The 115,343-nt window shown below is 40.5% G+C and carries 98 protein-coding genes, 1 pseudogene and 2 riboswitches (1 of these 101 cut by a window edge); of the genes and pseudogenes, 45 read left to right on the top strand and 54 right to left on the bottom strand.

All coding sequences use genetic code 11. The features are described 5' to 3' along the window. Positions 1-29 precede the first annotated feature (29 nt). On the bottom strand, positions 30-611 hold the full coding sequence (gene tpx, locus NFU46_RS03215) for a thiol peroxidase (RefSeq protein WP_054561732.1): 582 nt from the start codon (positions 609-611) through the stop codon (positions 30-32). A gap of 205 nt (positions 612-816) precedes the next feature. On the opposite strand from tpx, the gene NFU46_RS03210 reads away from it, so the two are divergent. Beyond that, positions 817-1,821: a response regulator gene (locus tag NFU46_RS03210; protein ID WP_175079076.1), complete on the top strand. Its 1,005-nt coding sequence runs from the start codon at positions 817-819 to the stop codon at positions 1,819-1,821. Positions 1,822-1,824: 3 nt separating this feature from the next. Next, positions 1,825-2,787, top strand: coding sequence for a diguanylate cyclase (locus NFU46_RS03205; protein ID WP_175082182.1), 963 nt, complete (start codon positions 1,825-1,827; stop codon positions 2,785-2,787). A gap of 55 nt (positions 2,788-2,842) precedes the next feature. On the opposite strand, the gene NFU46_RS03200 is transcribed toward NFU46_RS03205, so the two are convergent. The 5 genes from NFU46_RS03200 to NFU46_RS03180 all read right to left on the bottom strand — a co-directional run bounded on the left by NFU46_RS03200 (position 2,843) and on the right by NFU46_RS03180 (position 9,322). After that, positions 2,843-3,724 (bottom strand): universal stress protein, encoded by an 882-nt coding sequence (locus NFU46_RS03200; protein ID WP_251599660.1) that lies wholly within the window; start codon positions 3,722-3,724, stop codon positions 2,843-2,845. Positions 3,725-3,730: 6 nt separating this feature from the next. After that, the gene (locus NFU46_RS03195; protein WP_054561728.1) at positions 3,731-5,245 is read right to left on the bottom strand and encodes a SpoVR family protein; all 1,515 of its coding nucleotides are present in this window, start codon (positions 5,243-5,245) and stop codon (positions 3,731-3,733) included. Positions 5,246-5,265: 20 nt separating this feature from the next. Then, the gene (locus tag NFU46_RS03190) at positions 5,266-6,552 is read right to left on the bottom strand and encodes a YeaH/YhbH family protein (protein ID WP_054561727.1); all 1,287 of its coding nucleotides are present in this window, start codon (positions 6,550-6,552) and stop codon (positions 5,266-5,268) included. A 26-nt stretch (positions 6,553-6,578) separates the two neighbouring features. Beyond that, the gene (locus NFU46_RS03185; protein WP_054551538.1) at positions 6,579-8,501 is read right to left on the bottom strand and encodes a PrkA family serine protein kinase; all 1,923 of its coding nucleotides are present in this window, start codon (positions 8,499-8,501) and stop codon (positions 6,579-6,581) included. A gap of 239 nt (positions 8,502-8,740) precedes the next feature. Then, positions 8,741-9,322, bottom strand: coding sequence for a superoxide dismutase (locus tag NFU46_RS03180; RefSeq protein ID WP_054551537.1), 582 nt, complete (start codon positions 9,320-9,322; stop codon positions 8,741-8,743). 264 nt (positions 9,323-9,586) lie between these two features. Between NFU46_RS03180 and NFU46_RS03175 the strand changes: the two genes are divergently transcribed. Beyond that, a complete protein-coding gene (locus tag NFU46_RS03175) occupies positions 9,587-9,925 on the top strand; it encodes a Grx4 family monothiol glutaredoxin (RefSeq protein WP_054551536.1) in 339 nt (112 codons plus the stop codon). Between the two features lie 55 nt (positions 9,926-9,980). Here the strand turns inward: NFU46_RS03175 and NFU46_RS03170 are convergent, their stop codons facing one another. The 6 genes from NFU46_RS03170 to NFU46_RS03145 form a co-directional block, all read right to left on the bottom strand. Then, the gene (locus NFU46_RS03170; protein WP_251599657.1) at positions 9,981-11,273 is read right to left on the bottom strand and encodes a PAS domain-containing sensor histidine kinase; all 1,293 of its coding nucleotides are present in this window, start codon (positions 11,271-11,273) and stop codon (positions 9,981-9,983) included. Then, positions 11,273-12,601: a sigma-54 dependent transcriptional regulator gene (locus NFU46_RS03165; RefSeq protein ID WP_251599654.1), complete on the bottom strand. Its 1,329-nt coding sequence runs from the start codon at positions 12,599-12,601 to the stop codon at positions 11,273-11,275. Before NFU46_RS03165 ends, NFU46_RS03170 begins: the two co-directional genes overlap by 1 nt. Before the next feature lie 81 nt (positions 12,602-12,682). Then, complete coding sequence (locus tag NFU46_RS03160) at positions 12,683-13,888, bottom strand: ABC transporter permease (protein ID WP_105173977.1); 1,206 nt, start codon at positions 13,886-13,888, stop codon at positions 12,683-12,685. An 11-nt stretch (positions 13,889-13,899) separates the two neighbouring features. After that, positions 13,900-15,213 (bottom strand): ABC transporter permease, encoded by a 1,314-nt coding sequence (locus NFU46_RS03155; RefSeq protein WP_251599650.1) that lies wholly within the window; start codon positions 15,211-15,213, stop codon positions 13,900-13,902. Between the two features lie 2 nt (positions 15,214-15,215). Beyond that, a complete protein-coding gene (locus tag NFU46_RS03150) occupies positions 15,216-15,923 on the bottom strand; it encodes an ABC transporter ATP-binding protein (RefSeq protein ID WP_054551528.1) in 708 nt (235 codons plus the stop codon). Between the two features lie 21 nt (positions 15,924-15,944). Beyond that, a complete protein-coding gene (locus NFU46_RS03145) occupies positions 15,945-17,198 on the bottom strand; it encodes an efflux RND transporter periplasmic adaptor subunit (protein ID WP_251599646.1) in 1,254 nt (417 codons plus the stop codon). A gap of 696 nt (positions 17,199-17,894) precedes the next feature. Between NFU46_RS03145 and gltB the strand changes: the two genes are divergently transcribed. From gltB to NFU46_RS03125, 4 genes are all read left to right on the top strand, one after another. Then, positions 17,895-22,352 (top strand): glutamate synthase large subunit, encoded by a 4,458-nt coding sequence (gene gltB, locus NFU46_RS03140; RefSeq protein WP_251599643.1) that lies wholly within the window; start codon positions 17,895-17,897, stop codon positions 22,350-22,352. A 9-nt stretch (positions 22,353-22,361) separates the two neighbouring features. Then, positions 22,362-23,777 carry an FAD-dependent oxidoreductase gene (locus NFU46_RS03135; protein ID WP_058585227.1) on the top strand — a complete coding sequence of 472 codons (1,416 nt, stop codon included), beginning with the start codon at positions 22,362-22,364 and terminating at the stop codon, positions 23,775-23,777. A gap of 261 nt (positions 23,778-24,038) precedes the next feature. Further along, positions 24,039-24,251, top strand: coding sequence for a hypothetical protein (locus NFU46_RS03130; RefSeq protein WP_251599640.1), 213 nt, complete (start codon positions 24,039-24,041; stop codon positions 24,249-24,251). Positions 24,252-24,264: 13 nt separating this feature from the next. Continuing rightward, positions 24,265-24,957 (top strand): response regulator, encoded by a 693-nt coding sequence (locus NFU46_RS03125; protein ID WP_251599638.1) that lies wholly within the window; start codon positions 24,265-24,267, stop codon positions 24,955-24,957. 22 nt (positions 24,958-24,979) lie between these two features. Here the strand turns inward: NFU46_RS03125 and NFU46_RS03120 are convergent, their stop codons facing one another. Continuing rightward, on the bottom strand, positions 24,980-25,441 hold the full coding sequence (locus NFU46_RS03120; protein WP_248526854.1) for a hypothetical protein: 462 nt from the start codon (positions 25,439-25,441) through the stop codon (positions 24,980-24,982). Positions 25,442-25,507: 66 nt separating this feature from the next. Further along, the gene (locus NFU46_RS03115; RefSeq protein WP_251599635.1) at positions 25,508-27,550 is read right to left on the bottom strand and encodes an ATP-binding protein; all 2,043 of its coding nucleotides are present in this window, start codon (positions 27,548-27,550) and stop codon (positions 25,508-25,510) included. A gap of 314 nt (positions 27,551-27,864) precedes the next feature. On the opposite strand from NFU46_RS03115, the gene NFU46_RS03110 reads away from it, so the two are divergent. Next, on the top strand, positions 27,865-29,460 hold the full coding sequence (locus NFU46_RS03110) for a hypothetical protein (protein ID WP_251599632.1): 1,596 nt from the start codon (positions 27,865-27,867) through the stop codon (positions 29,458-29,460). A gap of 75 nt (positions 29,461-29,535) precedes the next feature. On the opposite strand, the gene NFU46_RS03105 is transcribed toward NFU46_RS03110, so the two are convergent. The 4 genes from NFU46_RS03105 to nadK all read right to left on the bottom strand — a co-directional run bounded on the left by NFU46_RS03105 (position 29,536) and on the right by nadK (position 33,266). Continuing rightward, on the bottom strand, positions 29,536-29,934 hold the full coding sequence (locus NFU46_RS03105; protein ID WP_251599629.1) for a hypothetical protein: 399 nt from the start codon (positions 29,932-29,934) through the stop codon (positions 29,536-29,538). A 47-nt stretch (positions 29,935-29,981) separates the two neighbouring features. Then, positions 29,982-31,655 (bottom strand): DNA repair protein RecN, encoded by a 1,674-nt coding sequence (recN, locus tag NFU46_RS03100; RefSeq protein ID WP_251599626.1) that lies wholly within the window; start codon positions 31,653-31,655, stop codon positions 29,982-29,984. A gap of 68 nt (positions 31,656-31,723) precedes the next feature. After that, complete coding sequence (locus NFU46_RS03095; RefSeq protein ID WP_063527477.1) at positions 31,724-32,287, bottom strand: hypothetical protein; 564 nt, start codon at positions 32,285-32,287, stop codon at positions 31,724-31,726. A 94-nt stretch (positions 32,288-32,381) separates the two neighbouring features. Beyond that, positions 32,382-33,266 (bottom strand): NAD(+) kinase, encoded by an 885-nt coding sequence (nadK, locus tag NFU46_RS03090; protein ID WP_054561709.1) that lies wholly within the window; start codon positions 33,264-33,266, stop codon positions 32,382-32,384. A gap of 120 nt (positions 33,267-33,386) precedes the next feature. Here nadK and NFU46_RS03085 point away from each other — a divergent pair, with 120 nt between their 5' ends. Together NFU46_RS03085 and grpE are read left to right on the top strand one after the other, a co-directional pair. Beyond that, positions 33,387-34,331: an HrcA family transcriptional regulator gene (locus NFU46_RS03085; protein WP_251599623.1), complete on the top strand. Its 945-nt coding sequence runs from the start codon at positions 33,387-33,389 to the stop codon at positions 34,329-34,331. 58 nt (positions 34,332-34,389) lie between these two features. Beyond that, a complete protein-coding gene (grpE, locus tag NFU46_RS03080) occupies positions 34,390-34,998 on the top strand; it encodes a nucleotide exchange factor GrpE (protein WP_054551515.1) in 609 nt (202 codons plus the stop codon). Positions 34,999-35,066: 68 nt separating this feature from the next. On the opposite strand, the gene NFU46_RS03075 is transcribed toward grpE, so the two are convergent. Continuing rightward, positions 35,067-36,257, bottom strand: coding sequence for a Bcr/CflA family efflux MFS transporter (locus NFU46_RS03075; protein WP_251599620.1), 1,191 nt, complete (start codon positions 36,255-36,257; stop codon positions 35,067-35,069). A gap of 192 nt (positions 36,258-36,449) precedes the next feature. Here NFU46_RS03075 and NFU46_RS03070 point away from each other — a divergent pair, with 192 nt between their 5' ends. Then, positions 36,450-37,247: a M48 family metallopeptidase gene (locus NFU46_RS03070; RefSeq protein ID WP_251599607.1), complete on the top strand. Its 798-nt coding sequence runs from the start codon at positions 36,450-36,452 to the stop codon at positions 37,245-37,247. Between the two features lie 130 nt (positions 37,248-37,377). Here NFU46_RS03070 and NFU46_RS03065 read toward each other — a convergent pair whose 3' ends face one another. Both NFU46_RS03065 and NFU46_RS03060 read right to left on the bottom strand, forming a co-directional pair. Next, positions 37,378-38,160 carry a nucleoside-binding protein gene (locus NFU46_RS03065; RefSeq protein WP_058585218.1) on the bottom strand — a complete coding sequence of 261 codons (783 nt, stop codon included), beginning with the start codon at positions 38,158-38,160 and terminating at the stop codon, positions 37,378-37,380. A gap of 92 nt (positions 38,161-38,252) precedes the next feature. Further along, positions 38,253-39,566 (bottom strand): Na+/H+ antiporter NhaC family protein, encoded by a 1,314-nt coding sequence (locus NFU46_RS03060; RefSeq protein WP_251599888.1) that lies wholly within the window; start codon positions 39,564-39,566, stop codon positions 38,253-38,255. Between the two features lie 280 nt (positions 39,567-39,846). On the opposite strand from NFU46_RS03060, the gene dapB reads away from it, so the two are divergent. The 7 genes from dapB (at position 39,847) to NFU46_RS03025 (ending at position 47,856) form a co-directional block, all read left to right on the top strand. After that, positions 39,847-40,644 carry a 4-hydroxy-tetrahydrodipicolinate reductase gene (dapB, locus tag NFU46_RS03055; protein WP_175079091.1) on the top strand — a complete coding sequence of 266 codons (798 nt, stop codon included), beginning with the start codon at positions 39,847-39,849 and terminating at the stop codon, positions 40,642-40,644. Positions 40,645-40,851: 207 nt separating this feature from the next. Beyond that, the gene (carA, locus tag NFU46_RS03050) at positions 40,852-41,988 is read left to right on the top strand and encodes a glutamine-hydrolyzing carbamoyl-phosphate synthase small subunit (RefSeq protein ID WP_055020805.1); all 1,137 of its coding nucleotides are present in this window, start codon (positions 40,852-40,854) and stop codon (positions 41,986-41,988) included. A 16-nt stretch (positions 41,989-42,004) separates the two neighbouring features. Next, positions 42,005-45,223, top strand: a complete 3,219-nt coding sequence (gene carB / locus NFU46_RS03045; protein WP_175079092.1) for a carbamoyl-phosphate synthase large subunit — start codon at positions 42,005-42,007, stop codon at positions 45,221-45,223. A 51-nt stretch (positions 45,224-45,274) separates the two neighbouring features. Next, complete coding sequence (gene greA, locus NFU46_RS03040; protein ID WP_054561700.1) at positions 45,275-45,751, top strand: transcription elongation factor GreA; 477 nt, start codon at positions 45,275-45,277, stop codon at positions 45,749-45,751. Between the two features lie 118 nt (positions 45,752-45,869). Then, on the top strand, positions 45,870-46,913 hold the full coding sequence (locus NFU46_RS03035; protein WP_251599604.1) for a S66 peptidase family protein: 1,044 nt from the start codon (positions 45,870-45,872) through the stop codon (positions 46,911-46,913). A 104-nt stretch (positions 46,914-47,017) separates the two neighbouring features. After that, entirely contained in the window at positions 47,018-47,458 is a 441-nt protein-coding gene (locus NFU46_RS03030; RefSeq protein ID WP_105180369.1) for a T6SS effector amidase Tae4 family protein, read from the top strand. Beyond that, entirely contained in the window at positions 47,455-47,856 is a 402-nt protein-coding gene (locus NFU46_RS03025) for a hypothetical protein (RefSeq protein WP_158679663.1), read from the top strand. Before NFU46_RS03030 ends, NFU46_RS03025 begins: the two co-directional genes overlap by 4 nt. A 72-nt stretch (positions 47,857-47,928) precedes the next feature. On the opposite strand, the gene NFU46_RS03020 is transcribed toward NFU46_RS03025, so the two are convergent. Then, positions 47,929-48,585 (bottom strand): nitroreductase family protein, encoded by a 657-nt coding sequence (locus tag NFU46_RS03020; protein ID WP_251599601.1) that lies wholly within the window; start codon positions 48,583-48,585, stop codon positions 47,929-47,931. A 102-nt stretch (positions 48,586-48,687) separates the two neighbouring features. Here NFU46_RS03020 and NFU46_RS03015 point away from each other — a divergent pair, with 102 nt between their 5' ends. Next, positions 48,688-49,626: a LysR family transcriptional regulator gene (locus NFU46_RS03015; RefSeq protein ID WP_058585213.1), complete on the top strand. Its 939-nt coding sequence runs from the start codon at positions 48,688-48,690 to the stop codon at positions 49,624-49,626. A gap of 47 nt (positions 49,627-49,673) precedes the next feature. Then, a riboswitch (FMN riboswitch) is annotated at positions 49,674-49,821 on the top strand. 106 nt (positions 49,822-49,927) lie between these two features. Further along, the gene (ribB, locus tag NFU46_RS03010; RefSeq protein ID WP_105180530.1) at positions 49,928-50,581 is read left to right on the top strand and encodes a 3,4-dihydroxy-2-butanone-4-phosphate synthase; all 654 of its coding nucleotides are present in this window, start codon (positions 49,928-49,930) and stop codon (positions 50,579-50,581) included. Positions 50,582-50,636: 55 nt separating this feature from the next. Here the strand turns inward: ribB and NFU46_RS03005 are convergent, their stop codons facing one another. From NFU46_RS03005 to NFU46_RS02980, 6 genes are all read right to left on the bottom strand, one after another. Further along, positions 50,637-52,079: a serine hydrolase domain-containing protein gene (locus NFU46_RS03005; protein WP_251599598.1), complete on the bottom strand. Its 1,443-nt coding sequence runs from the start codon at positions 52,077-52,079 to the stop codon at positions 50,637-50,639. A 22-nt stretch (positions 52,080-52,101) separates the two neighbouring features. Then, on the bottom strand, positions 52,102-53,103 hold the full coding sequence (locus NFU46_RS03000; RefSeq protein ID WP_251599595.1) for an alpha/beta hydrolase: 1,002 nt from the start codon (positions 53,101-53,103) through the stop codon (positions 52,102-52,104). Between the two features lie 71 nt (positions 53,104-53,174). Further along, positions 53,175-54,038: a D-Ala-D-Ala carboxypeptidase family metallohydrolase gene (locus NFU46_RS02995; protein ID WP_251599592.1), complete on the bottom strand. Its 864-nt coding sequence runs from the start codon at positions 54,036-54,038 to the stop codon at positions 53,175-53,177. An 8-nt stretch (positions 54,039-54,046) separates the two neighbouring features. After that, entirely contained in the window at positions 54,047-55,663 is a 1,617-nt protein-coding gene (locus NFU46_RS02990; protein ID WP_175081016.1) for a murein L,D-transpeptidase, read from the bottom strand. A 157-nt stretch (positions 55,664-55,820) separates the two neighbouring features. Continuing rightward, positions 55,821-58,973, bottom strand: coding sequence for an efflux RND transporter permease subunit (locus NFU46_RS02985; RefSeq protein WP_251599589.1), 3,153 nt, complete (start codon positions 58,971-58,973; stop codon positions 55,821-55,823). Between the two features lie 3 nt (positions 58,974-58,976). Further along, the gene (locus NFU46_RS02980) at positions 58,977-60,149 is read right to left on the bottom strand and encodes an efflux RND transporter periplasmic adaptor subunit (RefSeq protein WP_175082200.1); all 1,173 of its coding nucleotides are present in this window, start codon (positions 60,147-60,149) and stop codon (positions 58,977-58,979) included. 157 nt (positions 60,150-60,306) lie between these two features. On the opposite strand from NFU46_RS02980, the gene NFU46_RS02975 reads away from it, so the two are divergent. After that, positions 60,307-60,555 carry a YkgJ family cysteine cluster protein gene (locus NFU46_RS02975; RefSeq protein WP_054551936.1) on the top strand — a complete coding sequence of 83 codons (249 nt, stop codon included), beginning with the start codon at positions 60,307-60,309 and terminating at the stop codon, positions 60,553-60,555. A gap of 166 nt (positions 60,556-60,721) precedes the next feature. Here the strand turns inward: NFU46_RS02975 and NFU46_RS02970 are convergent, their stop codons facing one another. From NFU46_RS02970 to NFU46_RS02950, 5 genes are all read right to left on the bottom strand, one after another. Next, positions 60,722-62,560: a TonB-dependent receptor gene (locus tag NFU46_RS02970; RefSeq protein WP_251599585.1), complete on the bottom strand. Its 1,839-nt coding sequence runs from the start codon at positions 62,558-62,560 to the stop codon at positions 60,722-60,724. A 163-nt stretch (positions 62,561-62,723) separates the two neighbouring features. Continuing rightward, positions 62,724-63,278 (bottom strand): DUF4136 domain-containing protein, encoded by a 555-nt coding sequence (locus tag NFU46_RS02965; protein ID WP_251599583.1) that lies wholly within the window; start codon positions 63,276-63,278, stop codon positions 62,724-62,726. Between the two features lie 122 nt (positions 63,279-63,400). Further along, complete coding sequence (locus tag NFU46_RS02960) at positions 63,401-66,187, bottom strand: ATPase (RefSeq protein ID WP_251599580.1); 2,787 nt, start codon at positions 66,185-66,187, stop codon at positions 63,401-63,403. After that, on the bottom strand, positions 66,187-66,732 hold the full coding sequence (locus tag NFU46_RS02955; RefSeq protein WP_063705788.1) for a condensin complex protein MksE: 546 nt from the start codon (positions 66,730-66,732) through the stop codon (positions 66,187-66,189). Before NFU46_RS02955 ends, NFU46_RS02960 begins: the two co-directional genes overlap by 1 nt. 2 nt (positions 66,733-66,734) lie before the next feature. Then, entirely contained in the window at positions 66,735-68,009 is a 1,275-nt protein-coding gene (locus NFU46_RS02950) for a hypothetical protein (RefSeq protein ID WP_055196777.1), read from the bottom strand. Between the two features lie 148 nt (positions 68,010-68,157). Here NFU46_RS02950 and nhaD point away from each other — a divergent pair, with 148 nt between their 5' ends. Next, entirely contained in the window at positions 68,158-69,408 is a 1,251-nt protein-coding gene (nhaD, locus tag NFU46_RS02945; protein WP_251599577.1) for a sodium:proton antiporter NhaD, read from the top strand. An 88-nt stretch (positions 69,409-69,496) separates the two neighbouring features. Next, positions 69,497-69,669, top strand: a riboswitch (Lysine riboswitch). Between the two features lie 81 nt (positions 69,670-69,750). Then, a complete protein-coding gene (lysC, locus tag NFU46_RS02940; RefSeq protein WP_055020817.1) occupies positions 69,751-71,130 on the top strand; it encodes a lysine-sensitive aspartokinase 3 in 1,380 nt (459 codons plus the stop codon). Here lysC and NFU46_RS02935 read toward each other — a convergent pair. Further along, positions 71,107-71,844 (bottom strand): 4'-phosphopantetheinyl transferase superfamily protein, encoded by a 738-nt coding sequence (locus NFU46_RS02935; protein WP_251599573.1) that lies wholly within the window; start codon positions 71,842-71,844, stop codon positions 71,107-71,109. The two genes, lysC and NFU46_RS02935, sit on opposite strands and share 24 nt — an antisense overlap. 148 nt (positions 71,845-71,992) lie before the next feature. On the opposite strand from NFU46_RS02935, the gene NFU46_RS02930 reads away from it, so the two are divergent. Beyond that, complete coding sequence (locus tag NFU46_RS02930) at positions 71,993-73,318, top strand: sodium-dependent transporter (protein ID WP_175081010.1); 1,326 nt, start codon at positions 71,993-71,995, stop codon at positions 73,316-73,318. A 112-nt stretch (positions 73,319-73,430) separates the two neighbouring features. Here the strand turns inward: NFU46_RS02930 and NFU46_RS02925 are convergent, their stop codons facing one another. After that, positions 73,431-74,414 (bottom strand): 2-hydroxyacid dehydrogenase, encoded by a 984-nt coding sequence (locus tag NFU46_RS02925; RefSeq protein ID WP_251599885.1) that lies wholly within the window; start codon positions 74,412-74,414, stop codon positions 73,431-73,433. Further along, positions 74,380-74,895 (bottom strand): glutathione peroxidase, encoded by a 516-nt coding sequence (locus tag NFU46_RS02920; protein ID WP_054551485.1) that lies wholly within the window; start codon positions 74,893-74,895, stop codon positions 74,380-74,382. The genes NFU46_RS02925 and NFU46_RS02920 overlap by 35 nt, the downstream gene beginning before the upstream one ends. A 114-nt stretch (positions 74,896-75,009) precedes the next feature. Here NFU46_RS02920 and NFU46_RS02915 point away from each other — a divergent pair, with 114 nt between their 5' ends. Next, complete coding sequence (locus tag NFU46_RS02915) at positions 75,010-75,891, top strand: NAD(P)-dependent oxidoreductase (RefSeq protein ID WP_105174004.1); 882 nt, start codon at positions 75,010-75,012, stop codon at positions 75,889-75,891. A 36-nt stretch (positions 75,892-75,927) separates the two neighbouring features. Here NFU46_RS02915 and sbcB read toward each other — a convergent pair whose 3' ends face one another. Further along, a complete protein-coding gene (gene sbcB, locus NFU46_RS02910) occupies positions 75,928-77,379 on the bottom strand; it encodes an exodeoxyribonuclease I (RefSeq protein WP_251599569.1) in 1,452 nt (483 codons plus the stop codon). A 137-nt stretch (positions 77,380-77,516) separates the two neighbouring features. On the opposite strand from sbcB, the gene NFU46_RS02905 reads away from it, so the two are divergent. Beyond that, positions 77,517-78,713, top strand: a complete 1,197-nt coding sequence (locus NFU46_RS02905) for a site-specific integrase (protein ID WP_251599566.1) — start codon at positions 77,517-77,519, stop codon at positions 78,711-78,713. 109 nt (positions 78,714-78,822) lie between these two features. Here the strand turns inward: NFU46_RS02905 and NFU46_RS02900 are convergent, their stop codons facing one another. The 3 genes from NFU46_RS02900 to NFU46_RS02890 all read right to left on the bottom strand — a co-directional run bounded on the left by NFU46_RS02900 (position 78,823) and on the right by NFU46_RS02890 (position 80,864). Next, positions 78,823-79,395, bottom strand: a complete 573-nt coding sequence (locus tag NFU46_RS02900) for a hypothetical protein (protein WP_251599546.1) — start codon at positions 79,393-79,395, stop codon at positions 78,823-78,825. A 488-nt stretch (positions 79,396-79,883) separates the two neighbouring features. Continuing rightward, complete coding sequence (locus NFU46_RS02895) at positions 79,884-80,258, bottom strand: LexA family transcriptional regulator (RefSeq protein ID WP_251599544.1); 375 nt, start codon at positions 80,256-80,258, stop codon at positions 79,884-79,886. A 108-nt stretch (positions 80,259-80,366) separates the two neighbouring features. Next, positions 80,367-80,864 (bottom strand): hypothetical protein, encoded by a 498-nt coding sequence (locus NFU46_RS02890; RefSeq protein WP_251599541.1) that lies wholly within the window; start codon positions 80,862-80,864, stop codon positions 80,367-80,369. Positions 80,865-81,042: 178 nt separating this feature from the next. Here NFU46_RS02890 and NFU46_RS02885 point away from each other — a divergent pair, with 178 nt between their 5' ends. The 6 genes and pseudogenes from NFU46_RS02885 to NFU46_RS02860 form a co-directional block, all read left to right on the top strand. Further along, on the top strand, positions 81,043-81,393 hold the full coding sequence (locus NFU46_RS02885) for a helix-turn-helix domain-containing protein (protein WP_251599537.1): 351 nt from the start codon (positions 81,043-81,045) through the stop codon (positions 81,391-81,393). A gap of 10 nt (positions 81,394-81,403) precedes the next feature. Continuing rightward, the gene (locus tag NFU46_RS02880) at positions 81,404-81,943 is read left to right on the top strand and encodes an ImmA/IrrE family metallo-endopeptidase (RefSeq protein WP_251599521.1); all 540 of its coding nucleotides are present in this window, start codon (positions 81,404-81,406) and stop codon (positions 81,941-81,943) included. A gap of 165 nt (positions 81,944-82,108) precedes the next feature. Further along, positions 82,109-82,258, top strand: coding sequence for a hypothetical protein (locus NFU46_RS02875; protein ID WP_251599518.1), 150 nt, complete (start codon positions 82,109-82,111; stop codon positions 82,256-82,258). A gap of 75 nt (positions 82,259-82,333) precedes the next feature. After that, positions 82,334-83,149 carry a hypothetical protein gene (locus tag NFU46_RS02870; protein ID WP_251599515.1) on the top strand — a complete coding sequence of 272 codons (816 nt, stop codon included), beginning with the start codon at positions 82,334-82,336 and terminating at the stop codon, positions 83,147-83,149. A gap of 86 nt (positions 83,150-83,235) precedes the next feature. Next, positions 83,236-84,249 carry a hypothetical protein gene (locus NFU46_RS02865; protein WP_251599511.1) on the top strand — a complete coding sequence of 338 codons (1,014 nt, stop codon included), beginning with the start codon at positions 83,236-83,238 and terminating at the stop codon, positions 84,247-84,249. A gap of 275 nt (positions 84,250-84,524) precedes the next feature. Continuing rightward, positions 84,525-84,641, top strand: a pseudogene (locus tag NFU46_RS02860) (transposase); the annotation flags it as partial. A gap of 110 nt (positions 84,642-84,751) precedes the next feature. Here the strand turns inward: NFU46_RS02860 and NFU46_RS02855 are convergent. Continuing rightward, a complete protein-coding gene (locus tag NFU46_RS02855) occupies positions 84,752-85,168 on the bottom strand; it encodes a S24 family peptidase (RefSeq protein ID WP_251599509.1) in 417 nt (138 codons plus the stop codon). Between the two features lie 263 nt (positions 85,169-85,431). Here NFU46_RS02855 and NFU46_RS02850 point away from each other — a divergent pair, with 263 nt between their 5' ends. The 3 genes from NFU46_RS02850 (at position 85,432) to NFU46_RS02840 (ending at position 86,772) form a co-directional block, all read left to right on the top strand. Then, positions 85,432-85,617 (top strand): hypothetical protein, encoded by a 186-nt coding sequence (locus NFU46_RS02850; RefSeq protein WP_199529728.1) that lies wholly within the window; start codon positions 85,432-85,434, stop codon positions 85,615-85,617. A 73-nt stretch (positions 85,618-85,690) separates the two neighbouring features. Further along, a complete protein-coding gene (locus NFU46_RS02845; RefSeq protein ID WP_251599506.1) occupies positions 85,691-86,278 on the top strand; it encodes a hypothetical protein in 588 nt (195 codons plus the stop codon). 113 nt (positions 86,279-86,391) lie between these two features. Beyond that, positions 86,392-86,772, top strand: coding sequence for a hypothetical protein (locus NFU46_RS02840; protein WP_251599503.1), 381 nt, complete (start codon positions 86,392-86,394; stop codon positions 86,770-86,772). A gap of 12 nt (positions 86,773-86,784) precedes the next feature. Here the strand turns inward: NFU46_RS02840 and NFU46_RS02835 are convergent, their stop codons facing one another. Together NFU46_RS02835 and NFU46_RS02830 are read right to left on the bottom strand one after the other, a co-directional pair. Then, the gene (locus tag NFU46_RS02835; protein ID WP_251599500.1) at positions 86,785-87,204 is read right to left on the bottom strand and encodes a hypothetical protein; all 420 of its coding nucleotides are present in this window, start codon (positions 87,202-87,204) and stop codon (positions 86,785-86,787) included. 83 nt (positions 87,205-87,287) lie between these two features. Next, complete coding sequence (locus NFU46_RS02830; RefSeq protein ID WP_251599484.1) at positions 87,288-88,229, bottom strand: sodium-dependent bicarbonate transport family permease; 942 nt, start codon at positions 88,227-88,229, stop codon at positions 87,288-87,290. A 109-nt stretch (positions 88,230-88,338) separates the two neighbouring features. Between NFU46_RS02830 and NFU46_RS02825 the strand changes: the two genes are divergently transcribed. Continuing rightward, positions 88,339-89,289 carry a LysR family transcriptional regulator gene (locus tag NFU46_RS02825; protein WP_251599481.1) on the top strand — a complete coding sequence of 317 codons (951 nt, stop codon included), beginning with the start codon at positions 88,339-88,341 and terminating at the stop codon, positions 89,287-89,289. Between the two features lie 17 nt (positions 89,290-89,306). Here NFU46_RS02825 and NFU46_RS02820 read toward each other — a convergent pair whose 3' ends face one another. From NFU46_RS02820 to NFU46_RS02810, 3 genes are all read right to left on the bottom strand, one after another. Next, on the bottom strand, positions 89,307-89,972 hold the full coding sequence (locus NFU46_RS02820) for a GGDEF domain-containing protein (protein ID WP_161805746.1): 666 nt from the start codon (positions 89,970-89,972) through the stop codon (positions 89,307-89,309). Between the two features lie 558 nt (positions 89,973-90,530). Then, entirely contained in the window at positions 90,531-91,424 is an 894-nt protein-coding gene (locus NFU46_RS02815) for a TIGR01777 family oxidoreductase (protein WP_251599478.1), read from the bottom strand. 84 nt (positions 91,425-91,508) lie between these two features. After that, complete coding sequence (locus NFU46_RS02810) at positions 91,509-91,748, bottom strand: CHASE3 domain-containing protein (protein WP_251599475.1); 240 nt, start codon at positions 91,746-91,748, stop codon at positions 91,509-91,511. Between the two features lie 265 nt (positions 91,749-92,013). Between NFU46_RS02810 and NFU46_RS02805 the strand changes: the two genes are divergently transcribed. The 3 genes from NFU46_RS02805 (at position 92,014) to NFU46_RS02795 (ending at position 97,706) form a co-directional block, all read left to right on the top strand. Next, the gene (locus NFU46_RS02805; RefSeq protein ID WP_251599471.1) at positions 92,014-94,032 is read left to right on the top strand and encodes a hybrid sensor histidine kinase/response regulator; all 2,019 of its coding nucleotides are present in this window, start codon (positions 92,014-92,016) and stop codon (positions 94,030-94,032) included. Positions 94,033-94,154: 122 nt separating this feature from the next. Next, the gene (locus NFU46_RS02800) at positions 94,155-95,423 is read left to right on the top strand and encodes a PotD/PotF family extracellular solute-binding protein (protein WP_251599469.1); all 1,269 of its coding nucleotides are present in this window, start codon (positions 94,155-94,157) and stop codon (positions 95,421-95,423) included. 9 nt (positions 95,424-95,432) lie between these two features. Then, positions 95,433-97,706: an ATP-binding protein gene (locus NFU46_RS02795; protein ID WP_251599467.1), complete on the top strand. Its 2,274-nt coding sequence runs from the start codon at positions 95,433-95,435 to the stop codon at positions 97,704-97,706. Positions 97,707-97,982: 276 nt separating this feature from the next. On the opposite strand, the gene NFU46_RS02790 is transcribed toward NFU46_RS02795, so the two are convergent. Both NFU46_RS02790 and cspD read right to left on the bottom strand, forming a co-directional pair. Further along, positions 97,983-100,205: an NADP-dependent isocitrate dehydrogenase gene (locus tag NFU46_RS02790; RefSeq protein WP_251599465.1), complete on the bottom strand. Its 2,223-nt coding sequence runs from the start codon at positions 100,203-100,205 to the stop codon at positions 97,983-97,985. Between the two features lie 432 nt (positions 100,206-100,637). After that, entirely contained in the window at positions 100,638-100,853 is a 216-nt protein-coding gene (gene cspD, locus NFU46_RS02785; protein WP_036968098.1) for a cold shock domain-containing protein CspD, read from the bottom strand. A 209-nt stretch (positions 100,854-101,062) separates the two neighbouring features. Here cspD and clpS point away from each other — a divergent pair, with 209 nt between their 5' ends. Together clpS and clpA are read left to right on the top strand one after the other, a co-directional pair. Beyond that, entirely contained in the window at positions 101,063-101,371 is a 309-nt protein-coding gene (gene clpS, locus NFU46_RS02780; protein ID WP_161804337.1) for an ATP-dependent Clp protease adapter ClpS, read from the top strand. A gap of 71 nt (positions 101,372-101,442) precedes the next feature. Beyond that, complete coding sequence (gene clpA, locus NFU46_RS02775; RefSeq protein ID WP_054561665.1) at positions 101,443-103,707, top strand: ATP-dependent Clp protease ATP-binding subunit ClpA; 2,265 nt, start codon at positions 101,443-101,445, stop codon at positions 103,705-103,707. A 174-nt stretch (positions 103,708-103,881) separates the two neighbouring features. On the opposite strand, the gene infA is transcribed toward clpA, so the two are convergent. From infA to trxB, 4 genes are all read right to left on the bottom strand, one after another. Continuing rightward, entirely contained in the window at positions 103,882-104,100 is a 219-nt protein-coding gene (gene infA, locus NFU46_RS02770) for a translation initiation factor IF-1 (protein WP_002962494.1), read from the bottom strand. A 90-nt stretch (positions 104,101-104,190) separates the two neighbouring features. Beyond that, positions 104,191-104,895: an arginyltransferase gene (locus tag NFU46_RS02765; RefSeq protein WP_054551468.1), complete on the bottom strand. Its 705-nt coding sequence runs from the start codon at positions 104,893-104,895 to the stop codon at positions 104,191-104,193. Continuing rightward, positions 104,888-105,604: a leucyl/phenylalanyl-tRNA--protein transferase gene (gene aat / locus NFU46_RS02760; RefSeq protein WP_251599463.1), complete on the bottom strand. Its 717-nt coding sequence runs from the start codon at positions 105,602-105,604 to the stop codon at positions 104,888-104,890. Before aat ends, NFU46_RS02765 begins: the two co-directional genes overlap by 8 nt. Before the next feature lie 105 nt (positions 105,605-105,709). After that, positions 105,710-106,660 carry a thioredoxin-disulfide reductase gene (gene trxB, locus NFU46_RS02755; RefSeq protein ID WP_054551466.1) on the bottom strand — a complete coding sequence of 317 codons (951 nt, stop codon included), beginning with the start codon at positions 106,658-106,660 and terminating at the stop codon, positions 105,710-105,712. A 288-nt stretch (positions 106,661-106,948) separates the two neighbouring features. Between trxB and pssA the strand changes: the two genes are divergently transcribed. Continuing rightward, a complete protein-coding gene (gene pssA, locus NFU46_RS02750) occupies positions 106,949-108,274 on the top strand; it encodes a CDP-diacylglycerol--serine O-phosphatidyltransferase (protein ID WP_175079541.1) in 1,326 nt (441 codons plus the stop codon). Positions 108,275-108,333: 59 nt separating this feature from the next. On the opposite strand, the gene NFU46_RS02745 is transcribed toward pssA, so the two are convergent. Further along, positions 108,334-109,077 carry a YciK family oxidoreductase gene (locus NFU46_RS02745; protein ID WP_251599461.1) on the bottom strand — a complete coding sequence of 248 codons (744 nt, stop codon included), beginning with the start codon at positions 109,075-109,077 and terminating at the stop codon, positions 108,334-108,336. Positions 109,078-109,305: 228 nt separating this feature from the next. Here NFU46_RS02745 and NFU46_RS02740 point away from each other — a divergent pair, with 228 nt between their 5' ends. After that, the gene (locus tag NFU46_RS02740) at positions 109,306-111,738 is read left to right on the top strand and encodes a VolA/Pla-1 family phospholipase (RefSeq protein ID WP_251599459.1); all 2,433 of its coding nucleotides are present in this window, start codon (positions 109,306-109,308) and stop codon (positions 111,736-111,738) included. A 115-nt stretch (positions 111,739-111,853) separates the two neighbouring features. Then, positions 111,854-112,894 carry a protease SohB gene (sohB, locus tag NFU46_RS02735; protein WP_251599458.1) on the top strand — a complete coding sequence of 347 codons (1,041 nt, stop codon included), beginning with the start codon at positions 111,854-111,856 and terminating at the stop codon, positions 112,892-112,894. Positions 112,895-112,957: 63 nt separating this feature from the next. On the opposite strand, the gene NFU46_RS02730 is transcribed toward sohB, so the two are convergent. After that, positions 112,958-114,289, bottom strand: a complete 1,332-nt coding sequence (locus NFU46_RS02730) for a dicarboxylate/amino acid:cation symporter (protein ID WP_251599457.1) — start codon at positions 114,287-114,289, stop codon at positions 112,958-112,960. Between the two features lie 192 nt (positions 114,290-114,481). Here NFU46_RS02730 and NFU46_RS02725 point away from each other — a divergent pair, with 192 nt between their 5' ends. Then, a protein-coding gene (locus tag NFU46_RS02725) for a hypothetical protein (protein ID WP_251599456.1) crosses the window boundary here: on the top strand, positions 114,482-115,343 show its beginning. The gene runs 2,567 nt beyond the window's last position; only the first 862 of its 3,429 coding nucleotides appear in the window; its start codon is at positions 114,482-114,484; its stop codon lies off the right edge, out of view.

The following is a 115,343-nucleotide window of genomic DNA, read 5'->3' as shown; positions in this document are numbered from 1 at the left end:
GTCTGTCTCACTGCAAGTTAAATTGCGCTTTATAGTTTCTTTAATGCCGCAATAGCACTGTCGTAATCAGGCTCTTTTGAAAGGTTATCGACAAGCTGCTTGTAAACGATGTTATGTTCTTTATCGAGCACAAATACGGCGCGGGTTAACAAGCCCATATCTTTGATAATCAAACCATAGTTCTTACCAAAGTCACGCCATACTGAGTCAGATAAAGTCACTACTTTGTCTATATTCTCCGCTTTACAAAAACGCTTCTGTGCGAACGGTAAGTCTGCGCTTAAGGTTAGCATCGCCACACTTGGGTATTCTGAAGCTACTTTTTCATTAAAGTGTTTGGTTTGAATACTACATACACCGGTGTCTAAACTTGGCACAACGCTTAAAAGCACGGCTTGGCCTTGATAGTTGTCTAGTGTGACTGGCGTAAAGCTGCCATCTACTACTTTAAAATTAGGCGCTTTTTGACCAACTTCAACACCTTGTCCTAGTAAAGTGACTGGCTTAGACTGGGCAGAAACCTTACCAGCATCTAAACTATTTTCTGATAAATCACCTGCATAACTAAACGTGCACACTGCACTTAATGCAAATATAAGTGGACGTAACATAATAAGATTCCTTCAAATTAACGCATTTAACATCAGTGTATTATACTCATGAGGTGGCTCCAAGGATTAGTACAATTTAAAATTGTAAATAACCAGTAGTTTGATTAACATGTGTTCGTGACCCTATTTTTTATATATAAAAATAAGAATAAAGTTGCTAGGCCAATTTGCGTCTAGTTAAAAAGTACGGATTTAGAGAGAGAGTATGTCAACATCGGTATTAGTTTGTGATGATTCAAAGTTAGCTCGTCGACAATTAGCACGCTCTTTACCCGATGATTGGGATATTAAAGTTGAGTTTGCTGAAGACGGTGTTCATTGTATTGAGCAAATCAAAAAAATTCAGCCTGAAATACTTTTTCTCGATTTAAACATGCCTGAAATGGATGGCTACGAAGTACTTCAAGCTATTCAAGAACAAGACCTTCATGTTCTCACCGTGGTTGTGTCTGGTGATATTCAGCCTAACGCTCACCAACGTGTGCTTGAGTTAGGCGCTATCGACTTTATTCAAAAACCTTGCTCTGCAGAAAAGCTTGCTAATATCATCGAGCATCATGGCATTAAAGATAAAGCCATGCGTGAGCGCCTTGCTAATAAGCTAGGTGAGCAAGTTGACCCTGATGTACGTGACATCTATCAAGAGCTCACAAACGTGGCTATGGGGCAAGCAGGGGACTTATTAGCGCGTCTTCTTAATGTATTCGTAAAGCTTCCTATTCCTAATGTAAATGTATTAGAGGTAAATGAGCTCGATATGGCTTTACGCTCGATTGATGCGAATGCCACTACATCTGGTGTGTGCCAAGGTTTTATCGGTGGTGGTGTATCTGGTGAAGCCTTATTGCTATTGAATGATTCAAGTTTTAAAGAAATTGCGTCACTTATGAATTACGAAGGCGAGCTTAACGATAAAGTTGAGCTTGAGCTGCTGATGGATGTCAGCAACATTCTAATTGGCGCGATTTTAACTGGGCTTTCTAAACAGCTCGATATGCGTTTTAGCCAAGGTCATCCTGTGGTGCTAGGACAGCATTGTGATGTGACCGACTTAGTAAAAGCCAATAAATCTCGCTGGCAACGAACGCTGGCGATTGAGATCAGCTATGGCATCGAAAATCATAATATTAACTGTGATTTGATGTTGCTGTTCACCGAGGACTCATTAAAAACCCTTAAGTACAAAGTAGCTTATTTATTAGAAGACTAAACTATGCCTGCAGCCGATTTTAATATGAATGAACTCCATTGGTTAATGGATATGTTTAATACCGTTGATGTAGGCCTAGTGGTGCTCGATAGAGACTACAAAGTATGCATCTGGAATGGGTTTATGGAAAACCATTCCGGCTTATTACCAAGCGCGGTGAAAGATAAAGACCTGTTTGACTTATTTCCATCAATTGATGAAAAATGGTTTCGCAGCAAATCTGAGTCTGTATTCATTCTAAATAATCGCTCGTTTACTATTTGGGAGCAGCAGCCGTATATTTTCCGTTTTAAAAATTACCGTCCGATTACCGGTAAAGCGGATCATATGTATCAAAATGCCACTTTTATTCCGCTGACGACGACCACAGGTGAAGTATCGCATATCTGTATCATTATCTATGATGTAACCGATGAAGCGGTGAATAAAAAAGAGCTAGAAGAAGCCAACAGTAAGCTTGAACAAATGAGCCGTACCGATGCACTTACTAAGCTTACTAACCGTGGTTATTGGGAAGAAAAGCTACGCAAAGAATACATGCGCATAGTGCGTAGTGGCGGGTGCAGCACCTTGTTAATGTTTGATATTGACCACTTTAAAAAGGTGAATGATGAGCATGGCCATCGCGGCGGTGATGAGGCGCTGCGTCATATTGCAGACTTACTGCGTAAAACTCTACGTGAAACAGACTTAGCAGGTCGCTATGGCGGTGAAGAGTTTGCGGTAACCTTGCTTGATACTGATCATCAAGGTGCACATATCTTTGCTGAGCGACTAAGAACACTGATTGAGAACTCATCAATTTACTTTGATGGCAAACAAATTCAACTGACGGTCAGTATTGGTTTTGCGTGCTTCGACGAGAAGTTTGATCGCTACGAAAAGTGGGTTGAAGCAGCCGATAAAGCCTTATATCACTCAAAAGAAAACGGCCGTAACAAGGTCACAGCTTATACAGATTTATAAACAAACAAGGGGCAAATAAGCCCCTTTTTTATAACAATCCGATTAAGTTTGCGGGTTAAACCCCAAGTGGCGGAAGAACAAGAATATCTGTTTTAAGTAGCTTCATGACTTTTTCGGCGGTATTACCAATTAGATGACCTTTAATACCTGTATTACCCACCGACCCCATAATCACTAAGTCTGCATTTAATTTAGCTGCAACACTTGGGATCACTTGCTCAACCACACCGGCTTTGATTTTAAGCTTGTCTTTTAAGTCGTGGGCTTCGATTAAGGTACGCTGGGCTACGGGTAGCTTTTCAAAGGCGTTAATCACTTGCTCATCTGAAAATACAATACCTAAATCACGTAAAAACGGCGATACATGTACGGTATAACAAGCGTAAAACTCGCTGTCGTAGTCTTTAGCATAGGCTAAGCCTGCTTTGATAATTGCTTCGTTTAAACAGTATTTAGTCGCCTTTTCGCTGCCTAAATCAAGGGCTGCCAGTACATTGGTATTGTTACGCCACTTGTTATCGGCGGCCAAATAAAGCGGTAGTGGACTAAAGCGAATAAGCTGCCAGTCTAGCTCTGTAAATTGCGTTTCTTCGTCGATGTGGCGAGTTTTAATCACCATTTCATAGTCTGACGTATCAAGCTCATTGGCTAGCCACTGTACTGGGCTTTCATGCCACAGGGTTTGCAAAGTATAGCTACCATCATCTAAATGCTCACTAATAAATGGACCAAGTGCTGCACGGACTTTAGCGAGCTCTTTGTCTTGAATAGCGAGCGCTTCATCAGGTGGAATAGAGAATAAAATGTTATTGGTGTCTTCGTAGCTAAAAGCAACAATATCAATATGCTTCACGCCTTTGGCTTTTTGCTTTGCATGTAATATAGACGTTTTAGCATCGGCTGTAGAGTCGATGATCACCAGTATTTTTTTATTCATTTTTGGCTACTCTGTTGTGTGTCGGGTATCACTGCTTGGGCATTCACCCAATAATGAAACTTCACCTGTTGCGGTTTCTTGTTCCAGTTTTACCTTAAAGCCCCATAGCCTGTAAAGGTGTTTTAACACTTCATCTTTGGATTTAGCTAACGGAATATTGTTATGCGGTACATAACGCAGAGTAAGTGAACGATCTCCTCTAATATCAACATTATACACTTGAATATTTGGTTCGTGATTACTTAGATTGTATTGTGCCGACAGGGTTTCACGAACCTGATGATAGCCCATTTCATCATGGATGGCACCGACATTGAGAGTCGGCTCTTTTTCATGATCAATAATGGTAAACAACTTAAAATCACGAATAATTTTTGGTGATAAAAACTGGCTAATAAAGCTCTCGTCTTTAAAGTTTTGCATTGCAAAGTGCAGGGTTTCCAACCAATCACTGCCGGCATACTCCGGAAACCATTTCTTGTCTTCTTCTGTTGGGTTTTCACAAATACGGCGAATATCAACCATCATGTTAAAGCCAAGAGCATAGGGGTTGATCCCTGAATAATAATTGCTGTTGTAGGGCGGTTGATACACCACATTGGTGTGACTTTGCAAAAACTCGAGCATAAAGGCATCGGTGAGCTTACCTTCATCGTACAGGTGGTTCAAAATGGTGTAATGCCAAAACGTAGCCCAGCCCTCATTCATCACTTGAGTTTGTTTTTGTGGGTAAAAATATTGCGAAATTTTACGCACAATTCGAATTATTTCTCGTTGCCATGACTCAAGTAGTGGGGCATTTTTTTCGATGAAGTACAAAATGTTTTCTTGTGGCTCTTCTGGAAAACGGCGCTCACGCTTTTTCGACTCTTGCTGCGAAGTAGGGATCGTGCGCCACAATTCGTTGACTTGTGATTGTAAGTAGTCTTCACGTTCTTGTTGGCGTTTTTGTTCTTCAAAAAGTGAAATACGTTGCGGTCGCTTGTAACGGTCTACACCATAATTCATTAATGCATGGCATGAATCAATCAGGTTTTCGACCTCGGTAATACCGTATTTCTCTTCGCACTTAGCAATATAATTTTTGGCAAATAATAAGTAATCGATAATTGAGCTGGCATCAGTCCAGGTTTTGAATAAGTAATTGCCTTTAAAAAATGAGTTGTGACCATAGCAGGCGTGGGCCATTACCAAGGCTTGCATAGGCAGTGTGTTTTCTTCCATTAAATAGGCAATACACGGGTCTGAGTTAATAACTATTTCATAAGCAAGGCCCATTTGCCCACGTTTATAGTTTTGCTCTGTTTGAATGAACTTTTTACCATACGACCAGTGGCTGTAGCCAATCGGCATACCCACACTCGAATAGGCATCCATCATTTGTTCAGCAGTGATCACCTCAATTTGATTCGGGTAGGTATCGAGTTTATAAATTTTCGCTACCCGTTCAATTTCAGTTTGATACTCTGTTAATAGATCAAATGTCCAATCAGGACCGTCGCTAATACGTTTATCGGCCATACTTTACCTCACTGGCAAGGCTATGCGGCGCCTTGCTGCTGACGATTCTTTTTAAATAATTCACGGAAAATAGGGTAAATGTCCTCAACGCCACGAATGTGTTGCATGGCAAAATTGTCGTGGGTTTGCACTATTGATTGATACTCTCGCCATAAACTTTGATGAGCACGAGCGGTAATTTCGATATAGGCGTAATAGCGCACCGCCTTTAACAGTTTATTTCGTAAGATTTCACCACAGTTTGGCGAGTCATCGGCCCAGTTATCACCATCAGAGGCTTGCGCTGCGTAAATGTTCCACTCTTCAGGGTTATAACGTTCAGCGATGATTTCGTTCATCAGTTTTAATGCACTTGATACTATGGTGCCACCCGTTTCTTGAGAATAGAAAAACTCTTGCTCATCGACTTCTTTCGCTTGGGTATGATGGCGAATATAGACAACCTCTATATTTTTGTAGCTACGAGTTAAAAATTGATAAAGCAGAATATAAAAGCGTTTTGCCATGTCTTTCGTTGCTTGATCCATCGAGCCAGACACATCCATTAAACAAAACATCACAGCTTTGCTTGTTGGGTGTGGTTGCTTTTCATAATTACGAAAACGTAAGTCGTAATTATCAATAAATGGTACTGCTTTAATGCGGTTTTGCAGCTCCTCAATTTGGCGTTCAAGTAAGGCAATTGCCGCCTTGTCTGGCTGCTGCTCAGCTTGTAGCAGAGCGAGCTGACCCTCAAGCTCTGCAAGGTGACGTTTTTTGCCTGCAGTCATTGCCACTCTGCGAGCAAGCGAGCCTTGTAGTGAGCGAACAATATCAATATTGCTTGGCATGCCGTCGTTACAAAAACCAGCGCGATGGGTTTTCATTTGCACCAGTTTATCGAGCTGGTTTTGTTGCAGGTTAGGCAGCTCAAGATCTTCGAACAATAAGTCTAAGTATTCATCTTTTGAAATAGAAAATACAAAGTCGTCTTGTCCTTCACCAGAGTCACTGGCTTCACCTTCGCCACTACCACCACCTTGACCGCCTCCTTGCGGGCGCTTGATTTTGTCGCCCGTCGAAAACTGATCATTGCCTGGGTGGATCTGTTCACGGTCGCCACCACGTCCTTGATGAAAAATTGGCTCACTGATATCACGTTGCGGAATAGAGATACTCTCGCCGCTGGTGGTATCGGTTACGCTGCGCTTATTAATGGCATCAGATACCGCTTCTTTAATCTGTTTTTTATAACGCCTGATGAACCGTTGACGATTCAAGGTACTTTTGTTTTTTCCATTCAGGCGTCGGTCAATAAAATGCGCCATAACAACCCCCTTAAAACAAACGTTTTTTACTGCGATTTTCTAACGCGTAAATACCATTCAGAAAGTAAACGTACTTGTTTTTGGGTATAGCCTTTCTCAACCATACGATTGACAAAGTCTTCGTGTTTTTTCTGATCTTCAGCCGAGGTTTTCGCATTGAAGGAAATAACCGGCAGCAGATCTTCGGTATTTGAGAACATTTTCTTCTCAATAACTGTGCGAAGTTTTTCGTAGCTGGTCCAAAGCGGATTCTTGCCTTGGTTGTGGGCACGCGCCCGCAGTACGAAATTAACTATCTCATTACGGAAATCTTTAGGGTTTGAAATACCCGCAGGTTTTTCAATCTTCTCAAGTTCTGCGTTAAGAGCTGCACGGTCAAATAACTGGCCTGTATCTGGGTCACGGTATTCTTGATCTTGGATCCAGAAATCTGCATAAGTGACGTAGCGGTCAAAGATGTTTTGCCCATATTCTGAGTACGATTCTAAATAGGCTGTTTGTAACTCTTTCCCGATAAACTCTACATACTGAGGAATGAGGTATCCTTTTAAGTGGCTTAAGTAACGCTCTTCAACATCGGCGGTAAATTGCTCTCGCTCAATTTGCTGTTCAAGAACATAGAATAAGTGCACTGGGTTGGCTGCCACTTCAGTGGTATCGAAGTTAAATACCCGCGATAGAATCTTGAACGCAAAGCGGGTAGAAAGCCCGGTCATGCCCTCATCAACACCTGCGTAATCGCGGTATTCTTGATACGACTTCGCTTTCGGATCAGTATCTTTTAAGCTTTCGCCGTCATACACCCGCATTTTTGAATAGATACTTGAGTTTTCTGGCTCTTTAATTCGCGAAAGGGTGGTAAATTGTGCCAGTGTTTTTAATGTGCCCGGTGCACAAGGCGCATCATGTAATTCACTGTTTTCGAGTAGTTTGTTGTAAATTTTAACTTCTTCAGATACACGTAAACAATAAGGCACTTTGACGATGTAAACACGGTCTAAAAATGCTTCATTGTTTTTGTTGTTCTTAAATGTTTGCCACTCAGATTCATTTGAGTGAGCTAAAATCATGCCATTAAACGGCAGGGCGCTAATGCCTTCTGTGCCGTTGTAATTGCCTTCTTGCGTTGCTGTAAGCAGTGGGTGTAGCACCTTGATTGGCGCTTTAAACATTTCCACAAATTCCATTAAGCCTTGGTTCGCTAAACAAAGTGCACCTGAGTAGGCATAGGCATCAGGGTCGTTCTGTGCAAAGTGCTCAAGCTGGCGAATATCGACTTTACCCACTAACGCTGAAATGTCTTGATTGTTTTCATCGCCAGGCTCTGTTTTCGCAATCGCGACTTGATTTAAAATAGATGGGAAGCGCTTAACCACTCTAAATTGGCTAATATCACCGTTAAATTCGCTTAAGCGTTTTGCAGCCCACGGTGACATCACGGTTTTTAAATAACGCGGTTTAATGCCGTATTCTTTTTCTAAAAGCTCTGCGTCTTCATTTGGGTCAAATAACGCTAAAGGGTGGTCGTTAACAGGCGAGCCTTTGATTGAGTAAATAGGTACCTGCTGCATTAAGTATTTTAGCTTTTCAGCAATTGATGATTTACCGCCACCTACCGGGCCAAGTAAATACAGTACTTGCTTACATTCTTCTAAGCCTTGCGCAGCATGTTTTAAATAAGAGACAATTTGTTCAATGGCATCTTCCATACCATAAAAATCGTGAAATGCAGGGTAGCGTGCGACTACGCGATTAGAAAAGAGCCTGCTTAAGCGCGCATCGGTTGATGTGTCGATAATCTCCGGCTCACCAATGGCCATCAGTAGCCGCTCAGGTGCGCTGGCATAAGCTGATTTATCCTTCTTACAGATCTCGAGAAATTCCTCAATACTGTATTCTTCTTCTTGCGCTGCTTCGTATCGTGATTGGTAATGCTCAAAAATACTCATAGAGACCTCCGAAAACCCGCTAAAATGACGTGTAATTAGATTAAGAGAAAAGCAAAGGCTAATTAAAGCTTAGTCACGATTTTGAATTTTTGCGCAAGAAAATTAAGAATTTAATTGAAAAAAGCTCATCTTGATTACGCTTTTTGGCTGAGGGCTTGGCTGCGACTTAGAAGGGGCGTGCACTGGCAATAAAAAAGACGCCGAAGCGTCTTTTTTTGATTACTGCTAGTAACAGAAGATTAAGCGAAGTTAGCGTTCGCGAAGTCCCAGTTAACTAATGCCCAGAAACCTTTTAGGTAATCTGGACGAACGTTACGGTAATCGATGTAGTAAGCGTGTTCCCAAAGATCCACAGTTAGGATTGGAGTAACACCTTCATCAGTTAAAGGCGTTGCAGCATTTGATGTGTTAACGATATCAAGTGTGCCGTCAGCTAGTTTAACTAACCAAGTCCAGCTTGAACCGAAGTTGTTTACTGCTTTGTCGTTTAACGCTTCTTTGAATGCGTCGAAAGAACCCCATTTAGCGTTGATCGCGTCAGCGATTGCGCCTGTAGGCTCGCCACCGCCGTTTGGAGATAGGCTGTTCCAGTAGAACGTGTGGTTCCAGATTTGTGCAGCATTGTTAAATACGCCACCTTCTGAAGAACATACGATTTCTTCTAGAGATTTGTTTTCGAATTCTGTGCCTGGGATCAGACCGTTTAATTTCACAACGTAAGTGTTGTGGTGTTTACCGTGGTGAAACTCTAGAGTCTCTTTTGAAATATGTGGCTCTAATGCATCGATTGCGTATGGTAGTGACGGTAGTTCAAATGCCATTTTTTATCTCCATCTTCTTGGTTGATAGTCCACTCAGTTATAGGTAATAGCAAGGTAAACCGCGTACTTCCCTATACCAAGTGGTATTATAGTGTTACTATAATTGTTGAGTATTTTACTCAAGTTTTAGCAAACAGCAATGCTATTGCTAAAGACTATTTAAAATTGTGGCTACGAATGCCGATTTTAAGTTATATATCTGAGGCCACAGTGAAACTTTTTCAAGGCCAATGTAGTAAGCCAATGTCTTTTTTGAGGTTGTAAATGGAAACCATCGATAAAATTAAACAGCAAATTTCTGAAAATCCTATCCTTCTTTACATGAAAGGATCACCAAAGTTACCTAACTGTGGTTTTTCTTCACAAGCATCACAAGCACTTATGGCGTGTGGTGAGCAGTTTGCTTACGTTGACATTCTACTTAACCCAGATATCCGTGCAGAGTTACCTGCATACGCAAACTGGCCAACTTTCCCACAACTATGGGTAGAAGGCGAGCTTATCGGTGGTTGTGACATTATCATCGAAATGTTTCAACGTGGTGAATTACAGCCACTAATCACTGAAACAGCAGCAAAGTACAAAGAAAAAGACGCTGAATAATTATTTTTAGTGTAGAGAAAAGCCGCTGATTGCGGCTTTTTTTATATCAAATTTATTAAGCTGGCAGCAAAACATGCACGCTTAATCCACCTTGCTCGCGGTTATGCAAGCTAATTTGCCCGTGGTGCGCTTCAACTATTTCCCTGCAAAGTGCTAACCCTAGGCCACTGCCTGTTGCTTTAGTGGAGTAAAAGGGAATAAGTGCGTTAGCCATTACAGCTTCACTCATGCCTTTGCCTTTATCGCTCACTGTGATGTGTGTGCCACTTGCTTCTTGTTGCACTGTTAAGCTGACATCTTCGGGGTTTGAACCCGATTCATAGGCATTTTTTAATAAGTTTATAAGTAATTGTTCGAGCTGAGTGTGATCAGCGTCAGTTGTCACTCGCTCATCAAGTGATACTTCAACCTGCCACTGACTTTTTAATTGCTCAATCAGCGTCGGCCAGTTAATCGTTGATAGTTGAGGGGTGGGTAACTTGGCAAATTTACCATAGCCTTGCACAAACTCATTAAGGTGTTTTATGCGCTCTTCAATGGTGGTAAATACCCTTTTTAAACGTGGTTCATCGACTTCTTTCGTTAATAGTTGCGCGCTATGAAGCATCGACGACATTGGCCCTAGGGAGTTGTTAAGCTCATGGCTAATAATACGAATAACTTTTTTCCATACCTCTACTTCTTGGCGGCTAAGTTCACGGGTCAGTTGTTTAAAAACATACAGTTGGTGAAACTGATTATTTAGTAATAATCGGCCTGTTGCCATGTGCCAAGTTTGTGATTCTTGATCTGCTTTGTCGAGGGTAAATAAACCATCAACGCCTTTGTGAATCGCGCGGGTTAATTGCTCGCAGCTTGAATCTAATAAGTTTTCAAGCTTGGCGCCTTCAAGGGCTGATTTAGCATCAAGTAAGCTGCGGGCACTGTGGTTGCTATACACAATAAAGCCTTGGTCGTTAGTCAAAAGCACAGCTTGTGGCGAGCTTTGCAGCACTTTGTCGAGCATCAACTCGCGCTGATATATCCATTGTTTTTCTTGGCGAAGCTGTTTTGCGGTTTGGTTATAAAGCCGGCATAAATCACCTAGCTCATCACTGCCATCATAGGCTAATAATGTAGCCAGCTCACCATCTTTAAAATTAAGCAGCCCGGTTTCGAGCGAGTTCATGCCATCAATGAGCGGAGATGATAATTGCGCGGCAAAAAATCCGCTGATCAAAGCGCAAGCGAGCAGGGCTAATAGGCTGTAAAGCAAGCTTATGCCCGCAAAATAACAAACCAATATAAGCGGCAATGTAGACGCTGCAATACACAAAGTTATGATTTTATATCGAAACGAAAAACGCATTAGTACTCAATCTTAAATTTATCAAGCCTGCGATAAAGCGCTTGGCGGCTTAAGCCAAAATGGCGAGCCACTTTAGCAATCACACCTTTGTACTCGCGCATGGCAAGTTCGATCTCTTGTTTGTTAGGCTCTGCTCTTGTTTGTGTTGGGCTGTTTGTTTCAACTTGTAAGCCAAAATCAGCAAGCTCAATCACCCCTTTGGGTTTTAAAACGCCAGCGCGTTTACAGGCATTTTCAAGCTCGCGAACATTACCCGGCCAGCTATGGGCGAGCAGGGCTTTTTCTATACTTAGTGACAGTGTGCGCTCAGGTAAAAAGTGTGCGACCAAAGCTAAAATATCATCGGGGCGATGGGCAAGGCTTGGTAAATTTAACTCAATTACATTTAAGCGGTAGTAAAGGTCTTCTCGAAATTGACCTGCTTTAATTGCATGGCTTAAATCTTCATTGGTTGCTGAAATCACCCGCACATTCACTTTACGTGTTTGTGTTGAACCTAAACGTTCAAATTCACCGGTTTGTAAAATGCGTAATAATTTCATTTGCCCAGAAAGTGGCAAGTTACCAATTTCGTCTAAAAATAGGGTGCCACCATCGGCCGCTTCAAAACGACCAATGCGCTGTTTAGTAATACCTGTATAGGCGCCAGCTTCTGCACCAAATAACTCAGCCTCAATAAGCTCGCTTGGTAAAGCACCCGCATTAACAGTGATAAAGGGTTTATCTGCTAATAATGAATTGGCCTGTATTATTTGCGCAATGCGCTCTTTACCACTGCCGTTGGGGCCTGTGATCAGCACTGAAATGTCTGATTTAGCAACTTGAATCGCAAGATTAACAATGTGCTCCATAGCGGTACTTTTATAAACCAAGCCTACTAAATTTGCTTGTTGTACAGATGCGTCACGTTCTTGCTGGTGGCGGGTAAAGGTTTCGTTTTGCTGTTTTGCTTTACCCAGCTCGATTAGGTTATTTACACAAGTAAGTAGCTTGGCATCGTCCCACGGTTTTGGTAAATAATCAGCCGCCCCAGCTTTGACAAGTTCAACGGCAGTAGAAAGCTCTGTCCATGCGGTGATCAAAATAATCGGTAGGTGAGGATTTATGTCTCTTAAGGCATAAAAAAGTTCTTTGCCTTCTTCGCCGGAAGTGGTGTCGGCGGTAAAGTTCATGTCTTGAATAACAAGCGCAATGCGTTGGTATTGTACGGCCTGAATTGCCTCAAACGGGTTACTTGCTGTAACAACACCAAAACCGTGAATTTCGAGTAATAACGACAATGCATCCAAAATGGCTGGGTTATCGTCGACGATAAGTATTTTTTCCATATTTTTGTTTTAGTTATTTTCCTAATAAGGGTGCAAGATGAATGCTACACTGTTAATCCAGTGTAGCATAGGTTGGGAGAACTAAATTGTTCGAGTTGCAATGCTCGGTGAGATATTCGCAGCCCGTTTTGCAGGGGCAAGTACTGCTAATAAACTCATAACGAACACTGCCAGTGCTGTAGCAAGTACGTAACTAATATCAAGCTGAGCAATTGAAAAGTGCTGCATCAGTAATTGCCCTAAATACACGGCAGCAATCACACCAATCACTAAACCAACTATACATATCATGGCGTTTTCAACTAAGAAGTAGCTAATGATGGCAGATTTTCTGGCGCCTAAAGCGCGGCGAGTACCTATTTGTTTAGTACGCTTACTAATATTGAATAGCGTTAGACCGAAAATACCCAGGGCCGTCACCAACACTAAAATAGTAATAAGTACAATCAACATCCGCATCATTAATGTATCTTCAGCCATGTATGACTCTTTATCGTCATCTAAGCCACGAATGCGAGAAATAACGCGTTTGTTGTAGTTTTTCAGCATGGCTTCTTCAACACGATTCATGACTGATTGACGTTGACCAGGCTCTGTTCTAACCACAAAGCGTGCATTTGTACCAGGCTTAATAAAAGGCAGCAGTGCTACGTTATCTGGGCGGCTGTCTTTAAGCCATGGGCCTTTCATAAGTTCAACAACACCAATTACTTTCATTGGAATGTCACCAAAATAGACAGTTTGACCTAAACCATTGCCGTCAGGAAACAGCTCATCGAGTAGGGTTTTAGTGACTACGGTTACTTTTGAAAGCTCATCATAGTTATCGGTAACGATCACTTCGTCTTCGGTGTAGTTACGCCCAGCAATGAGTTTTACACCATAAGTATTGATACCATGCTCATCGATAAACATGTAAGAGCTACGCGCTGATTTACTCTCTTCAGGTGCTGGCTTTAAACTAAAATCTGACGAAGAGCCACTGCCCGAAAGCGGTGTATTACTTGAATAAGCAGCATCAACTACACCAGGTATTTGACGAAGCATGGCTTCATCAAGCTCATATTGCTGAGACGGTGACACATCTTTGCCAAACATCATGACATTAAAAACAAAAATGTCTTGTTCAGGATAGCCAGTCTCTTGGCTTAAATAGCTAATTCTGTCTTGAATAATAAACGCTGCGTTACTGACAATCGCAGTGGTGATGGCAATTTGGATCAGTAATAAAATAGCGCCAACTTTTGAGCGGCATAAGGCGTGAAAGATAGGTTTAATTTCTAACATGGGTGTCTTCCTTATTGGCTCTTAAGATAAATAGCAGGGTTGGTTTTACATACCAGCCAAGCAGGGTATAGACCCGCTATCACACAGGTGCTAATTGCAATCACAGGTGCGCTAAGTAGCATGGTTAAGTCCATAGTGGCTAAGCTTTGGTAGTAGCTATAGCTTTGACGTACGCCTAACAAACCTACTTGTGCCAAAATAATACCCAAGATGCCACCTAAGAAACCTAACATCGCTACCTCAACAATATGTTGAAAGAATATTTGGCGTTTGCTGGCACCTAATGCACGGCGCACACCGACTTCCGGAGCGCGGCGTAAAAATTTCGCTAGTAATAAACCTAAAATGTTGGCAAGGCATACCGCCAAAAACATAAAGCTTAGGCCAACCAGAATTTCGTTGTCTTCGCTAACGACATTGTTGTACTGCATCCACTCATTTACATCGCGTAAGGTGGCGGTTAATTTATCGCGGTTAAAACGACCTAGCTTTTGTTGTTCTTGCATATAGGCCATTAAAAAGTCTTGGTAAGCTTGCTTTTCTGCAGGAGTTTTTAGTTCAACCCAAAATTGTAACCACACCATTTCTGAATTGAGTTTATCGTTAAAGGTATTGGTTTTTTCGTGCTTCCAACCATTGGTATTACCCCAGTTTTCAAGCTCTCGGGCTTTCATAAGGCTGAATGGTAAAAATAGTTGCTCGGTCTTATTAAATGCACCGTTGTTCAGATCATAGTATTTGGTGGTGATATCCCAATCATCAATCACGCCAATAACTTCGTAGCTGGCATCATCGAGGTACACCATTTTGCCTACCGGGTTTTCACCTGCGAATAGTTTGTCGTTTAATTCTTTATTGATCACCACAACAGGGGCCGCACCGGCTTCTTGTTGCGCGCTCCAAACCCCACCGTAAATAAACGATAGGTTAAACATATCGAAAAAATCAGGCGTGGTTAGGCGTGCTTGGCCAATAAATGGTTTAACTTTATCTGAGTCTAAATAAACCGAAAAACCCGTTCTAACCATAGTGACACGTTTACCACCTGCTTTGGCTTGATTAAGGTTAACGGCATCTTGATAAGTTAATTGCAATGGCATGTTATCGACAGTCCACCACGTACGGCCTTCATCCATGGTTTGTAACTGAACAGAATAAAGGTCGCTACTTTTTTCAGGAATAGGGTCTGCCGACATCATGTGATACACAGATAAACTGGTCATGGTTACGCCAATACCAATGGCAATGGCCAATACCATTAAAAAGCTCACAAGTGGCGTACGCTTAAAGCTGCGCCAGCTTAAATCTAAATAATGAAGGAACATGGTTACACTCCAGCCGCTTTAAGGTTTTGAGTGCCTTGATACAAGGTGAAGTCAGCGAGTTGGCCATCAACAACTTGGATGTTACGTGGTGCTCTGCGGGCAAGCTCTGGATCATGGGTAACCATGATGATAGTAGCGCCATCACGGTTGATTTGTTCAAGTAGCTCCATTACTTGACGGGCCATTAAGCTATCTAAATTACCGGTTGGCTCATCGGCAAGTAAAAAACGCGGTTCACCAGCAAGGGCTCTGGCAATAGCGACACGTTGTTGTTGACCACCAGAAAGTTGTTGCGGTAAGTGTTTAGCGCGTGAAGCTAAACCAACTTGCTCTAGGCATTGTTCAATTCGGCGCTTACGCTCGGCGGCCTTAATACCACGATAACGCAGTGGTACTTCAATATTTTCATAGAGGTTCAAATCTGGAATTAGGTTGAATCCTTGGAAAATAAAACCAATTTTTTGATTACGAAGATCTGCACGCTGGTTGTCGTTTAGCTTACCCACATCAATACCGTCTAACATGTATTGGCCTTCGCTAAATGGTTCTAACATACCGGCGATGTTTAAAAATGTGGTTTTACCTGAGCCACTTGGGCCCGTTACGGCGATAAACTCACCTTCTTCAACTTGGAGATTAAAGTCGCGAAGGGCGTGCGTTTGTACCATATCTGTTTGATACACTTTGCTGATGTTGTTCATTGTAAGCATGTTGATTATTCCTTTTATTTGTTAGCGTAAAACCAGTGTGGATGCTTTTTTAAAGCGATCGTAGTTTGAGATAATTAACTTATCGCCAGGCTCTACGCCTTCAATTATCTCCACAGCATTGATACTGCTTGCACCGGTTTTTATATCGATTAAATAAGCCATGTCACCGTCAACTTTATAAGCATGGGTGCCACCTTGTTGTAAGAATGCGCCGCGTTTTACTTGTAATACATCGTCGCGATTCTCTAGTAAAATACGTGCGGTTAAGCGTTGGTTTTGGCGAATGCCAGAAATCTCATTGTCAAAGCGTACGCGGGTTGTGACCTCGCGGTTATTCACTTCAGGCGAAATAGCCGATAGGGTACCTGTGACATGACGAGCACCTAAAGTAAGCTCAACTTGCATACCAAGACCCAGCTCATTGGCGTAGCTTTCTGGTACTTGCAGTTCTGCTTCAAAGTTACTTAAATCGACCAATGTCATTAGTGGTTGGCTTTGTGTGACCGCTTCTTTTTGTTGCACTAATAAGTTACCCACAATGCCGCTTACACTAGCGGTGATAGTGAGTTCATTTACTTGTCTGAGTAAGTCATCAACAATCAGTTGTTGACGTGCAAGATCACGCTCTGCCGCTTTTAACTCAAATGCGAGGGTATCTTTAGCGAGGTTAACTTCTTGCTCGGCGTGCTTATAAGAAAGCTTGGCACGGGCTAAGTCATCAACGGCTTTTTCTAAATCTATTTGGCTAATTAAGTGTTTCTCGATTGAGATTTTAGCTCGGCGGTTTTCTCTATCTGCGGCATTGAGTTCAACTTGTGCTAAATCGAGCGCTTTAGTCAGGCTTAGCTGTTGTCTGCGCGCTTCAAGTTGCTTGCGTTGTAATTCACCTTCTAATCGCGCTAATACTGATTGTTGCTGTTTTAGTTCGTTGGTTAGCTCAGGGCTGGTTACGGTTGCGATCACTTCATTTACTTCAACGCTGTCACCGGCTTTTACTTTTAAGTCGACAAAGCCGCGTTCAGGGCTGTAAACCTTTGGCGCATTAGCTGCAACGATTTTACCGCTTGCTGCCACATCTCTGGTGAGTGTCTTTTGGCTTACCTCACTAATTTGTAGGCTTGCTACATCAACCGAAATGCTGCCATCGTTACTGGCAAATAATGCTTGAAAGCCGAGCGCACCAACAAGTATTACACCTGCAGCTATTATTAGTGGCTTTTTAATGGTGTTTTTCTTGGCCACGGTAATATCTTGGGCACTGGTATCCTTAATCATCATAACTCCTTACGATTCTCAAAACACACAATCATGAAGCCAACGGCAAGCATGGTAAGTGGAGAAGCCATAAACAAACTGATAGTGAACATTTTGAAATCCTCAATTTCGCTGATGTCTTATCTATACCAGTAGCGTGCCAGTTTTTAATTAATTGATTTTTAATGGTTTTATGTTTGGTTGGTGAGTTGAAGCCTGTCCGCGGACAGAAAAAGTGTCCGCAGCGGACACTTTTAGATTGCTGATTGTTGACGCAAGGGTAAAGAAACTCAGTCATTGCGACTAAGGTAGTCTGCTCAGATGCATAGTTTGTAACTATGCTAAAGCCAAGAGTAAATAATGATGCAGTTAGGCTAGCCGAGACCCCGTCAAAAACTGCATTGATATTCATAATATGAATAATTATTCAAAATAAGGTGCAGTTTACGTTAACGTAAAGAGTCCGGTTTTTAGATTGTTTTTTTACAAGTTGTTAAATTTGACACCAGTGTCATAAAAAAATAACGGGTAAAATACGACTAAATGTAAAAAAATAGCATAGAATTTAAAAAGTGCCTTAAGTGAGAAATATTCATGAATATGAATATGTATTCAAAACTCTATTGACTCATGAGGTATTTGGCGATAGTTTTGTTCGTCTGCTAGCACTGTCACAAAAGACTGAACCGCTAGTCGTTGTAGCAAGGGGAGGGGTCTATGTTATACGACTCAAAATTAGAAAAAGATAATTGTGGCTTTGGCTTAATAGCCCAGGTCAATGGTCAGGCGAGTCACCGCTTGATTCGAACAGCAATCACTGGCTTAGATCGCATGGAACACCGTGGTGGTATTTCTGCTGATGGTAAAACAGGTGATGGCTGTGGTTTATTAATGCAAAAACCTGATAGTTTCTTTCGCGCTATTGCCAGCGAACATGATTGGCACCTAGGAAAGAATTACGCCGTTGGCATGGTATTTTTAAATGCCGATCCTGTACTTGCGCAAACAGCTAAAGATGTGTTGAGTGAAGAACTCGAAAAAGAAACCTTGAGCATTCAAGGCTGGCGCGTTGTACCTACTGATGCGTCTTGTTTAGGGCCAATTGCAAAAAAACAACTACCAGGCTTTGAACAAATTTTTGTAAGCGCACCAGAAGGCTGGCGTCCAAAAGATTTAGAGCGTCGCTTGTATGTAGCGCGTCGTCGTGCTGAAAAACGCCTCGAAAACGATGAACATTTTTATATTGCCAGCTTATCTGGTTTAGTTACTGTCTATAAAGGCTTAATGATGCCTGTAGACTTACCTAACTTTTATTTAGACCTAGCTGACATTCGCATGACCAGTGCGATTTGTGTATTCCACCAACGTTTCTCTACTAATACACAACCTCGTTGGCCACTGGCGCAACCATTCCGCTATTTAGCGCATAATGGTGAAATTAATACGATTCAAGGTAATCGCCAATGGGCGCGTGCCCGTGCGTATAAGTTTGCCTCACCACTTATTCCTGATTTGCAATCAGCAGCACCATTCGTGAACGAAAGTGGCTCTGACTCTTCAAGTTTAGATAATATGCTTGAATTGTTCTTAGCCGGTGGCATGGATTTATTCCGTGCAATGCGTATGCTTGTGCCGCCAGCATGGCAAAAAAACCGTGCTATGGATGATGACCTACGTGCATTCTACGACTTTAACTCAATGCATATGGAACCATGGGATGGCCCAGCTGGTATTGTAATGTCTGACGGTCGTTTTGCAGCTTGTAACCTTGACCGTAACGGTTTACGCCCTGCGCGCTATGTAATCACGCAAGATGGTTTTATTACCCTTGCTTCAGAAGTAGGTATTTGGGACTACGCGCCAGACGAAGTGGTTGAGAAAGGCCGTGTTGGCCCTGGTGAGTTATTAGTTATTGATACTCATCAAGGTAAAATTTGGCATTCAGATGAGATTGACCAAGATCTTAAGTCACGCCATCCATATAAAGCATGGCTTGAAGCAAACGTTAAGCGTTTAACGCCATTTGAACAGTTATCTGAAAAAGATGCGGGTAACCGTTCTTTTGATGACGAAACACTGCTTAAATATCAAAAAATGTTTGGCTACACCAACGAAGAGCTTGATAGCGTGATTCGTGTTATGGGTGAAAATGGCCAAGAAGCAACAGGTTCAATGGGTGATGACACGCCATTTGCGGTACTGTCAGAGGGTCATCGTTCACTGTTCGATTACTTCCGACAGAAATTTGCGCAAGTAACGAACCCACCAATTGACCCGCTTCGTGAAAATCACGTTATGTCACTGGCAACCTGTATTGGTAGTGAGCAAAACGTATTTAACGAAACAACCGGCCATGCTAAGCGTTTACAGTTTGATACGCCGATTTTGATGTATGCTGATATGCAACAGTTGATCAATGCTGACGATGAGCATTACAGCTATTGTAAAATTGATATCACTTACACACTAGAAGAAGGCTTAGAAAACGCAATCACACGTATTTGTGATGAAGCACAAGAAAAAGCAGCGTCAGGCTGTGTCATGCTTATTTTAAGTGATCGTAACTTTAGCGAAACGCATTTGCCAATCCCGGCTGCGATGGCGGTTGGTTCAATTCAAAAGCGTTTAGTCGATAATAACTTACGTTGTGAATCTAATATCATCATCGAATCAGGCAGTGTCCGTGATGCGCATCAATTTGCGGTATTACTTGGTTTTGGTGCAACGGCAATTTATCCGTACCTTGCTTATGAATCATTAGTTGCAATGAGCGACAAAAAGACCCTGAACAAAAGCTATTGCGAAGTAACGCTTGCTTATCGTAATGCGATTAATAAGGGTCTGTATAAAATTATGTCGAAAATGGGTATCAGTACTGTCGCTTCGTACCGCTGCTCAATGTTATTTGAGGCAGTTGGTTTATCAGATGCGGTTGTAGAAACTTGTTTTAACGGTGTAGCTAGTCGAATTAAAGGGGCGTGTTTCACTGATTTTGATGATGACCAACGTAAACTTCATAAGCTGGCATTTAGTAAACGTAAGTTATTAAGCCATGGTGGCTTACTAAAATATGTTCACGGTGGTGAGTACCATGCTTATAACCCAGATGTTATTCAAACACTGCAAAAGGCTGTGCGCTCTGGGGATTATAAAGACTACTTGGCTTATGCTGATTTAGTAAATAACCGCCCGATCACCAATTTACGTGACATGTTGGCGGTGAAAATTCCTGATACTGGTGTGAGTGTAGATGACGTAGAGCCTGCAACTGAGCTTTACAAACGTTTTGACTCAGCAGCAATGAGTATTGGTGCATTATCGCCAGAAGCGCATGAAGCACTCGCGATTGCAATGAACCGCTTAGGTGGTTGTTCAAACTCTGGTGAAGGTGGTGAAGACAAGCTTCGCTACGGTACAGAGAAAAACTCACGTATTAAGCAAGTTGCTTCGGGCCGTTTTGGTGTAACACCACATTACTTACGTAGCGCTGATGTCATTCAGATTAAAGTGGCGCAAGGTGCAAAACCAGGTGAGGGTGGTCAATTACCGGGTGAAAAAGTAACGCCGTATATTGCAAAATTACGTTACTCAGTGCCGGGTGTGACCTTGATTTCGCCTCCGCCGCATCACGATATTTACTCGATTGAAGATTTAGCTCAGCTTATTTTCGATTTAAAACAAGTAAACCCAGATGCACTGATCTCGGTGAAACTCGTTTCTGAGCCGGGTGTAGGTACTATCGCAACTGGCGTAGCTAAAGCCTATGCCGATTTAATTACCATTGCTGGTTATGACGGTGGCACAGGTGCAAGCCCGCTTACTTCTGTTAAGTATGCAGGTAGCCCTTGGGAGCTTGGTCTTGCTGAAACCCAGCAAGCGCTGGTAGAAAATGGTTTACGTCACCGTATTCGTTTGCAAACTGATGGTGGTCTTAAAACGGGTTTAGATATCATTAAGGCGGCTATTTTAGGTGCTGAAAGCTTTGGCTTTGGTACTGGCCCTATGGTGGCACTTGGTTGTAAATACTTACGTATTTGTCACTTAAACAACTGTGCGACCGGTGTTGCAACGCAAGACGATACGCTGCGCCAAAAGCATTATCATGGTCTGCCAGAAATGGCGATGAACTACTTTAAGTTTATAGCCGAAGAAGCACGCCAAATTATGGCAAGCTTAGGTGTAACTCGTTTAACTGATTTAATTGGTCGTTTGGACTTACTTGAAGCAATTGAAGGCAACACAGAGAAACAAAAGAAAGTAGATCTGTCGTCTGTGGTTGCTGTGCCTAACAACCCAACGGGTGAAACACTGTATTGTAGTGCGCCAAATAGCTCACACTACTTAGGTCAGCTAAATGAAACCTTGCTTGAAAAAGCCAAGCAAGCAATCGATGAAAAATCGGGTATCTCACTGGTTAACCGTATTTGCAATACAGACCGCTCAGTGGGCGCTATGTTGTCTGGCTATATCGCCTCTAAACATGGTAACCAAGGTATGGCTGCAGATCCTGTCTCTATTGAGCTTCATGGTACAGCGGGCCAATCATTCGGTGTGTGGAACGCTGGCGGCCTTGAATTGACACTCGTTGGTGATGCTAATGACTATGTTGGTAAAGGCATGGCTGGCGGTAAGCTAGTAATTCGCCCACCGCTGGGTTCATCTTTCGAAAGCCATAAAGCAACCATTGCTGGTAATACCTGTTTATATGGTGCAACGGGCGGTAAATTATTTGCTGCAGGCTGCGCCGGTGAGCGTTTTGCAGTGCGTAACTCAGGCGTGCAAGCGGTTGTAGAAGGTGTTGGTGACAACGGCTGTGAATACATGACAGGTGGTGTGGTTTGCGTACTTGGCAAAGTGGGTATCAACTTTGGTGCAGGTATGACAGGGGGATTTGCTTATATTCTTGATGAAGGCAATGACTTTGAAAAACGCATTAACCCTGAGCTTGTTGAAATTGTCACGCTTGAAGGGTTGGCGTCACACCAAGAACATTTACGTGGACTCATTGCTGAGCATTTAGAGCTTACAGGCTCAAACCGCGCTGAGCAGATTTTAGCTAACTTCGATTTATACATGCCTATGTTTAAATTAGTTAAGCCAAAATCTAGTGATGTAAAAAGTTTACTCGGGCACCGAGCGCGCAGCAGCGCAGAGCTTCGTGTTCAGGCTCAGTAAGGGGGTAGTATGAGCGAAAATGTATACCAGTTTATCGATGTACAACGTGTTGATCCGCGTAAAAAGCCAATTTCAGCACGTAAACAATCTTTCGTAGAAATCTACGAGCCATTTTCTGAGACACAAGTTAACTCACAGGCGGATCGCTGTTTAGATTGTGGTAACCCGTACTGTGAATGGAAATGCCCAGTACATAACTATATTCCACAATGGTTAAAGCTCATTCGTACTGGCCGTATTTTAGAAGCGGCAGAGCTGTCTCACCGTACAAATAGCTTACCAGAGGTGTGTGGTCGAGTATGTCCACAAGATCGCTTGTGTGAAGGCTCTTGCACACTTGAAGAAGAGTTTGGTGCTGTCACTATCGGTAATATCGAAAAGTACATCACTGATACGGCATTTAAAATGGGCTGGAAACCAGATATGTCGTATGTGGTATGGTCTGACAAAAAAGTGGCTATCATTGGTGCAGGCCCAGCTGGCTTAGGTTGTGCGGATATTTTAGTGCGTAACGGTGTTAAGCCTGTGGTGTTTGACCGTCACCCAGAAATTGGTGGTCTTCTTACGTTTGGTATTCCTTCATTCAAACTTGAAAAAGAAGTAATGCAAAAGCGTCGTGAAATTTTCACTGAAATGGGTGTCGAGTTTCAGCTAAACACTGAAGTTGGCGTTGATATTACGCTTGATGAAATCTTAGCAGAATATGATGCCGTATTCTTAGGTGTTGGTACTTATCAAAGTATGCGTGCAGGCCTTGAAAACGAAGATGCTGATGGTGTGTTTGATGCACTGCCGTTCTTAATTGGTAACACAAACCGAGTAATGGGCTATGCAGAAGATAAGCAAGCTTATATCGATATGGCGAACGAAAAAGTCGTTGTGTTAGGCGGTGGTGATACAGCAATGGACTGTGTGAGAACCTCCATTCGACAAGGTGCTGCAAAAGTAACCTGTGCTTATCGTCGTGACGAAGAAAACATGCCAGGCTCAAAGCGCGAAGTTAAAAATGCCCGTGAAGAGGGCGTAGAATTTACCTTTAACGTTCAACCTAAAGGTATTGTGGTTGACGAGCAAGGTAAAGTTGCTGGCGTTAAGATGGTTAAAACGCAACTTGGTGAGCCGGACGAAAATGGTCGTCGTCGTGCTGAAGAAGTAGCAGGTTCTGAGCATGTTATTGAAGCAACCAAGGTGCTCATGGCGTTTGGTTTTAAACCTCATAAAATGGATTGGCTAGAACCGTATGGTGTTGAAATCAATCACTGGGGTGGTATCAATGCACCAGAAAAAGGTGAATTTACTCACCAAACAACCAACCCTAAAATCTTTGCTGGTGGCGATATTGTCCGCGGTTCAGATTTAGTGGTAACGGCTATTTTCGAAGGCCGAAATGCCGCTGAAGGGATTATGGATTACTTAGACGTTTAATTCTAAGGTGCCATTCAACACTTTAAAAGCAAGCTACCGAGCTTGCTTTTTTATTGCCTATTTTTTAGCTGTTTTGAGAATCAAACTAAGATTCAGAAAAATAATGAAAAAATAACGCTTATTACCTACAATCTACGAATGAATTTTACAGTTAAATAGAAAAAATTCATTATTTCGTACTAACTCCATATTTGCTCCATATTGTTGCGTTTTAATGTTTATCAGAGGCAGAAGCCCATCTGAATATTTGATGCTAACAACATGGATAAAAAGAAAATGTTTTGCGAACACACAAATAACGAGCAGTTAAGCTTTTTTCAGCCAAGTTCAAAATCTGAAAATGATTTACTCAATGAGGTCATGAATAGTGAAGACTTGCACGATATTCTGACTATGGTTTTACTTGATGAAACCTTATCAGACGCCCTCAAAGCGATGGTGAAGCAACAACTAAAAACAATAAAAAGAATATAAAACGGAAATAAAAATGCCGCAGATATTAGTCGTTGAAGACGACTTAGATATTGCAGAACAAGTGCTGTTGTTCTTCAATGCATCTGGCTTTACTACTCACCACATCACTGATGGCAGTGCTGTGGTGTCGTGGGTTAAAGAAAATAGTCCGGATGCAATAATTCTAGATGTAATGTTGCCTAATTTAGATGGCGTGGAATGCATGAAGCAGATCCGCGCTTTTTCTATGGTGCCTATTATTATGGTAACCGCTAAAGTCGAAGAGGCTGATAGGTTGAAAGGGCTAGAACATGGCGCTGATGACTATGTCTGTAAACCTTTTAGCGGTGCAGAGCTGGTGATGCGCGTAAAAGCTATTTTAAGGCGCTGCGCGCCAGTATCTAGTCGCAATGAAACTGTTGAAACGCCAGCTACTATTTATTTAAACGAAGATGCGCTTGAAATTGAGATTAAAGGCGTGTCTTTGGGTTTAACTAAAGTGGAATTTGACGTATTTAAGCTTTTGTATAAAGCCCCTAAGCGCGTTTTTTCAAGACAGCAGATACTTGATCATATCCAACCCAATAACTTTGATATTACCGACCGCGTAATCGACAGTCATATCAAAAATATTCGCAAAAAACTAAAGAATTTACAGTTCTCTCCTAAGATAGTCGCTTCCGTTTACGGTGCAGGCTATCGCTATGATGAACGTCAAATCGATTGATTTGGCGTTCATCGCTTTCATATCAGTTACACAAAGTACGTTCACCTTTTCGAATAGAATGGCTGAACACATACACTGATAATTCTCTTGCTTGAATATCTTGCCAAATGCGTTTGCTAGGACTAGGGCACAACGCATAATGTAAATATTGACTTAACGCCTCACCTTCAAGGGCTATCGCAGTAGGCGTTTGTACATAAACCTGAATCGCATTAGTAGAGTACTTTATTTGATTTAAGCGCCACTGGCCCATTAAGAATTGCTTTGCAAAGAACTGAGAAATACGTTGTTTAGCAGCTTCAGATAGTGGAGGGTACTCTATTGGCTTTTCGTAGCTTGCATAATAGAGTCCTGCACTTAACAGTATGCTGGCAAGGGCCGCGTAAATTGGCAGTGGCGACTTTTTGGTTTTTTTAACTTTGCTTTGGCGGTGTTTACGCTCAACAGATTTTGCCCATTGAGCGTGCTTTAATGACTCTGACATGGTTCCATTCCACAGTAGTTTATAGTGCTATTTAAACAATAAAATGTGGTGGAAAAATGGAGAGGCTTATTTATTGCCTAAAGGCAGTAATATTCTGATACATAAGCCACCTGACTTACCTGATAACGCGTTAATATTACCTGACATCAACTCAACAAAACTCTGACAAATTGATAACCCTAAACCAGACCCCCCCGATGCACGGCTACGAGACTCTTCAACACGATATAATCGGTCAAAAAGTTTGCCTATATGAGCTTTACCGACACCGGGAGAAGTATCATCGACTTGAATAAATAGTTCTTGCTTGTTGGCCCGAACTTTAAGTCGGACATGGCCTGGCGTGTCTGTGTATAGACACGCATTAGTAAAAATATTGTTGAGGATTTGGTCGAGCTTTTGTTTATCTACCGTGACCTCAACATCATCAGCAATAACAATGTCAGCAAAAAATGTGAGCTGATGACTGCAAACATAACGGCGCATGTCTTGCTCGTATTCAGCAAAAATTTGCGCGGCATTATATTGGTGAAGGTTCAATGTCAGGGTTTTGTTTTCAGCTTGAGATAACTGATATACATCTGAAATTAAGTTATTAAGTTGCGCTATCTTGCCATTAATTTTGCTGTAGGCGAGATCGCGGTTTTCTTGAATATCGAGCTCAAGCGCTTCTATATGCAGTTTTAATACACTCAGTGGGGTACGTAATTCATGAGAGATATCAGCAAGCATTTTGTCTTTTTCAATTAAGTTATATTGATAAAGCTTGGCTTTAAATAACGCTTTTCGATGCTTGAAATAATAGAGTACTAACGCAAGGGTACTAAACAACAAAACAATACCAGCAGATAACAACCAAATTTGTTTTTCTAGTCGCTGGTTATTCATTTGTGCAGTTGCGAGTTTGTTTTTTTGAATTTCATCATCAATACGTTGCTGTTGCTCGATTGCTGTTAATTGCTTTTTATTCTTTTCGACGGCTTTATTTAAATGCTCTTCAAATAAAGACTCGGCCAGTTTATTTTCAAGCTTTAGCTGCTCAGCAGCTAGCTTGTAATCACCGATAAGTTCAGCATAAATTGCGGTATAGCCGTGCTGTTTTTGATTCAATAAGCGGTTATCAATATCAGTTAACAACTCTTTTGTTCGACTTAAATAGAGACCAATTAGCTCAGAGTTTTTAAGTGCTAAATGTAATTCAACTAAGTTAAAGTAAGAGTAAATTTTACTTAAAGCCGAGCCAGATTTAAGCGCTGCGTTGAGCCCCGACTCTGCACTACTCAATGCCATATGCTGGTTGCCAATTTTCAAATACAATTGCATCAAGGTATGCTTCGCCGTCGCCATATTTTCATAGGCATTGATATCGGCTAAACGGGTATAGGCATTATTTAATAAGGGAAGAGCCTGCTCTAAATCGCCTCGTTTATACACCAGCTTGGCAAGTTGTAAGCTGGTATCTGCAATATTCATTTGGTTGTTGGTTTTAATATCAAACTCGAGTGCTTTTTTATAGAAATACTCAGATTGCGAGAGATCATCAAGCCTGTGAGCAAGGTTTGCTAAGTTATAAAAGTTAGTGGCAACTAGTTCATAATTATCGCTATTTTCTAATAACGCTTGTGCTTTTACTTGATGATGCATTGATTGTTCAAGATCATTAAGCGTGTCGTATAGTGAACCTAAATTGCTATGGCTTTGTGCTTGTAGGTTTTTGTCTTCAAGCTCATTTGCAAGTGCTAAGGCTGCCATATAATGATTTTTTGCTTCTATTGTTTTTACTTGGCGACGGTAGTTGATCCCTAGCTCTTTTTGAATGTGGTATTGGTCTTTTTTACTCAAACTAGCAAGCTTTTGTAATGGCGATAGCAGTTCTATCGCCTCGTTATAATGACCTTGTTTACGTAAAAGAGGCGCTTGTGCCATAGCAATTTCGGGGGGCGATGTAGCGGTATTATTATCTTTGTATTGCTCAAGAATAGTGAGTGCTTCACTGAGCTTGCCTTGGTTCTCAAGGTCAGTGACTTGATTTAATAGAGAGCTAGGCAGTGAAGCTGCTACACACGAGAAAGACAGTAAATACGTAGCAATAAGTAAAGAGTATTTCATTTGCAGTCAGAATAAGCTTAAAGTGTGCTTATACTAACCAGCAAATGTGTGCAAATTATGGAGCTATTAGCTAGCGTTTTATGCCGACCAAATCCTACCTAGTTATATAGGATTGCTATAAATCCAGTAAAACCTGAGTTGTTATTATTTTTCACCTTTTTGTATCATTATCAAAAATTTCTGATTGTATTCAATCGACTGAAGCCTAGAATTAGTCTGAATATAATTTATATATAATTGGGTTAATGATAAATAATTTATTTATCTTTTTCACTAATAATAAAGTTTCAATTAATTGTTCAGGCGAAAATGCAATGAAAAAATCTATCCTATCAATATTAATGGTATGCGGAGCCGTTGCTGCAGATGCTTCGGCAAATAGCTGTACAGGCGAGCTCTATGGTATTAACTCTGGTCGAGGTCATTTAGGCGTTGTTTTTTCGCTTGATGAGCAAGCTAAAACAGCAGATATTCATTCAAAAGCGAAGTTTTCTTCAGCCGCAATGGCGTTCGATAGTACTCGTAATCGTTTATATTATGTTTCAGCCCCCCGTGCTTTAACTTATAAGTTAGACCCAAGTGCACTGAATTTATCTGATGATGAATTAAATGACTTACCAATCAAAGGTGAAAAGTATAGATATACTCGTCTAGCTTATGTTGATATGGATACAAAAGAGCACACAGTGCTTAGTCGCTCTAATCCAATGACTCGCTTGGCATACGATCCAAACCGTGATGTTATTTACGGCTCTAAAGGAAGTAAGTTTTATATTATTTATCCAGATTCTGGCGAGACCCAGTTTGTAGGTAATATGATAGGCTATGGCAATAGCTCAGATATTCTTCGTGGAGATATGGTTGTTAAAAATGGTGAAGTCTATTTGGTTTCTGCAACCAGCATTTTCTCTTTAGACCTCTCTTCACTTGAGTTATCGAAAAAGTCTGAGCATGGTTTAATAACGGTAACAGGTGCTGCACTTGACCAAAATGGTGAGTTACTTATTTCTCGTGAAGTAATAAACGATCAAGGTAATTACAATGTAACTAAGCTGTATAAAGCGTCGATTGAGACAGGTAAAACATGTGCATTGGGTACTTACCCAATGCGTATCAATGACTTGGCACTTAATACTTTAAAACCGGTTGCGTGTTACGCCCAGCCAACCTGTAGTACAGGTGCTGAGTCGTTTGTTATCACAAGCATCGATAAAGAGCGGAAAGCAACTTGGCAAAATTATACAATGAATGCTTATTTATTCGATAAACCAGTTGCAAAACTAATGAGTTCTGCAAATTTTGGCGAAGGTGGAATTGTAAATAAAACACTTTCAATTAATCATGATTTTGCCGCAGCAAACTCAATTACAGAAGCAGCTATCGATTCTTATGGTACAGATATTTTTTTCATGGGGAGTTTCCATGATACTGATTTCACCGATGCTGAACTTGCAGAGCTTTATAATTGGTCTAAAAAATCTGGCAATGTCACTATAATTGCAGCTGATTCTGATATGCCGAATGAAAAAGTGTATGCGAAATGGGGTTATACGGTTACACGCGATGGTTATGTCGATGGCCCAAATACACAAAACCCTGATGGCGTAAATACTCAAGCTCAACAAGCTATTTTTGCAGGGCCATTTGGCGGTGTGACGAGTTTCAATCAAGCAGGTGGTGCTAGAGGATATTTTTCTGAAATGCCAGCAGGTACGCAAGTATTAGCTGTTAATCAAGATGGCTTGCCTACGATTGTTATGGACTCTGAAACTGGCGACATTCTATTATCTGATAACGGTATAGTTAACACGCAAAATAAAGAGGGTAACTATACGGATGGTACGACTGTTTCAAGCATGACAGAGCGTTTATTTATGAACTTAATTAATTTTGCCAGCGAAATTGAGTAAGTTAAATATATAAATAATTTTAAAAAATCGCGAAGTATTTTTGCTTCGCGGTTTTTATACTTAACTATGATTTTTTTACCAACAGCCTGTGAGGGTGCTTTTCACTCTATTAGTGTGCTGCTTAACAAGTAAATAATTAACACCAACAAGCAAAGTATGGCTGATTGCTAATATTATTAACCATGACGAAAAGTCGTTTGCTAATTGATTAACTGCTAACATGCTAATCAGCATTAATACCAAAGATGAATTTAACACAGTTTGTAGCATCTGCTTAAAACGTAAATGCTTCCAGCGACTCCAAACAACCAAAAATAATCCGGTAGTAGGGAGTGCAACTAAAATACATTCAAATAAAATAACGATTAATAGTTCACTTTGATAAGCTGAATCAGCTGTTGAACCCTGTGAATGACTTGAACTCAGTGCAATCAAGCCAAGCACTAAAGTGGTACCCATATTTTTAATATTCATTTCTAAACTCTAACCAACTTAAACTCTCAACAGTATTAACTATTAACTTATGCATGTGCGCTAATAAGCTCTTTGGCATTCGCTCTTGCCATTTTACTGATGTTGTCACCAGCGAGTAGTCGGGCAATTTCATCGATACGGCCATCTTTAGACAGTTTATTCATTTGCGTAAAGGTTTCGCCGTTTGCAATTTCTTTGGCTACAAAAAATTGCTGATGCCCAGAACTTGCAACCTGTGGCAAGTGAGTTACACAAATAACTTGGGTCGATTTACCTAGCTGGCGTAATAGCTTGCCGACTGCAGAAGCAGTAGGGCCTGAAATACCTACATCAACTTCATCGAAAATGAGGGTCGGCGTTGTAACACGCTGAGCAATAATTACCTGAATAGCTAAACTAATGCGCGATAACTCACCACCAGAGGCCACTTTAGACAGTGCTTGTAGCGGTTGACCCGGGTTGGTCGATACCAAGAACGACACAGTATCAAAACCCATTACACTTGGTGCTTTATCGCTAGCTTGTTGAATATCAATAGCAAACTTGCCGTTTTCCATCGATAAATTCGCCATGCTATCACTAATTAACTGATTAAGCGTATCTGCATAACTATGGCGGCTTTCACTTAATAGTTGAGCTGCTTGTTTGTACTGCTCAAGGGCATCGCTGATTTCGCTTTCAAGTGCCACAAGGCGGTCGCTGTTATGACTAATTGATGCTAATTCTTCAGAGATTGACTGGTGAAACTCAACAAGCTCTTCTGGCTTTATGTGATGTTTACGGGCAAGATCCATAGCACCTGTTAAACGAGTTTCAACTTCGTCTAAGCGTGCTGGGTCTAAGTCGGTAACATCAACATAGCTGCGTATCTCGCGGCTTGCTTCTTCAACTTGAACGGCAGCTTCACTCAGTAGTGATGCTATGCTAGATAAGCTCTCATCGTAGCTTGCTAGCTCTGCAAATTGTTGAGCACTATGTTGCAATAATGAACACGCACTTTGCTCATCACTTTCGTATAAGTGTTGTAGCTCACGTTGGCATGACTCTAAAATAGTCTGGCTATGGCTTAGTTTATGATGCTCAGCTTCAATCTCTTCAAATTCACCCGGTTGCAGAGCAAATACATCAAGTTCGGCTACTTGATACTCAAGTAATTGCTTTTGAGCTGCCTGTTGCTGCTGTTGTTGTTCAAGCTGGTTAAATTCTTTGAGTAAGGCTTGGTAGGCTTTAAAGCGTTCTTTAACATCAGCTAATAACTGATTGTGGCCGGCATAGGCATCAAGCAGATGTAGCTGGTGTTCAGCTTTTAATAAATGTTGATGGGCATGTTGCCCGTGAATAGAAATTAAGTACTGACCTAACTCTTTTAACTGTGCAGCGGTAACTGAGCTGCCATTAATATAGCTTTTGCTACGGCCATTTTTGCAAATAACACGGCGTAGTAAACATTCGCCTTCGTTGTTTGAGAGTAAATGTTGCTCTAAAAAGTGTTGGGCAAGAGGGAGTTGGCTAATATCAAATTGTGCACATATTTCTGCACGATCAGTACCAGGGCGAACGGCACCAGCATCAGCGCGTTCACCTAAACATAAAGAGAGGGCATCAATTGCAATTGATTTTCCCGCACCTGTTTCACCTGTAATGGCTGTCATACCATTGTGCCACTCAGTACTTAAATTACTTACAATGGCAAAGTTTTTAATTTCTAACCCGATTAACATACTGTTTATCCATCCAGCTAATTAACTGTTAATTTATACAGTGTTTTCGGGTTTTGCAAATTAAATTTTTAAGCTTTGCTTAATTCTGACAATTGATTTTCTGGTGCGGAATCATCTGACGCTTGTGTGCTCTGGGCTGGCGGCTGATCGTCTTGTAAATCGGCGGGGGGCTGATATTTAATTACTTCAATGAGTGATGGAAGGGACTCTTGGTAAAACGCTTTGTTATATTCAATGCCATTGTAAGGTAATTCAGCCATGAAATACTGTAACCTGTCTGCAAGCTGATCAATCTGTTCTGGGCTTTGTGCTTTACTGGCTTCCATAATGATTGTGTTAAGCAGTAAATCACTAATGTATTCAAGATATGTGAGGTTTTCTTCGTTATGGGCTTGCACAACAAAGTAATTGCTAGTGATCATGCTCAAACGCGAGATGTTCTTCGGACGAATGATTTTACTCTCGCTGAAATCAATTAACTTATCTTTAAAATCATTATTGATTTCTTTTACTCGTTGATTAAAACGTTTTTTTTCAGCTTCAATAGCCTTGCGACGGTTGCTCTCAACCATCCAGTAACAACCTAGCAAGGTGATCAGTAATAACAGAGCAAGAAAAACGATATAGCTCATTTCGCCTTAGAATCCTTAAAATAATACAGCATTAAGTTTGATTATTTTGCGCTATTCAATGTGCCTTGGCAATCAATTGAGATAAAAAAGCCGCTTAAAATAAGCGGCTTCCCCAGTTTAATTTTTTTCTTAATACATTGTAGTAAGAGTATTCTTTAGGGTGGATCAAGCGCAGACGCTTATCTGCTTTCTTTATCACCACTTCATCGCCAGGTAATACAGCTAAAACCACATGGCTGTCACAACTGACTTGCAGGCTATCAGTATTTTCAAGACTGAGCTTTAAACGCACTTCGTTATCAGCATCAACCACAAGAGGGCGGCTTGATAATGTGTGCGGGAACATAGGCACAAGTGAAATCGCATTAAGCTCTGGCGTCAAAATCGGCCCGCCACCAGATAATGAATAAGCAGTTGAACCAGTTGGGGTTGAAACAATTAAACCGTCTGAGCGTTGAGAGAATACAAAGTCGTTGTTAATAAAGGCCTCAAACTCAATCATATGAGCAACTTTATCGGCATGAAGTACTGCTTCATTCACTGCCAAGTTTGCACTTTTGAGTTCGGCATGTCGATATACTTCAACTTCAAGCAAGAAGCGTTTTTCTTCGAGGAACTGGCCACTTAATACTTGTTCAAGGCTGGCTTCGAAACCTTCTGGGTTTAAATCAGTTAAAAAGCCTAGATTACCACGGTTTACACCAATTACGGCGACATCAAAACGCGCTAAAACTCGAGCTGCGCCAAGCATATTGCCATCACCGCCGACGACTATGGCTAAGTCTGCACGTTCACCTAAATCAACCAATTTAACTAGGTTTTCTCGGGGAAGGTCTTCAAGTTGGCGGCCGGTGCGCTGTTCTACTAGCACTTCAAAACCCAAGGCTCGCAAAAATGTGTGCAGGCGAGCAAGTGTGGCAGCTGCCCCGCTGTGATTAGGTTTGCCAATTAAACCTATGGTTTTAAACGGTGAATCCATGTTATTTGCACTTAAACTTTCATATCGCTAGATTACATTAAAAATTAATGCTTTGAAAATAACTTGAAATAAACTTGCGGCGCCCAAATATCCACTGGCAAGAAGCAAGATGTATAAATTATGAAATTAAATCCGCGTGACCAACAAATTTTTTCAGCTGTAATGAGCCTTTACTGTAACGGTGAAGGCCAGCCTGTTGCCTCTACCCGTATCGCCAAACAAAAAGGCATGGCGGTATGCTCGGCAACGGTTCGTAACGCAATGGCTCGGCTAGAAAAAGTGGGCTTGCTTTATTCGCCACATACTTCTGCTGGCCGCGTACCTACCAATGCTGGGTTTGATTATTGGCTTACTGAGTTTTTTGCTCTGCCTGAAATTGCAACATATTGGCAGCCCGAGCAAGCACAATTAGTTGAGCTCGCCCATGGTTTGAGTCAGCGCTATAAAGTGTGTTGTTGTGTGGGCTTACCTCAAGTCAGCTCACAGCTGGTCTTTCGAGTAGAGGTGCTTGATTTCGATGGCAGTAATTGGCTTATTCTACTGATCGATAGAGCAGGGCAAAGCCATAACATTTGCATTACCAAACCTGAAGATTCATCGGATGTCGTTCGTTACCAGTTTGCTACTTGGCTTAATACCGTATTTAGCCAGCAAACCTTAATGGAAGGCTTATATCGAATGCAGGCAATGGCAGCCACTGCACCACATAATTGCCATGACTCTTTAACACAATGGACTCGGCAATTAAGTCAAAAACTCGGTTCAGATAACAGCATTGTGGTAGGTGAAAACTACCTTTACCGCCAAGTTGATTGCCAAACCAGCTTAAATATTGGTGTATCGTTTTTAAATTTTGTTGAAGACAAACTCGCATTTAAAAATGGGTTATCGGTGTTAAACACAGAACAATTGCCATTTACAGACTGTAATGAGTTGATGGTGATCAGCGTTCCTTATTTCAATAACCATGAATACCAGAGCCGATTTTGCGTAATTTGTCCAAAATCAGCGCAAATAGAAGCAATCATCCAAGAATTTAAGTTAATCGGCTCATCAGCCTCTTGAATCTTTTAATTCAATCCCCATAATTACCGCAGTTGTAAAGAATTGGAGCATGTAAGCTATGTCTGAGCAGACAAAATCACCAGAGCAAGAAGTTGAACTAAACGAAGAATTTGAACAAATGCAAGCTGAAGTAGAAGCTGCAGAAAAAGCGGCTGAACAAGTTGACGGCGAAGAAATGAGCCCTGAAGCTGAAATCGCACTACTACACAGCGAATTAGAAGCGGCTAAACAAACGATCAACGATCAAAAAGACAGTGTTGTTCGTGCTGCTGCAGATGTTGAGAACATGCGTCGTCGTGCCGCTCAAGATGTAGAAAAAGCGCATAAATTTGCACTTGAAAAGTTTGCTAACGAATTACTACCTGTTATCGATAACCTAGAGCGTGCGATTGAGTTCTCTGATAAAGAAAATGAGCAGCTTAAGCCTGTGCTTGAAGGTATCGAAATGACTGTTAAGAGCTTTAATGATGCGGTATCAAAATTCGGTGTTGAAATTGTTAACCCACAGGGTGAACAATTTAACCCTGAATTCCATCAAGCAATGTCAATTCAGCCAAGCAATGATGTAGCGCCTAATACGGTTCTTGCAGTAATGCAAAAAGGTTATACATTAAATGGCCGTTTATTACGCCCTGCAATGGTTATGGTATCGAAAGAAGCTGAATAAGCTTTAAAGAGATATAAAAAATGCCTGTTAATTACAGGCATTTTTTTTATTACAATTGTGTTCAATATTTAAGTCGATTGGTATCGTTTTCGATGCCAAAGCTGTACAAGTAAGATCAGTATCAGTGCGCTGAACATCATAGCAGAAAATGGAATCGCACTTTGTGGGTGAACAAAAGCAAGAATAGGCCCAACTAAAGCGCCACTGCCGAATCTCAGGGTACCAATAACAGCTGTTGCAGTGCCTGACTTTTCCTCAAATTGCATCAGTATTAATGAGTCTGCATTACTCGCGACAATACCCAAGCTCATCATCAGTGGTGCGATGGTAGCAACGATAAAATACAGCGATAAATGCATCACACTGAATAACAACAATGCCCCGCCAGACACAAAGCCAATACCTAGCCCAATAAATAACAGTTTACGAGAACCTAAGCGCGGCACTAAACGTGTATTCATAAAGTTACCGAACATTAAAGCCAGCACGTTAAAGGCGAATAACACACCGAACAATTGCTCATCTACTTTGAAGAAATCGAGATATACATAAGGTACCGATGTTAAAAAGCAAAAGAATGCAAATGAGGCAAACATTGAGCTGGCAATATCGGCAAGGGCACTACGACGAGAAAATACCGTTTTATAACTATTAAAGAACAGTGCCAAACCACGTTGCTGACTCTTAAAGATTGGAATATCGATTAAATGAATTTGCACCAAAGCTAAAATGGCAAAACTATAAGCAGCTAATGCGATGAAAATGACCTGCCATGTCGAAATTCCCATGATTAATGAGCCTAGAGTAGGGGCAATTAACGGGGCAACCATCATAATCATCGAGACATAAGACATGCCCTTGGCAGTGTTCTCTCGGTAAATGTGGCGAATAATACCCGGCACTACGACTGTCGCAGCGGCACCTGTGAACGCTTGCACGGCTCTTAAAGACCAAAATAATTCGATGTTGGTACAAAATGCCAGTGCTAATGAGCTCATTCCAAATAGGGCTAAGCCCACCTTTGCGAGTAATCGCCTACCAAGTTCATCGGCTATCGGACCAAAAAACAACATACCCAGGGCATAACCTGCTAAATAAATACTGAGCGAGATTTGCACATTTGGCATGGTAGTTTGCAAGTCGTTGGCAATCACCAACATTGCCGGTAAATATAAATCAATTGCTAAAGGCGTAATCGCGACAATACTTGCCAGTAAAGGTAATAAAATGCGTTTATTTAAAGTCTCAGGGGAAGGCATTGTTTACTCATTCATCAAATATTAGGTCACTATTGTAGCAGTGTGAGACACTGTGGTGAACTTAGTTTGCCTGCTAAGTAAAAGAATTAACTAAATGATAACAACTGAACGGGTGATTGTTCATTTTCATATAAAATTAAGCAATGCTTTGCTATATTAGCCACAATTACACTAAGTATTTGAAGGACTAGTATGAAAAAGTTAATCATGGCAGTGTTAGCCACCGCTGTTTTAGCTGGCTGTAAAACCTCTCCAACAGGGCGTACACAAATTGCGCTTTATTCAGACCAACAAATGAGCCAAATGGGTCAAGCAAGCTTTGCTGAAATGAAAAAAACACAGCCCGTTAATACCGATCCTGGCGTCAATGCTTATGTGAAATGTATTGCCGATGATGTTATTGCCGTTTTACCAAACGAGTATGCAAAGCAATCGTGGGAAGTAGTCGTGTTTGAAGAAGATTCAGCAAACGCATTTGCATTACCGGGGGGTTATATTGGCGTTCATACAGGTTTATTAAAAGTTGCTGTAAATCAAGACCAACTGGCAACGGTACTAGGTCACGAGGTTGCACACGTTATTGCTGAGCATTCTAATGAACGTGTATCACAAAATGCATTGTTACAAACAGGTCTGCAAGTTGGTGGTGCAGCACTTGATATGGGGAATGTGCAATATCGCGGCGAAATAATGCAAGCCTTAGGCTTAGGCGCACAGTATGGTGTAGTTTTACCATTTAGCCGCTCGCATGAATCAGAAGCAGATATTGTTGGCTTAGATTTAATGGCAAAAGCAGGGTTTAACCCAGAGCAATCAGTGTCGCTTTGGCAAAATATGAGTGCAGCTGGTAGTAGCGCTACCCCAGAGTTTATGTCGACTCACCCAGCACCGGGTAACCGCATCAAAGAGCTTCAAAAGCACATGTCGGATGCATTAAAAGCCCAACAAGCTGCTAAAGCAAAAGGCAAAACCCCACAGTGTAAACTGTAAAGAATATCTATAGAAATTAAAAAAGCCTGTACTCAGTGATGATTACAGGCTTTAATTTTTCAGCTTTCAGCTTTCAGCTTTCAGCTTTCAGCTTTCAGCTTTCAGCTTTCAGCTTTCAGCTTTCAGCTTATTAGAACGTCCACTCAACGTGAAGTTGTGGTACTGACTCAGTTGTGTCTGTACCTAGCTTGTTGTGCCAGTATTGCCACTCAAGGCCTAGCAGTAAGGTGTTTTCTTTCATGCTCATTGCGTGACCTAAATCCCACGTAATGATTGGCTGCGCTAAAATCCACGCTTTAACGTCTTCGCCAAATTCATTTTCACGCTCTGCAATGTATTCAACATGGCCTGTTACGTTGAACTTTTGTGAGCCAATAGTAAATGGGTAGCCCCAAGCAACATCAATCATCCAGCTGTTTGTTTCAGTTGGTGCGCCACCGCGTGCTACGCCTTCACTGTCATCGATGTAAGCGGTAAATAAAGTAGATAAAAAGCTAAAGCCCGGTGCTTGCCAGCTAAGCTTTACACCAGGTAAATACTTAAGAACTTTCGAGTCACCTGCGGCATTAAAACCTGCCGTTAAACCCACATCAGCAATTGCGCCGTATGAGAAATCACTGCCAGAGATTTTTGATAAGCTAAATGTTGAATACCATTCACCGTAAAAGTCTTTATCTTGATAGCCATCTTGACGGTCGTCGTCGCTGTAATCAATAAAAAAGAAGTTGTCGCCATAGTCATAACCAGACGCATGCTGTAGTGATACAACCGTGGTATTTGACTTAGTTAATGAAAACGGGTTTTTGTGTTCACCGTTATTAACGTGTAATTGCGTAGAGCTCCAATTAGCGGCATAGCTCGAAGTACTTACTGCACAAAGCGCAGCAACAGAAAGGATCTTTTTCAAGTTCATATCTCAATATTGATGGTGTAAAGGGGGATACAAAGGTTGGATTATAGCAGATACGCCCATATTTGGGCGTATCTTGAGAAAAATTATTTAAGTTATGCTTTATTTCTGCGTAAGCAAATTACTGCAACGGCAGTAAAGGCAAGAATAAAGCAGTAGTAAGAAGAGGTAGAGACTTCCCATGGGCTAATTTTGAATGTTGCGCCGAGTAGAAGTGCTTGTGCGCCATACGGCAATGAGCCTTGCGTAACACAAGCAAAAATATCAAGTAAGCTTGCTGAACGCTTGCCTGTAATTTCGCCATCATCTGCTAATTTTTTAGCAATTGGGCCTGCAACAATAATAGACACGGTATTATTGGCAATACATAAGTTACTAGTCATAACCAGTGCAGCAATACCTAATTGATCTGCTACTTTACGGTGCCATTTTGCAATGATTTTTGTAATTGCCTGAATTTTGTTAGCAATATAATCAAGACCACCATTAATACGGATAAACTCTGAAAGACCGCCAATAAACATCGATAGCAAGAAAATTTCCTGCATGTCAGTAAAGCCTTTATAAACATCTTTAACAAAACTCGCACCTTCATAGCTGCCAGTAAAGCCCATAAGTGCAGCGAAGATTATACCGCTAAACAGCACCACGAATACGTTAAAGCCCATTACCGCGAGCACTAAGATAAAGGCATAAGGTAATACTAGTAAGATATCGAAGTCTTGTGTCTCTACAGCTTCTGCTGCAGGCGTTAAGAAGAATAACAAGCCGATAGTTAATGCCGCAGCAGGTAAGGCGATTTTTAAGTTCTCACGAAATTTATCTTTCATTTCACAGCCTTGCGTGCGGGTTGCAGCAATAGTTGTGTCAGAGATGATTGATAAGTTATCACCAAACATGGCACCTGATACAATCGTGCCTGCCATCAGAGATGGATCAATGCCTGTTTTTTGGGCGACGGCATAAGCAATCGGGCCAATCGCACCGATAGTACCCATTGAAGTACCCATCGCAGTCGACACTACCGCAGCAATTAGAAATAACCCAGGTAGTAACAGAGTAGGTGGAATAAGTGATAAACCGGCATTAACTACAGCATCAACACCACCGGTTGCACCAGCAACCGCAGAAAATGCACCGGCAAGCAAATAAATCAAACACATAGTGATGATGTTGCTATGGCCCGCACCTTTAATAAAGGTTTCAACACTGTGGTTGATGGTATTTTTATTTAAGATAAACGCCAGCATGATAGCTGGCAAAATTGCCACTGGAGCAGGCAATTGATAGAAGGCGTAATCGACACCTTGAGACTGTAAGTATAAGCCAGCGCCTAAAAATAAGCCGACAAACACCAAAAGCGGCAGCAAAGAAAGCTTTGCTTTTGTTTTATTAAATGATGGCTGCATCATATTCCTCGTTAGATAACCAATAACACAGCCAAACACTTCTTTTAGCTGTATTTAGTTGTGTCTAAAAGACATCAACAGCGCCCGCAAGCCAAAGACCAAATCGGCGCAAAGGAAGAAGTTTAAATGTATAGATGGCTAAATGCAAAGACTATCTGTTATTATTGTTGTTCTATTAATAAATCTAAAATTAGCTCTGTCTTTTTTATAAGCTAACCTGACTATTACATGAGTTTTCGATAAAATCCAGCCAGCTAAGAAGAATAGATAAGGTAACTATATGAACCGCATAGGTGTATTTGGCGCAAACGGCCGCATGGGACTTGCACTTTTAGAAGCTGTCTCAAAAAAAGATGACGCAACATTAACGGGCGCGTACGTGCGTGATAACTCGCCACTTTTAGATATTGCGGTTAATCAATTAAACAGCGCTGCATCATCAGATGTAACATTTAGTAAAGAAACTGACGTAAAAGATGCTGATGTATTGATTGATTTCACTTTACCGGCAGGAATGCGCAACCATTTAAAAACAGCGGTCGAAAAAAATATCGCCATGGTAATTGGTACTACGGGCCTTAACCAAGATGATCTTGATGCGCTTAATGAAGCGGCGAAACACATTCCGATTGTTTTTGCCCGCAACTATAGCGTAGGTGTGAATTTACTGCTTAACTTAGTGCAGACTGCGGCTGTGAAGTTTGGCGATGACATGGATATCGAAATATTTGAAGCTCATCATCGTCACAAAATCGATGCGCCATCAGGAACTGCATTGGCAATTGGTGAAGCTATTGCCGAGGCAAAAGGTTGGCAGCATGATGAGGTCGCGCGTTTTGATAGAAGCAATGACGAACACGCAAAATCGCAAAATGAAATAGGTTATTCAGTCATGAGAGGCGGAGATATAGTAGGTGAACACACCGCATATTTCGCAACTTCTGGCGAAAGGCTAGAATTAACTCATAAAGCAAGTTCAAGAATGACCTTCGCGTTAGGTGCCGTAAGAGCTGCGGGCTGGTTGAAAAATAAACCAGCTGGACTTTATGACATGCAAGATGTGCTTGACTTGAAGTAGTTTAGTTTCTTTTTTGGCAGTTTCAGTGAATTTTTAGTTAATAACGCTTATTTTTACTATTTTATTAATTAAGATTAGATCTGAAAGCTAAATTACTGTAGAATAGCGCCAATTTGCCAAAAATTCATAAATGCGTGTTTCCAATCGCTATAAACGGGCAGTAGAGCAAATGACTTTACTCCCGTTTTTTACTGTTAGGAGGTTAACTTGACTAAATCCGCTCTGTTAGTCCTAGAAGACGGCACAGTGTTTCGCGGTACTGCAATCGGCGCTGACGGCATGTCAGTTGGTGAAGTAGTATTCAATACGTCTATGACTGGTTATCAAGAAATTTTGACTGACCCTTCATACGCGGAACAAATCGTAACTTTGACGTACCCACATATCGGTAATACGGGTACTAACAGCGAAGACGAAGAAGCGGGTCAAATCTGGGCTAAAGGCCTAGTGATCCGTGATTTGCCACTGCTAGCAAGTAATTTCCGTAACGAGCAATCGTTAAGTGATTACTTAAAAGAACGCAATATCTTAGGTATTGCTGACATCGACACTCGTAAATTAACACGTATCTTACGTGATAAAGGCGCTCAAAATGGTTGTATCATTGCAGGCGACGAGTTAGATGAGAATAAAGCGCTTGAAGCTGCGCAAGCCTTCCCAGGCTTAAAAGGCATGGATTTAGCAAAAGTTGTCTCAACCAAGGAAAATTTTGAGTGGCGCGAATCAAGCTGGACGTTAGGTTCAGGCTTTAAAACGCTAGAAGCAGCAGACGAGAAGTTCCACGTTGTTGCTTATGACTTCGGTGTTAAACGTAATATCTTACGTATGTTAGTTGACCGCGGTTGCAAATTAACCGTTGTTCCTGCACAAACATCTGCAGAAGACGTACTGGCATTAAACCCAGACGGTATCTTCTTATCAAATGGCCCAGGCGACCCTGAGCCGTGTACTTACGCGATTGAAGCAATTAAAACTTTCCTAGAAACAGACACGCCAATCTTTGGTATCTGTTTAGGTCACCAATTACTTGCACTTGCTTCAGGTGCACAAACGGTGAAAATGAAGTTTGGTCACCACGGTGGTAACCACCCAGTTAAAGACCTTGACCGCAATGTTGTAATGATCACAGCGCAAAACCACGGTTTCGCAGCTGACGAAGCAACATTACCAGCGAATTTACGTGCAACTCACGTATCATTATTCGATGGCACGCTACAAGGTATTCACCGCACAGACAAGCCTGCATTTAGCTTCCAAGGTCACCCTGAAGCAAGCCCAGGTCCACATGATGCGGCACCATTATTTGACCACTTCATCGACCTGATGCAAGCACGTTCTAACTAATTTAACCGGAGTAACAATGCCAAAACGTACCGACATAAAAAGCATTCTTATCTTAGGCGCAGGCCCGATCGTAATCGGTCAAGCTTGTGAATTTGACTACTCTGGTGCACAAGCGTGTAAAGCACTACGAGAAGAAGGCTTTCGAGTAATTCTTGTAAACTCGAACCCTGCAACTATCATGACTGACCCTGAAATGGCGGATGCGACGTACATCGAACCAATTCACTGGGAAGTGGTAGAGAAAATCATTGAAAAAGAAAAGCCAGATGCAGTACTGCCTACTATGGGTGGTCAAACAGCATTAAACTGTGCACTTGATTTAGATAAGCACGGCGTACTGGCAAAACACGGTGTTGAGCTAATTGGTGCAACTGCTGATGCAATCGATAAAGCTGAAAACCGTGAGCGTTTTGACGAAGCAATGAAGAACATTGGCCTTGAGTGTCCGCGTGCAGAAATCGCTCACTCAATGGAAGAAGCACACGATGTACTTAGCCGCATCGGTTTCCCATGTATCATTCGTCCATCATTCACTATGGGTGGTACCGGTGGTGGTGTTGCATACAACCAAGAAGAATTTGATGAAATTTGTGAGCGTGGTTTAGATTTATCACCAACAAATGAACTTTTAATCGATGAATCATTAATCGGTTGGAAAGAGTACGAAATGGAAGTTGTTCGTGACAAAAACGACAACTGTATCATCGTATGTTCTATCGAAAACTTTGACCCTATGGGTGTTCACACTGGTGACTCAATCACGGTTGCACCAGCGCAAACACTAACTGACAAAGAATACCAAATCATGCGTAATGCATCGATGGCGGTACTTCGTGAAATCGGTGTTGAAACAGGTGGTTCAAACGTACAGTTTGGTGTGAATCCAGTTGATGGCCGTATGGTTATCATCGAGATGAACCCACGTGTATCGCGTTCTTCTGCATTAGCATCAAAAGCAACCGGTTTCCCAATTGCGAAAATCGCTGCAAAACTAGCAGTAGGTTACACCCTTGATGAGCTACAAAACGACATCACTGGCGGTAAAACACCAGCGTCTTTCGAGCCGTCAATTGATTACGTTGTTACTAAGATCCCACGTTTTAACTTCGAAAAATTCGCAGGTTCAAACGACCGTCTTACAACACAGATGAAGTCTGTGGGTGAGGTTATGGCGATTGGTCGTAACCAACAAGAATCACTGCATAAAGCACTACGTGGTCTTGAAGTAGGCGCAACGGGCTTTAACCCAATTGTTGCCCTTGATGATCCGAAAGCAAAAGAAAAAATCATCCGTGAATTACGTGAGCCAGGTGCTGAGCGTATTTGGTACGTTGCTGATGCAATGCGTCACGGTATGAGCGTAGAAGACGTATTCGAATTAACTAAGATTGACCCTTGGTACTTAGTACAAATCGAAGACATCTTAAAAGACGAAGCAACAATCAGCGAAGTAGGTATGGCTGGTCTAAATGCTGAGTTTTTACGTAAGCTTAAGCGTAAAGGTTTTGCTGATGCGCGTATCGCTGAAATTGCCGGTGTTTCTGAAGCAGAAATTCGTAAGAAGCGTCACCAGTTAGATATCGTGCCTGTATATAAGCGCGTTGATACCTGTGCTGCGGAGTTCAGCTCAGACACAGCTTACATGTACTCATCTTATGATGAAGAATGTGAAGCGAATCCATCTGAAAAAGATAAAATCATGGTAATCGGTGGTGGTCCTAACCGTATCGGTCAAGGTATCGAATTCGATTACTGTTGTGTTCACGCAGCATTAGCTTTACGTGAAGACGGCTATGAAACAATTATGGTTAACTGTAACCCTGAAACTGTTTCAACTGACTACGATACATCTGATCGTTTATTCTTCGAGCCAATCACGCTAGAAGATGTATTAGAAATCGTACGCGTTGAAAAGCCAAAAGGTGTTATCGTTCAGTACGGTGGTCAAACACCACTGAAACTTGCTCGTGAACTTGAAGCGAATGGTGTGCCAGTTATTGGTACTTCACCAGATGCAATCGACCGTGCAGAAGACCGTGAGCGTTTCCAACAGCTTGTTGAGCGTCTAGATCTTCTTCAACCAGAGAATGCAACGGTTACTTCTTTAGAAGAAGCGATTGTTAAGTCTGCTGAAATCGGCTTCCCACTGGTTGTACGTCCTTCTTACGTACTAGGTGGTCGCGCAATGGAAGTGGTTTATGATGAAGACGATTTACGTCGTTACATGACTGAAGCAGTATCAGCGTCAAATGAAGCGCCAGTACTACTTGACCACTTCTTAGATAACGCAATCGAAGTTGACGTTGACGCTATCTGTGACGGTGAGCAAGTAATCATCGGTGGTATCATGGAGCACATTGAGCAAGCAGGTGTTCACTCAGGTGACTCAGCGTGTTCATTACCAGCTCACTCACTAACTGCTGAAGTACAAGACGTAATGCGTAAGCAAGTGACTGATATGGCACTAGAGCTTGGCGTAGTAGGTCTGATGAATACTCAGTTTGCTGTGAAAGACGGTAAAGTTTACTTAATCGAAGTAAACCCACGTGCTGCACGTACAGTACCATTTGTTTCTAAAGCGACAGGTATTGCACTTGCTAAAGTTGCTGCACGTTGTATGGCGGGTCAGTCGCTAGCAAGCCAAGGTATTACAAAAGAAGTAATCCCTCCTTACTACAGCGTAAAAGAAGTGGTACTGCCATTTGCTAAGTTCCAAGGTGTTGACCCAATCCGTGGCCCAGAAATGCGCTCAACGGGTGAGGTAATGGGTGTTGGTGAAACTTTCGCCGAAGCATTCGCTAAAGCACAATTAGGTGCAAGCAACACTTTACCACGCGGTGGTCGCGCGTTACTATCGGTACGCAACAGTGACAAACCACGTATCGTTGAACTAGCTAAAACTATGACTGAACTTGGTTTCGAGTTAGATGCAACAGGTGGCACTGCAAAAGCACTTGAAGAAGCTGGCATTGCAGTTCGTCGCGTTAATAAAGTATACGAAGGTCGTCCTCATATTCTTGATAGAATTAAAAATGGTGAATACAGCTACATTGTAAACACTACTGAAGGCCGCCAAGCGATTGAAGATTCGAAGGTGTTACGTCGTGGTGCGTTACAGCATAAGACTAACTACACAACGACTCTGAACGCGGCATTTGCTAACTGTACTGCAAACCAAGCAGACGACCGTAGCAAGGTGACGTCAGTTCAGGAACTACATCAGCGAATGAACTAAGGAAATGTGCCAAGGGCGAGGCAATCGCCCTTGGGATTAAGTGAGAATAATATGCAATCAATTCCGATGACAGTTCGTGGTGCAGCATTACTGCGCGAAGAACTTAACGAATTAAAAACAGTTACCCGTCCAAAAATCGTTGCTGATATCGCTGAAGCACGTGAGCACGGTGATTTGAAAGAAAACGCTGAATACCATGCTGCTCGTGAGCAACAAGGTTTCTGCGAAGGCCGTATTCAAGAAATTGAAGCGAAGCTTTCAAATGTGCAAATCATTGATGTAACTAAAATGCCTAACACAGGTAAAGTTATTTTTGGCACAACGGTTACTATCGTTAATGTTGAAACCGATGCTGAAGTAAAATACCGAATCGTAGGCGATGACGAAGCAGATATCAAAAACAATCTGATCTCAGTTAACTCACCAATCGCGCGTGGTTTAATTGGTAAAGAGGTAGATGATGCCGTTATCATTAAAACGCCAAACGGTGAAGTAGAGTACGAAATCATTGAAGTTGAGTATATTTAGTAGCTTAACCAAGCATTGAGAAAAACCGCAGTTCATACTGCGGTTTTTTTATGCCTGTTTACAGGCGTGGATTTATTCGGTACGTTGGCTACAAGACTGTTGCAATGAAGGAGTAATAATGGCGAAAATTCAGTATCCTAAACCGCTCGAGCAAGGTGATAAAATAGCCATATGTGCTTTTTCATCAGGTGTTGATAAAGCCTTTCATGAGCGCTTAGACATAGTACTTAATGGCTTAACAGCCAAAGGTTTTACTGTTGTTGAAGGTGCCTGCTTACGACAGTCACACAATAGTGCAAAGCAACGTGCTGATGAGCTAATGCAATATTTAACTGATGATTCAATCGCAGCCATTATGCCGCCATGGGGCGGTGATCTTACTATGGAGATTTTACCCCTTCTCGATTTCAATGCGATAAGTAAAGCAAGGCCTAAGTGGTTAGTTGGCTTTTCAGATATCAGTACGTTTGCATGTGCATTAACCACTCGTTGTGGCTGGGCAACCTTGCACGCTGCGAATTTAATGCAAATTCACCCTGACGATCCCGATGTTTATTTAGCAAATATATTCAGTGCCATGTCACTTGAAGAAAAACAGCAACTGCATCAAGTTGCTTCGCCTTTTTATCAGCAAAAGCCAATTGATTATAAAGCAAAGCCTGATGCTCAATTTTACTATACAGCACCAAGCCAATGGCGCTGTATTAACTATAAAGATAAACGCCAAATTGAAGTGTCTGGGCGCTTAATTGGCGGCTGTTTAGATACGTTAGGTCTGTTGTTACCCTCAAATTACTATGCATTGCATGAATTTAAAAAGCAGTATGCGCCTGAGGGGTTAATTTTATACCTAGAAAATGCAGAGCTTAGTCCGATGGCCCTTGCACGTTGTTTGTTATCGTTAAAGTTGAATGATGTTTTTACTGATGTAAATGCGGTGGTATTTGGCCGCAGCCCTGCAATTAATAACGACTGCTACTTTGATGAATACCAAGCAATAGAGCTCGCATTTAAAGGTAATTTATTCCCAGTTATCGTTGATGCCGACATTGGCCACGTAGCCCCTAATTTAGCACTAATAAATGGAGCTGTTGCCACAATAACGGCGGATTTGTCTGATGGATTAGCGAGTAATGTGGTTGTGAAGACAATATGTACTTAAAGGCAACCAATTCATTTAATGAGTTGTGATTTTTTAAACTTTAGTTGGGTTGTTTATTACTTTGAAGTTCCTAAAATAGGTTTTTAAATAAAAATGGAACTTTTATGATAATTCAATTTAACAAACTTTGGAAAAACCACCCTTATCCTAACTCACCTTGTGATAAATCTTTATTTCAAAATCAATGTGCTATTAGGATGGGGGTATCATTAGAAAAATCAGGAATTGATACTTCTTCATTCGATATTATGTACCCTCAACGTAGATGTTATCCCGGCCTGAAACATAGCCCTAGGCATATATTGGCTGCACAAGAATTAGCAAACTGGATAGACTCTTCTAATTGTAAGGAATTCGGATCAAAAAAAGTGATAAAAGGGGGCGCATTGTCTGCTTTGAAAGATAAAAAAGGGATTATCTTCATTATGAATGGTTGGGGTAACACTGACCATATTGATTTATGGGATGGTGAATACCTTAAGGGAGGAAGCTCTGATTGGCTTGAACTTGGTGATCAAGTTTGGTTTTGGGAGATATTAGTGTGAGAGTAAAATTATTATTGCTTGGCATGATATTACTTTTATCCTGTTCAACTGCGAAAAGTGCTTTTTTATTAAATTCGGAAAGTTGTACAGTGAAGTTAAATAATACAGAAAAGAAACTGGGATTAATTACTCCATGCAGTTTAGTGAAAGTTCATGATAATTTATTAAATTTTAAAAAATATGGTGAAACAGAGGTTTATATTATTTCTGGGGCACCATCACCGTTAGATAAACTGTCGAGATGGTCCGTAACAAAAGAAGATAATTGTTCATTAGAATATCAAGCAGTTATTGTTAATAATGAAAAGCTATCATTGTCAAAGGTGAAGGATAAAACCTTGGTTTGTCCCAATTTAGGCTTGGATGAAAAAATGTATAGGCAGTTTCTATCTGATTAAAAGCTTATAAGCTCATTTATAATAGCCATTCTAAGTTACGCCTACATTAAAAGGCGTAACTATTAAGGTTTGTTAAACAATCTTAATTACAGAATTTTTATCTAAACGTGATTTTGGTAATGCAGCATTATAATCTTGCTCTGGCTCGTGATAACCAATAGCAAGCGCTACTTCACAAACATAACCATCTAACTCATCAGCGAATAGCTCACCGAGTAAGTCTTTATCGACACCCTCCATCGGTGTTGAATCTAAACCTAAACGAGCCACTGTATGCATGGTATTACCTAATGCAATGTAGGTTTGAGCTTTAGTCCAAGCGGCGTTAACACCTTGCTCATCTGTATTTAAATCAACAAAGGCGAAGGCACCAAAAGCCTGCTCTTTGTTTTCAGCTTTTGTACGGCCATTAGCAATATCGGCATCAATTACTTTTTCATAATCAGCACGTTTATAGCTTGGGTTATAAGCAAATAAAATGGTGTGTGATGCCGCTTTTGCATGAACTTGGTTAAATTGAAACTTATTTGCAAAACTATCATGCAGACGCTGTTTACCTTGCTCTGATTCAATGACCACAAATTTCCATGGTTGAGAATTAATAGACGATGGCGACAGGCGTAATGCTTCTATAATTACAGCTAAGTCTGCTTGGCTAATTTGTTTTGAAGCGTCGTAACGTTTACTTGTATAACGGCGTTGTAAGTCAGAAATGACTGGGTGTGTCATGATTTGCTCCCGCATGTATAACAATTAGGTGCAGTTTACGCCTTGCATACTTTGCGATAAAGCGCATAATCGAATAAACATTATCAAAAATTTTTAGTTAATATGTTGGTTGAAGATCTCAAATTAATCCTCAAGGTGGCTGAATTTCGTAGTATTACAACCGCAGCAGCAAAATTAGACATGCGAGCCGCTACCGCCAGCGCTGCAATTAAACGTGTTGAAGCAGCGCTGGGTGCTGAGTTATTTGTTCGTACAACTCGTCATTTGCGCTTATCTGCGGCTGGAGAGCGCTTTTTACCTCAGTGTCAGCAAGCAGTGCTCATGCTTGAGCAAGCCACACTTGCGTTAAAAGGTGAGCATGATGAAATTGAAGGGGAGCTAAGAGTCGCATTATCTTCAGATTTAGGCCGCAACATCATTATCCCATGGTTAGATGAGTTACTTGATGAGTATCCAAAGCTGAGTATGCGCCCGCATATTAGCGATAGTAATGTCGACTTTTACCGAGACTCCGTTGATTTTGCACTTAGGTATGGCTCGCCATCTGACTCAAATTTATATGGCTTTAAAATTTGCAATGTTCCGCGGCTGTTATGTGCAACCCCAGAGTATATTGCTGAACATGGCGCGCCGACACATCCAGATGAATTAAATCAGCATCAAGGTCTATTTTATCAACTACAAGATATCATCAATAATGTTTGGGAATTTACCGATGGAACCGAGCGTTTTAAAGTGAAAATGCAAGGCCGTCGAGCATCTAATGATGGTGATTTGGTAAGGCGTTGGTGTGTGGCTGGTAAAGGCCTAGCGGTTAAATCATGTATTGATATCAGTGATGATTTACTAAGTGGGCGGGTAGTGCCAGTGATGCAAAATTATCCTCACTTATGTGCAGAGCTTTGGCTAATATGCCCAAGTCGACAGTCCATTACACCCGCGGTTCGTCTAGTGCGTGATATATGCCGAGAAAAAACCAAGGCGATACTCAATCAACTGATTGAAAAAGGCATATTAGATAAGCGGGTACTCGATAACTAATTACTTTAGGTATAGAATAGCTTGGCTTATTCATCTTATTGATTAAGCAACATTCTCAGGGCGGGGTGAAATTCCCCACCGGCGGTATACTTTGAATTTAAGTGAGCCCGCGAGCGCTTTAACTTCGGTTAAAGGTCAGCAGATCTGGTGAGAGGCCAGAGCCGACGGTGATAGTCCGGATGAAAGAGAATATAGTTTATCTATAAAACAGTAATTGGCTGCCTGCGGGTGGTCCTTTTTGCTGTGCCTTTCAATGTCCTGAATCTTTTCATATTTAATTTAATAGGTATTAAAAATGATGATTCAGTCTTCTTTACTCAGCCAATTTGGCGAACCACTTGAACGCGTTGAACGTGCGATTGCTGCTTTGCAGCAAGGTGAGGGCGTACTTGTGGTAGATGACGAAAACCGTGAAAACGAAGGTGATTTTGTGTACTCAGCACAGCACCTGACCACAGAGCAAATGGCCATGATGATCCGTGAAGGTAGCGGTATTGTGTGTCTTTGCATGGGCGATGAGCGTGTTAAACAGCTTGATTTACCACAAATGGTTGAGCATAACACCAGTCAGAACAAAACAGCGTACACAGTGACCATTGAAGCTAAAACGGGCGTGACAACTGGCGTTTCAGCAGCTGATCGTGTAACCACCATTAAAGCGGCAACAGCTGACAATGCAAAGCCTGAAGACTTATCTCGTCCAGGACATGTGTTTGGACTGCGAGCACAAACCGGTGGGGTATTAGTGCGCCGTGGCCATACCGAGGCATCGGTTGATTTAATGCAGTTAGCGGGTTTAACACCGTTTGGTGTTATTTGCGAATTAACGAATCCAGATGGTTCAATGGCTCGCTTGCCTGAAGTTAGCAAGTTTGCCAGTGAGCACAATATGCCCGTTGTATCGATTGAAGATTTAGTTGCTTATATCCAAGCAACGCAAAAACAGGCTTGTTAAAAGCTTTAAGCTATAAGCTGTAAGTAAAAAGCTAGGCCACTCTTGTGGCCTATATTTATTGTAATTTCTCAATCGCTTGTTTAGCACTTTCACTGTCAGGATTAAGTTTTAGCGCACTTTTGTAACTTGCTAATGCTTTTTGTTTATCACCAACTGCTAAATATGCTTCACCTAAACTGTCAAACGTATTTGCTGATTCTGGATAAGATTGATTATTGAGTTCAAACACCGTGATTGCGGCGTCTAGCTCATCCATCTGCATTAATTCATAGCCAAAGTAGTTTAGCGACCTTTCTCTAGGCGTATTACCCTCACTCACCATTTGCTGATAGCTATTCTTCATTCCTGCAATACCTTCACGTTTAAATGCGTTATAAAGTTTACTATCTACATGCTCTGTCGCTTTTTCGTAGGGTTTGCCATAGTAGATTGCAAGTAAGCCATTAGTCATGGGTGTGAGTGGCGCACCACCGGTGTTATTTAAAATGACAACCAGTAATTTGTCTTCGATTATTCTACTTATAAACGCATTAAAACCATTGATGCCACCGCCATGTTGAATACGGGTTAGCGGTTTTCCGTAGGTGCTTTTATCAAGGTTTGTAACTTCCCAACCAAGTGCATAATTTCTTTGCTCAGAAACTTGATACATCTGTTTTTTATATTCGTTGTTCAATAACTTATCTGTGTAGAGAGCTTGATCCCATTTTAGTAAATCTCGTGCTGTTGAATACATTGACCCAGCAGCATAAGGGATAGACATATCTAAATAATCAGTATTGCTATAACCTGCTAGGCCATTGTCGTAACCCGATACGCGAAATTTAATGATTTTATTGTGAGAATCATAGCCTGTACTCTTCATATCGAGTGGATCTAAAATATTCTTCTGCAATACGTCTTGATATTTTTGACCTGTTACCTTTTCGATTACCGCACCCAAAATAAAATAGCCAGAATTGCTATAACGAAATTCAGTGCCAGGCTCGAACACTAGATCATCACTACATAATAAGCGAATAAATTCATCAACACTGTAAGGGTTTCGGCTGTACTCATCACGAAAAGATTTTGCCTGAGTATAATTTCCAAGACCAGAGGTGTGATTAAGTATTTGGCGAAGGGTAATTTTAGTGGCTATATCTTTTCTGTAATCAGGGAGGTATGTTGCAAGGTGATCATCGAGTTTAAGTTTTCCATCTTGTGCCAATTGCAGAATTAACATGGCGGTAAATTGTTTGGTAATTGAACCAATTCTAAATTTACTTTTATTACTATGTCTTATATCCCATTCAAAGTTGGCATAGCCAAAGCTTTGCTCAAACAGTACTTTTCCATCCTTAGCAACTAATACATTGCCATTAAACTGCTTAAAGTTATGAAAGCCATTAATAAAGTCAGCCATCTGTGCTTGCATGTTTTGGCTATGTGCGAGGCTTGAAATTGCGACTAAATAAAAAACTACAAGCAACCTTAGTTTATTAAAGAATATGTTCATTGCTGTCCTTGTTATTTGTTGGTTACATTAATCGATGTAAAACCTCATTGCGCATGGCTTGATTAATAAGGCTTACCATTCTGGTGTGGTTCAAATTACTGTAATGCACAACAGATACACTCTTATTTTGAAGTGCTTGCCAATAACTAGCGGGGCTTATTGGGTCAGCGTTACTGACATAGAGTGTGGTTCTATTAGCTGATTGTTTGCCGTTCAGTAGGGCGATTAAATCAAGCTGTGTTTCATCAATACCACTGTTTTGAATTACATTTTTTGCTGCATTTTTAAAATCATTATCTTTGACAAAGTAGCTTAAGGTTGGGTGATAACTTTTAGCTACGGACATTAATGCGGTGTCAAAGTGCATCATTGGTGCAACCATTATCTGTTGTTTTACATTAGGCATTTGCTTTGCAAGTTGCATAGCAGCAATACTGCCTATTGAATAACTTAAAATATCAATTTGTTGGTATTGGTTGGTATTTAAAAAATGCTTTAATACACCAAGACTATTTAGACCAAACTTGAATTCACTATACTGATTGCTCGCAGGCATGAGGATGACATCTTTGCCGGTAAAATGGCTAAGCCAACGGGCTTGAAAGCTATAAATTAAACTACTCACACCATAACCAGGGAATACTATAATCGCTGAATCGTTTTTCCGTTTAGCGCCATTTATAGAGGTCAAAGTTGTTTCAAATGTTTCCATTTCCTCTTTAGATTTTAGTTTAAAAGTTATGCCAAATTGTTCACCTTGCTCAAAATATTCTATTAAATCATTATGGGAAAATATTCTAACTGCTATACAGTTATGCGTAGTGTTACATGTTTTGTGAGGTATACCTTCGTAAACGGTATTTAACATTGGGTCGTCAGGGCCACCGTAAGATATTTCTTCTACAGGTTGAGTGATTTGATAAGCAATAAAACTTTGACAACCACTGAGGACTGAAATATAAAAAATGCAGAGGATAAAGCGCATAATTCCCTTTGTTGTTATTGTAGTATTTCCATTAATCACAACAACTTACCAATCAAGCAGTAATAATGCAATTGGATAATATTTCTTCAAGGGTTATATTAAGCTTGCAATTACCACCTAGCGGTAAATCCACGGTTATCTATGTGAACAAAACCACCGTGGTGGGAGGCAGGTTTATAGCGGCCAATACCGCCATTATAGCGGCTTTGCTTTTGGAATTTCTCAAACACTTTATAAAGTACATCAACATCAGCAATCGATAGTTTGCCATCACCGTTTAAATCGTCCATTCGGCCATCACCATCTTCATCTATATATAAGTCAAAGGCATCGCCGTATTGGTGTCGGCTGTGTTTGCCATTACCAATTGAGCGATTGTAATGGGGTGTTCTATAGCCGCTGATAAAGGCAAATTTGCTAACTTTAATCCCTTCATTTTGTACAAACGTGAGCAGATCTTCGAGCATCATCAAGCCATCGTTGTTGACATAAAGATACTTCGGAAAGCCACTCACTTGCTTACAAATTACATTTTTAACTTGCACATGAGGAGTCAACTGGCGTGTTAGGTCTTTCTCAAAAATTTCTATAAACCCGTTTGGCGCACTGTATTGTGGGTAGCCTTTATAAGGGGCAGGGTAGAGGCCTATTTGATAATTATTCAATTGCTTATTGTTAGCATTGAATGGTTTTTTCACTATAACGAGTAAGCGTTTGCTGGTTTTGTTGTTACTCAGTACTAGGCTATAAAACCCTGCATTTTCTGGGGCATAAACGGCAATGCTATTTGGCCCTAATCGCTCAGTCTCAACATCTGATACTGTAGTAGCTGTAAAATCAGCCGTGTTATCAAGTGTGAGCACTTGTTTTGCATCAAGTACAAGGCTGTGCAGCGAGTAAGTTAATTCAATGGCAGCAACAGAGCATGTAGTTAACGCTAAGCACACACTAAAAATAATACGGCTGAAATACATAGTGACCTCTAAATTGTATTGTTTGCTAATGGTGTGGTGAGTGCTTTTAATAACGCGCCATCGCGATTATAAACGTCGGTATAAAATTGTAGGCCCTCGTCGTTACCCGCAACGGTCCAATACATTAACAGTACATCCAGCGGTTTTGATAAGCTGACTTTTTTAGTTTCTTTTGCAGCAATGGCGTCATCAATTTCACTACGGCTCCAATTATCCGAGGTTTCTAAGATTTTCTCAGCTAAGGTGAATGGATCATCAACTCTTACACAGCCGTGGCTAAATGCACGTTGGTCTTGCTGGAATAAACTTTTTGCAGGGGTGTCGTGCAAATAGATTGAGTATTTATTAGGGAACATAAACTTGATTTGCCCTAATGAATTATTCTCTGAAGGCTGTTGTACAAACCAATATGGGAAGTTTTTGCGGCTAGCATTCGGCCAATCAATACTCTCGCTATCAACTGGGTTACGGCGACTATCAACCACAACAAAGTCTTTCTCGTTTAAGTAGTTTGGGTTTTCTTTCATTTTTTTGATGATGCCACCTGAAATACTCCTCGGTACTGTCCAGGTTGGGTTCATCACGATATAGCTCATTTGCCCTTTAAATATTGGCGTTTTGGTGTAGTTTCTGCCTACGACTACATTGGTTTGCCATTTTAATTTATTGTCTTCAAATAAATACAGCAGGTAACCTGCGATATTTACCACTAAGAAGCGCTCTGTTAGCGTGTTATCAACCCAACGAATGCGCTCTAGGTTTACTAAAATATCATTAACGTACTCACTGTAATCTTTGTTGAGTAGTTTTAACGTCGCATTGCCAATCACACCATCATCAGCAACTTGATGCGCATTCTGAAAGCGTTTAACTGCTGCGACTAGCTCATCGTTATAATCAGTGGCATCACTGTTACTGCCGTCAAAATACTTTAGTCGTTTTAACTTTTGTCTTAAAAGTGGCACTGCTGGGTCTGATTGCCCCGGTTTTAATACTTTATTTTGCAGTGCGAAGTCAGGTAACTCGCCGGTAGCATCAAGCTCTCGATAAAACACAAGGGCGTCTTTTAAACGCTTATAATGAGGCAAAACAGGTTTTAGATTTTCAAGTCCCTTATCAAGGCTTTTGGATTTTACATGTTTAAGTAATGAGGCCGCTGCAGCATCTGGGCTGACATCAAACTGTTCATAGTTCCATGTGGCTGCTAGTTGTTTAGGGTTTACTTTTCCGCGAATTAAGTGTTTTGCATAGGTCATGACGGCATCAGTCATTAGAACATCAAACTGGGCTTCTACGGCATCCGCTCCGCGTTTATCTATTTCGCTGGCCAGCGCCATTAATGTATCAAAGTGATAGTCGTTAGGAGATAGCCCTTCAAGTTCTGCTTGCGCAATTAAGTTGAGCGCTTGCTTGGCATATTTTGCGTTGTCCCATACTCGTTCAAAATTATTTGCTTTATAGGTGGCAACGGTCATTTCAGGAGAGTGGATTTGTTGTCCTTCTATACTGTGAGATTCACCAATCAGAATAGGCTCAAGCTGTTGTTGTAAGTATTGGTTTTCAGCCAGCACAGGCATACAAATGGATAAACAACTTACCAAAGCTGTGTAGCGTAGAATTTTCATAGCTATGTCCTTATAACGTATTTAGTAATTTCTTGAATTGTTTCTTTTTTGCTCATTTAAGCTTAGCAAAACAATACGATTTATAGGAACATATTTTTAAATAAAAAACGCTTGGCAAATTTATTGCCAAGCGTTCGGTTGGGATCTTGAGAGGGGCTTAATTACTGGTTGTTTGTAATTTTGCTTCTGGTTCTGCTTTTTTACCTCTTAGCTTGCCAATTAAGCGTTTAAAGTCTTCTAACGCGACGTACTGACAAGGGATTAAAATAAGCGTAATGACCGTTGCAAATAACACCCCGAATGCTAGAGATACAGCCATTGGGATAACGATTTTTGCTTGTAAGCTTGTTTCCATAATGATTGGTAATACACCAATAAAGGTCGTTATTGAGGTCAGTAATATTGCTCTAAAACGACGCGCACCGGCTTGCATTACAGCCTCTTTGATTGCTACACCTTCGGCGCGAGCTTTATTGACAAAGTCGACCATCACTAGCGAGTCGTTTACGACCACACCTGCAACAGCGATGATACCGAATACCGATAAGCTACTCATTGTCATACCTAAAATCATATGACCAAACATCGCACCAATTACACCGAATGGAATAACCGACATGATAATAAATGGCTGTGAGTACGAGCGTAGTGGAATAGCAAGTAACGCAAAGATAATCATCATTGATAAAGCAAAGTCACGTACTTGTTCTGCCACACTGTCCATTTCTTCTTGAATACGACCGGCTACATTACTTTCTACACCTGGGTAGCTTTTCAGTAGGCTAGGTAAGTACTCGTCACGAATTTCTTTTGCAATGGCAAATGGTTCAGCTTGGTCAGTATTAACCGCAGCCCACACGTTTACAGTACGTTTAGCGTTTTCACGACGAATACGGTTTACACCATCAACAATGTTGACTTTAGCAACTTCAGCAAGCGGTACTTCAACACCCGTTGGCGTGATGATACGAGCATCTGTGATGTCACTTACTGCGTTTCGCGATTCACGAGGGTAGCGGATCATCACTTTGATCTCTTCACCGTCACGTAAAATACGTTGTGCTTCTAGGCCGTAGTAGCTAAAGCTAACTTGTGATGCCACATCTGAAAGGGTTAACCCTAAGCTGTAAGCAAGCGGTTTAAGTTCAAGTTGAACCTCGTCAGTTGCAGATTGAAGCGAGTCATTTACATCACCTACGCCTTGCATGCTATTTAGCTTTTCTTTTAACTTTGCAGCCACTTCTTTGAGCTTATTGATATCTTTGCCTTCTAAGCGAAAGCTAACATCACCGTCATCACGGCCGCCATTCATGATACTGTCTTCAATATTCAGCGTTTTCACACCTGGCAGTGGTGGCATTTGTTCGCGCCACATTGCACTTAATTGGAAGGTATCAATAGGGCGTAAGTCTGGTTCAACCAAAATCGCCATAATGCGTGCACTTGTACGACCACGTAAACTAACCGATAAGTCGCGGATCATCGCTTGACCATATTGCTCTTCAAGTTGTTTATCGACATCTAAAATCAGCTTTTCAATGGTTTGCGCTGTCTCAAGGGTTGCTTGCTCAGACGAAGATAAGTTCATTTCAACTGAGATACGTGGGAAATCATGTGGAATTTTAGGATTCGCAACAAATTTCACTAAGCCACCAGCGAACATACCGCCACTAACAATAAGCACACAGATAAAGCCAACAATCACGGTGTAACGGTAATGAATACAGCGACCAATAAATGGTGTGTAGTAATTATCAACAAAGTTCTTGAGGCCATTATCCATACCTAAACGTAAGCGATGTAAAGGATTTTTAGGATTCGCAGGTTTATTTTTCATTGCCGCTAAGTGAGCAGGCAAGATTAGTTTTGATTCAATTAATGAGAACACTAAACATAGGATAATTACACCACCAATGGCTTTTGAAAACGCAGAGCCAGGGCCTGATGCCAGTGTTTGTGGTAAAAATGCGGCAATCGTGGTTAACACCCCAAAGGTTGCAGGAATAGCAACGCGTTTTACGCCGCGCACTACGTTATCTAGGCTGTGACCATGCTTTTCAATTTCAGCACTGGCAGACTCACCGACGACGATAGCATCATCAACGACTATCCCGAGCACCAGTATAAATGCGAATAAAGAAGCTAAGTTAACAGTGATGTCTATAAAGCCCAGTGGCATCATTAAAAATGCACCTAGGAATGACACAGGTAAGCCCATCATTACCCAAAACGCTAAGCGTAGTGGTAAAAATAGCGCCAGTACCACCATCACTAAAATACCACCCCAAATCATGTTGTCGATCATCATGTTTAGACGACCTTCAAGGTAGTAAGTTAAATCAACAATCGGTGATAGTTTTACGCCTGCTGGTAACTGTGGTGCTTTATCTGCTAGATATTTTTTTAATACCGCAGCAACTTTAGTGATGTCTTGATCTTTCGACGCATTTACTTCAAAAGTTAGTGAGTTTTTACCGTTGTACTTAGAGTATTGTAAGCCTTCTTCAAAGCCGTCATTAATTGTTGCTACATCACCTAATAACACCTGTGCGCCATCAGGTAGGTGTAATAAAGGCAGATTTTCGAACTCTTTACCACGATACGCTTGATTTTCAACACGCATCGAAATGTAGCCATTTTCAGAGCGAATTTGACCTGCAGACATATTGGCAGAAAAGCTGCGAACGGCTGTGGCAATATCACGGAAAGTTAAACCATACTCACGTAGTTTATCTGGGCTGATTTCAATGCCAATTTCGTAGTTTAAGCCACTGTAAAAGTTGACCAAGTTAATTTGTGGTAAAGCTTGTAGCTCATCTTTTATGTCGTTACCAAGTTCTTTGAGCTGGTAGTTACTCATATCGCCATATAGCGCGAGTATCATAACTTCTTGCTCAAACTTTTCACGGCGAACAATTGGGCGTTCCATCTCCGCAGGGAAGGTATTGATTGAATCAACCTGCATTTTGATTTCATCGAGTACTTCTTGCGGGTCGTACTTTTCTTCGATTTCTATCCAAGCTTGTGAAAAACCACGGTTCGAATAGGTAATTAAACGCTTAATGCCTTCGAGACCTTCTAAAGACTCTTCGACCTTAATGGTGATGCCTTCTTCTACTTCTTGCGGCGCAGCCCCCGGATAAACAGCTTGAATACTGATCCAGTTACTTTCAAATTGTGGGAACATTTGCTTACGCACCGACATTGCTGTCAATAAGCCTCCCACTAAAATGAAAATCATAAGTAAGTTTGCTGCTACTGGGTTGCGAGCAAACCAGGCAATAAGCCCTTTTTCTCTGTGCGTGGTCATGGCTTATTCCTCTTTTAACGCTAACTGCGTTGTTGGCACACTTAGTGTTGCGTCATCTAGCTTGACCGCCATGCCTTCAGTTGGGTATTCAAGTGCCGAGGTAATCAGTTGCTCACCATTAGCAAGGCCATTATCGGCGATCACCATGCCATTTTGTTCGCGAACGATGTTAAGTGTTTTAAAGGTAAGCGTTTCGCCATCTTGTAAAACAGCGACTTTTTTGTCTTTAACTAAATGGTGCGGAACAACAATCGCATTATCCAGCGCTCGGCCTTCGATAGTGGCGTTAATGTATGAGCCAAAACGTAATGGCTGCTTTTGCTCATAAGGCGTTGCTACTTGCGCTACCAAGTAATTCATGCGACTACGTTGGTCCACAACTCCTTCGCTACGTACGATAGTTGCTTGCCAGGTTGTTTGTTTACCTGCAAATTCAGCGTTAATTGATACGCTGGCGCCAATTCCTTGGTTATTTAGGTATTGCAGATCTTTATCTGCCACAGGTAAACGAATTTCAGCCAATGACGTTGAGCTCAGGCTACCAAAGCTGTTACCTGGGTTTACTACACTACCTAAACTAATTAGACGCTCGTCAATAATCGCATCGTAAGGCGCTTTAATGTATGTGCGCTCAAGATTACGTTTTGCGCGTTTTACACTTGCTTGCGCTGCACGGTAACTTGCAAGTTTTTCAGCAAGTTGTGGTTTACGTAAATAAAGCTCAGATGGAATAATTTGGTTTGAGTCACCTTTGATGCGGTCCCACTCAGCTTGCGCAACTGACACCTGTGCACGTTCTATCTCAAGCGCTGAGCTTGCTTGTGCCAAACCGGCTTCAGCTTCAATGAGTGCCGCTTCGTAATCATTTGGGTCAATACGTGCTAGAATGTCGCCTTGCTTAACAAATCCACCTTGTACAAATTGATCTGATAACGACACAACCTGACCACTCACTTGCGCAACAAGTTCAGTTTGGTTTTTAGGTTTAACGATACCGTATGATTTTACATCAAGGGTAATAGCGTCAAAACTTAACGGTTTGATTGATACAAGCGGGCGCAGATCTTGTTCTGGTTTTTCGACTGGCGGTTGCTTCATAGAGGCAAATGCGAATGCCATTCCAAGTCCGCCGACTAATACGGCGATAGGGAGAATGATTTGTTTTTTACTAGCCACGGGATAGTCCCTCACGGTTGACGGTAATTAAAATAAATTTGATAGGCTAAGCATACGCAATAAAGTGTTTACAAGGCGTTTGAAGATGTAACAAACCATTACACATATTACAAAGGCGCTACAAAGGTTCTATAAGAGGTACTCAATGACAGATAAAATGGCATGTAGATTAGGCTGTGGCGCCTGTTGTATTGCACCCAGTATTAGCTCACCGATCCCAGGAATGCCCAACGGCAAAGCCGCGGGAGAGCGCTGTATTCAACTTGATGATAATAACCTATGTAAATTATTTGGTGATGAATCAAGGCCTAAGGTGTGTAGTGACTTTTCTGCTACCGTTGATGTATGTGGCACCACTAACGAACAAGCACTGTATTTAATTACCGAACTTGAGCAGATGACTTAAAAAAGATTAAACCTTTAACACTTTTTAACGATTGCTGAGGTGTAATTTTTATAAGCAAAGTTTTCTTTATGGCGTTTAATATAATTTTGGTTATGGTTTGATAGATACCTCGAAAGGTAACGTGACACAATAATGCCAGTCAATTGACTGGCATTATTGTTTTTGCTTACCACGTATAGGTAGCGCTAAGAGTGTATTGTTCGCCGCGGCCTGGGGTACCTGGGACTTCTTCGAAAGATTCATTCCAAATGTTGTCAGCTGCAAAGGTAACAAACACATTATCAAGCTGAGCTGGGGTGAATTTTAGCGTTAACAGCGTGAAGAAGGCTTCATCATCAGAGTTACGTAAGCGGTTACTATGTTGCTTACACCATTCGTTATCGATACGCAGCTCAAGCACATCCATTGGTTGCCATACTGCACCCAGTGTTACACGGTGATCAGGGTAGTTAAGCGCATAAAAGCTCGCATCAATATCTGCCGTGCCATAGTCTTCTGACTTTTCTAAAAAGGTGTAGCTGGCAATTAAATCAGTGCTTTCGAACGTTTTATTCGCTAAAAACTCAACGCCTAAGGTGTCTATATCAACCGGGTTTGCAAAACGTGCTGAGGTTGCATCAAAGCGATATGTCCAATCCGTAAGGTTTTTATCTTTACGGTAGAAAATAGCTGAATCTAAACGCCATGAAGACTGTTCAATCAGTAAACCTAATTCAAGGTTATCGGTAGTTTCGCGCTCAAGGCTGTAGTTACTTCTGAATAATCCGCCCGTTTCACTGCCGCCGATGGCGGTATAACCGGGAACTTGTGTTGCCTCGGCGTATGACGCATACCAAGTATGTTCACTGCCATTTTGATTAGCTATTTTAAGGCTGGCATCGGCAATAAATGAGGTATCTGAGCTATCACGGTTGGTATCATCAAATGCAGCACCAACACGTAAAGTAAGCTCTTTGTTCGCTGTAAGGGCTGATTTGTACTCAGGCAAGATACTTAGCTTAGTGTAATTACGTGATGTAAAGTTGTTTTCAAGAGACGTTGATTCAATTTCATCAGCAATAAATTGCCCAGCATAATTAATTGCATAGCGGTCATTTAAACGGTGGCGTCCAGAGAGTCCCAATGACTTAACTGTGGTTTCGTGAAACGCTTCAAAAATAGCAGGGTTTTCACGAGACAATACATAATGGTCGTTATGTTTACGATAATAACCAGTCACTTCAAAGGTATTGCTCTCACCATACATTTGCTTGTGATTGAGCATGAAAAGCTTGGTTTCAAGATCTTCGGTTTCGTTAAAATTAAATGGCGTGTAAAGATTTGGCCAACCAAAAAACTTTTCTTGGCGGCCGAACATTAAATCAGTTTGCGAGGTAGAGCTTGCAAGTTGAACACGCGCTGAGGCACGTTCAAAGTCGTGGTCGCCATTATCAATTGAGCCATCACTTTTTGAGTGCGAGTATTCACCCTCAAAACCTAATCGCCAATCAGGTTTGCTATCAAGCTTTTGGCTACGGGCAGCATGTATGCTTTGTAAATTAAAGCCATTCGTACCTGTGCCAAGTGAAACACTACCGGTACTCGTGATAGGGCGCCAGCCAAATGAAACCGTACCAACCGAGCTATTCATACCATAAAGGGCATTATCAGCACCTGTAAGTACTGAAGGTCCTGTTAGCATTTGTGGTGCAATTGGAATTTCAGCAAAGTAGTGACCAGATTGAGGGTCGAATAACGTACTGCTACCGACACGAAAGCCAGTATTTTCAAAGATACCACCACGTATGGTGACATCAGCTTGTGCTTCAGCCATATTACGCGATTGCAAATCGACACGCGGGTCATATTCTAAATTTGATACCGGTGCATCAAAAGTACCTACAGGTTCTTTATTTGCGGTTGCTGAAACTTCAACGGTGATTTGTTCAATATTGTTGGTGTCTTCTGCTAGTACTGAGCAAGTGACGAATAATGCGGGAAGTGTAAGCTGTACTGCGCGTACCATCTAAAACTCTCTTGATTTTGTTTAATCTGGGGTAGTGGGCTAGTTAGGCGCACTGAAAATTGCGGGTATTGTATCTGAATCACTGAGTTATACCACTCCAACCAGATTTCAGCAGGCAATAAAAAACCGCGCTAATTGCGCGGTCTTTTAACTAAAACAGTGTTTAGTTTTGATTAATTGATTGCGGTGGGAAGTTACTTAGAATGTTAGCAACAGTCTCTTTGATAACTTCAGTGCGCTTTTCAGGTGATTGGTTCTTTTGCAAACGACCTTCTTTCGCACCGCGCCAAACTAATTGGTTAGAAGCACGGTCTACCACGTCTAGAATTAACGTACCCACTTCGTATTCGCGAGCAGTTGTTTGCGTGTTGTAACCCATACCCCAGTAATTCCAGCGAGCGCCGTAACCCACGTTAAAGGTATCTACATCAATTTTTGTATCAACAGAGGCGTGATAGTTAATTAGTACATCTGCTTGCGCTAAATCAACTAGCTTCATACCGCTTTTTTCTAGTTCAGCATTTACAGCGTGACGAACACGTTTTTCCATTAAAGGGCTAATTTGGTAGTTCGCTACGTTTTTAGTCAAGCTGGCATTAGGTACCCAAGAGAAGGTTTTATAATTACTAAAATCTGCTGATTTGTCGTAATCCCAATCAGGCGTTTTAGCACAAGCCGCTAAAAATAATACAGCCGTCGCGATTAATAAGTTCTTCATATTGTTTGCTCCTTGGCAAAATTTCCACTACTTGATTGATAACATAACACAAATAATATTCAACTGAATGATTATTTAAAAACTATGGCACATTTACAAAAAAGTACTGTAATAGTTTGTAATTAAACAGTGTGTTCTACTTCTATCCAGTCTTTTTCATCCACCCAGTTTTGTGCACCATCTTTAACAGTACGAATAGGGACGATGTAATCACAGCTAACTTGTGGTTTAACTGAGGCAAAAATCGGCACAAAGCCAAAGCTAAGCGCGGTTTCGATAATTGCTTTTTGGTTTTGTGGGTCGATATCAGCTGCTTCATCGATATAAATCGGAATACGATACAAGTTTTGTTCTTGGTCGCTTAATAAGTAACGAATAAACAACATGCCACACAGTAGCTTAATGGTAATACGGGTACCGTTAGAGCCGGCTGAATCGATTTTTTCGAAGTGCTCAGTTTCGCCAGCACGGTTTACTACTTCAAAACGAATATCAAATAAATCGGTCAGAGTTAAACCGGCTTTTTCTGAGGCAAGCTTAATTAAATGATCTTTCGCTTCGTTTACCGCAGATTCGCTATAAGGCTCTTGGCTTAATAGGTCGAGGGTATCGCCTTGCTCAAACTGATTTGAGGTACTGATAATTGTATCAATGCTATCAACTAACATCTTGCGCGGAATAACATTAATTTTGAATGCTTGAAGGTTAGAAATCCGATGCTGACTAATGCCTTTATTAAAGCTGTTCATTTCGCGGCGTAGGCGGTCTAAGTCTTCACGCAAGCCCTTAATAGTGGCGGCTACTTCGGTTAACGCAACTCGGCCTTGACGTTCAACGGCATCGCGCTCGTTATCGATGTTATGAAACGCGCTAATAAGCTTTTCGTATTTAGTAAACTCATCGTTTTCGTTATCAAATTTAGTAATACCCGCATTGTAAATATGCATGTAGGTGTTACGTACGTTGATATCAAAGTTACGTAGCTCTTGGCAGTCTTTGTTAAAATGATGAATGAGGTCACTTAAGTTATCAAAATCAATATTGATTTCAATCATGTATGGAGTGACTTTGCCTGAGTAAAAATCAAGCGTGTGATCGATACGTTCAGATTTAACTTGACGCAAACGGTCAGCTTGGCGCGCAAGTAGATCTTTTTTCGACTTGATAATTGAGCGACGATCGCTGATTGAGCCACTATTTTTTTGAATGTCTTGCAGATAGTCGTCAACTTGCTCGCGTTCTGCATTTAACTGCTCTTTTAGCAGTGTTTGTGCATCGACAGATTGCTGCATCACTTCAAATTGTTCAAAGCGTTTTAACGCTTCTTCTGAGGCCATTAGCTCATCATATAAAGCATCTTTTTCTTTTTGCTTTTCGGCGACATTAGCAGCGACTTCGCGTTGTTGTTTAAACTCTTTTAGTGAGTTTTCTAGGGCAGCGAGTTGCGCGGTTAATTGCTCTTTATTTTCGCCCGTTTGCATTTGCACTGGGCTTAGCTTTTTAAGTTTAATCGTCGCGCCAGGAAGAGTCAGTACACCGCCTTTCACATTTGCCGATAATTGCTCTAAAAACTCACCAAAAGCATCTTCGTCTGTGATCTCAACATCACCATTGCTGGTGGTGGCAAACGATAAGATATCAGGGTTTAGAATACGCGAAATCTCTTCAACTTCTTTTAAAGATAAATCTTCACGCATACGGGTGAATAAATTGAACTCAAGGTTCTTTAACTGCAGTTTTAAGCTCTTAATTTGCTTTTGTGTTTCGCTAATACGGTAATCAAGCGTGTGCAAGCTTTGCCCTTGGGCACTGCTTAATGAATGCGATAGCGATTCATAATCTTGTTTAAGTTGTGTAAGGCTTACTTTTAAGGTGGCTTTATTAACTAATTCAAACTCAGATTTAAGTGCTCGATAGTCTAAAAACCATTGTTCAATTTGTGTTTGCTTACGTTCAATATCACGTGATTGCTGAATATACAGCTGCTGCTTTTGGTCGAATTCGTGCTTTTCGTGTTCGATATCCTCAAGGGCAATATTGAGCTCAGAGAGTTGCTCTTGTTGATAGGTTTCAAAGTCAATCAGTGCTTGGTCAATTTTTGGCGCATAGGCAGCAAGCTTACCTTTTAAAACTGTTTGGTTTTCAAGCATAGATTCAAGAGCTGCGATTGGCTCTTGCATTGACTCAAGGGCTTTTAATTCACGTTTAGCGCGATTCACTTTATCAAATGAACGTCGCCACACTTCATAAAAGTCGACACGTGAGTTTGACATATGGCGCTCAAATACGCGTAACATAAAGCGCTTAACATCACTGGCACCTAACTTATGCAAGTTAAGGATACGGCGGAAAATTTCTTTGTAAATTGCTGAATCTTGCACGTTATTGAGGGGGATCATCTTTAAGTTGATATCGCCATCAAACGGCGTTGCGCCGCCAGTGAGTAGGGCGTTAAGCTCTTGCGCTTTTAATTCAATTGGATTGAAACCTTGCTCTTTTAAGTGATTAAAAAGCTTGGTGAATTTTACAATGGTTTTGCCTTGAGTGTAGTGTTCAAGGTTCAACTTACCTTGATAGCAAAAAAACTGATGCGCGTAACCAGCAATTTTACCAAGGCCGGCAACACCAATCACCACAGGGCCATTAGGTAGGTCAGCTTCGAGTAAAATATAGGATTGGTCTGACGAAAAGTAGAATTTTCGGGTTTCGTCTAAATCGTGGCCATCCCATTCTGTTAAACGTAAATCATTGATCAGTGGAAATTGCAGGGCATTAATTACCGAGCTTTTACCGGTATTATTAGGTGCACAGATTGAACTACTTTTATCCAGCGGGATCACGCATTTTGCATAGCCAGCGGTATTTAAAAGCGCAAGTTTGCTGAGTCCGTATAGGCTTTGGCTTTGCATTATTCGTCATCTCCTAGGTAGGTTTCTTCGTTTACTTCCATTAATGCATCGATATAACGATAAATAGGTGCTTGCAGCATAAAGCCGTTTTCTACTTCGCGAGCAAGACCTAAACGCACCATACGTAAGTAGACGTCTTTGCGTAAATCTGAGCCTGAGAAGATTTCTAATTGATCAAACAGGTGCTTGTTGATTTGCACTAAGGTTTGCATCAGTTCAAGGTCGTTTACTTCGTCAAACAAGGCACGCATTGGATCTTTACCGGTATTGGCATAGTGCTCAATCAAGATGTAGATAGTCAGTGCGATGGCACGCGAAATTTTACCCATATTTGGGGTGCTTTCGTCGCTGCCAAAATAGTAAAAACCACGGCTATCATGTTGCAGATCATGGCCAAGGGCGTTAAATAATGCGCGGTAAGCATCAATGTGTTGGTCAAGCTCTTGCCACATCAGCGTGTCTTGTTCGCTAATGTGGTAGCCTGATGTGAGCTTTTTATTAATAGCTTGCAGATGCGTTAAATCATCTAAATTAATATCTGTCATGGTTATTGCTCTGTTGCTTTTTTATCGTCAGCAATCGATGAGTTAAATGGGTAAAGAGAGAAGTGTTGCTGGGCAATTTTTATTTTTACTTTCTCTTGGCTTTGGCTAATTTCAAGGTCGCCATCGCTAATCAATTTTTGATACAAGAACAGCATTTCGTCAGCTTCTAAGTCTGGGTAGCTTTCATCTAAGAAACTAAGCAGCGGCTGAGCTTTTTTGCTGGCTTTTTTAAAGCGTTTTCTAAATTGTGTTTTAACGTCGTTGTAATCAGGAATATGTGGGCTTTGATAGGCGGGCACATCATCATGTTCAGGAAGCTGATATTCATCGTGCTCAAAGTCAACTAAGCCTGCCATATAGGCCACAATATGACGTTGCTGACCAAGTGAAAAACGTTGTGCATCTGAGACAAAGTTAGGCTGTACTGCACTTAACATGTTATCGACGCCATTTTTACGCACTAAACCAAGCACTTTAGCCGCTTGACGCGTAATTAGGTTGTTGCGGCGTAATTCTTCACGCAGTGGCATCAACATATCGGCGCTTTTACGTAAACTTTCACGGCCAACTAAATGCATTTCTAAAATGCGGGTACGTAATTGTTCAAGCATGCGTTTGTCTTGGTATGACTTACCAAGGCGGTCAATTTGCTCTATTTGCGCGCTAATTTGCGCTTCGATGGTATTAAAGCAAGCGTGGAAGTCACCACGAATATCCACCATTTCCAGCATAGGCTCGATGTATTCATCGAATGCTTCAATTACAGCCTGGTAGCGTTTTTGCAGTGATTGCACCGCGTTGTCTGCTTTTGCTTGCTCAACAATATTTAAAATCGCGTTTTCGTTGTGGGCAAACAATTTCATTATTTTGCGTACCCGATCATCCATAATACGGCTAAAGCGTCGAAGCTCGTCGTAATCTTCAATTTCACCGGCTTTAGCAAGGCGATTACCAAGGCGAGCTAAATCATCAACAAGCACACTAATTTCTTGGGCAAGACCTAAGTGTTCTTCTTGTAGCAAGAAAGTCGCAAAATCGGCGATCGCACGGTTAATTTCTAACTGCGATGATTTTGCCAGTGGAATGATAATATCTTGATTCAACAAACGATTTGTTTCTTTATAAATGCGTTCATTTGACCATGAAGGTTGTTTTTGTTTTATCGCATTTTGTACGTCTTTCAAGCTGAAATCAGCCATCTTAAAACGTTTAAATAGCAGTTCTAACACCCCCCAATGTTCAGTAAGGGTATTTAATAACTTTTTAGCTGGGATCATAAGGCTCCAGTAAATTCAGACTTTGGTGTTAGCGATTAGTATTAAATTATGTAATTGAGAATAGTTTTATGCTTTCTATGCTGCTAGAATCCGCGCCGAAACACTCGAATTACAATTTTTACATTATTATAAAGGTTGTTCAAACACCATGGTAACCCCACTTATCCTAACCCTGATAGCGGTGGCATTTTTGCTTATCGTTATAGAGGATATTATCCATGTAAACAAGGCCAAAACGACGCTTTTTTTTGGCACTTTATGCTGGATTATCTTATTTATCTCTCCAATTCATGGGCAAAGCCCAGAAACCATACAACATCAACTGGATCATAACATATTAGAAATCGCGACTTTGTGGCTGTTCTTAATGGCTGCGATGACCTTTGTAGCCTATTTAAACTCTAAAGGCTTTATCCAGAATATTGTTCATAAAATTATGCCAAGTCAAATCAGTGAACGAAAGCTGATGTTTCTGATTGGTGGCTTTGCGTTTTTATTTTCATCAATATCAGACAACATAACCGCGACTTTAATCTCGCTTGCGGTGGTGATGTCACTTAAGTTAGATCCTAAAAAATTAATAAAATATGCGACCTTAATTGTATTTAGTGTTAACTCGGGTGGGGTGTCGTTGATCACGGGTGATGTTACAACCCTGATGATTTTCTTAGACGAAAAAGTTACTATTGCTAATCTACTATTATTAATTGCCCCTGCTCTGACAAGTGTTGCACTGCTCGCGGCGATGTTGTCGGTGGGTATGTCGGGTAATGTTGTGTTTGAAAAGCAAGCAGCCCGTCGTATCGAAAAGACAGATATTACCATTGCGGTTATCTTCTTCTCGACGATTATTGCTACGTTAACTTTGAGTGTGCTTTATAGTGTGCCGCCGTTATTAACCTTTTTATTTGGTTTATCTCTGATGTTTTTGGTTGCGCAATTCTTAATGCGCAAAAAAGACGTTAACAAAAAAATCATCGATTATATTCGTGAAATTGAATACGACACCTTATTGTTCTTCGTCGGTGTATTATTACTCGTTGGCGCATTAAAAGAAGTTGGTATGCTTGCTAAATTTACTCACTTATATGAGTTGATGGCACCGGAATATGCCAACTACTTGATGGGGCTATTATCAGCGGCGGTAGATAACGTACCTCTAACAGCAGCACTTTTAAAAGCTGATATTGTGATGAGCCCTCAGCAATGGCTGTCGTTTACTTACGCAACTGGGGTCGGTGGCTCAATGCTTATAATCGGCTCTGCGGCAGGTATTATTGCCATGAGTAAGGTAAAAGCACTAACCTTTATGAGCTATCTTAAAATGTCGGTTTATTTATTAATTGCTTATACCGTTGGTTATTACGGTTCGCACTTAGCTGGCAGTTTAATTTCATAAAACAACTTGACAGCTAGACGTCTAAACGTTAACTTTCGAAGCCTGCTTTTAACAGCAGGCTTTGTTATTTTAACCAGGTGTTAACTTAACATTCAGAAGAGGTGCGATACTTAGGTAATTAATGTGAGGTGACGAACGCCAATGACCATTAATGAGGGAAGTACTCGCCGAGAAAATTAACCGGACGTCACGGTTATTTTTCGGTTTATGGGGCTGAATCCTCAAAACTGTCACCAAACTAGGTGGAGAGCTTCTGGCATGGACTACTCTTTATTTTCAAAGCACCCCCTTGCCGAGTTCTTCTTGAATTACTGTGGATAGTTTTCCACAAAAGGAGACGACATGAATACCCAATTAGCCGCCAACACAAAATCAGATTACGTTGTTGCAAAATTTGGTGGCACCAGTGTAGCTAACTTTGATGCTATGAGCCGCTGCGCTGAAATCATTTGTGCTGATAATCAAGTACGTATAGTTGCTGTGAGTGCCAGTGCGGGCGTGACAAACCATTTAGTTGCATTGTGTAAAGCTGATTTGAGTGCGGCTGAACGTGATGAGCACATTACTGGCGTTGTCGCCATTCAAGAAGCAATCTTGGCAGAGCTGTCACTGGATGCTGATTTAGCTCATGGCTTTAATGAAACGCTTAAGGCTTTTCAAAAGCTAGCATCAGACGGGGCTAAGTCAGTAGCAGATCAAGATGAACTACTGAGCTTTGGCGAGCGTTTATCATCGTATTTATTTACTCAAGTATTACGCGGGCAAGGTCTTGATGCGGTGCGTTTTGATGTACGTAAAGTGCTAAAAACAGATAGTCAATTTGCTAAAGCTACCCCAAATGTTGCAGCAACCGCTGCGGCTGCTAAAGAGCATTTAGTGCCATTACTTGATGACCATGTTGTGGTAACTCAAGGTTTTATTGGTAGCAATGAGCACAATCAAACAACGACCTTAGGCCGTGGTGGTTCAGATTACAGTGCTGCATTACTAGCAGAAGCAATTAACGCAAAAAGCGTGCATATTTGGACCGATGTTGTGGGTATTTTCAGTACTGATCCGCGTTTATGCGCTAAAGCAAGCCCAATTGCACGCTTAAGCTTTGATGAAGCGGCCGAAATGGCAACGTTTGGTGCAAAAGTACTGCATCCTGCAACCATTTTACCTGCAAGCCGTAGCCATATTAGTGTGTTTGTTGGTTCAAGTCGTGAACCACAGTTAGGTGGTACATGGATTGAAAAAGAAAAATCTCAGCAACCAGGTATACGTGCCGTAACACAGCGTAAAAATCAAATTCTGTTAACGGTTAAAAGCCCAGAAATGCTCCTAGCGAGTGGTTTCTTAGCACGTGTTTTCACCATTTTAAGTGAGTTTAATATTTCGGTTGATTTGGTTACTACCTCCGAGATCAGTGTTGCAATCACTTTAGATAACGCGCCGAATGCATCACGTCCTGAGCTTGATCAAGCTTGTTTAGATAAGCTTTCTGAGTTTTGTCATGTGTCGGTTGAGAATAACTTAACGCTGGTGGCTTTAATTGGTTCTGAAATTCAATTACGTCAGCAAGAAATGAATTTAATGCAGGTATTGAGTGATTTTAATATTCGTTTAATTTGCCACGGTGCAAGTAAACATAACCTGTGCTTCTTAGTTGAGCAAAGCGAGTCAGATGAAGTCGTGCAGGCTATTCATAGCCGACTATTAGAAAGCCAAGTCGCGGCGTAGGTCGTTAAAATTAATAAAAGAGCACTGCCAGTCAGTGCTTTTTTGTGCCACAACACTTATATCAAAACCTTCAATAGAGTTACTACTCGCGCTGAAATTATGTTTGCTCAATTCTTCAAATACATTAGGGGCAAGTAGTTTCGCAATAGGCTGAGCACTTGCTTTGGCAAGCGCTTCTTTTAATGTCCAAATTCTAAAAAAGCACTGTGCCTGTTCATCGGGAGCATCAAAACGGCTAATTAAGTCAACTTCATCTTGATGATAAAAATGCTTGGCGAGTTTGATAAAAGGGCGAGGCTTACTGCTTTGTTCAATATCAAAACCAAATAGCTGTTGTTCAGGGTTAAGGGCTGCGCCAATTAAACCATTTGAATGTGATAAACAGGCCCACACAGGTTCTCTAACTGGGGTATGTAATTTAAGCTTACTGTCTTTGTCATCAAACTGGCTCGATATTTCATTGAGGGCTAAATCATCATGAGGGTAAGCATGTTGATACAAATACTTTAACGTTAGGCGAGTCGCTAAGTACTCTTGCTTGGCAGCAGGGACTTTGCGTTTTTCAAGCACACTTAATTCAAACTCACTGAGTAATTTATCAACGGGTAAACTTGCAACATCAATACGTGTTGCATCCATCAGCATAATTTTTTTGGCTGTTGTCTTGCTTTGTTGCCCGATGATAAGAGTATTCGAAAAGTAGTGACTGCTCATGGTTTAACGCTTACACGAAGGCTCGTATTTAGTTTTGTTTATTTTTACAGCAGATGCACATTTATAGGCACGAACAAACGCAAATAGTTTACGCAGTTGACTGTAATTATGGTTTAATGAGGAAAAATAATAACAGATTTGTAGATGTATGGCACAAGTTCGTGACGGCTTTCAAAGTCGATTAGGTTTCGTTTTAGCAGCTTCTGGTGCGGCGGTAGGTTTAGGTAATATTTGGGGCTTTCCAACACAAGCGGCAAACCATGGCGGCGGTGCATTTTTACTCGTTTACTTCATTGTTATCTTCTTATTAGCGCTTCCGGCTCTGTATACTGAGCTGTATTTAGGTCACCAAGCGCAAGCGAACCCAGTAAAAGCATTATCTAATGCATGGCAAGACACAGCGCCTAAAGTGGGCGCTGCAGCAGGCTATATTGGCCTATTTGGTGCGGTTGTGATGTTAAGCTTTTATTCGATAGTTGCAGGGTGGATGCTCGCTTATGCGCTTGAGCCACTCGCAAGCTTCTTTGGTTTTACTGAGTTAAGTAACTTTTTACACAGTGACTCGATGGCACGTAATTTTGTGTTTACACCACTGATGCTTATTCTTACTGCGAGTATTATTTTAAAAGGCGTTAAATCAGGTATCGAGACTTGGTCACGTCGCTTAATGCCATTATTGCTAGTATTATTAGTGGCGTTAATTGCTTATATCGCGTCCCTAGATGGTGCGATGGATGGTTTTGCAGCCTATTTAGTGCCAGATTTTAGTCAAATTCTTGATGCAAACTTAATTATTGCGGCAATGGGACAAGCGTTCTTTTCATTGTCGTTAGGTGTTGGTTGTATGATGGTTTACGGCTCTTATTTAAAACCAGATGCGAACCTGCCTAAATTAACAGGCACTGTGGCACTGCTTGATACTGGTGTGGCCTTTTTAGCGGGTTTATTGATTATTCCGGCTATTTTTGTTGCTCAACATAACGGTGTAGAGGTATTTAGCGGCGGTAAACTGGTGGGTGAAGGGCAGTTAATTTTTGCGATTTTACCTGAACTGTTTAGCACTATGGGTCAAGTGGGTTTACTCGTTGGCTTATTATTCTTTGTATTAATGTCGATTGCCTCAGTGACATCAACTATTTCATCGACCGAAATTCCAGTGGCATTTTTAGTTGAGAATCACAGTGTAGAGCGTAAAAAAGCAACCTTATTTGTAACCCTAATCGTGTTTATTGCCTCATCACTTATTATCTTAAACTTTGACTGGTTATTTGGTTTAGTCATAATGGTGCTTACACAGTACCAATTACCTTTAATGGGACTGTTCTATTTCATTACTGTTGGCTGGTTATGGCAGCGTGGTAATAAATTGCATCAAGTATCGAGCGGCCCTCATTATTGGTTTGCCCAGTACATTCGCTTTGTGTGCCCGTTATTAATGACGGCGGTTTTTGTGAACGTGGCGTTGTTGAAATAGAAAGGCGAGTTACTAGTTGCGAGTTACAAGTTTCTAGTTTCAAGGTGAAAGAAAAAAGTAAAAGGCGTGGGGTTTAAACCTCACGCCTTTTTTAATTTAAGGTGCGCTTGCTTTAAATAACTTCGTTAGTTAGTGGTAAGTCTTGGCTTATTTCATTAGCACTTTGTAATGTGGTGCAGGCTATTTCGCTAAGTGCTTCTTGGGTGAAGAAGCCTTGGTGGCCTGTCACTAACACATTTGGAAAGCTAATAAGGCGTGAGAAAATATCGTCTTGCATGATTTCTTCACGGTGATCTTTAAAGAATAACTCTGACTCTTGCTCATACACATCAAGCCCTAGGTGTCCAAGCTTTTTAGACTTAAGCGCTTGAATACATGCTTGAGTATCAAGAAGTGCACCACGAGAGGTGTTAATCAGCATGACACCGTCTTTCATCTTCTTAAATGCGCTAGCATCAATTAAATGATGGGTGTGCTCGTTGAGCGGGCAGTGCAAAGAGATGACATCACTTTGGGTAAGCAATGTGTCTAAATCGCATAGTGTGTAAGGGCCTTCACCAGCCATTGGGTCGCAAACGAGTACCTTAGCACCAAAGCCATTTAAGATATTAACTAGCGCTAAACCGATTTTGCCACAGCCGATAATCCCAATAGTTTTTTTAAACAGATTAAAACCAAGTAAACCGTTTAAATCAAAGTTGCCTTCACGTACTCGGTTAAAGGCTTTATGGGTTTTTCGGTTGAGCGTTAGCATAAGGGCAATACAATGCTCTGCTACTGCTTCTGGGCTGTAAGCGGGCACGCGGCAAACCTTGATGTTATGCTCTTTGGCAGCATCAAGGTCAACATTATTAAAGCCTGCACAACGTAATAAGATTGCTTTAATGCCAACAGCCGCCATATCTGCAATGACGTGTTTGTCGACCGTATCGTTTACAAACACGCACACTGCATCAAAACCTTGGCAGAGGGGCGTGGTATTGCTGTTTAAGGATTGCTCAAAATAACTGAGCGAAACAGACTCAGCGTATTCAGTTAGATTCCTTTCAAAAAACGGTTGCTCATACTTTTGCGCACTGAATAAGGCCAGTTTCATCATTTAAATTACTCTCTATCACCATTTTGAGGGTTTCGGGTTTGGTGCGCGGGGCATATCGCGCAACGAGTTGACCCTCTGAGTTTATAAGAAATTTGGTGAAATTCCATTTAATTGCACGGTTTTGTGCAATTCCACGGGTATGACACTTTAAATAATTAAATAAAGGATGGGCGTCTGGGCCGTTGACTAACACCTTGTTAAAAATAGGAAAGCTGACATCAAAGTGTTGCTGATAAAAGGCTTTAAGCTCATTGCCATCAAGTGGCTCATTGTGGCCAAATTGATTGCAGGCAAAACCGAGTACGGTAAAACCTTGCTGTTTATATTCTTGATACAGCTTTTCAAGGCTTGCCATTTGCACTGAAAAATTACATTTGCTGGCAATATTGACGATAAGCGCTGTTTTTCCTTGTAACGATTCAAGGCTAAAGTTTTCACCAGAAGCAAGTTGGGCATTGAAACGATATATACTATCCATGTTTTACCTGTGTGTTTTTAAACGGTTTAAATGAACTTTTTTTCATTCGCTTTTTAGTTATTCGGTTGAGATAATGAAATTGTTACTAATTTATCACTCAAATAGGTCAGTTTTATGTCAATGAAAGTCGCCTTCATCGGATTAGGTGTAATGGGTTACCCAATGGCGGGTCACCTTGCCAACGCAGGTCACAGTGTGACAGTTTACAACCGCACAACGGCTAAAGCGCAAAAGTGGGTATCAGAGTATCAAGGTGAATACGCTGAAACGCCAAGTGAAGCCGCAAAAGGGGCTGATATCGTTTTCATGTGTGTAGGCAATGATGATGATTTACGTTCAGTTGTTTATGGTGAAAATGGTGTACTAGCAAGCATGCATGAGGGCAGCTATTTAGTTGACCACACTACAACATCAGCTGAAGTGGCACGTGAAGTTGGCGCTCAAGCAAAATTACAAGGCATCGCATTTTTAGATGCGCCGGTTTCTGGCGGCCAAGCTGGTGCAGAAAATGGTGTATTAACCGTGATGGTTGGTGGCGACGAAGCTGATTTTAATGTTGTTCAACCTGTTATGGCTGCTTTTAGCCGTTTTAGCCAATTATTAGGTGAAGTAGGCTCTGGTCAACTTTGTAAAATGGTAAATCAAATTTGTATTGCGGGTGTGGTACAAGGCTTGGCTGAGGGTTTACACTTTGCAAAACAAGCTGGCCTTGATGGTGAAAAAGTAATTGAAACCATCTCTAAAGGCGCTGCAGGCTCATGGCAGATGGAAAACCGCTACAAAACAATGTGGGCTGGCGAATACGAATTTGGTTTTGCTGTTGATTGGATGCGCAAAGATTTAGGCATCGCTTTGGATGAGGCAAAGGCAAACGGCGCAACTTTGCCGATGACGGCAACAGTTGATCAATATTACGCCGATGTACAAGCTTTAGGCGGCGGCCGCTACGACACCTCAAGCTTATTAGCGCGTATAGAAGCGTTACATAAAAAGTAATATTCATAAAAAACGCGACAATAATTGTCGCGTTTTTTACATGCTTTGTGCGTAATTGTACAAGGCTTTTAAAATATGCAGATTTTTCTCGTTATCATCATTTTCATGGGCTAGATTTTCGAGGGTGATCATGAAATCTTGGCCACTGATCGACGGGCTATCTTCACCATGCATTAGCTTGTTTTGGCAATACTGACGCCAAGTGGCTAATTCATCCTGGCTAAGGGTGTGTGGCCAGTTTCGAGCGCGGTATCTAAATAATAAGGTAGCAAACTTTTTATCATCGAAATCAAGCTGCATTGAGGCTAATTGCTCAGGGCTTGCATCACGTATCATAGCAAATTTTGCTTTATCAGCATGGCTGGTAAAACCATCATAAAGTTGATAATCAGGGTTAGTGGTTTCGCCGTAATCACGTTGCTCGTTAAACACTTCGGTTACTTTGTCGCGAAGCTCAGTGTTGGCTTTTAAAATAGCGAGATTTTGTAGGCACTTTTCGCGGTCAATACCTAAACGGGCTGCGTTCTCTGGTAACAAGGTTTTTGCTGGTGCAAGAATAGGGCACTTGTTTAAATGCACGAGTTTTAAGCCTACCGGTGCTTCGTCTTCGCCAAGGTCGCTGTGTTTTGTGTAAAGACGCGTGCGTAGCTCTTCAACTGATAAATCTAATAGAACTTGCGGATCTTCAGTTAAATTAAAGCAAATAATGGCGTTTTTATTGACTGGGTGAAAGCTCATTGGTGCAATCCAGCTGGTGCAGCCTTGGCTTGCCGGAATTCGTGATGAAGTGTGCACCAGTGGTGTCATGTTAAATACATCAACTAAATCAGCCAGTGCTTTTTTAGAGCGTAAGCTAAAGAAGAACTGATACAACTTAGGTTGTTTTTCTTTTATTAATTTTGCCAACGCTATGGTTGCCGTTACATCACTTAATGCATCGTGAGCGGCAGCGTGCTCAATGCCATTGGCAACGGTTAAATGCTCGAGCTTAAAGCTCGGTGTACCGTCTTCTTTGAGCGGCCACTCAATGCCTTCAGGGCGTAGTGCATAACAGGCACGCACTAAATCAATAATATCCCAGCGGCTATTATTGTTTTTATATTCACGCTCGTATGGGTCATAAAAGTTACGGTATAAGCTGTAACGTGTGACTTCATCATCAAAACGGATGCTGTTATAGCCCGCAACACAGGTATTAGGTTGGCTAAATTCAGCATGGATCTTTGCCATAAACTCAGCTTCGACTAAGCCTTTTTGCATCGCAACTTGCGGGGTAATACCCGTTATTAAACACGTCTCAGGGTGTGGCAAGTAGTCGGCAGCTGGCTTGCAATACTCAATTAACGGCTCACCAATAATATTTAAATCGAGATCGGTACGAATACCTGCAAATTGACTTGGGCGGTCCTTTTGCGGGCTTGCGCCAAATGTTTCGTAGTCGTGCCAGTATATCGTTGGGGGTGTGTCGTAGTATTCTCTGTTTGCCATGCAATATCCTAAGCCTTTAAATTCAATGCGTTTGGGCTTGTTTTTAGTTCTTCTAGTTACTTCGTGTTTCTTGCATGATCCCAATGTGTGTATAGTATCGTGTATAAATTTTTTTGTAAGTGTGTATAAAAAATTAAATGCCGTTAAGCGATACCAAACTCCGAAATTTGTTAGGCAAGAACCAAGAGCCCAGCACATTATCGCACAGAGATAGCCTTAGTGTAAGGATATCAGCAAAAGGAACTATTACTTGGCAATATCGTTGCCGAGTTGATGGCAAACAAGTGATCATCACACTTGGGCGTTACCCTGGCCTTTCTATTAAAGAAGCGCAATCGTACATACCACAGTTTCAAAACTGGCTTAGTCAAAAGAAAGACCCTCGCCTTGAATTAAAGCTAATGCGTAACAATGCAAAGGGTTTACCTACAATGGCAGAAGTTGCTCATGAATGGGTGGTTACTCGTGTGCCAGACCTCAAAGAGAAAACGCAAACACTTTACAAAAACCATGTAAAAAAATGGGTGGCTCCTTACTTAAACGATAGAGCTTTACCAGTCGACAATATGACTATTCATGACTGGGTAAAATACTTTGATATGGTTAAGCGTGATGGCAGTCCTAAAACTGCTGGCACAATTTTAACGCGTATAAAGTCAATATTAGGTTGGGCTGAAAAGCGAGGTCTAGTAAAACCTTTTAATCCGGTGTTAAACCTAAATGTAAGTGATGTAGGTGAGCAGGCGAGTGTAGGCCAACGAGTTTTACAGCTGGATGAAATAGCTAAACTTTGGTTGCAGATCGAATCAACCAGAGCAACGCTTGCAACTAAGTCTTGTTTACAACTTATTTTTATAACTGGCGCTCGTCAGTCTGAGGTTCGTTTAGCTAAGTGGGAGCATTTTGATTTTGAGAATGACGTTTGGACTGTGCCACCTGAAAACTCAAAAACCAATAAAGCTATAAGGCGGCCAATCTCAAGCTTGATGAAAGAGATATTAAACAAGCTTACAACTGTTTATGGAAACTTTGAATACATAATACCAGGTAGCAACCCACGAAAACCAATGACCACACATAGCATTAACCGTTATTGTTGTCGTGTTTGGGAGCAACTATTTGAAAAATACAATATGCCTAAATTCATACCACATGATGCGCGCAGATCATTATCCACGTTACTTAGTGAGCATGGTGTTGCGCCACACGTAACAGAAAAGATGCTCGGACATACAATGCGTGGTGTTATGGCTGTGTATAACAAACATGATTGGATGAAAGAGCAAAGAGAAGGTTATGAGCTTTATTGTAATTTAATATTTGGCTCAAATTAGTTATTTCTAAATTTCTGAAATTAACTTTTTCATGTTGTTACTTAGTTCAATTACAGCTGGTCTCTTCTACGGTACCAAAAGCAGTGGGAGGTATTGTCATAATCTCTTGTTAGGCTTTGCTTGCTTTGATCATCTTATATAGGGTTTCATCAAACCCATTTTTTGCTGACATTGCATCAATTAGCTCTTTAGGAGATACATCCAGATCAACTGGAAAGCGTGGATGAGTTAGCCTATCTCTTACTTTGATTGAGCTTTTTAATTTAGACCACCAATTAGATCCTACATCTAAAATGTTTTCTATTTTATTTGCTTCAGCAAATACAGAAAATGCAAACCTTATATTTCTAGTTAATGAAATTTTGGCATCGTGTTCGCAAACATCTCCCTTATCATTTAGGCTAAAACTTCTCTCAAAGATAAACTGTTGCTGTTGGTGTGACAGTTCAACCCCTTTTTCATCCGCATTGAATGAAGCTTCTATCTTAAGCACAAACATTGCGCCTTCAATATATGCAAATGTAGAACGAATTAATTGTCTAGCATCAAAATCGGTATCAGCGCGAGTAATACCATCATCTCCTTTATCACCTTCATCGAGACGTTTAATAATTTGTTCAGAACATTGCTGATAATCACTATCGAGCGCTAAAAGTAGGTCGCGTGTTGTTCTTTCATCCATGGTTGTTTGGTTTCCTATCAGCCTGATAATTTATTAGTGAGAGCCTGTTAAGTACGCTACTTTTTAAGGTAGAAGATGACTTTGGTATAGACAAACTAATAAAGTGTAAAAATTACTAAAAACCTACACTAACCTAAATAGACCTGCATCACAACTTGCAACAGCTCTGGGTGTACCAAAGTTGAGAAGGGTTTATAAAAATACTTGTAATGATAGTCGAGAGCCCATTACCTATAAACTTAGTTGTATAAGGCTACTCACATTAGTGACTAAAAAGTTATTTTTGATGATAAGTAAATTGGAGGGTTGGTGTTATGTTGTATTATGTCAGAGCTCTTTACATTCACGAGAAAGTTACCGTCCGTTCTTCGCTCAAGTTGAACTACTCATCATAATTTAACATACGCATATTGCTAAAATAGACACATATGAAATTGTGGGAATAGTGGTTGTATCTATTTATATTTGTTAGTTTTCACTAAGTAAACTTAGCACCCAAATTCCAAAACACTAGTAGTTCTGTGCATTCTGATTGATTGTGTAACTACACCTTCAACATTGTATTGGTCAAACCCTGTTAATTTATATGGCTTATTAGCAGGGTTTGCCGATAACAGAAGGTTATTAGTTAAGTCGGCTATCTTACAAACAAATTGACCGTTTAAGCATGCAACGATTACATCGTTCTGCTGCACATCTTTGGACCTATCAATAATTAACAAATCACCATCATAGATACCCACACCTTCCATACTACGGCCGCTTGCGCGGCCGATAAAAGTTGAGTCCTTCAAAAAGCTCATATCTAACGTTTTAAAAAGCTCTTTAAATTTAGGCCCAACATTCACATTTTCGATAATCATAATAAGTACAGGATACAAAGTATTCTTAAGATTATAGTTGGTTACTGTGTTTTTATACAGATGTTGGCCATTTGCGTTTCTAAAATGTATTTAGTGTGCTTTCGGTACTCATATTGGGTGATTGAATCCATCTATCTCAAGGAGAGATATGGCAGGTTGAGAAAGTGTTAATACGAGTTGGTCAAATATAGCATCTTCAGTTACTAGCTTTAACTTACCCCCCATAATACAAGTGATTCCAACAGAAGTTGAATTTCTAGAAAGGTCTTTATTTGTATCGAGGAGCTTCATTGTAGGTGAAAATAAAACTCTAAAATCTGCTTCTTTTGTATAGTCATAAAAGATGTCATGAATTTTTATGTAGCCTTCGGTTTGTAACCACCCCAAAATATCGTTTGCGTGAAGCCATACATGTTCCAAAAGATAGTCCAGAGATAAGTTCTCCAGCTCTTCAACTATATAGTCATAGTTGAGAGTAGTCTTGCTTGGGAAGTCGTTTATAGACTTGTGTGATACAAGTGAGCTCAAAACTACAAATGCAAACTTTTTATTATTCATAAAAACCTCTTTTAATTTATTATCAAAAAAACTATAGCGCTGTTCCATAATCCATTCTAATTTTATAAGTCACTGTAAATAAGGGGTTTTAAAGGGTGGTTTATTTTTGCATTATTTTTAGAACACTAATTAACAGGGTTTTGTTGATTTTTAAACTTATAGCTGTTACCATCTCTCATGCTGGGTAATTTTTACCTGTGCTGTGCAATTGGTTGGGAGAGAATTTATGTTAAGTCCTTTTGGAAAATCAGTACGGAAACTGAGGATTGACCTAGAGGTATCATTAAAAAGTTTGGCTGAATCGCTAGGTAAAACCTCATCTTATATTTCAGCAATAGAGACAGGCAAAAGACCTGTAACTGGTGAAATATTAGAGCAGATAATTAGCTGTTTAAAACCGAACAAAGAAATGGAAAAAGAACTGCGTGAAAATGCAGAACTTTCACAAACCTCTGTAGAAGTTAATCTGCAAGGAAAAAATAAAACTGCAAGAGAAGCTGCGTTGTTATTTGCTAGAAACTTTGATGGGCTAAATGAAGATGATTATGAAGAATTAAAGAAGTTATTAGATAAGTAAGGAAAAGATTTTGAGCGGTAATTCTATCAAAGTACCACCAGAAAGTAGAAAATCAATCAGAGAAGCAGCAGCCTTTTCAAGGCTTGCACTTGAGAAGGTACATGGGTGTGATGCTCTATACCTACCTATAGTGGAAATGTTGGAGTTTGCACTTCCTAAACTTGATTCTGAATATAGTTTTGAAGTCTGGTCTGTTGGTCGAATGGGTGAAAATCATGGTTTAACATATCCCACTGAGAAAACAATAATTCTACGTGAGGATGTGTATGAAAATGCATTGCTTGGACACGGAAGAGATAGAATGACCGCAGCACATGAGCTTGGGCATTATGTCCTACATTCAGATGTAGACATATCCTTTGCAAGATCTAATGAAGATTTGAAGTGCTATGAAGATAGTGAATGGCAAGCCAATTGTTTTGGTGGTGAAATATTGATGCCATATACAAAAAAAGATTTGCTGACAGGGAAAACACCTCAAGAAGTTGCAGACCTATGTGGTGTTTCCTTAGAAGCAGCTGCCTACCAAAGTAAATTTTTTAGGCAGTAAAAAGCCCTAAACGAGCGCCAACTCACTTAGGGCTATAAACTAAAAGCTTGATGAGCTGAGCAGCATCAAGACCTTGCGTTTTAGTATTAAGACAATGGTTAATTTAGCACCATAATACCAAAAACTCAAGGAAACAATCTCTGCCGGTAAGGAGGTGTTTTATGAGTGAAACTAAAAAAATTAGGTAACAAGCCTGCTCCAAAAGGCTTCAAGTGGATTTTTTGTCGCTATCGCAAAGTTCGTGGCAAATCAAAAAAACAGCTTGATGCTCATGAGTATGGTTACCAAGCTTGGGCGTTTTTAGTTCGAGCATAGTAACTAATAGGTCTGCAAATACAAGCCCACAAAAGTGGGCTTTTTAATCTAATTTAAATTAAGAGGTATTATTTTATGGACATCGCTAAATGCACAATCGACGGTAAAACTTACCTAGCAGTTAATTTCGCAAAATTACCAACTGATGAATTAACAGAAAAAAGAAGAAATTTGGTTTGTACTAGTTGCGGATCTGATGCCTATTTCAGAAAAGAGTCTAAGAGTGGGCAAGCCGCATGTTTCGGCGCGACTCCTCATAATGAAGAGTGTGAATTAGCAGCTCCAGACTCTAACCGAGAAGAGGGAGAGCTGGATATTGAAGATATTCAGAATAACCCTGGGCAAGTGATAGAAATTGATTTGAACTTTGGTGCCACACCAAAAACAAATATAGACATAAATCCAGATGATAATGTCTCAGGTACACAAGGGAAAGGCCGTCATGTAGGTCAAGGGACCCGCCCAAACGCTCATTCTCATCGTCGTTTAAGTTCATTATTAAGAAATCTTATTCGGTCTAAAGATTTTAGAAACTCAAAACAAATAATTTGCATTGAAGAAGTTACCTATTCTGTTAAAGACTTTTTTGTCAAGTTTTCAGGCGTTGTTAAAAAGTATGTGAATGAATTTCAGGGGTATTGGGGAGTTTTAGCGGATGCACAGTTAGACAATGATGGTAATCTTTGGTTGAACTCAGGTGGGCGTAGTTCAGTGAGTGTGCTAATTGAAAGTGAGCTTGTTCAATCATTTTATCAACGCTTTAAGTTAGAGGATGAGGAATCATTATCCGGAGCTAGTATTTTAGTTCTGGGGACAATGTACATCTCTGGACGAGGTAAAAAATTTATAAAACCAAATGGTTTAGATTACTTGACTGTTAAAAAAGTATAATAGTTGCCCGCTAATAGTGGGCTTTAACTTTTTAAAATGGTGAGCTCAATAAAAGTTTCACTAAATTGATAATAAAGGAGCAACTTTTGGGAAAAAGTAATATTGAAACTATGGAAAAAAATGATAACACTGAAGTTGATACTTTAAATTGGCGCTCTAAATTATTAAAAATATTAGAAGTCAGAAGAAAAAGTATTTCTGTGTTTTTGATGTCGATCTGTATTGTATATTTTATTTTAGCTTTAGTTAATTACATTCACTTTGAACTTGGTTTTACACTTGGAATTAGTTACGCTTCGTTTTTTGAGTGGACTTTGAAAGCGCAAACGTTAATTCTTGGTGTTGGGTCCTTGTTGTTACTTTTATTTCTATCTATATATTTTTTAATGATAATAGAAAAGTATGAGAGAAATAAGATTAATTTCAATGCCCATACCATATCAGGGATTTTAGGTGTTTTTATTTTTTTCATTACAGTTGGTTTGTTATTAACCTCTCACTTTTTTGGTTTTAATATTTATATTTACTGTTTCTGGCTTTTGTTTTTATCAGCACTCTTTTGTTTGTACTGTTCATGTGCATGGTTTTATATAAAAATAAGTCCTAAGTTTAAAGAGCCTATGATAGGAAATTTTATTTCTAGCATACTTATTTTGGGAGTTTTATCTTACTTTATTAATGGTTTTTCAAGTATGATCGTTAATGATATTTTTACTGTTAATTCAAAGTATTTTCCTTTTACACAAACGTTGGTTTCGATAATGATTGCGTCGCCAATTTTAGCTTTGACATCTTTAATTATTATTATCTTAGTGATAGTTATAATGTTTAGAAGTGACTGGAGTAAAAGTGATTACTTTTTTAATATAAATGTTCTTATATCCGCATACTTAACTTTATCAGCGAGCTTACTTTTGATGACCTTTAGTGATAACCTCATTAATTGGGTTTCAACCAACTTCGATTTTGACTCTAGATCACCATGTGAGTTTACTGAGGAATATAACGGTTATATAGTATTAGACCCTGGACACACTAAAGTTTTGGTATATGACCAAAAAGGTATTAGACAATATAAAATTAAGACTTGTACTTATTAAGTTTGTATTTCTCGTTGATTAAACTTTCATTGTTTAACCTATCTTTTGAAGATATTTTCTAATTTAGCTATGTATTTCAATGGGGTAAAGGGCTGCGAAATTATTATTTTTATTGTTATTCAGAATGTAAAATAAATTAACAAAGTAGTCTAAATAAAAAGCCCGTTTTTTACGGGCTTTTTATTTTCGACCCTAAACCACCTACTTCAGTAGCTGGTTACTATCATTTAGGCTTTGCCTGAAAAAATACTCATGTTAATTCCTTACTTGATTTTAAGCGAAGTCATATAAGAAAAAACAAGTTATGGGGAAACCATTTTTGGTAGAGTGACTACTTCCTGGATACTGTAGGGATAAATGAAGATAATATAAGACGGTATGTTAGGCACTAAGAAATGGAAGAAGTGCAAGAGCAGACGCATTTAACACTACAAGTAAACAACGCCGCCTTCTAAGGGGCTAATGCAAAGCCACCTTCTTTAGAAGGTGGATCTTTTACTTTTTATAATGACTTACCTGTAAAAATTACTTTTCCTACCAACGTGCAGTTGCCATTGATGGGGATGAGTTGCTCTGGCCAGTTGGGGTTTGCTGCTTTTAGGAACTTTTGATTACCTTCTATGATCAGCTGTTTGAAAGTGGCTTGGTTGTCGTCATCTAAACGGGCTACGACATACGAACCGTGGATGCACTCGGCTTCAGGATCAACAAAGATTAGGTCGCCATCATTAAATTTAGGCTCCATGCTTACACCTTGAACTCGCAGAACAAATGACTGTTCACTGCAATTAACAGGGCAAAGGAATCTTTCAGCATCCACAGAGCTAAAATCTGAAATATCAGAAATATAGATAAGTTGTTTTGAACTTATAGTCGTGCGCCAATAAATTGTTGGTTGCTGTTGTTCTGGATATGCCATGCATTAAACCTTGCTAAGCGTCGGGCCGCTTTGACTTATTTTTGAATTGACAGAATTATGGCATAGAGCCTAGCTAGTTTATAGAGTTAAAGGTGTTGATGCTGTTTAGCGTATGTTTTACATACATGGCTAGTTTAAAAAATGGCCTAAAAGCCTAGTTTTATGCTTATATAGAGTCTAGTCGTTAGTTTTTACCTAATTTGTATTTTAGTGGCTCGGTATTTGCTAACGAAAACTATCTTTAACAATGAAGGAACAAAAAAATGACTTTATCAGCTTTATTACTATCTACTTTAGCATTCGACGCAGCACCAGCTCCTAGCTTTGATACTACAAAACTTCAAGGTACTGGTGGGATTGTTATTATTCGCGAAAAGAAAAAAGAAGAACAACAACTTAATGGTACAGGTGGAATTGTAATTGTAAGAGAGAAAAAGAAAGAAAATTAAAAATCAAAGGCCAATTTGGCTGGTTTTTTTCTTAATTACATCTTACCCTTATAGCTTCGTGTAAGGGTAAGAAATGTTTGAATCTATTCAAAATTTATATAGAGAGTTAATGGTTGCTACAGAAAATCATCAAGTGATTTCAATGCAAGCAATTATTGCTGCTATGTATGTTTTAGCTTTTGCTACATCTTTGTTCCGAGCTATTGGAAATAGAGAATTATTTAGTGATTTTTTATCAATTGCGACAGTTGTCTCAAAATATGCATTAACATCTTTATTGATGGAGTATGTATTAATCTTCATAGCCGAAAATCAAAGTATTGGAAATACCCAAAATATTTACCTTGTAGCTTGCCTGATAAACTTAGTCAGTATTTACATTCTTTATCTGTTGCATACAAAATTTAGCTATAAATTTGGCTTACTTTTCTTTAGCGTAATCAAGCTAACAGTAGTTATTTCAATAGCTCACTTTATTCTTTGGTTTAAGTTTGTTGTGTTAGACATACAAACTGAACACGCCTACATACACTACATCTATAGCTTTATTGTGCTCTACATTAGTATTGTGCTTGCTGTTGTGATGTTGTTTCCTGGCCTTTTGAAAACCAAATTGAAACTATTACTTAGTCCAAGCTGGCCGTTCGGAACAAAAATTTAACATTAATTATTAGATGATTTTCAGTCTCATACTATCATTTATAATGCTTTTTCCTGATGTATTACGGACCAAGTTTGGGTGTATAGTAACATTTAGTTTACCGAGGGATCGTAATGCTTGAACTAATTTACATAGCCATTGCCGTTTTAGCCATCTTGCTGATTGCAAGTACATGGTTGATTGCGCGCAAAAATATTTTTGAAGATCAAATCAGGTCTAAATCTGTTGAGGTGGTTTGGTGCACGTTACAAGCCGAGCATGAACAAGATATAAGCAAAGCAATTAAACTATTCAATAAAGCTGAACAAATAAAGAGCGAAATTGCAACCTTAATGGGCAATTCACCGCATGCTGCACATTTTAAATTAGCAGAACCGACTGGGCTTGGTAGCGATAAAATAAAGGAGTTATCGCTTGGGGAGCTGCAGCGATACTACGATAAGCAAAACAATATATCTGACATTTACGAAAAAATGTACAAAGGTAAGAATTAGTAAAAAGCCAGGTTATTTAACCTGGCTTTGTATTTTTAGCTCTTTTGCTATTTGTTTTAACTGAATATCTGCAAGTTGGCTAAGTGCTTCTTGCGTTTGGTTTTCACCCTTAATTAACCCCGCCATTGATAGCTTTTTTATACTCTTGATAATACCGTTACTCACTGCTTCTAATACCGGCCCATCGAGTGTAGCTGTGGTTTGGTTATTACCATTAAGTAGTGAATCAAAGCTAACCTCAGAAGCTTTAGCCACTTTATCAATTAACTGATAAGGAACAGTTGCAAGCTCAATACTTTGCTCACAAAAGCCACGTTGTAATGATAAATGTTGCTCTAATTCTAAATTATTTTGCACCTGGCAAAGCGTACATAAGCGCATAAAAATATCACTTACATGCTGTTGCTCAGTGCTAAGCGTTTGATTGAACATAGCATGTCCTTGCACTGCTTTTTTATTTATATTAAACGACTTTTTAAAAAATCTCATGCATAAAGTGATAGTTAGCGAACCTTTTAATTCATATACAATGCTATTTGATGATACAAGCCAATTCCTAGTAATACATTGAAAGGAAAGGTAATACCTAAAGAACATAACATGGCTAAGCCTATATCAGCATCAGGAATCGCTGCTTTAATAGCCGCTGGAGCAGCAATATAAGATGCACTAGCAACTAGGCTTGCTAATATTACTACCGAGCCCAGTTCGAGTTGCAGGGCAGTACCCACACAGACGCCGATAGCACCCAATAAATTAGGTGTTATAAGTGCAAATAATGCTAAACGCCAATGATGCCATGGAATAGGGCGCAGTGTTTGTGCGGCCATTAAACCCATTTCGAGCAAGAATAACGCTAATACAACTTTAAAGCTGTTTGTTAACAGGCTAGTTACTTGGCTGCCTTGTTGTGTGCCGTACATCATGCCAATAATCACACCACCCACAAGCAAGATCACACTTTTGTTAGTCAGTGTTTCATGCCACAGCGCTTTGAGTGACAGGTTTTGCCCAGAGCTATTTCCTAGACGGCGGTATAGTAACAAACCAACGATGATGGCAGGTAATTCAAGCATTACTAAATAAAGCGTAACTTCAGCACCTACATTAAGTGAGTTCGATTCGGCATACGCTAAAGCAACGGCGAATGTACCTGCGCTTACTGAGCCGTAATGCGCGGCTATACTTGCGCTATTTGCGACAGAGAGGTTAAGCAGCTTGTTTAAAACTGGGTAAAGCATTAAAGGTATTAAGCCGCCAAGCATTAACACAGCGCCCATTTCGGGTAAGAGTTGCCAATGTAAATTGCCATGTAGCACCATGCCGCCTTTTAAGCCAATGGTGAGCATCAACAATAGGCTAAGGGTTTCATAGGTTGCTTGCGGAATTTTTAGGTCAGAGCGAAGTAATCCGGCTGTGAGTCCTAAAACAAAAAACATTACAACAATATCAGGCACTTTGTTCTCCTCTTGGTTAAAAGCGCCGCTATTCTAGATAAAAATTCACATAGTAAATAATTAAATAAGTGATAGTATCTTATAGATAATCATCTATAGCTTGGGTTTTATGGACTTAAGACATATTTCTTTTCGCTTACTAGAAGTGTTTATGTGTGTGGTAAAAACGCGATCTATCAGTGAAACAGCAAGGCAGCTACACTTAACGCAACCAACGGTTTCGCAACAAATTAAACGCTTACAAGAAACAGTTAATGAGCCATTAGTGATGGTTAATCAGCAGCGTATACATGTTACAGAAGCGGGTTTTGCATTGTTTCAAACATGTCAGCAGGTGTTTGGTCATTTTGATGATTATCAAGATTACTTAGCTGAACTCAGAGGCGGTGAGCGCGGGCGCTGTAAAATAGCCATGGTTAACACCGCACAATATATCTTGCCCAAATTGCTTGGACCGTACAGTAATTTACATCCTCATGTCGAGCTGCCGCTTGAAATAGGTAATCGTGCCGAGGTGCTTGCTCGATTTGAACGAGGCGAAGATGATATTTATGTATTTAGTCACCCCCCTTCATTAGAGCACGCAAAAGCAGGGCGGTTTTTGCAAAACCCATTAGTGTTTATTGCGCCAATAAACCATCCACTTGCGAGTAAAAGCCATGTCACTTTGCACGACATAGTGAGTGAACGTTTTTTACTTCGAGAGCCAGGCTCTGCTACGCGAATGCTGTTTGAGAGTGAACTGCAAAGCAGAGGTTTTGTTCTTAGCAACACAGTGCAAATGGCGAGTAACGAGGCTATTCGTGTTGCTGTTGGCTCAGGAATGGGGCTGGGTGTTGTTTCGCGCCATGTATTGCCACCTCACGATACGAGTTTTTGCATGCTAAATGTTGAAGATGTGAATTTGGCAAGCCATTGGTATTTTGTGGTGCGCACCGATCGCCATTTATCACATGCGGCGCGCAACTTTTTAAAATTTGCCCAACTGAACTTAGAGCAATGTTTAGATAAACAGTGGGTGACCAATGGGCTAAGCCAGCTAAATGAGGGTTTAAATTAAACTAACAAGTTGTTGCGTTAAAATGCCATGGTCACAACCTGATTACGGCCATTTAACTTCGCTTTGTATAAGCCTTTGTCGGCCTCAGCAAGTAACTCGTTAACATTATTTGTGCCTGATTTATGGGTGATAATACCGATACTGATAGACAGGTTTATTTCATGGTCATTGTGCACAAAGCTATCATTATGAATGGCTAAACGAATTCGCTCTGATAAGATTTCTCCTTGAGCTTGGCTAGTATTGGGTAGTATCACTGCAAACTCTTCACCGCCAATCCTAGCCACTAAATCGTGCTCACGTAGCTGGCTTTTAATCTTTTTAGCAACCCACTTAAGTGCTTCATCACCAGTTTCATGGCCATGCTGATCATTAACTCTCTTGAAGAAATCGATATCTATCATCAAAGCGCAAAGTTTTGTTAGGTTGTTGTTTGCTTGTTCTAAATAATTGTTACTAACGCTAATAAACGCTCGACGATTCAATAAACCGGTTAGCGAATCACGATTAGCAAGGTCACTCAGTACCTGCTCATGCTCTAAGAACATCATTAATGGCCAGATCATGGCGGTTAGTGTGGTAATAACAATATGGCTTATGAGAATAACAGCTAATATTTGTTTCAAGTCTGTTTGTAACAAACCTAGGTAATCACTAAGTAGTAGTGAAAACTGGGTTACCATAATCAAAGCGTGAATGACGAAACACAACTTGAGTAATACTAAATGCATGATGCGTTTAACATGCAACTTCCTTAGCGCGAAAGCTGCATAGCTAAAACATGCTGCAATTATGGCTGTTGTGAATAACTGGCTAAAAGGTGAATCATAAACAAGGAGTAATATTACTGCAGATGCAACTAACACATATGCACATGTATTTTGACATTTTTTGTCTGATTGACTGTAAGTATGAATACCTAGTATGGCTGCTAGGGGAGCTGAAATTATCAGTAAATCAGCTAGATAATGTGTAATTAGAGGAAGGTCTATAAAAATACGCAGAGAAGCTGCTATTTGTGCGCCTACAAATATGAGACACGAGTTACCCCAATATAAATAACTTGATTGTTGTCTTAAAAAATACAAAGACAATAAGAACGACCCAATAATCACATTCAATAAAATTGAGATGCTGATTATGGTCGGTAAATGCATCATGACTTTCCCTGAAGAATCACTCGACTAAAATCTATTTAATTATTATGTATTAGTTGGGTATTGGCAACCCGTACATTGTAACTATAATTTCAGGCTTTCTAATGCCGGCTTCAATGTTGAATAGTGGAAGCGGTAATTGTGACTAAGTAGTTTATTCGGAAGCACAAATTGACCATGAAGCAGAAGATCAGACATTTCTCCCATCATCAATTTTAAAACCCAGCTAGGCATACGTAGCATGGCAGGTCGCGAAATCACACTCGCGAGTGTTTGACTAAATTCATTATTATCAACAGGGTTTGGCGCAGTGGCATTGACAGGCCCGTGTATCTCTTGATGTGAAAGCACAAAAAGGATGAGTTGGATCATGTCGTCAATATGGATCCACGACATTCCTTGTTGACCATGGCCTACTGGTCCACCCAAGCCAAATTTAAAAGCAGGCAGCATTTTACCTAAAGCACCACCTTGCTTAGCTAATACGATACCTGTACGAAGTAGGCATACTCGAGTTTTATCACTATGTGCTTTCGTCGCTGCATGCTCCCAATCACGGCAAAGCACATGGCTAAATTCAGGATAAATATCATTAAAGCTTTCATCAATTGGCTGGTTTTCTTGGCGGCCATAAAAGCCAATCGCACTGCCAGAAATAAAGGTATGAGGCGGCGATTCACAGCGGCTAATTGCTTTAGATATCTGTAAGGTAAGATTAATTCTGCTATTCAACAAAGTGCGCTTTTGCGACTCGCTCCAGCGCTTGTTGACGATTGGCTCTCCAGCTAGATTAATGACAGCGTCAACCTCTTCAAAGTTAACTTCATCGAGTGACTTAACAGTGTGTACTTGATGAGTCAGTATGACCGCGGCTTGAATAGGGTTGCGTGTTAGCACAGTAACCTTGTGGTGATTCAATAAAAAAGGGCACAAATGTCTACCAATGAGGCCTGTTCCACCTGTTAATAAAATATGCATAGTGCTGCCTTAATTAATATCTGTGTGTATTTTTTATACATAGTGATGGTGATTTTTGCAAATATATACGTATAAAGCAGTAATTTAGATTAGTCTTTTTACAACCCAAAAATGGTGTTTAATTTGTTCATGTGCTGTGCAGTAGGGTTCTAAATAGTTGAGGTCTTGCGTTGATAAATAACCACGTTGACCTATTTTAGCGCTTAATATTTGATTGTAGAGCTTTTCAGATTCATCGAGCACATCATGAGTATGGATCACCGCCTCAAGCTTAGCCTGACCTTGCTTATCTAATACATAGATAATGAAGGTATTGGCTACCACTACTAAAAAATAGAGGAAAGTAGAAGGATAAATTTAGCTCTCAGCGACATTAAAATAGTAGTTACCTAAAATTATTAGTTCTTATTTGAAAAGTATTGACCAATCATCGAACTTTGCCAATATATCAACAAGAAACGGCTTTTTAGTGCTATCTCATGACGTTTTTAATGAAATTTGGTTCTTTAGCCTGTTTTAAGTGTACGCTCAGTAATTTATTGATATGCTAATTTGAACTAGATGCAGTTTTAAGTAACAAGGAGTGACTGTGAACTTCCTGCGCCAATTCCACGATATAGTATCTAATCAAGAAATTGATTTTTCAGACAAAGTAATCAAGTTACTAGAATTTGGCTTAGAGGTATTTGATCTCGAGTTTGCGATTGTGAGTCAAGTTGATGACAAACTCTATACGGTTATTCATGTGGTAGCTCCAGAAGATGCAATCCCGGTTGGCACAGAATTCGATGTGGAAGGAACCTATTGTGCTCATACCCTTAAAGCTAATAAGGCGCTTTCATTTCATCATGCTTCAAACAGTCGTATTGCACAGCACCCTTGTTATGTAAATTTTCAACTTGAATCTTATATTGGCGCGCCTATTTTTGTTGGTAAAAAGGTTTTCGGCACAGTTAACTTCTCAGCGCCGAATGTATCAAAACCATTTAGTGAAGAGTCTCACGATTATGTAGAGTTATTTGCTCAGTGGTTAGGTAACGAATTAGCACGTAATAACTCATCAGAGAGATTAGTTAAAAAGAATTACATGCTCGCGCAAGTCGAAGAAGTTGCTCGTATAGGTTCTTGGGAGCTCGACCTGCTAGAAAATAAGCTCTACTGGAGCAAGCAAACTAAAGCAATCCATGAAGTTCCCGTTGATTATTCTCCAAACATTGAAACCGCCATTGAGTTTTATAAAGAAGGTGAAAGTCGAGGTGCAATACAACAAGTTGTTCAAGAAGCGATTGAGCAAGGTAAAAATTGGAATATTGAAGTAGAGCTTGTTACAGCAAAGGGCAATAGTATTTGGGTATCTACTTATGGTGAAGCCGAGTTTGAAAGCGGGCAGTGTGTTCGTTTAATAGGCACCTTCCAGGATGTTACGAAAGAGGTGTTACTTCGTGAAGAGCTTAAAAAACAAAAAGCTGATGCTGTGAGAACTCTTGAAGACCGAAGTATATTACTCGCCAAAATTAGCCATGAACTGCGCACGCCGCTAAATGGCATTACAGGTATGCTAACCACACTTTTATATGAGAAATCTGAGCAAAAACGTGAAGAAAAACTCAAAGTTGCCCTTCGCAGCGCAGATATCTTATTAAATATAATCAATGAAGTGCTCGATTTTTCTAAAATAAATCATGGTGAACTGAAATTAGAGCCTAGTCACTTTTTATTAAAAACAATTTTTGTTGATTTAGCGTCTTTGTACTTACCTTTATACCAAGAAAAAAATCTTAATTTTGACGTCGATATTGATATAAGTGAAGAGTGTTGGACTTACTGTGATAACACCCGACTCACTCAAATTGCGTCTAACTTACTGAGTAATGCCTTAAAGTTTACCGAGCAAGGCACTATTAAGTTATACGTATCTGCTAGGGTTCAAAATGACGATGTCATCTTAAATTTAAGAGTTTCTGATACGGGCATAGGCATGACAGAAACCTTCATGAAGTCACTGTTTTCACCATTTACCCAAGAGCTAAATAAGGACCGTAAAAAGGGGGGCACGGGGCTTGGCCTTGCAATAGTGAAAGAACTTATTGACTACATGGGTGGAACAATAAAGGTCAGTAGCGAATTCCAAAAAGGCAGTTGTTTTGATATTCAACTACCTCTGAAGCTAGGGCAACCACAATCACATGATACGCTGCATACCTCTGATATCGACTTTTCAGCCTTGCCTTTATCGATACTGGTTGTTGATGATAACCAAATTAACCGCTTTGTGTTAAAAGCACACCTAGAAAAGTTAGGCTTAACGGCCGATTATGCTTGCGATGGTATTGATGCGATAAATAAGTGCAAACAAAATAGCTATAACCTGATTTTTATGGATTGTGTCATGCCTGAAATGGATGGTATTGAAGCAACTCGTATTTTAAGAGATGAACAAATTTGCCCAACTGATAAAACCTATATCATTGCTCTAACAGCCAATACCTCTGCAGATGACAAAGCTGCTTGTAAACAAGCTGGAATGGATTTATTTGTTTCAAAGCCTGTTAAAAATACGGCTATTGAACAAGCAATTGTGACAGCTAAAGAGCATTTTTTAATGTAAGTAATTGTAGTTTGTGAATACTCGGCTTAGAAACATTATTGCTGGGTAAATGAGTAGTTATTTTAGGCAATTTTCAAATTTAACCTATACTTTTAACGGGTTTAATATGTTGGAAATACTAAATGGGCTACTCAGATAACCGCCGGGACTTTTTAAAAACATTAGGTGTTGGTGCCATAGCATCAACAGTTGCCCTTAAAGCTCCCTATGTATTCGCAAAGAATACTCCCACAATTAGGGTAATGGGCACACATGTTACTTTGCAAGAAGAGCTCAGACAAAAAGCCATGCTTGAGCTGGGTATTAATATTGAATTTACCCCAATGGGCAGTGCTGCAGTGCTGCAAAAAGCTGCGGCAGATCCAAGCAGTTTTGACTTATATGAGCAATGGTCAGATTCAATTAATATTCTATGGCAAGCAGGGGCTATTCAACCTATCGAAACAGAGCGGTTAATCTATTGGCATGAAATCAATCCACTTTCCAAAACAGGTAAAATTGTACCTGATGCCAAGTTAGGTGCTGGCGATTCTCCGAACAAAATTCTGTATGTACAGCCAGATGGCACGCTTGCAACTAAACCAACTAATGCGATTAGTTTCTTGCCCTACGTGCATAATGTCGACTCGTTTGGTTACAACACTCAGTTCATAGAAAAGGGGATTCCTTACCAAACCGAGTCTTGGTCTTGGTTACTCGATGAAAAGAATAAAGGCAAAGTCGCCCTTGTTAATGCACCAACAATTGGTATTTTTGATGCAGCCTTAGCTGCCGAGGCGCAGGGGCTGATGACATTTAAAGATATGGGCAATATGAGCATTAGCGAAATTGACCAGCTATTTGCAATTTTACTGCAAAAGAAAAGGCAAGGTCATTTTGCCGGTTTTTGGACTTCGGTACCGCAGTCTGTCGATTTTATGAAAATGAAACGCGTTACGATTCAAAGTATGTTTTCGCCCGGTGTTAGTGCCTGCAAAGGGCAAGGTATCCCCGTTGTTTATGCTTCACCGAAAGAAGGTTATCGCGCTTGGCATGGAGTAATGTGCTTATCTGCTAATGCACAAGGTCATGCTAAAGATGCTGCTTATGAATACATGAATTGGTGGCTTTCTGGTTATCCAGGCGCGTTTATCGCTAGACAAGGGTATTACATTTCTAATCCTGAGCGGAGTCAGCCTCTCATGTCAAAACCAGAGTGGCAATATTGGTATGAAGGGCAAGAAGCATCCATGGATTTACGTGGAACAGACGGCAAAATATCTGTGCAAGCGGGTCAAGTACGTGATGGAGGTAGCTATATCAAACGCTTTTCGAACATAGCTGTGTGGAATACGGTTATGCCGAATTATGATTATAGTTTAGATAAATGGTATGAATTATTGAACTCATAAGGGGCCGCTTTGATAACCATTTTTTCTAGGTCATTAGCCGCGAAGGTTTTATTAGCATTGACGCTGGTTCTGCTTGCTATGGGGGCGAGTTATTTCGTTCTGAACAAGCGATTACATAGCATTGAAGCCTCTTTTAACGATATAAGCCGTATTAGTAATTATGCCGTGGGTATACTTCGTATAAATAAAGATATAGTTGAAATGCAGCGAGATATTTCGGTTTATGGGTTTTCTGGTAGTAAAACCGTATTTAGTAAAATAATAGAGAACTTTGAAAGTATAAAAGCACGTTTAGAAAGTGTTGATTTGAAAAGTGATGAACTTGAAAGCCAAGTTTATTTAAATTCAATGTCTCAGCTGATTTCACGGTACGGCGAAAATCTAAACGTGCTTGCCAAGCGTTATGAAATCAAAACAGAGCTCACTGACGTTGAGCTACCGCAAATCTATTTAGCTGCCATTAATGAATTAACCAACCTCAAATTAACTGCGACTAGCAATGACGAGAAGCTGGCTATCACTGAACATCTCAATGTATGGCATGAATTACATCGTGATGCGTCTTTGTTTCTGGCCAAAAAGGATTATTCAAAAAGAGCATCGGTTAATAAGGCGCTGGCTATTTTATCAAATCAGACACAAACCAACACTGAGCTAAGTAATAACCGTGAACATGCTAAAACATATAAACAGGCATTTTCGAAAGGTGTGCAGGCTAACCGAAATTATTTAAGCTTGGTTAATGTTGTTATGGCTGGCGATGCTATTGAGTTCAGTACCCTTGCAGATAAACTCAGAGAGCAATCCCTAGCAAAATTACAAAAGATTAAAAGTGAAGCGCAAGAAACAGTAATAAAAACAGATCAAACTCTGCGTTTTCTTGCTGTTGGCGTGGTTATCTACATTATCGCGCTTGCCATCTATTTCCACTTGCATATATCGCGTGCAATTACACGTTTAACCACAAGTTTCCAATACTTCTTAGCGGGTGATTTATCAGCCCCTATTTATGATTTAAAGCGTAACGATGAAATTGGTGTGCTTGCAACTGCGGCAGACAGATTCCGGGTGTTAAGCCAAGACCTTACCCAAGCCAAGAAAACGGCAGAACACACCACCAAAGTGAAATCAGAATTTTTGGCAAATATGAGCCATGAAATTAGAACCCCTATGAATGGCATTTTAGGAATGGCGCGGCAGTTGAGCCGTACTAATTTGTCTCATGAACAAATAAAGATGCTTAATATTATTCAATCTTCAGGGGCTGGTTTATTGGTAATCATCAACGACATTTTAGATATAAGTAAGATTGAAGCCTCTAAAATTGAGCTAGAGTCTGTGCCTATACATTTAAATTCGCTACTAGATGAGCTACGGCATTTATTTAAAGAGCAAGCCCAAAGTAAGCATATCAAGTTGAATATTTCTGTTGCTGAAGAATATCAACATTGTGTTTTCTTTGCTGATGAAGCCCGCCTAAAACAAGTGTTGATAAACCTTTTAGGGAACGCAATTAAATTCACCGAGAAAGGCAGTGTGACACTCAACGTAAAAATTAGTGAGCTTGGCTCAGATGATCTGAGCATCAAATTTAGCGTGATTGATACAGGAATAGGTATCGCAAAAGAAAATCTCGGTAAGCTATTTGAAGCGTTTTCTCAAGCTGATACCTCAATTACACGCCGCTTCGGTGGTACAGGACTTGGCCTTGCTATCTCAAGTAAGTTACTAAATTTGATGGATGCCCCTTTACAAGTTGAGAGTGAAGTTGGGCAGGGGTCTCACTTTTATTTTGAGCTAAAAACAACACAGGTTATTGAGCAATCTAAGTTTGAAGCCGAAACTAGGCAAGAAAGCGAAGAGGAACAAGCAGACTTTTCATCATTACATGTGCTTGTAGTAGAAGATAATGACATTAATCAGGTTGTTATCGAAGCTATGTTAAATGAGTTTGGTATAAGCTCAATAAAAATAGCAGGGGATGGCGAGCAAGCTATTGCGCTATGTAAGGAACATAGTGGGGAAAATAATCTGCAAAATAGTTTTGATATTATATTTATGGATATGCAGATGCCTGTACTTGATGGCCCGCAAGCAACAATACGTATAAGAGAAATGCCAGAGTATAGAGCTATCCCTATTATTGCCTTAACAGCCAATGTACTTGAAGCTGATAAGCAACGATGTTTTGCCGCAGGAATGAATGATTTTGTTGCCAAGCCGATTGATTACCAATGTGTTAAAACGGCTTTACTAAAGTGGTCTAATACCAATCCGCAATAATACATAGTCATTTTGAGGGATTAAACCTGTCGCTACCCGCGTTAAAAATTTCTGATTTAGAACAACTAAATAACGAAATTTTTGCCTTGTTATCAACGAGGTTTTCTTGCCTCAAAATAGACTACTTAATTAAGCGAATTGGTATAAAGTGAAGTGAGCGCTACGAGTGACAGTTAAAAATTGATTTTAAGTTGCTAAAATAAAAAAGAGTTACCTCTTCGGTGTTAAAAACACTGAGGTAACTCTCTTATAGCTAATTAATTAGGTTTAAATGAATTAAACCAGTTTAGCTAGGATGTCATTAAATGTAGAGCTTGGACGCATTGCTTTGAATGCTAACTCATCATTTGGTTGGAAGTAACCGCCAACACTCATTGCTGGACCTTGTGCATCGTTTAATTCAGTAACGATTTGGTCTTTTTGAGACTCAAGATCAGCAGCGATTTGTGTGAACTGTGCTTTTAATTCCGAATCATCATTTTGTGCAGCAAGTTCTTGTGCCCAGAATAAAGAAAGGAAGAAGTGCGAACCACGGTTATCAATCTCTTTCACTTTACGTGAAGGTGATTTGTTTTCAGCTAGGAAAGTACCAGTTGCTTTATCAAGCGTATCAGCAAGAACTTGTGCTTTCTTATTACCCGTATTAACTGCTAAGTGCTCTAAAGAAGCCGCAAGCGCTAAGAACTCACCTAATGAATCCCAACGTAAGTGGTTTTCTTTTTCGAACTGTTGAACGTGCTTAGGCGCTGAACCACCTGCACCTGTTTCGAATAAGCCACCACCATTCATAAGTGGTACGATTGAAAGCATTTTAGCACTTGTACCAAGCTCAAGAATTGGGAATAAGTCAGTTAAGTAGTCACGTAAAACGTTACCAGTTACTGAAATAGTGTCTTTACCTTCTTTGATGCGCTCTAATGAGAACTTAGTCGCTTCAATTGGTGCTAAGATGTGGATCTCAAGACCATCAGTATCATGTTGTGGTAAATACGCGTTTACTTTTTTGATTAGCTCAGCATCGTGTGCACGGTTTTCGTCTAACCAGAAAACTGCTGGCGTGTTAGTTGCGCGAGCGCGATTAACAGCAAGTTTAACCCAATCTTGAATTGGTGCGTCTTTCACCTGACACATACGCCAGATATCACCTTGCTCAACAGCATGCTCAAGTAAAGTTGTACCAGCTGTGTCAACTACACGGATTGTACCAGCAGCAGCTACTTCAAACGTTTTGTCGTGTGAACCGTACTCTTCAGCTTTTTGAGCCATAAGACCAACGTTAGGTACGCTACCCATAGTTGTTGGATCGAATGCACCGTTTTCTTTACAGAAATCGATAGTTGCTTGGTAAACACCTGAGTAACAGCGATCTGGGATTACAAAGCTAGTGTCTTGTAATTTACCTTCGCTATTCCACATTTGACCGCTAGAACGGATTGCAGCAGGCATTGAAGCATCGATGATCACATCACTTGGTACGTGAAGGTTTGTGATACCACGGTCAGAATCAACCATTGCAATAGCAGGGTTGTTGTCGTATACCGCTTGGATATCCGCTTCGATTTCCGCTTTCTTAGCTGCATCTAGGCTTTCGATTTTTGAGAATACATCACCAAAGCCGTTGTTTACGTCAACATCTAGTTCTTTGAAAAGATCAGCGTGTTTTGTGAATACGTCTTTGAAGAACACTTTTACAGCATGACCGAAGATAATTGGGTCAGACACTTTCATCATAGTTGCTTTCATGTGTAATGAGAACAACACGCCTTTGTCTTTTGCTGTTTGAATTTCTTTTGCAAGGAAAGCTTGAAGCTTAGCAGCACTCATGCGAGAAGCGTCAATTACTTCACCCGCTAGTAATGGTGTGCTTGCTTTAAGTACTGTAATGTCACCATTTTCAGCAACATGCTCGATACGTACGTCAGTTGCTTCTGCAACAGTGACTGATTGCTCAGAACCGAAGAAGTCACCTTCTTCCATGCTAGCAACGTAAGACTGTGAATCTTTGCTCCATGCACCCATTGAGTGTGGATTGTTACGTGCGTACTCTTTTACTGAACCTGGAGCACGACGGTCTGAGTTACCTTCACGAAGTACCGGGTTTACAGCAGAACCTTTGATTTTGTCGTAAGTTGCTTTAACTTTCTTTTCTTCATCAGTTTTTGGTTCTGAAGGGTAGTCAGGTAGTGCGTAACCTTTTTCTTGTAACTCTTTGATTACTGCACGTAGCTGAGGGATAGAAGCACTGATATTAGGTAACTTGATAATGTTAGCTTCAGGTGTTTTAGCCATTTCACCTAATTCTGCAAGTGCATCATCAATACGTTGATCTTCAGTTAAGTACTCAGGGAAGTTTGCAATTACACGGCCCGCTAATGAAATATCGCGAGTTTCAACTTCAACACCCGCAGCGTTTGTATACGCTTGGATGATTGGTAAAAATGAATACGTCGCAAGAGCTGGCGCTTCATCTGTTTTAGTATAGATAATTTTTGATGTCATCATCATTCCTAGATAGTTGGCGTAATGTTTGGTAATGACTGCTAGCAGTAACCCTTAATTAGCCATATTCAACAATGCAATAGATAGCCTTGAATTACCAAGCTTAAGTGCCTTGATAAAACAACAGCAAGCAGTCTGTTAGCTGTTGCAACTCAATACATAGTATTAAAATAACCACAGCTGACAGACTGTAAAATTCTTATAGCTCAAATAAGCAAATTATGAAATTAGCCAAAAGCCTTACGTCAAAATGACGAAAAAGCTAAATTTAAGCAACAAGAGTGTAACAAGCTTGACTCTAAAGGGCTAATAACAATTAAACAATTGGGGTAAAGAAATGGAATTTCAAGGGAAGTGAGAGATATATTTAAATGAGAAGAGTAAGCGAGGATCTTAACAAGGTCGCTCGCTTGATACTCGAATAGGTTTTACCTAAGAGATTTCATCGTTAGGCGCAATATTCGTTGCGTGTAACCCTTTTGGACCTTGTTGCAATTCGAATGTTACATCTTGACCAGCTTTAAGTGTTTTATAACCGTCCATTACAATCGTTGAGTAATGAGCGAATATATCAGTCTCGCTGCCGTCTTCTACGATGAAGCCAAAACCTTTGGCATTGTTGAACCATTTGACTTTTCCACAAGCCATACTTCTACATCCTTCTATAAGTTGACTAATTTAGTTATTCTAAACCGTGTAATTTGCTAGACTGACTAATGATTAATCAATCTATATTTGACTGTAGTTTATTTAGCCAGTCAGTCAAGTGTTTTAGACTATTTTTTAACAATTTATTTATTTTTTTATTCAAGTTTGCTTGAGTTCTAAAGACAAGACTATATTTAATTATGAGTGGCATGAAAGATTCTGGTGTTATTGAAACAGTTCGCGACAGTGAAAAGCAAAAATTGCAACCACCGCGAAAATATAAAGTCATTTTAAATAATGATGATTACACGCCTATGGACTTTGTGATAGAAGTACTAATGACGTTTTTTAATATGGATAGCGATAGAGCAACAGATGTGATGCTTCAAGTTCATCATAACGGTAAAGCAATTTGCGGTGTTTACAGCGCCGATGTAGCTCATACCAAAGCTGAACAAGTTAATCGTTACGCACGAGACAACGAGCATCCACTGCTATGTAGTTGTGAGCAGGAATAAATACCAAGGTAGGGTGAACCAATTAGCCCGTCACAACGGTATATAAATATTATCTCAGTAAGGGGTTGCCAATGCTAAACAAAGACTTAGAACTAACCTTGAATGCGGCGTTTCGCGAAGCGAGAACACGCCGTCATGAATTTATGACCGTCGAGCATCTTTTACTTGCACTGCTCGATAACCCTTCTGCTGGAGAAGCGCTAAACGCCTGCGGCGTTGATATGGGCGCATTAAAAGTCGAATTATCAGATTTTATTGATGAAACAACGCCGGTTATTCCTGATCTTGAAGAAGACAGAGAAACGCAACCGACGTTAGGTTTTCAGCGTGTATTGCAGCGCGCTGTATTTCACGTGCAATCATCTGGCAAAAACGAAGTAACTGGCGTTAATGTGCTAGTGGCAATTTTTTCTGAGCAAGAAAGCCAAGCTGTTTATTTACTTAAAAAATCAGATGTTAATCGTTTAGATATTGTTAACTTTATTTCGCATGGCATTTCTAAAACAGATGATGATATCGGCGGTGAAGATCACGATGACATTCATGAAGAAGTTCAAGAAGTGCAAGGTGAAGAGCCGACTAAGCTTGAAAACTTTACGACTAACCTGAATCAGCAAGCGATTGATGGCAATATTGACCCATTAGTGGGTCGCGACAACGAAGTTGAACGCACTGTACAAGTGTTATGTCGTCGTAAGAAAAATAACCCGCTCTTGGTTGGTGAAGCAGGGGTGGGTAAAACAGCCATTGCTGAAGGCTTAGCTTATCGTATTGTAAATAAAGAAGTGCCTGAAGTGATTGCCGATGCTGTTGTTTACTCACTCGATATGGGCGCATTATTAGCGGGTACCAAATACCGTGGCGACTTCGAAAAACGTTTCAAATCGCTGCTTAAAGAGTTACAAGCTAAACCAGGTTCAATTTTATTTATTGATGAAATTCATACCATCATTGGTGCCGGTGCAGCATCGGGTGGCGTAATGGATGCATCGAACCTAATTAAACCGCTACTTTCGAGTGGTAAGCTGCGCTGCATGGGCTCAACGACTTATAACGAGTTCAAAAATATCTTTGAAAAAGACCGTGCGTTAGTACGTCGTTTCCAAAAAATTGATGTGCTTGAGCCAAGTGTGGCTGATACCACGAAAATTCTTAACGGTTTAAAAGAACGTTACGAAGAGCATCATGGTATTCGTTATACACAAAAGGCATTGAAAGCGGCAGCAGAACTTAGTGCTAAATACATTAATGAACGTCATTTACCAGACAAGGCTATTGATGTTATTGATGAAGCAGGTGCTAATCAGCGTTTACAGCCTGTTTCTAAGCGTAAGAAAACAATCGGCGTGGCTGATATCGAGCTAATTGTATCTAAGATGGCGCGTATTCCTCAGCAAAGCGTTTCATCTAGCGATAAAGAGACGCTTAAAAACCTTGACCGTAACTTGAAGATGCTGGTGTTTGGTCAAGACCAATCAATCGATGCGTTGACTTCAGCAATTCGTTTATCGCGCTCAGGCCTTGCTAACGAAGATAAACCAGTGGGTTCGTTCTTATTTGCAGGCCCAACAGGTGTTGGTAAAACAGAGGTGACTAAGCAGCTTGCTAAGTGTATGGGTGTTGAGTTTATTCGCTTTGATATGTCTGAATATGTTGAACGTCATGCGGTCAGCCGTCTAATTGGTGCACCTCCTGGCTATGTTGGTTTTGAGCAAGGTGGTTTGTTAACTGAAGCGGTAATTAAAAACCCGCATGCAGTTGTACTACTGGACGAAATTGAAAAAGCACATTCAGATATTTACAACATTCTACTGCAAGTAATGGATCACGGTACACTTACTGATAACAACGGCCGTAAAGCCGATTTCAGAAATGTTGTATTGGTGATGACGACGAATGCGGGTGTTCAAGAGACTGTACGTAAGTCGATTGGCTTTACCGAACAAGACCATTCTCATGATGCGATGAGTGAAATCAACAAAGTGTTTTCACCTGAGTTTAGAAACCGCTTAGATAATATCATTTGGTTTAATCACCTTGAGAAAGAGATTATCTTGCAAGTGGTTGATAAGTTCATTGTTGAGTTACAAGCACAACTTGATAAGAAGTCGGTTAACCTTGAACTTACATCCAAAGCAAGAGAGTGGTTGGCAGATAAAGGCTATGATAAAGCGATGGGTGCACGCCCGATGGCGCGTGTTATTCAAGATGAGCTTAAAAAGCCGCTTGCAAATGCAATCTTGTTTGGTGAGCTAGCCGATGGTGGTTCAGTTAAGGTATCGGTTAAAGACAAGAAAATCCACTTTGACTTTGAAACTAGCCTAGAAACAGCTTAAGTTGTTTTTAGCTAAAAACAAAAAGCCCAGCAATTGCTGGGCTTTTTGTTTATTAAATGGAATTAAAACTAAGTTAGTTTTAACACCATTTAACAAACGCTTTTAGCTCTTTGTAATAAACACACCTGCTCATTCAAAGCAGCAAAAAGCTAAATCTCTCGTTAACGCACTAACTTAGCGAGCACGGAATACGATGCGACCTTTCGATAAATCGTAAGGAGTCATTTCTACGGTTACTTTGTCGCCAGTTAAGATGCGGATGTAGTTTTTGCGCATTTTACCAGAGATATGAGCCACAACAACGTGACCATTTTCTAGCTCAACTCGGAACATTGTATTTGGTAAAGTATCAAGGACCGTACCTTGCATTTCGATTACGTCTTCTTTCGCCATGTTTAGCGTAACACCTCTTTAATAGTTAAACGCTGCAGATTTTGCCGAAAATACAGCAATAAGTAAAGCTACAGGGCTCAATTTTGTAAATTAAATCGCCAACCACTCGTCGCCAATGTGCTTTTGTGCAGGCAAAAATTGTGTTTTATATTTCATTTTAGTGCATTCGTCGATTTGGTAACCTAAATAGACAAATTGTTTTGCTTGTTGTTTTGCAAATTTAATTTGCTCCATGATCATGATGCTACCAATACTGTATTGCTCATAATCGGGATCAAAAAAGGTATAAATCGCTGATAGGGCATTGGTCATGCAATCGGTTACCGCAACAGCAACTAATTTATCGCCATCTCTTAACTCTATGAACGTAACGGGTAGCCACTGGCAAAACAAAAAGCTTTCGTACTGACTTTGATCAGGCGGAAACATTGAACCATCTTGATGCCTTTGCGTGATGTATTTGCAATATAACGGGTAATATTCTGCGCGTTCGTATTCACTATAACTGACTGTGAAAACCTTATTTGCTTTATTTAATTTGCGCTTTTGGGATTTTGAAGGGGTAAATTGTTGGGCCAAAACGCGCACTGAATTACAAGCATTACAAATAGGGCAATGTGGACGATAGATTTGGTCACCACTGCGTCTAAAACCCAATGCTAATAACTGTTCAAATTTATCAGGGCAATAACAACTTGGGTCAAGTATAACAAGTAGTTGCTCCTGACGGTCGGGTAAATAACTGCAATCAAATTGCTGGCTTAAACCAAGCCTAGCGGGTAAGTGCTCAGTCATATATATTAATCAACTCTTGTGGTTGCCACATATCTTTTTTAGGCACATAACTGTGCGCTAATTTAAGTCTAGTTAAAAATTCTCTACGTGGGATAACTTTTGCACCTAAAGTGATTAAATAAGGGTTTTCTAGTTGGCAATCAATAAAATGGGCTTGGTGCTTCTTAAGCCAATTAACTAATGCCCACATCGCCAGCTTTGAGCCATTACTGACTTGATGAAACATTGATTCCCCACAAAATATGCCATTTTGCATAATGCCATAGAGACCAGCTACGAGTTCATCTTGGTGCCATATTTCAAGGCTGTGTGCTAGACCCTGGTGGTGCGCTTCAATGTAGGCATGCATCATTTGCTCAGTGATCCAAGTACCTTCTGCATCAATACGTTGCTCACGACAGGCATTGATAACGTGGGAAAATGCATGATTTATGGTGACACGCACAGGAAAACGCTTTAAATGCTTTTTTAAGCTGCGACTAACATGAAATTCATTAAGCTCAATAACACCACGCATGCTAGGTGACCACCACATAATAGGCTCATAGTCACTAAACCAAGGGAAAACACCGGTGTTATAGGCATTTTTAATGCGCTCAACTGATAAATCCCCGCCAATTGCTAACAGGCCATCGGGCTCATCAAGGGAGAGTTCTGGGTCTGGAAAATCAACAGTCTCGGGCGAGAGTTGGTATAGTTGCTTGATCATATCAGCGTATCGTTGTTATTTGCTCTGATTTTAACAAAAATTTAGCTATAAAAAAGGGGCTGTTTTACAACAGCCCCTAGTATTTAGTGCTTTAGATCAACTATTTTATAGGTTATCTAAGAAGCGTTCTGCATCAAGTGCAGCCATACAGCCAGTACCTGCTGATGTGATTGCTTGGCGATAAATGTGATCAGACACGTCACCTGCAGCAAATACACCTGGTACGCTTGTTTGTGTTGCGTTACCGTTTAAACCAGACTGAACGACTAAATAGCCGTCTTTCATCTCTAGCTGACCTTCAAACATGTCAGTGTTTGGCTTATGGCCAATTGCAATGAATACACCGGCAAGATCTAGGTTTTCTGTTTCTTCAGAATCAGTTGCTTTGATACGGATGCCAGTAACGCCCATTTCATCACCAAGCACTTCATCTAAAGTGCGGTTGTAATGTAAAACAACGTTACCGTTTTCAGCTTTCTCTTTTAAACGATCAGCTAAGATTTTTTCACTACGGAAGCTGTCACGACGGTGGATAACGTGAACTTCATCAGCGATATTTGATAAGTAAAGTGCTTCTTCAACAGCAGTGTTACCACCGCCCACAACCGCTACTTTTTGACCACGGTAGAAGAAACCATCACAGGTTGCACAAGCAGAAACACCACGACCTTGGAAGTTAGTCTCTGATTCTAAACCTAAGTATTTAGCCGACGCGCCTGTTGCGATAATTAATGCATCACACGTATATGTGCCTGAGTCACCAGTTAAAGTGAAAGGGCGCTTTGAAACATCAACTTTATTAATGTGATCAAAAACAATTTCAGTTTCGAAACGTTCAGCATGCTCTTTCATACGGTCCATTAATGCAGGACCTGTTAAACCGTGTGCATCGCCAGGCCAGTTTTCAACTTCAGTGGTTGTCGTTAATTGACCACCTTGCTGAATACCAGTGATAAGAACAGGGTTAAGGTTGGCACGTGCTGCGTATACCGCTGCCGTGTAGCCAGCTGGGCCAGAACCTAAGATTAATAGTTTACAGTGTTTTGCGTCACTCATGGTTTTTCCTAAAAACGTTTCAATACGATGTCTATGCGCCCGATTCTAAGAAAAACAAGGCGGATGTAAACAAAAGCCCTGATTATTTTTTTAGTCAAATCGCTAAGCTGTCAAATAATCCTTACTTATTATAATTTAAATAACTCTTTTTGCTCATAAAACAGGCTAATTACAAATTGTTCTGTGATCAAAGTACGGTAATTCATGACCAAGCAATATTTTTTTGGTATGTTTTAGCTAATTTTGATATTAGCTATTGGTATGAGCTAACTAAACGAACAGGCAATTATGGTATTTTGGCAGGAAAAGCCCGCTTTTGGGCTGACTACAGAAGACGTACAAGTCTTAACCAATGCAAAAGAGTATCGCACTGAACTATTGCGTTTAATTGGTGCAGCGAAAAAAAGAATTTATATTACTGCTTTATATTTGCAAGACGATGAAGCTGGGCGAGAAATATTAACTGCGTTACATGAAGCATCACTTGCTAACCCTGAGTTAGAAGTAAAAGTACTGGTTGATTTTCACCGAGCTCAACGTGGTTTAATTGGTGCGGCTAAGTCTGATGGCAATGCCAGCATGTATTGTGATTTTCAAGAGCAGTATCAATCAAATGTTAAAGTTCATGGTGTTCCAGTAAAAGCCAAAGAGCTTTTCGGAGTCCTGCATTTAAAAGGCTTTGTGATTGACGACACATTATTATACAGCGGCGCAAGCTTAAATAATGTGTATCTGCAGCAAGACGAACGTTACCGTTTAGACCGCTACTTTTTAGTTCGCCAAGCTGGATTATGTAATTCGGTCATCGAATTTATAGAAACACATCTTTTAAGCTCAGCTGCAGTGCCACGTATTGATATGCGTCCACTGGTAAAGTTTAATGATATTAAAGTCGCGCAAAAACAATTGATGCGTGAACTTAAATCGGCAAGTTACGAAAGTGCTGCAGAAGCTAGTGCCGGTGAGTTGGGTGTGCGTTTATTTTTAGGTTTAGGACGCAGAAGTAATAAGCTGAATCGTTTAATTAAGTCGTTATTCGATACCACAGAGCAAGAACTCGTTCTTTATACCCCTTACTTTAACTTTCCTGCACCATTAATGCGTTCATTACGCCGTTTATTGAAGCAAGGCAAGCAAGTAACTATTGTGGTAGGGGATAAAACCGCAAACGATTTTTATCTGCCGCCAAGTGAGCCATTTAGTAAAATTGGTGCATTACCTTATTTATATGAAACCATTTTATATAAGTTTTTAAAGTCACAAAAACGCCACATCAGTAATGGTAATTTGAATGTATACCTTTGGAAGCATGAAAGTAATTCTTTTCACTTAAAAGGGATTTGCTCTGATAAGCGCTTACATTTATTAAGTGGGCATAATTTAAATCCACGCGCATGGGGCTTAGATATCGAAAACGGTATTTTAATTGACGACCCTAAGCAGCATATTCTTGAGCAAATAGAAAATGAAAAACACGCTATTTTGCAGCACTGTCGTCGTTTAACAGGTCCACAGGATTTAGAGACGATGGATGACTATCCTGCACCGGTTAAAAAGCTATTGGGGCAGGCTAAACGTGTAAAAGTTGATTTTATTATCAAACGCTTTATTTAATCGAAAATTAAAAAAGCAGCGAAAGCTGCTTTTTTGTATCTAGATATTAGCAATCTGCTTTATTTTTGCTGGGCATCTAAAGACTGGCCGTTTACCTCTTTAGAGTCGTCGCTCATCAAGTATAAATATGTTGGCATTAAATCTTCAGGTGTTGCTAACTTATCTCTATCTTCACCAGGGTATGCTGATGCACGCATCGATGTGCGGGTAGCACCTGGGTTAATACAGTTCACGCGAATATTGGTTTTACCCACTTCAGAAGCCCACGTTTGCATCATACCTTCAACAGCAAATTTTGAGATTGCATACGCACCCCAGTGTTCACGGCCTTGGCGACCAACACCAGACGAAGTAAAAATAACAGATGCGCTTTCAGATTTGCGAAGCAGAGGGAACATGAATTTAGTGATCATCGCTTGTGCAGTTACATTCACTTTCATGATGTTTTCAAAGGTAGAAACACAGAAATGTTCAAGGGGACCTAATGAACCTAATATTCCTGCGTTATTGAGTAAACCATCTAACTTACCGAACTGCATTTCGATGGTTGCAGCTAAGTCACGGTAGTTTTGTTTTGTGGCACCTTTTAAATCCATTGGCACAATAGCCGGTTGTGGATAGCCTGCATTTACAATTTCATCGTAAACACATTCAAGTTTATTGGTTGTTTTTCCAAGTAAAATAACAGTGGCACCATGCTTAGCATAAGTTAATGCGGCAACACGACCAATGCCGTCACCAGCACCTGTTATTAAAATTACTTTGTCTTTTAGCGCATTCTCTGCGGCTTTATAAGTATGCATAAACGTACCATCGATTAAATTTTTTATCATTTTACCATAGCAAAAAGCCAAGTTATCGAATTTATTGCAAATTAAGGTGGCGAAAATTGAAACTTTACGTTAACTTTAACTGGTCTAATGTCTCATTAATAACCTAATTACATTAAATTAACTTAGAATGAAGGTAGTAGAATAACTACTTTTAACCCTGAACACACAATAACAATAAGATTTGCGCGGAGCGAAATTATGAAAAAACTGCTACTCTCACTAGCCATTGCGTCAGCCATTACTGGCTGTGGTGGAGGAGAAACATTAGAAGATGTAAAAAATGATAATCCTCCTGTTCTCCCAACCGCGACAGTAAAATTTGACCCAGCTAATAGTGTAATCTCAGTACCGAATGATTTACTGATGAGTGGTACCCTTGATGGTACTTTAAACATGCCGGGTGAATTAGACGACAACAATGTCAGTGTTGAACGTGCAGCTTATGCTGATCCTCAGCTTGCACTTGGTGCCCTTGATGGCTGGTCAACACAAACTCCGTTTAAAATCGATTTAACTTTTCCTGCGGGTATTTCTCTTGATATGACTTCTGCTGCTTCACCAGGAGCTGTGCGTATTTTTGAAGTTGTAATGGGGGCAAGCCAAACAGATGAAACTTGCTCGCAAGTTCCAGCGGGTATTGCTTGTAAATTAGTGTCTGAATTAACCTTTGGCGTAGACTTCATCACTCAAGGCTCTGGTGATGCGGTTGCTGTTATCCCACTTAAGCCATTTAAAGCGGGCAGCACTTACATTAATGTTCTGACAACGTCATTAATGGACTCAGAAGGGCGTTCAATTGAGCCATCTTCAACTTATGCACTAGTGAGCGAAGAGACAACACTTATCACTGATTCGCAAAAGTCACTTCAAGCGGTTATCAATAGCTACGAAGATGCAGTGACATCGGGCGGTGCCATCACAAAAGATGAAATTATCTATTCTGCAGCGATGACAATGCAATCAGCAGGTCAAGTGCTTGGTACAGTAAAACAGCTTTTAGCGGCTAGTCTTTCGCAACCAGCCTTGCCAACACCGATGGTGCAAATTCCTGAGCAACCTGTTATTACGGTTGAGCAAGTATTCGCATCACAAGGTATTACAGGTTTATCACCGGTGTTTGGCGGTGTGCAATATCAAAAAGGTAGCGTGATGTTACCTATGTATTTAGCCACGCCTACAGGCACAACGGTCGATGACTTATCAGCGACTTATTGGCAAGGTTTGTGTGATAGTGGTGTTGCTGTGTTAGGTTATGCGGCAGCAGCCGGTGATTCATTCCCAACCGATCCTATTAGTGAAACTGATGGCCTTTGTATGGCGTTAAGTGATGGTAAGTTACGCGACTTAGGTTTAGATCAAACTAAACACTTAACTAAGTACAACACAATTCCAAAAACTCAAAGCATTGCTAATGTGCCAGTGCAAGTTACTAAACCAATTTTACCTGTGATCAATGCAATACGTGGTCAATTAGGTATGGATGAGTTAGCAATGCCTGAAGGTGGTTGGCCTGTCGTTATCCTTCAGCACGGTATTACTTCTAAAAAAGAAGATATGCTAGCTATTACCGCACAGCTAACAATGCAAGGCTTTGCAACAGCTGCAATCGATCACCCTATGCATGGTGAGCGTGGTGTAGATGTAGACGGCGACGGTACTGACGACTTTAATGCCTCTACAGGTTCTGTATTAAGCTATATGAACTTACAGTCATTATTAGTAGCGCGTGATAGCTTACGTCAATCAGTTGCTGATTTACTTGGCTTACGCTTAGGTCTTAACTTTACAGGTGCCGCTGATTTAAATGCACAAGATGTATCATTCTTAGGTCATTCATTAGGCTCTGTAGTTGCTCCAGCATTTGTTGCTGTGACTAATGCTCCGCTAGCTGACCAAGTTGATCCAATGTTCAACGTTAAAAGTGTGGCACTTGCCAGTGGTGGTGGCGGTATCGCAAGTTTCTTAATTGAGTCAAATACATTTGGCCCATTTGTACAAGGCTCGGTATTACTTGCTGCTGGTATTGAAGAGTCAGCTGAGTTTGGTGCGTATGCTCAAAATGAAGCGTTATCAAACTGTGGTTCACTTGCGTCTAATCAAACTGCTTTCGTTACGTGTGCTTATAAAGAATATATTGGTTCACTAACGGTTGCTGGTGAAACTGCAAAACTAGCAAATATTCAAAGTGTGATCACTCAATTTGCTTTTGCTGCGCAAACAGCACTTGATAGCGGCGATCCTTCTAACTATGCAACATCTGTTGCAGCACTTGGCACGCCAGTGTACATGAGTGTAGTGGTTGGCGATGGTGCTAACAACAATGCTGATATGGTTATTCCACCTATGGTAGCGAGTAACCCAATTGCTGGTAGCTTACCTCTTGCTAACCTAATGGGTTTATCAACCGTGGCTGAAACACAAGGCCCAACAGCTGATGCAATGAGTTATGTGGTTAAATTCACTAAAGGGCACCACAGCTCAGTGTTAACACCTGCTGCAACGGCAGATTCAGGTGCAACAGCTGAAGAAAGTGCAGCGGCAACTGCAGAAATGCAATTGCAAATCGCGACTTTCCTAGCAAGCCGTGGTCAGTATCTTCAGGTGACTAATCCAGAAGTTGTTACTGAATAATCGAAACCTTACTAATTAAGTAATAACCAATTAAGTAAAAAGCCACATCATGTGGCTTTTTTTTGCTTTAAAGCGTGGTAAATTGTGCCGATGCATTAATAAATGGAGAGTTTGATTGGAATTTTTATATGAATATGGGTTATTTTTTGCAAAAACCCTGACATTTGTCATCGCAATTGCTGTGATTGTTGCCATTATCATGGGCGCTGCAGTGAAACCTAAAGCGAAGAAAGGTGAGATAACGATTGATGATTTGAGTGAGCAACTTGATGATCTGAAACAAAGCTTTATCGAAAATACTCTTTCAAAAAAAGAGCTCAAGGCTCACCAAAAACAGCAAAAAGCTGAGACTAAAAAACAGCAAAAAGCTGAGACTAAAAAACAGCAAAACGACGAACCTAAATCACGTTTATATGTGATTGATTTTAATGGCAGTGTTGATGCCCACGAAGTAGAAAGCCTACGAGAAGAAATTACCGCTATTTTAACCATTGCCGACAAAGAAAAAGATCGCGTGCTGGTACGCCTTGAAAGTGGTGGTGGTGTGGTGCACGGCTATGGCCTTGCTGCCTCTCAACTACAACGCTTACGTAATGCTGGCATTCATTTAACTGTTGCTATTGATAAAGTAGCAGCAAGTGGTGGCTATATGATGGCCTGTGTGGCCAATGAGATTATTGCAGCACCTTTTGCAATTGTTGGCTCGATTGGTGTTATTGCGCAAATTCCTAACTTTAATAAAATCTTGAAAAAGAATGATGTTGATTTTGAGCAAATCACCGCAGGTGAATACAAGCGTACGCTAACTATCTTTGGTGAAAATACCGATAAAGGTCGTGAAAAATTCAAAGAAGAGATAGAACAAACTCATGGTTTATTTAAAACTTTTGTGAGTGAGCAGCGTCCATCTCTAGATATTGATACTGTTGCAACCGGTGAGCATTGGTTTGCTACCCAAGCGTTCGATAAAGGCTTAGTTGATAAGATTGACACAAGTGATGATATCTTATTGAGCCAAGCGAAAGAGCGTCAAATTTATAAAGTTAAATACCGTATTAAGAAGAATTTAAGCGATAAGCTAGCCGTTGGTTTAAGTTCTGGAGTAAGTAAAGCGGGTGTTAGTTTAATGTCACGTTTTAAAGGCTTAAATCCATAACCAAGCACTATTAATAAAAAACCCGCTAACTTAGCGGGTTTTTTATTGGCTGCGAATAAGTCTTTACTTAATTGACTTATGATAGTCTTCTAAATCTTTAGCTGCATTAGGGTCGTTAAATACGTCCTCATCAAATTCACCTTCAGATTTTGCAACCACACAGGTCACCATACAATCACCTGTAACGTTGACAGCGGTACGTGTCATATCGAGTAAACGGTCAACACCAATGATGATAGCAATACCTTCTACAGGTAAGCCTACTTGGTTTAACACCATGGCTAACATTATAAGACCAACACCGGGTACGCCCGCAGTACCAACAGAAGCAAGTGTTGCAGTTAAAATTACCATTAAATAATCAGAAATTGTTAAATCAACTGAAAATACCTGTGCGATGAACACGGTCGCAACACCTTGCATTATTGCTGTGCCATCCATGTTAATGGTCGCGCCTAAAGGCACAGTAAATGAAGCAACTGAGTTGTGCGCACCTAACTTCTTGCTCGCAGTCTCAAGGGTAATAGGCATAGTTGCACTTGAGCTAGATGTACTAAATGCAAATAGGCAAGCGTTTTTCATCTTCTTTAAAAACGTAATTGGGTTAAGGCCGGTAAATAACTTTAACAAGACACTGTAGTTAACTAAACCGTGGAACAGAAGTGCAAACACAACCACACCGAAGTATAAAGCAAGGCTCTTAATTAGCTTTAAGTCGATGGTTGTAAAGAGTTTTGCCATCAAGAAGAACACACCATAAGGTGCAATGTTCATAAGTAAGGTAACTAGCTTTAAAATAACAGTGTTTAGGTCTTCAAAAACAGTTGCAACACGTTGGCCTGCTTTACCGCTAAGGGCCATAGCAACACCGAATAATAATGCAAAAACAATAACCTGTAGCATATTACCACTTGCCATAGCATCAATAGGGTTTGTTGGGAACATACCGATAATGACTTGCGCAAGGGTAGGTGCTTCTTTTGCACTGTAGTTAGCATCCGAAGGTAAGTTGATTCCTTCTCCTGGGTTAACTAATAAGGCTAAGGTAATAGCAACAGTAATAGCGATTGCGGTCGTTGCTAAATAAAGCAAAATTGACTTACCGCCTAAACGGCCTAATTTTTTAGGGTCGCTTAAGCTACAAGTACCACAGACTAATGATACAAAAACCAGTGGCACCACAAGCATCTTTAAGCTTGCAATGAAAATTTGACCACCGACATGGAAAATACCATCAACAAAAAATGCTTTAATTGGTAAAGAGAATAACCCTAGTGGAATAAGGAAATCGTCTTCACCCGCTAAAATGGCTTGAAAGATAAAACCAACGATTACACCCAGTACCATACCTACCATGATACGAGATGTAAGGCTTAAAGATCGTACTTTTGACATACACCTAGTCTATTTTTTTATAAATTTTGCCATAGACTACCAGCATGAAGATTTTTATACAGAAAAATTCGATAAATAGTTAAATAATTTCGTTGCCTTTAAAGGAAAAAAATTATGATCTTCGTTTAATTTTTAGGTTAATATTAGGTAAACATACATATAAATAAGAAATAGCTAACTAGGGAGAGGGCGATGCCTTTATTACGATGGCTAAGTATTTTGTTTTTCAGCTCATTGTTAGCCGCCTGTGGCGGTGGTGGATCATTAGATAGTGATTCATCTGATGGCGGTGACGGCACAACAGAAGAGCCGAACTATGTTGTGTCTGTTCAAGGCTACAACCAATCTACATCAGAAGAAGCGAATACTGTTACAGCTGATTCACCTCTAACTATTTCGGCAACGCTTACGAATAGCGGTGAAGCTGTTGTTGGCGAAGTAGTCAGCTTTAGTCTTAATGGCGATATTGGCTTGCTTGATCCTGTATCTGGTACAGTATTAACGAATGCAGATGGTGTGGCATCGATTACTTTAACAGCAGGCAATACTGCAGGGGCTGGCATAATCACTGCCACATATGCTAATGGCGAAGATACTTTTACCGATACTTTTGGCTTTACATCAGATGGTTCAGAAACAGATGACTCAAGTGTTAGTGGCAGTATTACTCTTGATGTGTCGATTTTAGACAGCGCTGGCTTGCCATTTACAGTTGATAACCCTGTTAGCAAAGATAATAAAGGGACAGTTACTGCAACTTTGTTAGAAGAAGAACAGCCATTACAGGGGCAGCTAATTTCTTTTACTACAAACTATACAGGCAAAATCACTCCTGTATTAGGCACTGCATTAACTGATGCAAATGGTGAAGCTTCAGTAACGTTGAGTAGTGGTGATTCTAAAGGGGCTGGTCAAGTTGTAGCTACATACACGGATGAAAGTGGTAACACAATCACTAAAATCGCAGGCTTTATTTCAAATGGTGATGATGCCCCTGTCGAAAGTGCCGAAGCTGAACTTGATATCAAGCTGTTGCAAGGGTGCGCAACTAACT

The organism is Pseudoalteromonas sp. NCCP-2140, assembly GCF_023708065.1.
In the GTDB taxonomy this organism is placed as follows: Bacteria; Pseudomonadota; Gammaproteobacteria; order Enterobacterales; family Alteromonadaceae; genus Pseudoalteromonas.
The sequence above is the reverse complement of the archived record's forward strand: the minus strand, read 5'-3'. Positions and strand labels throughout refer to the sequence as shown.

Bases quoted from the DNA above. Each gene is read 5' to 3' on its own strand.
- tpx (WP_054561732.1), bottom strand. From the start codon at position 611: ATGTTACGTCCACTTATATTTGCATTAAGTGCAGTGTGCACGTTTAGT.
- NFU46_RS03210 (WP_175079076.1), top strand. From the start codon at position 817: ATGTCAACATCGGTATTAGTTTGTGATGATTCAAAGTTAGCTCGTCGA.
- NFU46_RS03205 (WP_175082182.1), top strand. From the start codon at position 1,825: ATGCCTGCAGCCGATTTTAATATGAATGAACTCCATTGGTTAATGGAT.
- NFU46_RS03200 (WP_251599660.1), bottom strand. From the start codon at position 3,724: ATGAATAAAAAAATACTGGTGATCATCGACTCTACAGCCGATGCTAAA.
- NFU46_RS03195 (WP_054561728.1), bottom strand. From the start codon at position 5,245: ATGGCCGATAAACGTATTAGCGACGGTCCTGATTGGACATTTGATCTA.
- NFU46_RS03190 (WP_054561727.1), bottom strand. From the start codon at position 6,552: ATGGCGCATTTTATTGACCGACGCCTGAATGGAAAAAACAAAAGTACC.
- NFU46_RS03185 (WP_054551538.1), bottom strand. From the start codon at position 8,501: ATGAGTATTTTTGAGCATTACCAATCACGATACGAAGCAGCGCAAGAA.
- NFU46_RS03180 (WP_054551537.1), bottom strand. From the start codon at position 9,322: ATGGCATTTGAACTACCGTCACTACCATACGCAATCGATGCATTAGAG.
- NFU46_RS03175 (WP_054551536.1), top strand. From the start codon at position 9,587: ATGGAAACCATCGATAAAATTAAACAGCAAATTTCTGAAAATCCTATC.
- NFU46_RS03170 (WP_251599657.1), bottom strand. From the start codon at position 11,273: ATGCGTTTTTCGTTTCGATATAAAATCATAACTTTGTGTATTGCAGCG.
- NFU46_RS03165 (WP_251599654.1), bottom strand. From the start codon at position 12,601: ATGGAAAAAATACTTATCGTCGACGATAACCCAGCCATTTTGGATGCA.
- NFU46_RS03160 (WP_105173977.1), bottom strand. From the start codon at position 13,888: ATGTTAGAAATTAAACCTATCTTTCACGCCTTATGCCGCTCAAAAGTT.
- NFU46_RS03155 (WP_251599650.1), bottom strand. From the start codon at position 15,213: ATGTTCCTTCATTATTTAGATTTAAGCTGGCGCAGCTTTAAGCGTACG.
- NFU46_RS03150 (WP_054551528.1), bottom strand. From the start codon at position 15,923: ATGCTTACAATGAACAACATCAGCAAAGTGTATCAAACAGATATGGTA.
- NFU46_RS03145 (WP_251599646.1), bottom strand. From the start codon at position 17,198: ATGATTAAGGATACCAGTGCCCAAGATATTACCGTGGCCAAGAAAAAC.
- gltB (WP_251599643.1), top strand. From the start codon at position 17,895: ATGTTATACGACTCAAAATTAGAAAAAGATAATTGTGGCTTTGGCTTA.
- NFU46_RS03135 (WP_058585227.1), top strand. From the start codon at position 22,362: ATGAGCGAAAATGTATACCAGTTTATCGATGTACAACGTGTTGATCCG.
- NFU46_RS03130 (WP_251599640.1), top strand. From the start codon at position 24,039: ATGGATAAAAAGAAAATGTTTTGCGAACACACAAATAACGAGCAGTTA.
- NFU46_RS03125 (WP_251599638.1), top strand. From the start codon at position 24,265: ATGCCGCAGATATTAGTCGTTGAAGACGACTTAGATATTGCAGAACAA.
- NFU46_RS03120 (WP_248526854.1), bottom strand. From the start codon at position 25,441: ATGTCAGAGTCATTAAAGCACGCTCAATGGGCAAAATCTGTTGAGCGT.
- NFU46_RS03115 (WP_251599635.1), bottom strand. From the start codon at position 27,550: ATGAAATACTCTTTACTTATTGCTACGTATTTACTGTCTTTCTCGTGT.
- NFU46_RS03110 (WP_251599632.1), top strand. From the start codon at position 27,865: ATGAAAAAATCTATCCTATCAATATTAATGGTATGCGGAGCCGTTGCT.
- NFU46_RS03105 (WP_251599629.1), bottom strand. From the start codon at position 29,934: ATGAATATTAAAAATATGGGTACCACTTTAGTGCTTGGCTTGATTGCA.
- recN (WP_251599626.1), bottom strand. From the start codon at position 31,655: ATGTTAATCGGGTTAGAAATTAAAAACTTTGCCATTGTAAGTAATTTA.
- NFU46_RS03095 (WP_063527477.1), bottom strand. From the start codon at position 32,287: ATGAGCTATATCGTTTTTCTTGCTCTGTTATTACTGATCACCTTGCTA.
- nadK (WP_054561709.1), bottom strand. From the start codon at position 33,266: ATGGATTCACCGTTTAAAACCATAGGTTTAATTGGCAAACCTAATCAC.
- NFU46_RS03085 (WP_251599623.1), top strand. From the start codon at position 33,387: ATGAAATTAAATCCGCGTGACCAACAAATTTTTTCAGCTGTAATGAGC.
- grpE (WP_054551515.1), top strand. From the start codon at position 34,390: ATGTCTGAGCAGACAAAATCACCAGAGCAAGAAGTTGAACTAAACGAA.
- NFU46_RS03075 (WP_251599620.1), bottom strand. From the start codon at position 36,257: ATGCCTTCCCCTGAGACTTTAAATAAACGCATTTTATTACCTTTACTG.
- NFU46_RS03070 (WP_251599607.1), top strand. From the start codon at position 36,450: ATGAAAAAGTTAATCATGGCAGTGTTAGCCACCGCTGTTTTAGCTGGC.
- NFU46_RS03065 (WP_058585218.1), bottom strand. From the start codon at position 38,160: ATGAACTTGAAAAAGATCCTTTCTGTTGCTGCGCTTTGTGCAGTAAGT.
- NFU46_RS03060 (WP_251599888.1), bottom strand. From the start codon at position 39,566: ATGCAGCCATCATTTAATAAAACAAAAGCAAAGCTTTCTTTGCTGCCG.
- dapB (WP_175079091.1), top strand. From the start codon at position 39,847: ATGAACCGCATAGGTGTATTTGGCGCAAACGGCCGCATGGGACTTGCA.
- carB (WP_175079092.1), top strand. From the start codon at position 42,005: ATGCCAAAACGTACCGACATAAAAAGCATTCTTATCTTAGGCGCAGGC.
- greA (WP_054561700.1), top strand. From the start codon at position 45,275: ATGCAATCAATTCCGATGACAGTTCGTGGTGCAGCATTACTGCGCGAA.
- NFU46_RS03035 (WP_251599604.1), top strand. From the start codon at position 45,870: ATGGCGAAAATTCAGTATCCTAAACCGCTCGAGCAAGGTGATAAAATA.
- NFU46_RS03030 (WP_105180369.1), top strand. From the start codon at position 47,018: ATGATAATTCAATTTAACAAACTTTGGAAAAACCACCCTTATCCTAAC.
- NFU46_RS03020 (WP_251599601.1), bottom strand. From the start codon at position 48,585: ATGACACACCCAGTCATTTCTGACTTACAACGCCGTTATACAAGTAAA.
- NFU46_RS03015 (WP_058585213.1), top strand. From the start codon at position 48,688: ATGTTGGTTGAAGATCTCAAATTAATCCTCAAGGTGGCTGAATTTCGT.
- NFU46_RS03005 (WP_251599598.1), bottom strand. From the start codon at position 52,079: ATGAACATATTCTTTAATAAACTAAGGTTGCTTGTAGTTTTTTATTTA.
- NFU46_RS02995 (WP_251599592.1), bottom strand. From the start codon at position 54,038: ATGTATTTCAGCCGTATTATTTTTAGTGTGTGCTTAGCGTTAACTACA.
- NFU46_RS02990 (WP_175081016.1), bottom strand. From the start codon at position 55,663: ATGAAAATTCTACGCTACACAGCTTTGGTAAGTTGTTTATCCATTTGT.
- NFU46_RS02985 (WP_251599589.1), bottom strand. From the start codon at position 58,973: ATGACCACGCACAGAGAAAAAGGGCTTATTGCCTGGTTTGCTCGCAAC.
- NFU46_RS02975 (WP_054551936.1), top strand. From the start codon at position 60,307: ATGGCATGTAGATTAGGCTGTGGCGCCTGTTGTATTGCACCCAGTATT.
- NFU46_RS02970 (WP_251599585.1), bottom strand. From the start codon at position 62,560: ATGGTACGCGCAGTACAGCTTACACTTCCCGCATTATTCGTCACTTGC.
- NFU46_RS02965 (WP_251599583.1), bottom strand. From the start codon at position 63,278: ATGAAGAACTTATTAATCGCGACGGCTGTATTATTTTTAGCGGCTTGT.
- NFU46_RS02960 (WP_251599580.1), bottom strand. From the start codon at position 66,187: ATGCAAAGCCAAAGCCTATACGGACTCAGCAAACTTGCGCTTTTAAAT.
- NFU46_RS02955 (WP_063705788.1), bottom strand. From the start codon at position 66,732: ATGACAGATATTAATTTAGATGATTTAACGCATCTGCAAGCTATTAAT.
- NFU46_RS02950 (WP_055196777.1), bottom strand. From the start codon at position 68,009: ATGATCCCAGCTAAAAAGTTATTAAATACCCTTACTGAACATTGGGGG.
- nhaD (WP_251599577.1), top strand. From the start codon at position 68,158: ATGGTAACCCCACTTATCCTAACCCTGATAGCGGTGGCATTTTTGCTT.
- lysC (WP_055020817.1), top strand. From the start codon at position 69,751: ATGAATACCCAATTAGCCGCCAACACAAAATCAGATTACGTTGTTGCA.
- NFU46_RS02935 (WP_251599573.1), bottom strand. From the start codon at position 71,844: ATGAGCAGTCACTACTTTTCGAATACTCTTATCATCGGGCAACAAAGC.
- NFU46_RS02930 (WP_175081010.1), top strand. From the start codon at position 71,993: ATGGCACAAGTTCGTGACGGCTTTCAAAGTCGATTAGGTTTCGTTTTA.
- NFU46_RS02925 (WP_251599885.1), bottom strand. From the start codon at position 74,414: ATGAAACTGGCCTTATTCAGTGCGCAAAAGTATGAGCAACCGTTTTTT.
- NFU46_RS02920 (WP_054551485.1), bottom strand. From the start codon at position 74,895: ATGGATAGTATATATCGTTTCAATGCCCAACTTGCTTCTGGTGAAAAC.
- NFU46_RS02915 (WP_105174004.1), top strand. From the start codon at position 75,010: ATGTCAATGAAAGTCGCCTTCATCGGATTAGGTGTAATGGGTTACCCA.
- sbcB (WP_251599569.1), bottom strand. From the start codon at position 77,379: ATGGCAAACAGAGAATACTACGACACACCCCCAACGATATACTGGCAC.
- NFU46_RS02905 (WP_251599566.1), top strand. From the start codon at position 77,517: ATGCCGTTAAGCGATACCAAACTCCGAAATTTGTTAGGCAAGAACCAA.
- NFU46_RS02900 (WP_251599546.1), bottom strand. From the start codon at position 79,395: ATGGATGAAAGAACAACACGCGACCTACTTTTAGCGCTCGATAGTGAT.
- NFU46_RS02895 (WP_251599544.1), bottom strand. From the start codon at position 80,258: ATGATTATCGAAAATGTGAATGTTGGGCCTAAATTTAAAGAGCTTTTT.
- NFU46_RS02890 (WP_251599541.1), bottom strand. From the start codon at position 80,864: ATGGAACAGCGCTATAGTTTTTTTGATAATAAATTAAAAGAGGTTTTT.
- NFU46_RS02885 (WP_251599537.1), top strand. From the start codon at position 81,043: ATGTTAAGTCCTTTTGGAAAATCAGTACGGAAACTGAGGATTGACCTA.
- NFU46_RS02870 (WP_251599515.1), top strand. From the start codon at position 82,334: ATGGACATCGCTAAATGCACAATCGACGGTAAAACTTACCTAGCAGTT.
- NFU46_RS02855 (WP_251599509.1), bottom strand. From the start codon at position 85,168: ATGGCATATCCAGAACAACAGCAACCAACAATTTATTGGCGCACGACT.
- NFU46_RS02850 (WP_199529728.1), top strand. From the start codon at position 85,432: ATGACTTTATCAGCTTTATTACTATCTACTTTAGCATTCGACGCAGCA.
- NFU46_RS02845 (WP_251599506.1), top strand. From the start codon at position 85,691: ATGTTTGAATCTATTCAAAATTTATATAGAGAGTTAATGGTTGCTACA.
- NFU46_RS02840 (WP_251599503.1), top strand. From the start codon at position 86,392: ATGCTTGAACTAATTTACATAGCCATTGCCGTTTTAGCCATCTTGCTG.
- NFU46_RS02835 (WP_251599500.1), bottom strand. From the start codon at position 87,204: ATGTTCAATCAAACGCTTAGCACTGAGCAACAGCATGTAAGTGATATT.
- NFU46_RS02825 (WP_251599481.1), top strand. From the start codon at position 88,339: ATGGACTTAAGACATATTTCTTTTCGCTTACTAGAAGTGTTTATGTGT.
- NFU46_RS02820 (WP_161805746.1), bottom strand. From the start codon at position 89,972: ATGGTAACCCAGTTTTCACTACTACTTAGTGATTACCTAGGTTTGTTA.
- NFU46_RS02815 (WP_251599478.1), bottom strand. From the start codon at position 91,424: ATGCATATTTTATTAACAGGTGGAACAGGCCTCATTGGTAGACATTTG.
- NFU46_RS02800 (WP_251599469.1), top strand. From the start codon at position 94,155: ATGGGCTACTCAGATAACCGCCGGGACTTTTTAAAAACATTAGGTGTT.
- NFU46_RS02790 (WP_251599465.1), bottom strand. From the start codon at position 100,205: ATGACATCAAAAATTATCTATACTAAAACAGATGAAGCGCCAGCTCTT.
- cspD (WP_036968098.1), bottom strand. From the start codon at position 100,853: ATGGCTTGTGGAAAAGTCAAATGGTTCAACAATGCCAAAGGTTTTGGC.
- clpS (WP_161804337.1), top strand. From the start codon at position 101,063: ATGAAAGATTCTGGTGTTATTGAAACAGTTCGCGACAGTGAAAAGCAA.
- clpA (WP_054561665.1), top strand. From the start codon at position 101,443: ATGCTAAACAAAGACTTAGAACTAACCTTGAATGCGGCGTTTCGCGAA.
- infA (WP_002962494.1), bottom strand. From the start codon at position 104,100: ATGGCGAAAGAAGACGTAATCGAAATGCAAGGTACGGTCCTTGATACT.
- NFU46_RS02765 (WP_054551468.1), bottom strand. From the start codon at position 104,895: ATGACTGAGCACTTACCCGCTAGGCTTGGTTTAAGCCAGCAATTTGAT.
- aat (WP_251599463.1), bottom strand. From the start codon at position 105,604: ATGATCAAGCAACTATACCAACTCTCGCCCGAGACTGTTGATTTTCCA.
- trxB (WP_054551466.1), bottom strand. From the start codon at position 106,660: ATGAGTGACGCAAAACACTGTAAACTATTAATCTTAGGTTCTGGCCCA.
- pssA (WP_175079541.1), top strand. From the start codon at position 106,949: ATGGTATTTTGGCAGGAAAAGCCCGCTTTTGGGCTGACTACAGAAGAC.
- NFU46_RS02745 (WP_251599461.1), bottom strand. From the start codon at position 109,077: ATGCATACTTATAAAGCCGCAGAGAATGCGCTAAAAGACAAAGTAATT.
- NFU46_RS02740 (WP_251599459.1), top strand. From the start codon at position 109,306: ATGAAAAAACTGCTACTCTCACTAGCCATTGCGTCAGCCATTACTGGC.
- NFU46_RS02730 (WP_251599457.1), bottom strand. From the start codon at position 114,289: ATGTCAAAAGTACGATCTTTAAGCCTTACATCTCGTATCATGGTAGGT.